This is a genomic window from Lascolabacillus massiliensis (assembly GCF_001282625.1).
GTDB classification, from domain to species: Bacteria; Bacteroidota; Bacteroidia; order Bacteroidales; family Dysgonomonadaceae; genus Proteiniphilum; species Proteiniphilum massiliensis.
This window is the reverse complement of record NZ_CTEJ01000002.1, coordinates 752,229-867,571: the sequence shown is the minus strand read 5'-3', so window position 1 is coordinate 867,571 and position 115,343 is coordinate 752,229. Positions and strand designations below refer to the sequence as shown.

81 protein-coding genes (2 of these 81 cut by a window edge) are annotated in these 115,343 nt (G+C 38.1%); 39 read left to right on the top strand and 42 right to left on the bottom strand.

The features are described 5' to 3' along the window. Both BN1354_RS08350 and BN1354_RS08345 read right to left on the bottom strand, forming a co-directional pair. On the bottom strand, positions 1-654 hold the 5' portion of the coding sequence (locus tag BN1354_RS08350) for a metallophosphoesterase (protein WP_053826831.1). The gene continues 480 nt to the left of window position 1, outside the view; 654 of the gene's 1,134 nt are visible here — the first part of the coding sequence; it begins with the start codon at positions 652-654; the stop codon falls past the left edge of the window. Positions 655-660: 6 nt separating this feature from the next. Further along, a complete protein-coding gene (locus BN1354_RS08345; protein WP_154904841.1) occupies positions 661-1,701 on the bottom strand; it encodes a metallophosphoesterase in 1,041 nt (346 codons plus the stop codon). A gap of 277 nt (positions 1,702-1,978) precedes the next feature. On the opposite strand from BN1354_RS08345, the gene BN1354_RS08340 reads away from it, so the two are divergent. From BN1354_RS08340 to rfbB, 8 genes are all read left to right on the top strand, one after another. Beyond that, on the top strand, positions 1,979-2,920 hold the full coding sequence (locus tag BN1354_RS08340) for an SPFH domain-containing protein (protein ID WP_053826830.1): 942 nt from the start codon (positions 1,979-1,981) through the stop codon (positions 2,918-2,920). 29 nt (positions 2,921-2,949) lie between these two features. Next, positions 2,950-3,471, top strand: a complete 522-nt coding sequence (locus BN1354_RS08335) for a hypothetical protein (RefSeq protein WP_053826829.1) — start codon at positions 2,950-2,952, stop codon at positions 3,469-3,471. Next, positions 3,468-3,635 (top strand): type II toxin-antitoxin system antitoxin, encoded by a 168-nt coding sequence (locus tag BN1354_RS08330; RefSeq protein WP_045088898.1) that lies wholly within the window; start codon positions 3,468-3,470, stop codon positions 3,633-3,635. Before BN1354_RS08335 ends, BN1354_RS08330 begins: the two co-directional genes overlap by 4 nt. A gap of 104 nt (positions 3,636-3,739) precedes the next feature. Further along, positions 3,740-6,232, top strand: coding sequence for a TonB-dependent receptor (locus BN1354_RS08325; protein WP_074010747.1), 2,493 nt, complete (start codon positions 3,740-3,742; stop codon positions 6,230-6,232). A gap of 36 nt (positions 6,233-6,268) precedes the next feature. Continuing rightward, entirely contained in the window at positions 6,269-6,940 is a 672-nt protein-coding gene (gene trmD / locus BN1354_RS08320) for a tRNA (guanosine(37)-N1)-methyltransferase TrmD (RefSeq protein ID WP_053826827.1), read from the top strand. 40 nt (positions 6,941-6,980) lie between these two features. Beyond that, positions 6,981-7,859 (top strand): glucose-1-phosphate thymidylyltransferase RfbA, encoded by an 879-nt coding sequence (rfbA, locus tag BN1354_RS08315; RefSeq protein ID WP_045088901.1) that lies wholly within the window; start codon positions 6,981-6,983, stop codon positions 7,857-7,859. Between the two features lie 6 nt (positions 7,860-7,865). After that, positions 7,866-8,435 (top strand): dTDP-4-dehydrorhamnose 3,5-epimerase, encoded by a 570-nt coding sequence (rfbC, locus tag BN1354_RS08310; RefSeq protein ID WP_045088902.1) that lies wholly within the window; start codon positions 7,866-7,868, stop codon positions 8,433-8,435. A gap of 21 nt (positions 8,436-8,456) precedes the next feature. After that, complete coding sequence (gene rfbB / locus BN1354_RS08305) at positions 8,457-9,515, top strand: dTDP-glucose 4,6-dehydratase (protein ID WP_045088903.1); 1,059 nt, start codon at positions 8,457-8,459, stop codon at positions 9,513-9,515. Positions 9,516-9,521: 6 nt separating this feature from the next. On the opposite strand, the gene BN1354_RS08300 is transcribed toward rfbB, so the two are convergent. After that, complete coding sequence (locus tag BN1354_RS08300; RefSeq protein ID WP_053826826.1) at positions 9,522-10,019, bottom strand: hypothetical protein; 498 nt, start codon at positions 10,017-10,019, stop codon at positions 9,522-9,524. A gap of 201 nt (positions 10,020-10,220) precedes the next feature. Between BN1354_RS08300 and BN1354_RS08295 the strand changes: the two genes are divergently transcribed. The 3 genes from BN1354_RS08295 to recG all read left to right on the top strand — a co-directional run bounded on the left by BN1354_RS08295 (position 10,221) and on the right by recG (position 14,868). Beyond that, positions 10,221-11,297, top strand: coding sequence for a GDP-L-fucose synthase family protein (locus tag BN1354_RS08295; protein WP_045088905.1), 1,077 nt, complete (start codon positions 10,221-10,223; stop codon positions 11,295-11,297). Between the two features lie 75 nt (positions 11,298-11,372). Next, complete coding sequence (glyA, locus tag BN1354_RS08290; protein WP_053826825.1) at positions 11,373-12,653, top strand: serine hydroxymethyltransferase; 1,281 nt, start codon at positions 11,373-11,375, stop codon at positions 12,651-12,653. A gap of 121 nt (positions 12,654-12,774) precedes the next feature. Then, positions 12,775-14,868 carry an ATP-dependent DNA helicase RecG gene (gene recG / locus BN1354_RS08285; protein ID WP_053826824.1) on the top strand — a complete coding sequence of 698 codons (2,094 nt, stop codon included), beginning with the start codon at positions 12,775-12,777 and terminating at the stop codon, positions 14,866-14,868. 23 nt (positions 14,869-14,891) lie between these two features. On the opposite strand, the gene BN1354_RS08280 is transcribed toward recG, so the two are convergent. From BN1354_RS08280 to BN1354_RS08225, 12 genes are all read right to left on the bottom strand, one after another. Beyond that, positions 14,892-17,054 (bottom strand): GH92 family glycosyl hydrolase, encoded by a 2,163-nt coding sequence (locus tag BN1354_RS08280; RefSeq protein WP_053826823.1) that lies wholly within the window; start codon positions 17,052-17,054, stop codon positions 14,892-14,894. Between the two features lie 99 nt (positions 17,055-17,153). Next, entirely contained in the window at positions 17,154-18,299 is a 1,146-nt protein-coding gene (locus BN1354_RS08275; RefSeq protein WP_053826822.1) for a glycoside hydrolase family 76 protein, read from the bottom strand. Between the two features lie 73 nt (positions 18,300-18,372). Continuing rightward, on the bottom strand, positions 18,373-19,515 hold the full coding sequence (locus BN1354_RS08270; protein ID WP_053826821.1) for a SusE domain-containing protein: 1,143 nt from the start codon (positions 19,513-19,515) through the stop codon (positions 18,373-18,375). A gap of 5 nt (positions 19,516-19,520) precedes the next feature. Next, positions 19,521-20,648 (bottom strand): SusE domain-containing protein, encoded by a 1,128-nt coding sequence (locus BN1354_RS08265; protein WP_053826820.1) that lies wholly within the window; start codon positions 20,646-20,648, stop codon positions 19,521-19,523. A gap of 37 nt (positions 20,649-20,685) precedes the next feature. Further along, entirely contained in the window at positions 20,686-22,305 is a 1,620-nt protein-coding gene (locus BN1354_RS08260; protein WP_053826819.1) for a RagB/SusD family nutrient uptake outer membrane protein, read from the bottom strand. An 11-nt stretch (positions 22,306-22,316) separates the two neighbouring features. Further along, positions 22,317-25,757: a SusC/RagA family TonB-linked outer membrane protein gene (locus BN1354_RS08255; protein ID WP_053826818.1), complete on the bottom strand. Its 3,441-nt coding sequence runs from the start codon at positions 25,755-25,757 to the stop codon at positions 22,317-22,319. Positions 25,758-25,877: 120 nt separating this feature from the next. Further along, positions 25,878-27,062, bottom strand: a complete 1,185-nt coding sequence (locus BN1354_RS08250) for a FecR family protein (protein WP_045088910.1) — start codon at positions 27,060-27,062, stop codon at positions 25,878-25,880. A 211-nt stretch (positions 27,063-27,273) separates the two neighbouring features. Then, complete coding sequence (locus BN1354_RS08245; protein ID WP_045088911.1) at positions 27,274-27,813, bottom strand: RNA polymerase sigma factor; 540 nt, start codon at positions 27,811-27,813, stop codon at positions 27,274-27,276. A 337-nt stretch (positions 27,814-28,150) separates the two neighbouring features. Then, positions 28,151-30,193 carry a TonB-dependent receptor plug domain-containing protein gene (locus BN1354_RS08240; protein ID WP_053826817.1) on the bottom strand — a complete coding sequence of 681 codons (2,043 nt, stop codon included), beginning with the start codon at positions 30,191-30,193 and terminating at the stop codon, positions 28,151-28,153. Between the two features lie 124 nt (positions 30,194-30,317). Beyond that, positions 30,318-30,848: an RsmD family RNA methyltransferase gene (locus tag BN1354_RS08235; RefSeq protein WP_045088913.1), complete on the bottom strand. Its 531-nt coding sequence runs from the start codon at positions 30,846-30,848 to the stop codon at positions 30,318-30,320. After that, complete coding sequence (locus tag BN1354_RS08230; protein ID WP_053826816.1) at positions 30,839-31,654, bottom strand: DUF3822 family protein; 816 nt, start codon at positions 31,652-31,654, stop codon at positions 30,839-30,841. The genes BN1354_RS08235 and BN1354_RS08230 overlap by 10 nt, the downstream gene beginning before the upstream one ends. A gap of 21 nt (positions 31,655-31,675) precedes the next feature. Continuing rightward, positions 31,676-32,383 (bottom strand): hypothetical protein, encoded by a 708-nt coding sequence (locus BN1354_RS08225; RefSeq protein WP_053826815.1) that lies wholly within the window; start codon positions 32,381-32,383, stop codon positions 31,676-31,678. A gap of 115 nt (positions 32,384-32,498) precedes the next feature. On the opposite strand from BN1354_RS08225, the gene BN1354_RS08220 reads away from it, so the two are divergent. The 5 genes from BN1354_RS08220 (at position 32,499) to BN1354_RS08200 (ending at position 37,037) form a co-directional block, all read left to right on the top strand. After that, positions 32,499-33,926, top strand: coding sequence for an ATP-dependent DNA helicase (locus tag BN1354_RS08220; protein WP_053827248.1), 1,428 nt, complete (start codon positions 32,499-32,501; stop codon positions 33,924-33,926). A gap of 78 nt (positions 33,927-34,004) precedes the next feature. Beyond that, entirely contained in the window at positions 34,005-34,745 is a 741-nt protein-coding gene (locus BN1354_RS08215) for a hypothetical protein (protein WP_045088916.1), read from the top strand. A 13-nt stretch (positions 34,746-34,758) separates the two neighbouring features. After that, positions 34,759-35,430, top strand: coding sequence for a 16S rRNA (cytidine(1402)-2'-O)-methyltransferase (gene rsmI / locus BN1354_RS08210; RefSeq protein WP_045090757.1), 672 nt, complete (start codon positions 34,759-34,761; stop codon positions 35,428-35,430). Positions 35,431-35,484: 54 nt separating this feature from the next. Next, positions 35,485-36,339, top strand: a complete 855-nt coding sequence (locus BN1354_RS08205) for a Cbp1 family collagen-binding glycoprotein adhesin (RefSeq protein WP_045088917.1) — start codon at positions 35,485-35,487, stop codon at positions 36,337-36,339. Positions 36,340-36,347: 8 nt separating this feature from the next. After that, positions 36,348-37,037 (top strand): YjjG family noncanonical pyrimidine nucleotidase, encoded by a 690-nt coding sequence (locus tag BN1354_RS08200; RefSeq protein WP_045088918.1) that lies wholly within the window; start codon positions 36,348-36,350, stop codon positions 37,035-37,037. Here BN1354_RS08200 and BN1354_RS08195 read toward each other — a convergent pair whose 3' ends face one another. After that, positions 37,038-38,294: an arginine deiminase gene (locus tag BN1354_RS08195; protein ID WP_053826814.1), complete on the bottom strand. Its 1,257-nt coding sequence runs from the start codon at positions 38,292-38,294 to the stop codon at positions 37,038-37,040. It abuts the gene before it with no gap. 208 nt (positions 38,295-38,502) lie between these two features. Here BN1354_RS08195 and BN1354_RS08190 point away from each other — a divergent pair, with 208 nt between their 5' ends. Together BN1354_RS08190 and BN1354_RS08185 are read left to right on the top strand one after the other, a co-directional pair. After that, entirely contained in the window at positions 38,503-39,537 is a 1,035-nt protein-coding gene (locus tag BN1354_RS08190) for a LacI family DNA-binding transcriptional regulator (protein WP_045088920.1), read from the top strand. Between the two features lie 106 nt (positions 39,538-39,643). Then, a complete protein-coding gene (locus BN1354_RS08185; RefSeq protein WP_053826813.1) occupies positions 39,644-41,170 on the top strand; it encodes an MFS transporter in 1,527 nt (508 codons plus the stop codon). A gap of 16 nt (positions 41,171-41,186) precedes the next feature. Here BN1354_RS08185 and BN1354_RS08180 read toward each other — a convergent pair whose 3' ends face one another. The 9 genes from BN1354_RS08180 to BN1354_RS08140 all read right to left on the bottom strand — a co-directional run bounded on the left by BN1354_RS08180 (position 41,187) and on the right by BN1354_RS08140 (position 56,285). Further along, a complete protein-coding gene (locus BN1354_RS08180; protein WP_045088922.1) occupies positions 41,187-41,693 on the bottom strand; it encodes a flavodoxin in 507 nt (168 codons plus the stop codon). 163 nt (positions 41,694-41,856) lie between these two features. Then, positions 41,857-44,232: an alpha-amylase family glycosyl hydrolase gene (locus BN1354_RS08175; RefSeq protein ID WP_053827247.1), complete on the bottom strand. Its 2,376-nt coding sequence runs from the start codon at positions 44,230-44,232 to the stop codon at positions 41,857-41,859. A gap of 96 nt (positions 44,233-44,328) precedes the next feature. Then, a complete protein-coding gene (locus BN1354_RS08170; protein WP_053826812.1) occupies positions 44,329-46,152 on the bottom strand; it encodes a glycoside hydrolase family 13 protein in 1,824 nt (607 codons plus the stop codon). A 95-nt stretch (positions 46,153-46,247) separates the two neighbouring features. After that, positions 46,248-47,603: an alpha-amylase family glycosyl hydrolase gene (locus tag BN1354_RS08165; RefSeq protein ID WP_053826811.1), complete on the bottom strand. Its 1,356-nt coding sequence runs from the start codon at positions 47,601-47,603 to the stop codon at positions 46,248-46,250. Positions 47,604-47,619: 16 nt separating this feature from the next. Then, positions 47,620-49,293 (bottom strand): hypothetical protein, encoded by a 1,674-nt coding sequence (locus BN1354_RS08160; protein ID WP_053826810.1) that lies wholly within the window; start codon positions 49,291-49,293, stop codon positions 47,620-47,622. 20 nt (positions 49,294-49,313) lie between these two features. Next, complete coding sequence (locus BN1354_RS08155) at positions 49,314-51,107, bottom strand: RagB/SusD family nutrient uptake outer membrane protein (RefSeq protein ID WP_053826809.1); 1,794 nt, start codon at positions 51,105-51,107, stop codon at positions 49,314-49,316. A 35-nt stretch (positions 51,108-51,142) separates the two neighbouring features. After that, entirely contained in the window at positions 51,143-54,103 is a 2,961-nt protein-coding gene (locus tag BN1354_RS08150) for a SusC/RagA family TonB-linked outer membrane protein (RefSeq protein WP_053826808.1), read from the bottom strand. A gap of 283 nt (positions 54,104-54,386) precedes the next feature. Further along, on the bottom strand, positions 54,387-55,433 hold the full coding sequence (locus BN1354_RS08145; RefSeq protein ID WP_045088927.1) for a glycine N(alpha)-acyltransferase GlsB: 1,047 nt from the start codon (positions 55,431-55,433) through the stop codon (positions 54,387-54,389). Positions 55,434-55,460: 27 nt separating this feature from the next. Next, positions 55,461-56,285, bottom strand: coding sequence for a lyso-glycine lipid O-acyltransferase GlsA (locus tag BN1354_RS08140; protein ID WP_045088928.1), 825 nt, complete (start codon positions 56,283-56,285; stop codon positions 55,461-55,463). 270 nt (positions 56,286-56,555) lie between these two features. Here BN1354_RS08140 and BN1354_RS08135 point away from each other — a divergent pair, with 270 nt between their 5' ends. The 14 genes from BN1354_RS08135 to BN1354_RS08070 all read left to right on the top strand — a co-directional run bounded on the left by BN1354_RS08135 (position 56,556) and on the right by BN1354_RS08070 (position 72,643). Next, positions 56,556-57,008: a division/cell wall cluster transcriptional repressor MraZ gene (locus BN1354_RS08135; protein ID WP_053826807.1), complete on the top strand. Its 453-nt coding sequence runs from the start codon at positions 56,556-56,558 to the stop codon at positions 57,006-57,008. A 47-nt stretch (positions 57,009-57,055) separates the two neighbouring features. After that, positions 57,056-57,994 (top strand): 16S rRNA (cytosine(1402)-N(4))-methyltransferase RsmH, encoded by a 939-nt coding sequence (rsmH, locus tag BN1354_RS08130; RefSeq protein ID WP_053826806.1) that lies wholly within the window; start codon positions 57,056-57,058, stop codon positions 57,992-57,994. Between the two features lie 14 nt (positions 57,995-58,008). Beyond that, positions 58,009-58,338: an FtsL-like putative cell division protein gene (locus BN1354_RS08125; RefSeq protein WP_045088931.1), complete on the top strand. Its 330-nt coding sequence runs from the start codon at positions 58,009-58,011 to the stop codon at positions 58,336-58,338. A 32-nt stretch (positions 58,339-58,370) separates the two neighbouring features. Then, positions 58,371-60,572, top strand: a complete 2,202-nt coding sequence (locus BN1354_RS08120) for a penicillin-binding protein (protein ID WP_053826805.1) — start codon at positions 58,371-58,373, stop codon at positions 60,570-60,572. Between the two features lie 23 nt (positions 60,573-60,595). Beyond that, complete coding sequence (locus tag BN1354_RS08115; protein ID WP_053826804.1) at positions 60,596-62,053, top strand: UDP-N-acetylmuramoyl-L-alanyl-D-glutamate--2,6-diaminopimelate ligase; 1,458 nt, start codon at positions 60,596-60,598, stop codon at positions 62,051-62,053. A gap of 26 nt (positions 62,054-62,079) precedes the next feature. Further along, complete coding sequence (mraY, locus tag BN1354_RS08110) at positions 62,080-63,339, top strand: phospho-N-acetylmuramoyl-pentapeptide-transferase (RefSeq protein ID WP_053826803.1); 1,260 nt, start codon at positions 62,080-62,082, stop codon at positions 63,337-63,339. A gap of 17 nt (positions 63,340-63,356) precedes the next feature. Next, positions 63,357-64,697, top strand: a complete 1,341-nt coding sequence (murD, locus tag BN1354_RS08105) for a UDP-N-acetylmuramoyl-L-alanine--D-glutamate ligase (protein ID WP_053826802.1) — start codon at positions 63,357-63,359, stop codon at positions 64,695-64,697. 40 nt (positions 64,698-64,737) lie between these two features. Beyond that, complete coding sequence (locus BN1354_RS08100) at positions 64,738-66,114, top strand: FtsW/RodA/SpoVE family cell cycle protein (protein ID WP_052673064.1); 1,377 nt, start codon at positions 64,738-64,740, stop codon at positions 66,112-66,114. Further along, positions 66,111-67,208 (top strand): undecaprenyldiphospho-muramoylpentapeptide beta-N-acetylglucosaminyltransferase, encoded by a 1,098-nt coding sequence (gene murG, locus BN1354_RS08095; RefSeq protein WP_053826801.1) that lies wholly within the window; start codon positions 66,111-66,113, stop codon positions 67,206-67,208. The genes BN1354_RS08100 and murG overlap by 4 nt, the downstream gene beginning before the upstream one ends. Before the next feature lie 83 nt (positions 67,209-67,291). Continuing rightward, entirely contained in the window at positions 67,292-68,671 is a 1,380-nt protein-coding gene (gene murC / locus BN1354_RS08090) for a UDP-N-acetylmuramate--L-alanine ligase (protein WP_053826800.1), read from the top strand. A 65-nt stretch (positions 68,672-68,736) separates the two neighbouring features. Next, entirely contained in the window at positions 68,737-69,468 is a 732-nt protein-coding gene (locus BN1354_RS08085; protein WP_231623094.1) for a cell division protein FtsQ/DivIB, read from the top strand. 32 nt (positions 69,469-69,500) lie between these two features. Beyond that, positions 69,501-70,814 carry a cell division protein FtsA gene (gene ftsA, locus BN1354_RS08080; RefSeq protein WP_052673065.1) on the top strand — a complete coding sequence of 438 codons (1,314 nt, stop codon included), beginning with the start codon at positions 69,501-69,503 and terminating at the stop codon, positions 70,812-70,814. Between the two features lie 17 nt (positions 70,815-70,831). Further along, on the top strand, positions 70,832-72,124 hold the full coding sequence (gene ftsZ / locus BN1354_RS08075; RefSeq protein ID WP_045088938.1) for a cell division protein FtsZ: 1,293 nt from the start codon (positions 70,832-70,834) through the stop codon (positions 72,122-72,124). A gap of 69 nt (positions 72,125-72,193) precedes the next feature. Beyond that, entirely contained in the window at positions 72,194-72,643 is a 450-nt protein-coding gene (locus BN1354_RS08070) for a GatB/YqeY domain-containing protein (protein WP_045088939.1), read from the top strand. Positions 72,644-72,707: 64 nt separating this feature from the next. Here BN1354_RS08070 and BN1354_RS08065 read toward each other — a convergent pair whose 3' ends face one another. From BN1354_RS08065 to BN1354_RS08015, 11 genes are all read right to left on the bottom strand, one after another. Then, positions 72,708-73,409: a hypothetical protein gene (locus BN1354_RS08065; RefSeq protein ID WP_053826799.1), complete on the bottom strand. Its 702-nt coding sequence runs from the start codon at positions 73,407-73,409 to the stop codon at positions 72,708-72,710. Positions 73,410-73,546: 137 nt separating this feature from the next. Beyond that, complete coding sequence (locus tag BN1354_RS08060; RefSeq protein WP_053826798.1) at positions 73,547-75,547, bottom strand: RagB/SusD family nutrient uptake outer membrane protein; 2,001 nt, start codon at positions 75,545-75,547, stop codon at positions 73,547-73,549. Between the two features lie 17 nt (positions 75,548-75,564). Next, positions 75,565-78,783, bottom strand: a complete 3,219-nt coding sequence (locus BN1354_RS08055; protein WP_045088942.1) for a SusC/RagA family TonB-linked outer membrane protein — start codon at positions 78,781-78,783, stop codon at positions 75,565-75,567. Between the two features lie 406 nt (positions 78,784-79,189). After that, positions 79,190-80,131: a thioredoxin-disulfide reductase gene (gene trxB, locus BN1354_RS08050; RefSeq protein WP_045088943.1), complete on the bottom strand. Its 942-nt coding sequence runs from the start codon at positions 80,129-80,131 to the stop codon at positions 79,190-79,192. Between the two features lie 118 nt (positions 80,132-80,249). Then, the gene (locus BN1354_RS08045; RefSeq protein WP_045088944.1) at positions 80,250-80,894 is read right to left on the bottom strand and encodes an outer membrane lipoprotein periplasmic chaperone LolA1; all 645 of its coding nucleotides are present in this window, start codon (positions 80,892-80,894) and stop codon (positions 80,250-80,252) included. 106 nt (positions 80,895-81,000) lie between these two features. Then, complete coding sequence (locus tag BN1354_RS08040; RefSeq protein WP_053826797.1) at positions 81,001-83,484, bottom strand: FtsK/SpoIIIE family DNA translocase; 2,484 nt, start codon at positions 83,482-83,484, stop codon at positions 81,001-81,003. A gap of 86 nt (positions 83,485-83,570) precedes the next feature. Continuing rightward, positions 83,571-83,789 (bottom strand): hypothetical protein, encoded by a 219-nt coding sequence (locus BN1354_RS08035; RefSeq protein WP_154904838.1) that lies wholly within the window; start codon positions 83,787-83,789, stop codon positions 83,571-83,573. 144 nt (positions 83,790-83,933) lie between these two features. Continuing rightward, positions 83,934-84,434 carry a thiol peroxidase gene (tpx, locus tag BN1354_RS08030; RefSeq protein ID WP_045090764.1) on the bottom strand — a complete coding sequence of 167 codons (501 nt, stop codon included), beginning with the start codon at positions 84,432-84,434 and terminating at the stop codon, positions 83,934-83,936. Between the two features lie 118 nt (positions 84,435-84,552). Further along, positions 84,553-87,378 (bottom strand): excinuclease ABC subunit UvrA, encoded by a 2,826-nt coding sequence (gene uvrA, locus BN1354_RS08025; RefSeq protein ID WP_045088947.1) that lies wholly within the window; start codon positions 87,376-87,378, stop codon positions 84,553-84,555. 9 nt (positions 87,379-87,387) lie between these two features. Next, positions 87,388-88,362 (bottom strand): lytic transglycosylase domain-containing protein, encoded by a 975-nt coding sequence (locus tag BN1354_RS08020; protein WP_053826796.1) that lies wholly within the window; start codon positions 88,360-88,362, stop codon positions 87,388-87,390. Positions 88,363-88,582: 220 nt separating this feature from the next. After that, positions 88,583-89,791 (bottom strand): esterase, encoded by a 1,209-nt coding sequence (locus BN1354_RS08015; RefSeq protein WP_053826795.1) that lies wholly within the window; start codon positions 89,789-89,791, stop codon positions 88,583-88,585. 330 nt (positions 89,792-90,121) lie between these two features. Between BN1354_RS08015 and BN1354_RS08010 the strand changes: the two genes are divergently transcribed. The 4 genes from BN1354_RS08010 (at position 90,122) to meaB (ending at position 100,871) form a co-directional block, all read left to right on the top strand. Next, complete coding sequence (locus tag BN1354_RS08010; protein ID WP_053826794.1) at positions 90,122-93,100, top strand: PEP/pyruvate-binding domain-containing protein; 2,979 nt, start codon at positions 90,122-90,124, stop codon at positions 93,098-93,100. 117 nt (positions 93,101-93,217) lie between these two features. After that, on the top strand, positions 93,218-99,106 hold the full coding sequence (locus BN1354_RS08005) for an alpha-2-macroglobulin family protein (RefSeq protein ID WP_053826793.1): 5,889 nt from the start codon (positions 93,218-93,220) through the stop codon (positions 99,104-99,106). A gap of 206 nt (positions 99,107-99,312) precedes the next feature. After that, positions 99,313-99,696, top strand: coding sequence for a DUF1573 domain-containing protein (locus BN1354_RS08000; RefSeq protein ID WP_045088952.1), 384 nt, complete (start codon positions 99,313-99,315; stop codon positions 99,694-99,696). An 83-nt stretch (positions 99,697-99,779) separates the two neighbouring features. After that, the gene (gene meaB / locus BN1354_RS07995; protein WP_053827245.1) at positions 99,780-100,871 is read left to right on the top strand and encodes a methylmalonyl Co-A mutase-associated GTPase MeaB; all 1,092 of its coding nucleotides are present in this window, start codon (positions 99,780-99,782) and stop codon (positions 100,869-100,871) included. 3 nt (positions 100,872-100,874) lie between these two features. Here the strand turns inward: meaB and BN1354_RS07990 are convergent, their stop codons facing one another. The 4 genes from BN1354_RS07990 to BN1354_RS07975 all read right to left on the bottom strand — a co-directional run bounded on the left by BN1354_RS07990 (position 100,875) and on the right by BN1354_RS07975 (position 106,232). Further along, the gene (locus BN1354_RS07990) at positions 100,875-101,603 is read right to left on the bottom strand and encodes a YebC/PmpR family DNA-binding transcriptional regulator (protein WP_053826792.1); all 729 of its coding nucleotides are present in this window, start codon (positions 101,601-101,603) and stop codon (positions 100,875-100,877) included. A gap of 66 nt (positions 101,604-101,669) precedes the next feature. Beyond that, positions 101,670-104,132, bottom strand: a complete 2,463-nt coding sequence (pheT, locus tag BN1354_RS07985) for a phenylalanine--tRNA ligase subunit beta (protein WP_053826791.1) — start codon at positions 104,130-104,132, stop codon at positions 101,670-101,672. 308 nt (positions 104,133-104,440) lie between these two features. After that, positions 104,441-105,700, bottom strand: coding sequence for a phosphoglycerate kinase (locus BN1354_RS07980; protein WP_053826790.1), 1,260 nt, complete (start codon positions 105,698-105,700; stop codon positions 104,441-104,443). A gap of 112 nt (positions 105,701-105,812) precedes the next feature. Then, positions 105,813-106,232 (bottom strand): OsmC family protein, encoded by a 420-nt coding sequence (locus BN1354_RS07975; protein WP_053826789.1) that lies wholly within the window; start codon positions 106,230-106,232, stop codon positions 105,813-105,815. 167 nt (positions 106,233-106,399) lie between these two features. On the opposite strand from BN1354_RS07975, the gene BN1354_RS07970 reads away from it, so the two are divergent. Together BN1354_RS07970 and BN1354_RS07965 are read left to right on the top strand one after the other, a co-directional pair. Then, positions 106,400-107,458, top strand: coding sequence for an asparaginase (locus tag BN1354_RS07970; protein ID WP_053826788.1), 1,059 nt, complete (start codon positions 106,400-106,402; stop codon positions 107,456-107,458). Positions 107,459-107,552: 94 nt separating this feature from the next. Continuing rightward, positions 107,553-109,349: a glycoside hydrolase family 15 protein gene (locus BN1354_RS07965; protein ID WP_053826787.1), complete on the top strand. Its 1,797-nt coding sequence runs from the start codon at positions 107,553-107,555 to the stop codon at positions 109,347-109,349. A 76-nt stretch (positions 109,350-109,425) separates the two neighbouring features. Here BN1354_RS07965 and BN1354_RS07960 read toward each other — a convergent pair whose 3' ends face one another. After that, complete coding sequence (locus tag BN1354_RS07960; protein ID WP_053826786.1) at positions 109,426-110,511, bottom strand: mechanosensitive ion channel family protein; 1,086 nt, start codon at positions 110,509-110,511, stop codon at positions 109,426-109,428. A gap of 1 nt (position 110,512) precedes the next feature. Further along, a complete protein-coding gene (locus tag BN1354_RS07955) occupies positions 110,513-112,681 on the bottom strand; it encodes a bifunctional alpha,alpha-trehalose-phosphate synthase (UDP-forming)/trehalose-phosphatase (protein ID WP_053826785.1) in 2,169 nt (722 codons plus the stop codon). Between the two features lie 231 nt (positions 112,682-112,912). Here BN1354_RS07955 and nifJ point away from each other — a divergent pair, with 231 nt between their 5' ends. Further along, a protein-coding gene (gene nifJ, locus BN1354_RS07950) for a pyruvate:ferredoxin (flavodoxin) oxidoreductase (RefSeq protein WP_053826784.1) crosses the window boundary here: on the top strand, positions 112,913-115,343 show its 5' portion. 1,154 nt of this gene lie beyond the right edge of the window; the window shows 2,431 of its 3,585 coding nt (coding positions 1-2,431); the start codon lies at positions 112,913-112,915; its stop codon lies beyond the right edge, outside the window.

The window sequence follows — 115,343 nt, the reverse complement described above, 5'->3', positions numbered from 1 at the left end:
AGGGGCTGAAAGTCGAACCAGCTCATCTTTAATATCCTGATCCAATATAGGTTCAATATGCGAATCTATTATATCACCCACAAATAGAATCAAATCAGGTTTTTGTGACATAATCAGATCAACATATCGTTTGGCATGCTTGCGGTTAATCATCCATCCTAAATGCATGTCTCCAATTACTGCTATACGTACAGAATCAAACTCTTCAACAGGCTTTTCAATATTTAACCGCAATTCCTGCACAACTGGGTTATTGAATTTGTAGTGCCCGTTTATCATTACTCCTGTCACAAATAATATAGGAATAGTCAATGATATGATTCTGAATTTACGGGACTGTCTGTTAAGATACCAGGGCTTCTTTAGTAATCTTCTTACAAATATATATATGAGATCGGTTATAAACCATAGCCCTCCTGTATAAAGCAGAAACAGCATCCAGCTTGTTCCCATCACCCGGATCAGCTGGACAACGTTATCGGGTAAGGTTCTGTAGAAGAAAAATCCATAAGTATATATAAGAAATTCAAGGCCGAAAAGAATTATCAGGATAATACGTGCCCATTTCTTCTTGTCGAATGTGTGCCAGCCTTTTAGGAAGACTAAAACGCCAAGTGTAACATGAATTATATAAGCATTTATAAGTGCGCGCATATTTATTTAACTTGATGGGTGCAGTTCTATAACAAGATATTCTGATCTGGTTCCAATACGAAACTTACCACCCCAGATTCCTATTCCTGTGGTTACAAAATAGTGAGTGTTGCTCTTTCTTAAGTATCCATGAGATACTTCAAATATTTTGTCAGCTATCAATGAAATTGGAAATATCTGTCCTCTGTGAGTATGACCGGAGAATTGAAAATTAATACTATTTTCCATTGCTTCTTCAAGTTTCAAAGGCTGATGATCCAGCAGAATGGTGAAAGACGACCTGTCTACCTGTTCCATTATGTCGTTCAGCTTTTTTCTGCCTCTGTTTGAATGATCATCGCGACCAATTATAGTTATTCCGTTTAAGTTTATATGTCTGTCTCTTAAAAGGGTTATGCCTGCTCTATCATAAAAATCCGGATCTTCATTTATAGCAAACATCATATCATGATTTCCTGTACAGGCATATACACCCATATTGCTGGTGATTTTTTTTAATACACTCTCTGTTGAATCATTTATTAGTGGTCTGAGATGATTATCTATTATATCACCTGCGATTATAACAATATCAGGCTTCTCGGAGTTTATTAACTCAACCCATTTATCAACCTCTTTTGCAGAAATGGTGTATCCAATATGGAGATCACTAATGCCCACAATTTTAACTGGTTCTGAAATCTTATCGCTCTCTATATTTATATGTTGTCTTTTTTTATTGTGATATAGCAGGTTGCCATAAGCTAAAATTAAAGAAACCACGCCAAGCACTATCAGAGAAGTTGTTGTGTTATTTGTGAAAATTCGGTAAACAGTTCCATTGTCAATAAAATGAAAAATATGATTTGAGAGGCGAAAAAAATCTATCAGTAATACCCCAATAAATAGATACAAAAATGCAACTAACCATCCTGTACTGAATGAATAGAGTTGCCCGGCAAGCTGTAAACTTAGTTTTTCACTCAGAGTAAAAAATATAACCATCGAAATTATACCAAGTAAAAATATAGTAGGTACTATGATCTTTATCAGGGTAATGTCAGGCATAAGTTTATATAACCTGATAGCTGTATACAGATAAACAGCTAGGAATATTACAGGTAATATTATAAGAATAGCTTTTTGAGTCAATAGTTCTAAATTAAAAAGTGAACAATTTAATATAATGTCTAACTTATTGTAATGCTCTATGAAAGGGACAATACATTAATTGTATAAAGATATGGAAAAAATATATAAAAATAAATTGAAAAAGTTTTGGCAATATAAAAATGTATGATATATTTGTGATATCAAAATAATATCATTTTAAATACTATATTTTATGGAAACAAAAGAATTCAATTTTAAAGGATTTAAAACAAGCGGTTTCTTAATGATTTTTCTGGAAATTGTTCTGTTAGCAGCGGTTGTCTGGCTGTTCTTGCAGGGTATCTGGGGTATAATAGCCAGTATTACATTATTTTTGTTTTGGTTAGTATTCCTGTTTGGATTTACAAAGCTTGAGCCTAACGAAGCAGTCGTTATGATATTTTTCGGTAAATACAAAGGGGTGCTAAAGGAGACTGGATTCTTTTGGGTTAATCCTTTTATTACTAAGAAACGACTTTCACTTCGTGCAAGAAACCTTAATCCTAATCCTATCAAAGTGAACGATAAAGTGGGTAACCCTGTTCTTATTGGTCTGGTTTTAGTCTGGAAACTAAAGGATACTTACAAGGCTATGTTTGAAATAGACTCTCAAACAATCGCTGCATCTACCCCCAATACTGTTGGTACCGGTACATTCTCTGTAAGTAAACAGATGAACGCTTTTGAGAATTTCGTTGATGTGCAGAGTGATGCTGCATTAAGGCTGATTGCCGGCAAGTATGCTTACGATAGCAGCTTGGTTTCAGATGATGAGATAACATTAAGATCAGGAGGGGATATAGTAAATGATGATCTTCAGGAAGAATTGAATAAAAGACTTGAGATGGCCGGTATCGAGATTGTAGAAGCTCGTATTAATTATTTGGCATATGCACCCGAAATTGCAGCTGTTATGTTAAGACGCCAACAAGCTGAGGCTATTATAGCAGCACGTGAGAAAATTGTTGAGGGTGCAGTAACCATGGTTAAGATGGCATTAGATAAGATTGAAGATGAGGATATTGTAGAACTTGATGCAGATAAAAAAGCAGCAATGGTAAGTAATCTATTAGTTGTACTGTGTGCTGATGAGTCTGCTCAACCTGTTCTGAATACTGGTTCACTTTATCAATAACTGACGTAACAATTATATCTACAAGGATAATGAGGATAAATAAAATAAATTTTATTGAAGAACAACGCCAGGGTCCGTTCATCTGGATAGTTTTGCTTTTAATCAATTCGATATTTATTTTTGGAACTATTAAGCAGATTGGGATGGGTGAACCGTTTGGTGATACGCCTATGAGCGATATCGGTTTGATTATTGTTGCTGTTCTGATTCTTTTATCCTCTTTACCCCTTGCTGTATTTTGTAAGCTTCAGACATTCATTAACAGTGATGGTATCTATATTAGATATTTCCCATTTCAATGGAAGTATAAAATATATGACTGGAGTAATATAGAAATGGTGTTTATCACAAAATATAAACCATTCTTTGAATATGGAGGCTGGGGTTTCAGAAAGAGGCTAAAAGGCACTGTTGCTTACACTGTTAAAGGCAAGATAGGGTTAATGATAAAATTAAAAAACGGTAAAAGTGTTTTGATAGGTACCCAAAAACCAGAATATTTAAAAGAGATACTTATTAAACTTGGAAAGTATGGAGTTGAAATAGGATGACAAAGAAAGATAAGACAACCAAAAATTTTGCCTTGCGACTGGATCCTGAGACAATGGAGGCTATTGAGAAATGGGCTGCTGACGAATTCAGAAGTGTAAATGGTCAGATTCAGTGGATGCTTGATCAACAGCTAAGAAAGAGTGGAAGGTTGAAATCCGAATAATTATTTCTATTGATGAAATTATTATTCATATTTATTCTACTTTTACTATAAATATATACATATACAAATTCAAATCCCAAGAACATATTTAAACCACATATAAAATGAATAAAGTTTTCGTTTTGGTCACGTGCTTACTGATGTCTGTTACTTTAGTTGCTCAAAACATATCAGTAACTGGCAGATTAGTATCAGCAGAAGATAATAAGCCTTTGCCATACGCCACTATTGCTGTAGCTGAAGAGAGTGATCCTGGTAATAGTTTCAGGAAATTAGCTACAAACGAAAATGGTAAGTTCTCAACTGACCTAGAGAAAGGAAAATATATATTAGTCTTCAATTTTGTAGGAATGGATGAGGTCGAAGAAACATTAGATCTCACATCAGTTAACGGAAAATACGACCTTGGAGATATCATAATGACAGAGTCTTCCACTGAGCTGGAAGAGATTAATGTTACTGCTCAGAGGCCATTGGTTAAAGTGGAGCTGGATAAGCTAACTTACAGTGCTAAGGATGACCCTGAGGCATCTACCTCAAGTGTACTTGATCTGTTGCGAAAGGTGCCACTGATTACTGTAGATGGGGAGGATGAAATTCAGCTGAAAGGTTCATCAAACTTCAAGATTTATGTGAATGGCAAGCCTTCAAATATGGTTTCATCTAATCCTTCTCAGGTATTAAAGAGTATGCCGGCCAACAGCATTAAGGATATTGAGGTAATTACAGATCCAGGTGCTCGTTATGATGCAGAAGGAGTTGGAGGTATAATTAATATTGTGACTGATAAAAGAGTTGATGATGGTTATTCCGGGTCTGTTGGAGGAAGTGCAAACAGTTTTGAAGGGCTTGGGAGCAATCTCTATTTAGCAACTAAATATGGAAAACTTGGCTTTACCGGAAATGTCGGTTATGATATGTTTAAGCAGCCAAAATCGGAGACAAGTTCTACTACTGAAGAATTTACTCCTTACCCGCTTAATACATTGAGTCAAACAGGAGCTACATCAACTATTGGCAAAGTGCTCTTCCTAAACGGTTCTATGAGTTTTGAACCAGATACAATCAACCTTTTTAATCTTTCTGTATCCCGATTTGGTGGCAACTTCAAATCTAATACAAACCAGCAAGCTGTTTCGGGTGAAGCGCGACCATATTCATATACTTCTGAAAGCAATAGTGTAAATAACTTTGGAGGTATGAGTTTCTCAGCCGATTACCAGAGGAGTTTCAGGAAAAAAGGAGAACAACTCACCGGTTCGTATAGGTTTGAAAGAAATCCAAATGACAGTGAGTATGACAGCAAATATGATGTTGAACCTGGTGGTGTTTTTTATTATCCTGATGGTTATCAATTAAAGAGTGTAAATAAAGCCGGTGGTAATGAACATACATTTCAGGTTGATTATGTTAATCCATTGAATGGGAAGCATAATGTTGAAACAGGTGTAAAGTATATTTTCAGAGATAATTCGAGTCGCGCCGTTCATACATACTTTGATGTTGAAGACAACTTATGGAAACCTGATATTGATAGAAAAAATGACTTGGATCATACACAAAATATCTTTTCCGGATATGGAGGGTATAGTTACAGGAGTGGTAAGATTGGTATGAAAATTGGTCTGAGGGCTGAGCAAACACAGCAGAATATTCATTTTATGAGTGCTGAGTTGGATACGGTTGTTGGGACAAATTATTTTGATCTGGTTCCATCGGCTACAATATCGTATCAGATTGGTATGACTCAAACTATAAGAGGGGGTTATAATATGAGAATATCTCGCCCTGGTATCTGGTATCTGAATCCATATATCAATGATGTGGATCCTAATAATATCAGTTATGGAAATCCTAATCTGGACTCTGAACAGCAGCATAATTTCAATATAAATTATGGAACCTTCTCTCAGAAAGTTAATTTAAATGCAACCATTAGTTACTCTTTTGCAAAAAACGCAGTTACTGCTTACAGTTTTATTGTTCAAGATGTAGAAGATGGCATTGAAAAATCAGTCACTCATAACACTTATGCAAATATTGGACGTAATCATACTATTGGAACAAATCTTTACTTAAGCTGGATGCCCAATGAAATTATTCGAACTTATATCAATGGTGGAGTGAATTATACTGACATTAAAAGCACTCAGGAGAACAGCAGATTGCAAAATAGCGGGTTCTCGGGTCGTGCTTTTGGTGGGATTACATTTTCTTTTCCTAGAGATTTCAGATTTGTGACAAATGGAGGATTTTTCCTAAACCAGGTTTTGCTGCAAACAAATCAGTCTCCTTTTTATTTCTACTCTATGAGCATGCAAAAGAGTCTTATCAATAAGAAGCTTGACTTGTCTTTAAATGTTCAAAATCTGTTTTCAGAATATAGAGATATGTCAACTACTACCAAAGGTGAAGGATTCACTCAGAAGAGTAGATTCATGAGTCCGGCAAGAGTTTTTAGCTTGAGTGTAACATATAGGTTTGGCGACCTGAAATCTTCAATTAAACGTGTTCAGAGAACTATTACAAATGAAGATGTCATGCAGGGAGAAAGTGGTACACAACAGGGTGCGGCAACAATCCCAGCAGGCAGCTAATTTTGTAGAATGTTTAATTTCCTGTATTTTTGAAGAATGAGGATTGATATAATAACAGTGCTTCCCGAAATGATTGAAGGGGCTCTCCATACAAGTATACTAAAGAGGGCTCAGGATAAGAGTCTGGTGGAATTTGGACTACATAATCTGCGTGATTATACATTAGATAAACATAAGAGAGTTGATGATTATCCATATGGTGGAGAAGCTGGAATGGTGTTGCAGATTGAACCTATTGACAGGGCAATATCTCATTTGAAATCACAGCGTGATTATGACGAAGTGATATTTACAACTCCTGATGGAGAGCTGTTTACACAATCTGTTGCAAATCAACTTTCGTTACTAAATAATATCATAATACTTTGCGGTCATTATAAAGGAATAGATTACAGAGTAAGAGAGCATCTTGTAACAAGAGAGATATCAATAGGCGATTTTGTACTTACCGGTGGTGAACTCGCTGCAGCAATGATTGCAGATGCTGTTGTAAGATTAATTCCAGGTGTTATTGGTGATGAACAGTCAGCTCTGTCCGATTCATTCCAGGATGGGCTTCTGGCACCTCCTGTTTATACCCGGCCGGCAGAGTATAAGGGGTGGAAAGTTCCCGATGTGCTTTTATCCGGTCATGAAAAGAAAATTCAGGATTGGCGACATGATCAGGCTGTTGAACGTACAAAAAGACTTAGACCTGATTTGTTGTAACTTTTTATATCTTTGTAAAAACTAATTAATTATATAAAATATGAAAGGCATTGTACTAGCCGGTGGTTCTGGATCCAGGTTATATCCCATTACTAAAGGTGTATCCAAGCAAATGCTGCCGATTTTTGATAAACCAATGATCTATTATCCTATTTCCACTCTGATGCTAGCAGGGATAAAAGATATTCTCATCATTTCAACACCTGCCGATTTACCAGGATTCAAACGTCTTTTAGGTGACGGTTCTGATTATGGAGTCAACTTTGAATATGCTGAACAGCCAAGTCCGGATGGTTTAGCTCAGGCTTTCATTATTGGGGAAGATTTTATAGGCAATGATTCTGTTTGCTTAATACTCGGAGATAATATTTTTTATGGACAGAGTTTCAGGTTAATGCTTCAGCAGGCAGTGGCCAATACAGAGAATAACCGGCAAGCTACAATATTCGGGTATTATGTAAATGATCCTGAAAGGTATGGGGTTGTTGAATTTGATATAAATAATAAAGTTAAATCAATAGAGGAAAAGCCTAAGAATCCGAAATCAAACTATGCTGTGGTAGGGCTCTATTTTTATCCAAATAGTGTAGTTGAAATTGCAAAGAATATAAAGCCCTCTGCACGTGGAGAACTTGAAATTACTACAGTTAATGAAATGTATCTGAATAAAGAGCAGTTGAACCTTCAATTGCTTGGCAGGGGGTTTGCATGGCTGGATACAGGTACTCACGATTCGCTATCTGAAGCGTCAACATTTATTGAGGTGCTTGAAAAAAGACAGGGTCTAAAAATCGCTTGTCTCGAAGAGATCGCATTATTAAATGGCTGGATCTCAAGAGAAGATATTAAACGTATTGCTGAACCAATGAAAAAGAATCAATATGGTCAGTATCTATTGCGTTTAATTGATATAGAATAAAAATTTATGGAAGTAGAGTACACTGAAATTGAAGGTCTGGTAATTATTCGTCCTGAAATTTATAGAGATGAACGAGGATATTTCTTTGAGTCTTTTTCTCAGAGAGAGTTTGAAGAAAAGGTAAGTAAAACGCAGTTTGTTCAGGACAATGAGAGCAGATCCAGCTATGGTGTATTGAGAGGTTTGCATTTTCAGAAAAATCCTTTTGCTCAGGCTAAACTGATAAGAGTGATTAGTGGAAAAGTGTTGGATGTTGCAGTTGATTTAAGACATAATTCTCCAACATTTGGTAAACATGTCTCGGTTGAATTATCAGAAGAGAATAAACAGCAGGTCTTTATTCCCCGAGGGTTCGCGCATGGTTTTATTGTCTTAAGTGATCATGCTGTGTGTCAGTATAAATGTGATAACTATTATGCTCCTGATTATGCAGAGGGTTTAATGTGGGATGATAAACAGTTAAACATTAATTGGTTACTACCTGATGAAGATATAATATTATCTGAAAAGGATAAGAATAATCCAAATTTTGACTTAAACTCTGTATATTTCGAAAGTAAGAAGTCAAAAAATTAAAAATTAGATATTTTGAGTAAAATGGGAAGAAAAAACATATTAATTACAGGAGGTGCCGGTTTTATAGGTTCACATGTAGTAAGGCATTTTATTAATAGTTATCCTGAGTATAAGATTATTAATGTTGATGCTCTCACTTATGCAGGCAACTTGCTTAATCTGAAGGATATTGAGGATAGAGAAAATTATACTTTTGTAAAAGCTGATATATGTGATTTTTCTGAAATGCAAAATCTTTTCAGAAAGTATGAAATAGATTCTGTTATACATCTGGCTGCAGAGAGTCATGTAGACCGATCTATAACTGATCCGTTCTCTTTTGCCCGTACAAATATAATGGGTACTCTAAATCTTTTACAGGCTGCCAGAGAGTATTGGAACAATGATTTCAGCAATAAACTGTTTTATCATGTGTCTACTGATGAGGTATATGGATCACTTGAATTTGGAGAGCATCCATTTACTGAGACTACATCTTATGATCCACACTCACCATATTCAGCTTCGAAAGCATCTTCGGACCATTTCGTCAGAGCTTATAGGGATACATATGGGCTGCCAATAGTAATCTCTAACTGTTCCAACAATTATGGACCTTACCAGTTTCCCGAAAAACTTATTCCATTATTTATAAATAATATTCGTCACAATAAACCATTGCCTGTCTATGGTAAGGGAGAGAATGTAAGAGACTGGCTGTATGTAGAGGATCATGCCAAAGCAATTGATGTAATATTTCACAAAGGTAAACGAGGGGATACATATAATATTGGAGGACTCAATGAGTGGAAGAATATTGACCTGATTCATCAGGTTGTGAAAGTTTGTGATAAACTATTAGGGAGAGCAGAAGGTGAGTCAGAAAAACTTATAACCTATGTTACCGATAGGGCCGGTCATGATTTGCGTTACGCTATTGATGCGACTAAACTGACTTCCGAGCTTGGTTGGAAACCATCACTTCAGTTTGAGGAAGGGCTTGAGAAGACAGTTAGATGGTATCTTGACAATCAGGACTGGCTTGATCATGTAACTAGTGGTGAATACATGAACTATTATAAACAAATGTATGGCGAATAGATGATATTACATGCCTAAGTTATATGCTATACTCACACCGGGTGTAACAAAGTTTTTCTTTCTTATTGCGCTGTTTTTTGATCCAAATCCCATATCAACAAAGATAGAGAGTTCTATATTTTGAAAGGAGTAACCGGCTAGCGGAGCAAATGCAAATGCTGCATAATTACCACCAAATGCTGCACCTATGCGTGGTTCAAAAAATAATCCATCTTCAAAGCCTATCTTGGTAATCCTGTATCCAACCAATGGCATAATATAATTGAATCCATCATCTGCATTATTGAGGATACTTGAAACCAGCTTACCTTCTCCATATGGGTTATTAAAGCCTTTTATGCTAAGTGAAATGAAGTTATTGCCAGTGGATGAAACATAATTATCCACTGTCAACCAAGCTATAGTACCGCCGGCTCCGAACTTTTTATCGCGCTCACTGTTTGTAACTATACCAATGTCACCAGATATCCTGATGTAGTTGTTGTACTGGCCTTTAGCGCTCATTAAAATGACAATTGTAAATAACAGAGTAAAGTATACTTTTTTCATATCGGATAATTAATAATTTCTGACGTCTAAATTATAGTATTATTTTATCTTAAGCAATTTTTATATTACATTTACATTTAAACTTAAAGCTTTATTCTGAAATTTTATTTGAATTATAGGTTATTGGTAAAAGCAAGAATTTAAAGAGAATATTGTATGATTAGTAAATCGTCAAAGATATATGTGGCAGGGCATAGGGGGTTGGTTGGCTCTGCAATATGGAATAATCTGAAAAAGAAAGGCTATACTAATTTAATTGGCAGAACCCATAAAGAGCTCGATCTTATGAATGGCTCTGAAGTTTCCAGGTTTTTCGATCAGGAGAAACCTGATTTTGTATTTCTGGCTGCAGCACATGTCGGTGGTATCATTGCCAATAATAATTACAGAGCTGATTTTATATACAGAAATCTACAGATTCAAAATAATGTGATTTCAGAGAGTTTCCGTCATAACGTAAAGAAACTGCTCTTTTTGGGGAGTACATGTATCTATCCAAAAGAGGCGAGTCAGCCTATTTCAGAAGACTCTTTACTTACCGGACCACTGGAATATACAAATGAACCATACGCCATTGCAAAAATTGCCGGACTTAAGATGTGTGAGAGTTTTAATATTCAATATGGCACAAACTTTATTGCGGTAATGCCCACAAACCTATATGGACCAAATGATAATTTTGATCTGGAAAAGAGTCATGTTCTTCCTGCAATGATAAGGAAGATCTTTCTTTCAAAGGCTTTGATGGATAACAACTGGGATACGATAAACAGAGACCTCAATGTTCGCCCTGTAGAAAAGGTAAACGGAGAAAGCAGTAAAGATGAGAAAGTGTCGATACTTGGAAAATATGGAATCACAGACAAGCATGTAAAGCTCTGGGGAACAGGCAAGCCATTAAGAGAGTTTCTCTGGAGTGAAGAGATGGCGGATGCGTGCGTGTTCATAATGGAGAATGTTGATTTTTCTGACTTAATAGAAGATAAAAAAGAGATACGAAACTGTCATATAAATATTGGTACAGGAAAAGAGATATCAATTCATGATCTTGCATTACTTATCAAAGAGACCATCGGATATGATGGTGAGATACTTTTTGATGATTCAAAACCTGATGGTACTATGAGAAAACTGACTGACGTAACCAAATTAAATAATCTTGGGTGGAAGCATAAGATTGAAGTTGAGGAGGGAGTTCAGAAATTGTACAATTGGTATATTCAGAATATATGAAAATTGTGGTATAAATAACTTCCTATTGTAAGTAAACTTCACTATTTTTGCACGTCATTATTTAAACAGAATCAGATGAATAGAGATAAGCACATCTTTGAAATAATAGAAAAGGAGCGAGATCGTCAGTTAAAGGGTTTGGAGCTGATTGCTTCTGAAAATTTCGTTAGTGAGCAGGTAATGGAAGCTGCCGGCTCTGTCCTTACAAATAAATATGCAGAAGGTTATCCTGGTAGAAGATATTATGGTGGCTGTGAAGTTGTTGACCTAAGTGAGCAGCTTGCAATAGACAGATTAAAGCAATTGTTCGATGCAGAATGGGCAAACGTTCAGCCACATTCAGGAGCACAGGCAAATGCTGCTGTATTTCTTGCTTGCCTTAAAGCAGGTGATAAATTCCTGGGTTTAAACCTTTCTCATGGTGGTCACCTAACTCACGGTTCTCCTGTTAATTTTTCAGGATTGATGTTTCATCCACTTGAATATAATGTAAGAGAAGATGATCAGCATGTCGACTATGATCAACTGGAACAGGTTGCACGTACTGAAAAACCGAAGTTGATTATTGCAGGTGCTTCAGCTTATTCACGTGAATGGGATTATGCACGTATCAGAAAAGTTGCTGACGAGATCGGCGCAATTTTTATGGTTGATATGGCACACCCGGCAGGATTAATAGCTGCAGGTTTACTTGAAAATCCGGTTAAATATGCACATATAGTTACATCTACAACGCATAAAACACTTCGCGGACCACGTGGTGGGGTTATTCTGATGGGTAAAGATTTTGAAAACCCATGGGGTGTAAAAACTCCAAAGGGTGAGACGAAAATGATGTCAGCTATGCTCGACTCAGCAGTTTTCCCGGGTATGCAGGGAGGTCCCCTCGAACATATTATTGCTGCTAAAGCTGTTGCTTTTCATGAAGCACTTCAGCCTGAGTACAAAGTTTATCAACAACAGGTTAAGAAAAATGCAGCCACAATGGCGCAAGCATTTGTCGATCTTGGATATAATGTAGTATCGGGTGGTACAGATAATCATATCATTCTTGTAGATTTGCGAAGCAAGTTCCCAAATCTGACAGGTAAGCAAGGCGAGAATCTGCTGGTAGAGGCTGATATTACCGTAAATAAGAACATGGTGCCTTTCGATGACAGATCGCCATTCCAGACTTCAGGACTCCGTTTCGGTACACCTGCTATAACAACTCGCGGTGCAAAGGAAGATCTTATGGGTGAAATTGTTGAGATGATTGATAAGGTTCTGGCAAATCCCGAAGATGGTAAAGTGATTTCTTCTGTTCGTGAGAAGGTGAATGAAACAATGAAAAAATATCCAATTTTTGCTTGGTAATGTAAAAACAGTTACTGGCTTTTTCTTAGACAATATCAAACGAGGAGTGGTTGAACTATTCCTCGTTTTTATTTATATTTGCATATAACAGGCAGATTTGAAATCCTACAGTAGATAGTTTATGAGTATCCTTCAAACAGAAATTCAGTTTATACCGGGTGTTGGTCCTAAAAGAGCAGCACTATTAAACAAGGAGATAGATGTTTTCACTGTTGGGGATCTCTTAAGATGGTATCCGTATAGGTATATTGACAGAACCCGTTTCTATTATATTCATGAAATTGACAACACCCTTGCATATATTCAGATAAAAGGGAAAATAACTGCATTCGAGACTTTTGGTGAGGGGCGAAAAAGGCGACTGGTAGCGCATTTCACAGATGGTACCGGTTTTATTGATCTTGTCTGGTTTCAGGGTATTCGTTTTATCGAAGGAAAATATAAGCTTAATCAGGAGTATATAGTTTTTGGCAAACCTAATCTTTTTAATGGTAAGTGGAATATAGCTCATCCAGAAATAGATCCTTTTTTAAATGAGTCAGATTTGCCTCAGGGACTGATGGCAATGTACAATACAACTGAGAAAATGAAAAATCATTATCTCAACTCAAAGGCTATGCAGAAGATTATTGAGAATGCATTCAGCTTAATCAAAGATAGACTGCCTGAATCTCTTTCTTCTGATGTTATAACTGATGCAAAGCTAATATCTTTTCATGATGCTGTTGAGAATATCCACTTTCCTAAATCACCTGCTAATCTGAAGGATGCTCAATATAGATTAAAATTTGAAGAACTGTTTTATATCCAGTTGAATATCGTCCGTTATGCATATGATAGAAAGGGAAAATTAAATGGTTTTGTTTTCCATAAGGTGGGTGAGTACCTGAACAATTTTTACAAAAATAATCTGCCATTCCCTTTAACCGGTGCACAGAAAAGGGTTATTAAAGAGATTCGCAAAGATACCGCATCAGGAAAGCAGATGAATCGTCTTCTACAGGGTGATGTTGGAAGTGGAAAAACATTGGTAGCTATAATGTGTATGCTGATAGCTTTGGATAATGGCTTCCAGGCATGCTTGATGGCTCCAACAGAGATTCTTGCTTCCCAGCATTACGAAACATTCACCAAAATGCTGTCAGGAATGAATCTAAGAGTAGAGTTACTGACAGGTTCAACTAAAAAGAAGGATAGGGAGGAGTTGCATGCAGGACTGCAATCTGGTGAGATAAATATTTTAATTGGTACTCATGCGCTTATAGAGGATGTGGTACAGTTTAAAAATCTTGGGTTTGTTGTTATTGACGAGCAGCACCGTTTTGGGGTAGCACAGAGAGCAAAGCTATGGTCTAAAAACAACCGCCCGCCACATATACTGGTGATGACTGCTACACCTATACCTCGTACTCTGGCTATGACTGTATATGGCGATCTTGATGTATCTGTAATTGATGAATTACCACCTGGAAGAAAACCAGTGCAAACATTGCATCGATTTGACAAAAAGCGGGGTGAGCTATATAATTTTATAAGGAAAGAGATCAATTCTGGTCGCCAAGTCTACATTGTTTACCCATTGATTGAAGAGAGTGAAACGCTCGACCTAAAAAATCTGGAAGAGGGATATGAGCATATAAAAGAGGCTTTCCCTGAGTTTTCAGTTTGCAAAATGCATGGCAGGATGAAGCCAGCTGAGAAGGATGAAGTTATGCAGAAGTTCGTTTCAGGTAAAGCAGATATAATGGTATCTACAACAGTAATTGAGGTTGGGGTTAATGTGCCAAATGCCAGTGTTATGGTAATAGAGAGTGCACAAAGGTTTGGTCTGTCTCAGTTGCATCAGTTAAGAGGAAGAGTAGGTAGGGGTGCGGATCAGTCATATTGCATTTTAATAACCCCTTATGAATTGTCATCAGATACCCGTAAAAGGATTGAGATAATGACAGAGAGTAACGATGGATTTGTTATTGCTGAAGCTGACCTGAAACTCAGGGGCCCGGGAGATCTGGAAGGAACCCAGCAGAGCGGGATTCCATTCGATCTCAAAATTGCTGATATCGTTAAAGACAACGATATATTGTTCAGGGCACGTGAAATTGCAGAAAAATTAATCGATAATGACCCCTCTCTTGAGCTGCCTGAGCATGAGGTGCTTAAACATCAGCTTAAACTGCTCGGAGGTAATCGTTACGACTGGAGCAGAATAAGCTGAAAGGTCCAAACAGTTCAATTATATTATTCAGTTTTAATAACCAGTTCTTTACCCTGCTCAAGTAATTCATGTGAGATAAACCAGCCGTCAACTACTTCACCTCCATAGGTAATCTGGTTAATTTTTTTACCATTACCATCTTTTCTGATAGTGAACTTGTTGCCTGTACCTAGTCTGAACTTAACTTCATCAAACAGCGGAACAGTTACAATATACTCCGGATCAGCCGGAGAGTATGTATATAATCCTATTGCATTCAATACATACCAGGCAGACATCTCACCAGCATCATCCATACCTGCATATGCAAGTCCCTCAGCTCCCATATCATAAAACCTGTTCATGATACTATCAAGTACACATTGTGCCTTCTCCTGGCGATCTATAAAGTAATAGGTATAAGGAATACTGTGTCCCGGTTGGTTGCCATGGCAATAATTGCCTATGAATCCTGTCATATTATGAAGTTCAATTCCATTCCACGGTTCTGTAAACAGTGAATCAAGCTTCTTGTCGATAGCTTCATAACTTGGATAAAGATCAATCATTCCTTTAACATCATGAGGTGCAAAGAAGAGAGAATTCCATGCATTTGCTTCACGATACATATAGGCAAAATAGGCATAATAAGGATCGAAGTCTTCAATCCACTTACCCTCTTTGGTGCCATTATCCACCTTACCACGCCAGAAACCGGTTGAAGGGTCAAACAGATTTTTATAGTTCATTGAGCGACCCATCAGCAGCTCATAATTTTCTGTATCTCCAATCTCTTTTGCTACAAGAGCAGTAGCGTAATCGTCGTAAGCATACTCAACCGTTTTGGTAACTGCAGCTTTATACTCATCCCAAAATGGAACATTAGTTGTATCTTTTTCAGCAATCCACCCTTTCTCTATATACTCGTCAAGATATGGTCTTCCACCACGACCCGGAACTGTGGCATTTTTTAATAACAATGCATAAGCTCTCTCAAGATCAAAATCTTTTATTCCTCTGAGCCAACTACCTGAAACAAATACCGAAGCGTGGTCACCATGAAAGAATGTAGGCATATATCCGCCTCTCTTTTCACCTTTATCAATGATTGATTTAATAACATCTGTTGTCACATCAGGTGATACCATTCCCAGCAACACAAGTTTGTTCCTGTAATCATCCCAGAACGATGGATTAGTATAATATCTGAAACCCTCATTTACAACTTCACCTCTCTCGTCTGTAAAGTCGCCATTCACATCACTTCTCAATGCAGGCCATAAAAACGAACGATACAGAGTTGAATAAAAAATTCCTTTCTCACGTTCAGTGCCACCACTCACTTCAATATTCGACAATAGTTTATTCCATGTGTTATCTGCCTCTTTACGAACCTGATCAAAACTTTTATCAATCATTTCCTCCTCCAGGTTCATCTTTGCATTCTCAACACTCACAAATGAGAACCCAATCTTTAACTCCAATGGGCTATTTTTTCCATTATTCCCGAATTTAACAACAGATACTTCATGCTGGTCATTCTTTACTTGCTCTATTTCGTCAATAGGGTAGTTAGAAACAGCAAAAAAATATATTTTACCCTCTGCGTCCTGAAAACCTGTGAAGGAATAATCACCACTCTTTTCTATTGCCCAGTACCTCACTCTGTTATTAGTGCGTGTTATATCAACAATAAGTTTTTTATCAGATCCATCATTGTAACTATATTTATGATATCCTGATCTTAAAGTGGAAGTAAGTTCAGCATTTATACCATACCTCTCTAAAAATACCTGATAGTATCCCGGATGTGCAGATTCATTCTCATGACTATATTCCGATGCGAAATCGGTTGGATTTACATCTCCTGTTACAGGAAGCACAGGCAGATGGAGTAGGTTCCAGTGACCCTTATTGGTGTGAGCAAAACCAAAAATTACAGTATCTTCATACTGATAGCCGGCTCCACTTCTGAATTGTGTCACAGGACTTAGCTGAACCATTGCATTCGGAAGTGATGATCCAGGGAAAACCTCTGCTCCCCATGTGCGCTCTTCCCAAGTGCGTACATAGCCAAGGTCTTCAGGTTCCCACAAAGTAGCTGTTCCAAGGAATGGGTTAACATAGCTTGTTAAGCCTTTCTCCGATATAGATGTACAGCCTGATAAGATAATTGAAAGGGTGATAATCGTAGATAAAAGTCTCATTTTAATTATTTCTATGATATATGTATTAAATTAATGCAATTACGAACCTAATCATAAATGTAATAATTCACAAACTATTTTTATAATGAATTGATTGTATTAATCAATATAATTCTCTTTTTGTAAGTATGCAGCAGACTCAATTAACATGCATCCGCTGAGCTGTTCTGTCAGCCCTGTTGTATTACCGGGTTTTACACGCCAGTTGGGACTAAAAAGAAAGTTTTGTTTATTAGTGCCTTCATTCCATAATGTCTCGGCATTTAGTTTGATAAACTGTAAATATCTTCTGCGAACAGGTTCATCAAGTCTTTCCTGAATTATAAGCTGAGTGAAATATCTTACAAATATACCTTTGAAGAGTCCTCCATCCCCGTCACCTTCACTCTTTAATATAGAGTTGTTTACCAAGCTGCTCATTGTATAGTCGGCAGCCATAGCAGCATCATTCAGATAACTTTTTTCATTTAATATTTTATGTAATTCAACTGCAGCTCCTAAATATGTACCCTGGTTATATGTAAAAATCCAATCTTTATTAATTTTACCCTCTCTTGAGTCAATACTATCCCAGACAGCACCTGAATTTGTATTCACCAATGTTGATTTTAGCCAGTCATATATTCGCAGTGCCCACTCTTTATCTTCAGGGTTACCAAACTCCTGGTAAAGACGTGCTGCAAGTATGGCAGCAGGGCCATTTGAACAGGCATTCTTACTCCATTCCATACCCTTTTTCCATGTGATACCTCCGCCGGCATTATCATTCCAGCCCTCTTTTATATATCCCCATAGTTCAAGAGCTGCATCTTTATACTTTGGGTCGTTTGTTGCTTTAAAAGCCCTAAGTAAGGCTAAAGCATTCCACTCCATGTCATCATAGAAATCATTATTCCAGGTGTTGCCGTTTCTGGCTTTTACACCTGTGAACCACTGTTCAATTATAGTTTTATATGATTGGTTATTAGTCCTCACATATGCATCTATTACCACATCCAGAGCATGTGCATTTGGCCAATACTGAAAGGTAGTATTACCACCATTATTAGTATTAAAATATTGTCCGCTGCTATTCCAAAAAGATGAAATTAAAGCATCACTGCTTGAGTTTGCAGCATCATTCCAGTTTATCTCTACTTTATCATCATCATCATCTTTATCCCCATCACCTGGTATATCACCTTTTTCGCATCCCCAGGCAAAAAGTATGAATAGCATTAGCAGATATTGATAGTTTTTTTTCATAAGAGTAATTTATTTAAAATAATAAAGTATGGGAATAACCTATTGGTAATTCCCATACTACTTTCCTCATCTGTCAAGGTGCTGTAACTGAATGAGTATATGGCTGGTCTGCCTGAAGATATATTGTATATACAGCAGGGTTCCCATCATAATTACCCATCAATTTCCATTTATTATCCCATTGTGTAGGATTCACCAGTTTTAAGTAATAATATGATTCGGGACTGTTCGCATCCGGTCTGGAGTCGGTCTGATTCAGAGTACCCCATTCCATCTCAACCTCATTTTCACTTCCCTCCTCTTTTACAAACATTCTGAATTTGTAACGTTCATCACGTCCCCATCCTTCCTGTTTAAAGGTCACTGTTTCAGTAGTCTGGAATACACCGTATCCACGGTAAGGAAGATCAAACAATATTTTGTTTTCAGGGCTAAAGTAAAAACCAATTCTTGTTACCTGTGCGATAGTTCCTGCTCCGGTATTGAAATCAACCGTAATCCTGTAAACTCCATCAGCAGATACTGTTGATGAGCCCTCTTTTATAACGATACCATCACTTAAAGAGAACAGTGCCGGAGAACCGGAGTTAGAGCTCGCAAAATTGTAAGCAGCATTTGCCTTAAGATAGGTATAAACTTCAAACTCTCCTGTAGATACAGCTTTCATTTTATGAGCCTTGTTAAGATCTGTGCCACCTTCGGAAGCTTCACCTGTTACATATAGATCGATAGGTATCTCCTCTTCTGGAAAACCGGCCAATCTTGTTATTACTATTTTGTTCTCCTTGGCAGCCTTTATCATGTTGGTGCCTTTAATAGAGAATACGGTCCATTTTATTGTTCCGGTAGCAGAAGGTCCCATTCCTGTCATTCCGGCTATTTTATTCAGCTGCTTGTGTGAAATGTTTACAAAATTGCTGAAACCGTTATTGTTTGAATATGCAATATAAAGTGGATTTGAAAAATCGCCATCCTCTTTGTCAAAAGCAATCTGGTAGATTGCAGGACCTGCACCTGTTAAATCTGCATGTTCCCATTCAAAATATTCAGTAGCTGAGGCTGCAGGCTGTAAAACCAGAGCCTTGCTGTCCATTGGTTCAATAAGTTCTTTTACTTCAACCAGACTCTTATCAGTTTCACCCATGTTATCTGAACATCCTGCCATAAAGAGAGTCAGTGAAATAATTATTGAAAGATAATATGTTATTTGTTTCATATTTATTATTCTTTAATGATTAGATTATGAGTATATTGACCACCTGGATTTAGTGAAAACATAAAGTCATATGTTTTATCACTCCAACCAGTTGTTGATGGACTTTTCCAAATCTCTCCGTCAGTCCACTGCTGTACATTCTCTCTTTCAACCATATAGTAATACGCCTCATTGCCTGAAGGTTTACTGTCATTACCTGGTGAACGCCATTCTGTTACACCATCAGAGCTGGTCATTCTGAATTTATACCTGTCATCATTGTTGTCATTGTCTGTAAGACCAGTAATTGTATGGTTTGTTAATTCCCAAACTCCAAGCCCCTTATATGGCAATTCAATCTCTCTCTGTGACCAGTTTAAGAACAGAACAACTTTAGTAACCTCTTTAGTAGTGAAAGAGCCGATGTTAAAGTCAAGATAGTATTTATAGATACCCGTATTGGGAACAGTTGATGTACCACCTTCTACAATCTTCTCACCACTAAGCGAGTAGGTAATAGGATCTCCTGTTGTACTATTTACAAAAAAGAACTCTTTACCCTCAGTAAATTGCATATAAATTTCAAATTCACCATCATTGATTTTTTTCATTCTCAGAGCGTTTGCAATGTCACCTCCAACTTCAGTTCCTTCCCCTGTAATATAAAGCTGATCAGGTATATTGGCAAATCCTGCAAGTCTGGTCAGTGTAATTGTCCTTTCCTGTTTAGCTTTAACAGGATTAATACCTTTTGATGAATATACTGTCCATTTTAATGTACCCTGTTCAGATGATTCAATTCCTGCCAATGCAGCAATCTGATTTAACTGCTTATGTGTAACTGTTGCATGGTTACTTCCTCCATTGTTGTCGGCAGCCAAAACTGCAATTGGATCAGAGAAATCACCATCAGCTACGTCAAAAGCTATCTCATAAAGAACCGTTCCACTATCTTCAGCTCTGGCAGGTTCCCATTCAAAATACAACATTGCTGAAGCAGAAGATTGAAGTATTAATGTCCGCCCGTCTACTGGTTCGTAAAGCCTCTCCACAGGGGTGACACCCAGGTCTCTAACTTCTCCTTCACTACTGCATGATGTAACGGAAAATATCAGTGATAATATAATTGATAGTTGTAATATTTTATTTTTCATAATTCCTGATTTTAAAATAACTGTTGTAACAAAACCATTAATAGCCCGGATTTTGTGTCAGGTTTTCATTAATATCTCTTTGAGATTGAGGAATAGCAAATAGGTAATCACGTTCCGGATTAAATCTTCTTTGTTCCAATTCAATATATTGGGTATTATTAGCTGCAAATTTTGCCCCATGAGGAGTGCCATTCATAACAGTTTCTATTGTACCCCATCTGCGTATGTCAAACAGTCTTAATCCTTCTATTGCGAGCTCAGAACGACGTTCGCGACGAATAATTTCTCTCATGTTGTCATTACCCGGGTAGTTTAATGCACCTGCATCTGTAAAACCTGCACGTACACGAATAGGTCTGATTGTTTGGTTCCAAACCGATTCATTCATCTCGCCAAGCTCATTCTTTGCTTCTGCATACATTAATAGAACATCAGCATAACGCATTAATATCAGGTTCAATCCTGCATTCATACCTTCAGGAGCCTGAGGGTCGAAATACTTTCTTATGTAATATCCTGTAGCTGTAGAGTTCTGGCCGGGACCAGAATATTCATCAAGGTTTGATGCTCCCGCTTCAGCAGAAGATCCTGGGCGAATATAGATAGTAGATACCTTGCCTGAACCATCTACCCATTGGTAACCATGATAAACAATAGTTGCTCCAAAACGAGGGTCTCTGTTAACATATGGATCGTTTTCATTATATCCTGAACCATCTTCATGTATGGCTTTACCATTTCTCATGATATAATCATCCACAAGTTCCTGAGTTGGTGCAAATGCATTGATACGACCACCTACAGAGATAGGAATTCCATCATACATTTCCATCCATGTTCTCAGATTAAGTGCATAACCAAGATCTAAAATAACCTCGTCGTTTAATTCATTTTGAGGAAGGAATAATCCCTCATAACTTGGAAATAGCTCATAATTTCCAAACTCACCATTAATTATTCGTTGTGTAATTGAAGCTACTTCCGACCAGCTATTTTCATAAAGATAGGTTCTTGCAAGCAGCATCATTGCAGCTCCCTGCGTAATTCTTCCTTTATCTTTATCGCTATATTCACCTTTCTTAGGAAGAAGAGTAACAATACTGTTGAGTTCGTTCCTTACAAATTCAAGAACCTCTGCCTTCGGAGAACGCTCTATTGTATTTGCTTCCTGTCGTGAAATATTAAAGTCAAATAGTGGAACATCACCATAATGGTTTGTAAGTCTGAAAAACAGAGAAGCTCTGATGAAACGTGCTTCAGCTTTCATTCTTTCTTTTACAGCAGGATCCATATTTGGAACAAGATCAATATTTTCCAAAAGAATATGGCAAGTTTTTATTCCACTATAGCAATCCGCCCATTCACCAGCAAATCTTCCAAGTGCGGCATCAGCCTGACCTGAAGTGATAATTTTCTCATTTGTATTACCTCTGCCTTCATAAAGGTTGTCAGTCAGTCTCTCATTAGCGAAGAAGTAATTCGAATTAAACATCTGGCTGTAAGCCATATTCAGAACAGCAGCAGCTTTCTCTGTCGAAGTCCAGTAATTGGCATCTGTAAACCTGTTTGTAGGAGCCAAATCCAGATCATTGCAAGATGAAAGTATTGCAGTTGTGATTAAGATAAAAGAAATATATTTTATGATTTTTGTTTTCATATTATAAAGTATTAAAATTCAATATCTATTCCAAACCCATAATATACCAATGTTGGGTAGTTTCTTGCACTATTTGCATTTACTCCACCTATACCACCCATGTTATTACCGAATTCAGAAGTTTCCGGATCTATGAATGAGTTTTTAGTAAGGGTTATCGGATTTTGTGCATTCACACTTAGACGAAGTTTTTCAACACCAAATTTGTTGGTTAATGAATTTGGTATTGTATAACCCAACTGTACATTCTTTACTCTCAAATAAGCTCCATTCAGCAGATAAATATCTGTACCACCTCTACCCCAGTTGTTTTGAGATGATTGTGAGCTTGGTGCAATCAAACGTGGCCATCTTGCATCGGGATTAGTAGGTGTCCAGAAATCAAGCTGGTGTTTGTAGATTGCATAAGAGTAGTTTGAGTGGAATGGCTCAATCAGCTCACCCCTGATATACATATCTCTTTTTCCCACACCCTGTAATAGCAGTGAAAAATCGAAATTACGATACTGAAGGTCATAAGTAAAACCAAATGTGTATCTCGGGAATGCATTACCCAAAATTACACGGTCTCTCTCATCAATCACACCATCATTATTTTGATCAACATATTTAACGTCGCCAGGTTGTAATGATGCCCCAATTGGTAAAGCACTGTTGGCGATTTCATCCAGATTTTGGAAATAACCATCTGTTTTGTAACCAAAATATGATCCAAGAGCTTCACCTTCACGGATTATTTTAAACATCTGATCACTCTGGTCGATACGCTCTTCACCACCAAAATCTGTAACCTTGTTTTGTGAGTCAGATATATTCAGATTAAAGTTGTGTGCAAAATTACCTGATCTTAATCTATAATTTACAGTAGCTTCCCAGCCTCTGTTTCTCATTTCACCTGCATTTTCATGTGCTGCAGAACTTCCGAATACAGAAGAAACTTCTGGTGCAAGAAGAATATCCCATGTTCTCTTATTGAAATAATCAAGAGAAACATAAAGGTTATTATTGAAAAATCCTGCATCAACTCCAATATTGAAATTGCTTGATTTCTCCCATGTCAGGTCAGGATTACCATATCTGAAACCTGTTCCCGGTACTGCTATGTTATTGAATACATAAGTGTTGGTATGCATTTCATACACTGTCTGATATGAGTAGTTGGACACATTTTGATTACCAAGTACACCATAAGAAGTTCTAAGCTTAAGCTCACCAACATCATCACGGTAGTTTTCCATAAATAGTTCCTCCGAAACTCTCCAGGCGGCAGACAATGAAGGGAAGAATCCCCATCTGTTCTCTTTTGCAAATTTTGATGAACCGTCGTATCTGAAAGATAGATCTCCATAATACTTATTCATGAAATTGTAGCCAACTCTTCCGAAAAGCGATGTTATACTTGTCTGATCTGTATCATCATTAGAGTTCTTGTTACCTGTATCCTGCTCTGCATCATCAGTTGTAGGAAGTCCTAAATCAGGATCAGTAAATCTCCATGCAATTCTGCTTGCCTTAAAAGTATAAGATTCGTTTGATACACCAATTAAACCAGAAACATGGTGCAAATCATTTAACTGTTTCTCATAGTCAATCAGGAACTGAGTACTAAGCGTATAACGTTTGTTGTTATAATCTTCGGTAAGTCTGTTAGGATTTATATTTGCTGTTGGTGTTTCCAAATTTGCAGCTGAATATAAAGGAACCTGAATATCCCTTCTATATCTGTGATGCTGAGTCAAATCAATACCAACAAGTCCTTTCGCTGTTAATCCGTCAATTATCTTATAATCTAAATTAAGACTTCCTATAATATTGTCCTCATCTTTGTTTTCATATCCACCCTCTTTCAGTTTTGCCATTGTATTATCGTCACCGATAATATTGTTGATAAGATATTTTCCATCTTGCTGAAAGCGGTAGTAATAGTATGGCGGTATACGTGAAGAGTTAATAATAACATTTCCTGTTCCTCCTGATATTGTTCTTTCGTCGCGACGATTATAAGCCAGCAAAGAGGTAAGCTTAAATCTGTTATATTCAGTAGTCAGGTTAGAACGAAGATTATATCTTTCAAATCCGTAACCACCAACAAAGTTACTCTCCTGGTTCATATAACCTGCTGATACCATATAAGTAGTATTGTCACTACCACCGGAAATATTAACATTGTAATTCTGCTGTAAACCCTTCTGCATGATTTCGTTGAAGAACCAGTATTCTTCGTTTCTGTGTTCATATAGATCACGAATCTGAGCAGGTGTAAAAGCGGGATCATCTCCTGAATTCATATTGGCCTGATTTCTGTACATAGCATTTTGCCATCCTTCCACCGGCTGGAACAGAATTTTTGGATCCTGGTATCCAGCTAACCCACTGAATCTTACCATTGGCTTTTGCAACTTGGATCCTTTCTTTGTGGTTACCAGAATTACCCCGTTTGCAGAACGTGAACCATAAATTGCGGCACTTCCCGCATCTTTAAGTACAGAAACACTCTCAATATCATTTTGATTCATATTGTTTAGTGTACTGGTTGTTGATATCAATCCATCGATAACAATAAGTGGATCATTATTACCCATTGTACTAACACCCCTGATGTTAATACTCATATTGTTGTCGTTAGGATTCATGTTCTTTTGCTGAACAATAAGGTTTGCAGAAGCACCCTGAAGGGCCTGTACGGCATTACTTACCGGGCGGTCTTCAAACAGGTCAGAGCTTACTTGGTCAACAGCACCCGTAATACTGCTGCGCTGACGGGTTCCGTAACCAATAACTATAACCTCATCCAGAGCCTTTGTGTCCTCTTGAAGAATGATATTGAAATTAACTCTGCCGGTTGTGTTGATGATCTGCTCAATATATCCGATATATGTTATCTGGATTGAAGCATTTTCTGCCACATCCAGAGTGAAATTACCATCAATATCTGTAACAGTACCATTGGTAGTGCCAACTTCAACAACATTAGCTCCGATGATAGATTCTCCAAAAGCATCTAAGATCCTGCCGGAAATTCTTTTGCCTTGCTGTTGTTTGATACTAGAGGACATCTCTTCTACGTAATCTTTAGATGATAAGTTTTCTTTAGATTCATAGATGACAATCTGTTTGTCCAAAATCATGTAAGTAAGTCCTGAGTTACTTAGAACTGCATCCAGGACCTCTTTCACGTCGGATGTGTTTGCATCAATGTTTACCTTTTTATCTATAATTTTTTCACTTGAATCAGAAAAAACAAAGATATAACTGCTATTCTCTTCAATCTCTTTGCAGACCTCTTTTATAGAAGCTGACTTCTTATTGAAATTAAATATTTGCGAATAGCTTGTAGTTGCGTGAGAAAACATGATGCTGCAAAATAAAAATAACAATGTAGTTCTCATCATTTTCAGTATGTTTTTCTGTTTATCGGGTTTTACTGTACACCCATATAGGCATTTGTTCATAAATTTTTCAAATTTAGTTAATTACTGAACTAAGAAATTAGTAAACCTGTTCGGTTGGCATTTCTGATTTTTTCTCTCTCTGGGTAGTTTTTTCTTTTTCACTTTCATAGGCTTAAAATTTTATTTACTTTCATTGGTAATATATATGCGATTATTTTCAATTTCGTAGCTTGTTGATGTTAGCAGAGAGATAGTTGTCATTACATTTTCAAGATTCTCCGAAAGCTGAATCTTGCCAGTACAACTTCTATTCTGTAATTCCACACTGTTGTCATAGTTAAATGATAAGTTGTAATACCTGCTAATCCTTTTCAATACCTCTGTCATAGGTGTTTTATTTAGTGACAGATAACCATCTTTCCAGCTTGTGTAATCCTCTACATTAACCTCCTTTTTATCAAATTCCAGTGATTCAGAGTTATATACCGCTAACTCATTGGGATATAATGACACTGATCTATTTACTCCATTCTTTCTTAATGAAACATGCCCTTCAACCAGTATCACTGTTGAGTTTAAGTTATCGTATGAAGTTACATTAAAAGAGGTGCCATGCACTTCCACTCTAATGTCTTGTGTTATAACATAAAAAGGTTTATTGTCATCATGCTTTACTTCCAGGTAGATCTCACCTGATTTTAAATTAATTACACGTTCATTTTCATCGAATTGTGCAGGGAATTCAAGAACTGTACCTGAATTAAGCCATATTTTAGTACCATCGGCCAGTATCAGGTCTGATCTTTTGCCAAAAGGAATGATCAAAGAGTTCAGATCATTTCTCTTTAACTCAATCTTTTTTATCTCTTTATTTCTCTGATTTATCTGAGCTGTTCCTTTCTCATCCAGGGAAATCTCTATGTTATCATTAAATGAAATTGTATTGTTATTTGTTACAAGCTGCACATCTTCACTATTAAGCAACTCACCCACAATCATGCCTCCATTAAACTCTGATTCTGTGTCATTGTCTTTAAATAACATAGTAAACAGTATAATTAACACTGCACAGGCAGCAGAGGTAGCAACAGATGCTATAAGTCGTCGGCCAATCCTGGTTCTTTTTTTATTATGAATAGTAGTCTGTATTCTATTTAAAAGTTCCTCTTGCTCATTTGAGCCTAGTAAACTCTTGTTCAATCCATCACTTTTCAGATATAAGGCGGCTTTTTGTATCTCTTTATCCAGTCCCGGGTTTAACTCAATAAGTTCTTTCCAATAGTTATCAAGTTGTTCATCCGGGACTAACTGCCAGCGTATGAATTTTATATCATGTAATAGATCAGAATAAGTAATATTTTTCATCGTTTTATATCTAAAATATATAAATAAAGGAGAATATACTCAATGTACATACTCCCATAAGAGACGATTATATAATATAATTATCCCCTCTTTTTCAAAAAATCTTGTAAATTTAACAATCGGGTAGATCTGAAAATTACTCAAGTCGGTGGTTTCCAGCAGTATGAGTGTATCGCTAAATAAAAATTGTTTTCATAACCCGATTATGGCATTAATGTATAAGAAGAAGCAATACCATAACTCCATATTTTTTCCGAAGTGTGCTTATTGCTTTAGAAACAAGTTTTCTGCAGCTGTGAATATTAATGTCCAGTAGTTCAGATATCTGTTTATAGTCATATTCCTGAACATATCTAAGATAAATTATCTCACGTTGTTTGTCAGTCAGAGAGTTAAGCATCTCCTCTATCTCTTTCTTTATCTCTATTCTCTCCTCCTCTTCAATAAAATGATCCTCTATGTTTACATTTATCTGGAAAGACTTGGAATCCTCTGCAACTATTCCTTCTAATCCTATTTGATTCTTATTTCCTCTTTGAATATCATAAAGTCTGTTTTTCAATGACCTGAACAGGTAGAACTTAATATTAGTAATCTCTTCAAGAGTCTTACTTTTAGTTGAAATTTTCTCAAAAACATCATGAATCGCATCTTTCACAACTTCTCTATCAAAACCAAGGTATACACCATATGTGAACAGGTCGTTCACATACAGATTATATAATTTTGTCAGATTCGATGAGTCATTCACTTGTTCTGTATAGAATCAAATTGTTAGTTATACAAATTAAGCAAAATAAATTCAAAGTATAAAATGGAGCTGATTCATGGGTAGATCAGATCAACCATGTCCGAAGATGACTTATACATACCTTATCCATATATAAGGTATGTATAAGTCATCTATAAGCGATCATTGGGCGAGGATATTGTCTAGTCCTGAAATAGGTTTATACTTAAATCAATTTACTGTAAATTAAAAACAGCACATCCTTTAACGTTATAGATCCTTAATATTGATAAATCCCCTTGAAATGATTTTTTATTTTTCAAGGGGACTATATATATGAAAAACTGAATATGGTTTATTACAGTTTTATTGCAGCTCCGCCGGATAACCAGAATCCGGGTTGAGGAATATTACCTAAATCTACATACTTAGTGTTGAATATATTATTCGCATTAATGAATAGATCAATATTATTAAGTTTATAATTTGCTTGGACATCCAGAATAGAAAAAGGAGCATAATCAACTCTTTCACCCGGCTGTAGATCGATATAACTAACATATGAACCGTTTCTCTTCTGCCATCTAAAATTCCATGCCACTGATAAATTTTTTATCAGATCGTGATGTAATCCCACTGTCAGTTTATGACGCAAATGATTCAATATATAGTTAGATATAAGTTCATCATCTGCTCTCTCCTGATCAAGAAGCATTAGTCCCGCATTTAAAGAATTCATAGGCTGATTAATTCCAAACCAATTCTTAATATTTAATGTAAGGTTTAAATCCATACCCTTTTTGTTTATCTGAGTATGGTTAGTTGACTCCCACAATGCATCGGGCGATGGTTTCACCCAGTCGATCATATTCTTTCCCTCCATATAAAAAATGGCAATTGATCCGCTAATCAGATAATTATTGAGCTTAGCTCCAACTTCAAATGCTTCGGAAAGTTCCGACTCAAGGTTGCTGTTTCCGATGTGAGTAGCAGTTGTATAATAGAGATCGGTGAATGTTGGCATTCGACTTGCCCTGTTCCATGAACCATACAGATTCAGCTTGTCATTAACTCTGAACGATCCGTTTATTGCCGGATAGAACTCAAATTTATCAGTTACTGCTGTATTGTAGTTAATTAATCCACCCAACGAGAAAGTTACGCGATCGAGTATAAAATTATGCTCAGCAAAATAACTAATGTTTGTCCTGTTATCCGATTTAGAGTACTTACCTATAGGGTTATCAATTGTATTTCCAAGGACATTACTTAATATGCCTTCATTCCTGAACTCACCACCAAAGCTTGTGATACCCAGTTGTGATGCATACTGCAGATGTAAATTCATACCGAAAACATCACTTCTGTGATAATTGTGATCAGTATACCATGCGGGAACATCGGGTGTGCCTTCCCTAATAAGTTGAAATTCATCATAATGTCTGCTCCAATAGATGTGAGGGGTGATTTTGATTTTACCACTGCTTTCTCCCTTTACTGAAAAAAACAGACCCTGCGTATCATCATACTGATTGGGATATGCAGCTGTATAAAATGTGTTTGCTCCATATGCTTTATCATTCAGTCCCGACTGAAAATCAATATTGGTGCCATTGACTTTAAATCTGCTCTGCCACAAGAGATTGTAAATATTGTAATCACTGTTTGGGATATAACCTGCCGATCTCTTATATCCTGCAGAGAGTGAATGTGTGGATTTATCATTTGCGAAAGAGCCTCTGACGTCAGCTCCAAACATTCCATGCATTCCACCTTCCAGTTTTGTGTAGAAGCCCGACTCATTATCTTTCTTTGTTATAATGTTAACCCCGCCGGAAAATGCACTTGCTCCATAAACAAGGGAGGATGGGCCTTGAACTATCTCTATTCGTTCAATATCTGAAAGGTTAATTGGAATGTCGAAATTGTAATGTCCTGTGTGAGGATTTGTTAGGTTAACACCGTTTAACAGGATAGCTGTCTGGTCAAAAGTACCACCTCTGAGGGATATGTCCGCCTGTACGCCGTGCGGTCCGCGTTGCAGTATATCAATACCTGCTACATAATTTAATAGATCTTCAATACTCCTGACCGGTGCACGCTCAATCTCTTTGCTTGTTATGACTGTCACCTGCTTTGCAGCCATATTTATTGGCAAAGCTACTTTGGAAGCGGTGACCACAACTTCATCAAGTTCAGTTGGAGGGATAGACTCTGAGTCGGTCTTAATAAAAATCTGTTCAACCGGATCAATTGATGCTGCATGAGCAGACATAAGTGTACAACCCGATAATACACCGATGGTTACCACCTTATGTATACTGTTGAATATACTGTATGACTTTCGTGCGAATCGTTTGAACCGAAATGCTTTAGTCTCTTTAAATTGCTTTTTATCCATATTTTATATTATTAATAACGAAGTGCAAAAATAGAAATTAATAATGAGACCAGCTTGTAATTGTATACCGTTTAAAAAGGAATAGCAATGACAGGAAGTGATAAGAGTAAGAGCTTCAGCAGTTTCAGATGAAAAATGAAAAGTGAACACTGCCATATTTTAGCTCTCTGTTGAATCGGGGATGCATTGTGAAATCGTGAGATTTTGAATGTTCCAATATCAGAAGACCATCAGGTTTGAGAAGATTTTTATCTAATATAAGATCGGGTATTGTGTCAACCTCTTTTAAATCATAAGGGGGGTCAGCAAATATCAGATCAAACTGTTCTCTGCATGAAATTAAAAATTTGAAAACATCGGCTTTTAATGGATATAGTTCACTTGCTTCAAGTTTTTCCTTTGCAATTGTTATAAATCGCCAGTGAAGCTGCTCTGATTCAACAGAAACAACGCGGCTGCATCCTCTTGAAACAAGCTCTAGTGCTATACTCCCTGTACCTGAGAACAGGTCAAGTGCAGATGTATCATCCCAATCAATATAATTATTGAGAACGTTGAAAAGGCCCTCTTTTGCAAAGTCGGTTGTTGGTCTCGCTTTAAGATTAGTGGGTACCTGAATCCTTCTTGATTTATATTTTCCGCTTATTATACGCATAAGGAAGCAATTACATCAGTTGGTAATACTCGCATCTCTTCAGCCGAAATTTTTGCTTTCGGTTTCAACTCCACTCTTTCAACATTGTTTATTAATCTCTTCAGATCGCTTATAACTGATAAGTGTGAATCGATCTCACCACATAAATAGAGGCAATCTTTGGTTTGGTCGAACGACTGTTTTTCCCAGATGCTCGCAATATAATAAGTTATATCCTGTTTGCTATTAGCGGGAAATGTTAATGCTGATAGAAGCTTATCTTCAAGATAGCTGTATATCGAAACAAAGCCATCATGAAAGTCTACAAAGCACTTTTTTTGATTTTCTTTCTGTTTGTATGTGTTAAAAAAACATAGAAGTGACGATGTGTGATGTTTAAACTCAGGATTACTTAAATGTCTTGTAAGAAAAGAATGCACATCCTCGTCCATGTTAAACAATACAGATAACTTATCAGATTCTGAAGAGTTATGAAGTATTGTACCTTTTAGATTATGGAAATTGAAATCCATAATATCCTTACTTTTTCTCTCATCGAAATAGGGTTTAGGTACGATAGTGTAATGGGGAGAAACAAGTATAACTGTGGTTTTATTGAAAGGACTGCTGAAGAATCCCTGATCAAATATTATCTTCTTGATGTTATCAATATATGATAACTTATTACTTAAATCAGTTTTCTGAAAGTGAAATATATCGGGGTTCTCAGAGGAATGAAAATAAAAAGAAAATCCATTCGGTGATAACCGAATGGATAATCTATATTTCTCTGAATTTGCTAAATCTATATTCTCCGGTAGAAACATAAATCAGTCAATCATAACTAATTATTCCCAGTTACCTGCGTTATTGTTAGCAACTTCAAGTGAACCTACCTGCATACCTGGGAATCTCTTGCCCGGGCGATCAAGAACTTCTTGAATTTTCTGTCCAAGTAATTTCTTGTCAAGGTCTCCTAAATAATCAGTGTATGGAGTTTTTGCTTCAAATACCTGAATTGGGTAGCCTGAAGCTGTAATAAGTGAATCTACACCCATCTGGAAAGTTGTACCTGCAGGAGCATACGGAACAAATTTAATTGAATCGGGATAAAAATTAGTGCGATTTGGATAGAGAACTTCAACTGCGGGAGAGAAAATTGAGTCTCTGACTAACTGAGGGGCATTCTTTTCGTTATCCCATAAACCGGCTTCTTTTATTTTTGCTTCATTTCCAGTTCTGATAATTTCCATTGCCTTTACTTCTGTCATTCCTGATTCTAATTGAGACTCAGTAAGGTCTCCTTCTCTAACGAGTGTAGCAATCTTACCAGTTTTGATAAAATTTATAAGTGTATCAAAACTAGCGGTGTATGAGCCTGTCTGTGAGCGTAAAGCAACTTGTGCTGTTCGGATATCCATTAAGCGCTGGATAACTGCCTGATCTCGTTTTGCAACTTCAGCATTGAAATCAATTGGACCCTGGATACTTTTCCAACTTACCCAAGCTAAAAGAACAATGGCTATTGCTAAAAGCACTCTCATTACAACTTTCATGGACTTTTCTTTTTTTAATTTATACTGTTTTAATATTGATTTTTTGATTTTAGACTACAAATTTAGAAAAAGAATGATAATTATGCTACTTTTACTGGAAAAATTACCACAAAAAATGATAAATAGCTTTTTTATTGAGAAAATCAATGAAAATTTCCCATACAACTTTACGAGTGACCAGATCCATGCTTTAGAAAAGCTTACAGCATTTCTTTTTTCAAATGATGGCGACCACATTTTTTTACTTACCGGATATGCCGGTACGGGTAAATCATCATTAATCGGTAGTCTTGTTAGAACAATGTCCCAATTTAACCAAAAAACTGTTTTACTGGCTCCTACAGGCAGAGCTGCGAAAGTGTTTTCAGGTTATGCAGCACAGAAGGCATATACAATACACAAAAAGATCTACAGACAGCAAAAGATGTCTGAAGGGACAATGCAGTTTACCTTGTCGGAGAATCTGCATAAACATACGCTATTTATAGTTGATGAGGCATCAATGATTAATAATGAATCCCCTGATTTTTCGGTATTTGGAACAGGAAGATTACTTGATGACCTTATCGAGTATGTTTATTCTGCAGAAGGCTGCAGGATCCTTTTGATTGGCGATGATGCCCAGTTACCGCCTGTTAAACAGGAGTTTAGTCCCGCTCTCGATACAGAGGTTCTGAAATCATATTCATTGCATGTTACGGAAGCTAATCTTACAGATATTGTGAGGCAGGAGATCGAGTCAGGAATTCTCCACAACGCAACTTATTTGAGAGACTCACTGGCAATGCAAGCAACTGATGTTTTTCCAAAGCTTAAAATTGAAGGTTTTGCAGATGTTAAAAGAATTACAGGTAAAGATCTGATTTACGAGATATCAGATGCTTATTCACGTGACGGAATAGAGGAAACTATTATAATTTCCCGTTCCAATAAGCGTGTAAACGCATATAATAATGGGATAAGGAATACTGTTTTATTTCGTGAAGAAGAGCTCTCAACAGGTGATATTCTCATGATTACCAAAAACAACTATTTCTGGATTGAAGAGTATGAACATCTTGACTTTCTTGCCAATGGAGAGTTTGTAGAAGTTGAACGTGTAAGAGATCAGGAGGAGTTGTATGGTTTCAGGTTCTGCAATGTTGTTTTGTATCATCGTGAATATGATATCGAATTTGAAGCCAAGATAAATTTAGATGTTTTACATACAGAAGTGCCGGGATTAACATCAGAGCAGAATAATCAGCTTTTCACTAATGTAATGGAGGATTATAGTGATATTTCTCAGAAACGACTCAGATATAAGAAGGTAAAAGAAGATCCTTATTTTAATGCCCTCCAAACAAAATATGGATATGCAGTTACCTGTCATAAAGCACAGGGCGGTGAATGGAAAAATGTTTTTTTGGATATAGGATATATACAGGAATCATATCTTGGTGAAAGCTTTTACAGATGGTTATATACTTCGGTTACAAGGGCAACTCAAACGTTATATCTTGTGAATTTACCTGATGATTTTGTTGAGCTTTCTAAAATATGATTACTTTTGTGTGTTTCATGGAATGAGCAATTTACATAATTGTATGCTATTGAGTATCATTAAATAAATTAATGTCAGATGTCTGAGAATAAATCATTTTATATTGAACGGCTTCTTAGTGAGATAAGATCTTTGCAAGAGAATGTTATGGAGGTCAGTAAAAGCGGCAATCTCCCGTTTACCTTTTTCAAAGAATCATTTATAAAGACTCAGAAAATTAATGAATTGCTGCATAACCTTGAGTTTATGCAGATAGATGACTTGAAGGGTCAAATGGAACGCTTGGTTGTTGTACTTTCCGGTAAGGAGCAAAAGGAGCAGGAAGCGGCTCTGGAGAAAGAGAAAGAAAAAGAATTTGATAAAGAGATTGAGAAAGAGGGCAGAACTGGTAATATTCATGCGCAAAGAATAGAATTGCCCGAATACAGGAATCCATATAGTCAGGATGTTAACTATTTTAATAAAAAGGAATCTGATTTACCAGTTGAAAAAATTCAAGAAAAAAGTGAAGTAAAAGAAACAAAGGTAGTTAAGAATATAATTGAGACAAGTAATAGCTCCAAATCAATAAATGATATAATAAAGACAGTTCCGGCTGTGGTCGACATTAAGAGAGGAATTAGTCTCAATGACAGATTTATTTTCCAACGTGAGTTGTTTGGTAATGATCGACATAAAATGAACAGTACTTTAGAAAAACTTAGCGAACTAGAATCATACGAGGAGGCTGAGAATTATATCAGAGAAAATGTTTCAGCTGATATTGACAATCCAACTGTAGCTGATTTTCTTTTGATTGTTAGAAAAGGGTTTAAGTAAATCAATGATTAAGATGGGAAAACTGTATGTTGTACCCACTCCTGTAGGAAATCTGGAAGATATTACTCTTAGAGCAATTAAGGTGCTTAAAGAGTGTGATGTTATTTTGGCTGAGGATACACGGACCAGTAGTGTACTGATCAAACATTATGGTATTGAGACACGCATGCAGTCATATCATAAATTTAATGAGCATAAGACTACAGCTCATTTAGTGGAGAGAATGAAATCGGGAGAGGTGTTTGCATTAATCTCAGATGCAGGAACTCCAGCTATTTCTGATCCCGGATATCTTCTAGTAAGGGATTGTATTACTGCAGGAGTAGAAGTTGAATGCCTTCCGGGAGCAACTGCTTTTGTGCCAGCCCTGGTTGAATCAGGTCTGCCTAATGATCGCTTTTGCTTTGAAGGGTTTCTTCCTCAGAAAAAAGGGAGACAAACACGACTTAAACTGCTCTCTGAAGAAACGAGAACTATGATTTTTTACGAATCTCCGTACAGAGTTATCAAAACACTTTCTCAACTTGCTGAAAATATGGGAAATGATAGATACGCATCTGTTTCAAGGGAGATATCCAAAATGTATGCCGAGACAGTTAGAGGAACACTTGAAGAATTAACAAATCATTTTAAAGAAAACGAACCGAGGGGTGAGTTTGTTATAATAGTTAAAGGTAAGGATTGATATATAACAGTAGAGAGAATTTTTTATAATTGTAAAATATTAATATTATAATTTATGAAAAAAATATGGATTTTGTTTCTTGTGATGGGACTAATTGTTTCATGTACAAATGTGAAGGAGTCAAAAGAATATAAGGAATTGCAGGCACAACGCGACTCTCTTTTGATGCAATCGTCAGATTCAGAAAGAGAAGCTGCAGAAATGATGTCAGTAATTAGTGATGTTGAGGCAAATTTTGAAAAGATAAGAGAAGCTGAGAAATATATTTCTACTCAATCTTCACAAGCTGGAGAGATGAGTCAGGATACTAAACAGCGTGTAGCTGATAACTTTAAGATGATCAGTGAGATCTTGCAACGTAATAAAGTACAGTTGGAAGAACTTAATAAAAAATATAGCAGTAGTAATAAAGAAGTAGCTGCTTTAAAAAATACAATCAGCAGACTCAATCGTGAAATGCAGGAGAGCTCAGGCAGATTGGCTGAACTTCAAAATGAGCTGGCATTGAAGGATGAGCAGATTGCTCAGCTATCGCAGGATATAACCTCTCTGGCACTTGAGACAGAACAGCAGATGATTACTATTCAGGAGCAGGATAGATCACTAAACACTGCCTATTATGTATTTGGTACAGCAAATGAACTTAAAAATCAAAAAATTCTTTCAGGAGGTTTTCTTCAGGCTACTCGTGTAATGCAGGATACATTTAATAAAGATTATTTTCTGCAGATCGACATTCGTGAAGTTAAAGAGATACCTTTATACTCTAAGAAAGGAAAATTATGGTCTACCCATCCCGAAGGAACATATGAGTTTGTAAACGGTAGTGATGGGAATCTGATTTTTCATATAACAGATACTCAGAGATTCTGGAGTCTTACAAAATATCTAATCATAGAAGTTAGCTGATCAGTTGAATGTACGAGAGTTTATTTATTGATCTGGACGATACGCTTTGGGATATTCATCTTAATGGCAAGGAGTGTCTGGAAGAGGTTTATCATGACTATGGGTACTCAAAATATTACCCAACATTTGAGGATTACTACAAGGTTTATATGCCCAGTAATAATTATCTGTGGGGACTCTATCGGCAGGGAGTGATCAAAAAAGAAGAACTAATCGTTGAAAGATTTCTGGCTCCTGTAAGGGAGTTTGGAATTGATGATCCGGAATATGCTAAAAATCTCAGTGATGATTTTCTTGAAAGGACAACCAGGAAGACCAGGTTGGTTGATGGTACCATTGAACTATTAGAGTATTTGAAACCAAGATATAAAATGCATATTCTATCGAATGGATTCAGAGAGGTACAATATAAAAAAATAGAAAACTCAGGCTTGAGAAAGTACTTTGATAAAATAATCCTATCTGAAGATGCAAATATAAATAAGCCTCACGAAGGGATGTTTACATATGCACTTAAAAACACCAACTCGAAGCGTAATAAAACAATAATGATAGGTGATAGCTGGGAAGCTGATATTGTTGGTGCAAAAAATAGCAGGATTGACCAGATATGGTTCAATCCTGCACATTTAAATCCTGATGGATTTGAACCTACATATACAGTAGATTCACTTTTGAAAATTATTGAAATTCTCTGATTAACTGCGTCGAAGTGGCATAGTCATGCATCGGGGACCACCTCCACCGCGAGGTAATTCGGATCCTTCAATTGTGATAACGCACTTTGATAGTGTATCGAGATTGTACTTCTCATTTATAACATCTTGTGCTGTGACAATTTCAAAACCATTCTTGCTTAACTCCTCCAAAGTATGAATGTTACGTGCATATGATATCACCTTACCGGGAGCTATTGCCAGGAAATTTGCTCCACTATGCCATTGTTCTCTCTCCTGATCCCACTCATCGGCTTTACCACCACAAACTACCGGTTCCAGATCAACACCAAGTTTCCTGAGTGAGTTTAGTATACCTCCTGAAGAAGAAATTTTGACAACTTTTCCATCTTCAATCTGCATATACACCGTTTGGTAGGGTGAGCTGTTCATAATTAAAGGTTTATATACCATGGCGGTGTTAGTATCGAGCATAGTAAATACCATATCCAGGTGAATAAATGATTCGGGAGATTCGGGCAGCTGTTGCACTATTACATGTTTTTTACCACTACCGGTTTTACAAAACTCCTCTACTATGAGGTCAATTCCTTGTGAGCTAGTCCTCGAGCCATTACCAATTAGCAGTATATCATCTCTTATAACGAGTATATCTCCTCCCTCTACTTTCACGGAAGGATTGTTATCTGAAATATCATATATATTAAACAGATTAGAGTCGAAGAAAAGTCCACTTTTAAAAATTGCATTCATAATAAGTGACTCACGCATTCTAACACTATTTGCCATTTTACATACCATTGCATTGTTACCAATTACTACACTGGCATCTCTTGTAAAGTAGAAATTGTAAAGAGGCTTTAATGCGTAATACTCTTCACGCAGATAGTCGGTAAGTGTATTTATATTTATTGGTAATCCCTCTATTAATATTTTGGACAAGTTTCGGGGAGATAGTTTCATGAGGTAGTCGATATACCCGGGAACCTGCTCCATTTCACCTATTTTTTGTATAAGTTGTTCCTTAAGAATGTCATTCTCAAGTACTTTAGTAAGCAAGTCAGATACCTCATATACTCTGGAAGTCTTACTCAGCACCCCATGTAATTGATCATACTCCTTTTGAGCTATAGATAAGTTGAGAATATCACTATATAACGCTCTTTCGGCATTTCGTGGGGTCATGTTCTCTACTTCGGGTCCCGGATAGTGTAATAATACAGCTTCGAGTTTGCCTACCTCGGACTGTACATTCAAGGTTATTTTGGATTCTGTCATATTGATAGGATAGAAATGATTATAAACAAAAATATAAATTTAATCTGATTTGACGTGGAGGTTTTTCCCAAAACACCAGATATTTTTTAAATAGGTTGATATTTACTTTTTTTATTCCTATTTTTGATAATATCATTTTCTTATCAGAAACTGATATTGAGTTTAAAAAGTAGGAGTTATTAAATTTAAATCGTGAGTCACCTTAATAATGGCACAAATTACCTTAAAAGATATAGCAAAAGCACTTAATTTATCGCCATCTACTGTTTCACGGGCAATGCGTGACCATCCTGCTATTAGTAAAAAAACTCGCAAAATTGTAAAAGATTATGCCGAGGCGCATAAATATAAACCAAACAGACTGGCATTACAGCTGCGTACTAATAAAAACAACACAATTGGTGTAATTGTCCCTGAAATTGTTCACTATTTTTTTTCAACAGTGCTCGATGGAATTCAGCAAGAAACCGAGAGCGAAGGGTATAATCTCCTAATATCACACTCAAATGAAGATTATGAGAGGGAGGTAAAATGTGTGGAAACACTACTTGATGCAAGAGTTTGTGGTATATTGGTTTCTCAGTCCAAAACAACAGTAAAGTATGACCATTTTCAGGAAATATTAGATAATAATGTGCATCTCCTTTTTTTCGACCGTATATGTACAGGTATAAACACTGATAAGGTTGTAGTTGATGATTATGCAGGAGCATTTACTGCTGTTGAATATCTGATTGAATCCGGGTGCAGGAATATTGCTTTTTTAGGCTCCGTACCTTCAATGCCGATATCCAATAACAGGAGAATGGGGTATGAGGATGCACTGCGTAAGCATAAGATAGCTATAGATAAAAAACTGATAGAGGTGTGCGATACTGTTGAACTTGCAAAGAAAGTGATTCCTGAGATGCTTAAACTTGATCCTGTTCCTGATGCATTCTTCTGTATTAATGATGAGGTAGCTGCATACTGTATACAGATAGCGAAAAGTTTAGGTTTTATGGTGCCTGAAGAGGTGTCGGTCTGTGGCTTTACAAACAGTTATATTACAGAGGTTACATATCCCAGACTTACAAGTGTAGACCAGTATGGTGTGGAGATGGGAAAGGTGGCTGCGCGACTTCTTATAAACCGTATTGAAGGAAGAGAAAAAAAAGAGGGAGTGGTTAGCCGGGTAATCAAGACTGAATTAGTAGTAAAAGAGTCAACAAAACCAGTGCAATCGATTGCGCAGAGATATTAATATAACATTGATTTATTTGCCAACTCAATATAAAAACCCTTGTATTTTTGTTAATTATCAGATGGAATTTAGTAGATAAGTACTTAAATAAGTTAATCTAAGCGACATGAAAAAAAGACGATTATCCTTTTGGGAGATATGGAATATGAGTTTCGGTTTCTTTGGCATACAGTTTGGTTTTGCTTTACAAAATGCTAATGTCAGCCGTATTTTTGAGACACTGGGTGCCAGGGTTGAGGATATTCCAATATTATGGATAGCTGCACCTATAACCGGATTAATTGTACAGCCAATTATTGGTCATTTAAGTGATAAAACCTGGAATAGCTTTGGCCGTCGCCGGCCATACTTCATGATAGGTGCTATATTTACTACGTTAGCTCTTTATATAATGCCAAACTCTCCATCATTATGGATTGCTGCCGGAATGTTGTGGATAATGGATGCTTCTATCAATATCTCAATGGAACCTTTCAGAGCCTTTGTGGGTGATAACCTCCCGTCTGAGCAAAGAACAATGGGGTTTGCTATGCAAAGCTTTTTTATCGGCACAGGTGCAGTTATAGCATCAGCGTTGCCTTATATATTAACTAACTGGTTTGGAATATCTAATACTGCTGCTGAAGGTGTAATACCTGAATCTGTGAAGCTCTCATTTTATGTGGGGGGAGTAGTACTTATTGCTTCTGTTCTTTATACAGTCTTAACATCGAAAGAGTATTCACCTGAGGAACTGGCTGCCTTTGAAGAAGAGAAAGAGAAGTCTACCGGTATTAAAACTGTTATTAAGACCCCTGTAAACTCTGGTCAGTTTATGAAAAGAGGTGTAATATGGACTCTTATAGGTATTGCTACAACATTTATAATTAAGTCATTTAGACTGGCAGAAGACAATGGTCAATTATATATAATCTCTGGACTACTCTTGGTCTTTGGTTTAATTCTAATAATTTCAGGTTTGATTACCAAGAACAACAATCGGCCACAAGGTATGGTGGGTATAATGAATGACCTGCTTCATATGCCTAAAACAATGGGGCAGCTTGCAGTTGTTCAGTTCTTCTCCTGGCTGTCATTTTATGCTTTGTGGATTTATACAACTCCAGCTATTACACAACATATATATGGTACAACAGATTCCACATCATTGCTTTATAATCAGGGGGCAAACTGGGTTGGAGTCCTTTTTGCCGTATATAATGCAGTATCAGCAATCAGCGCTTTCCTTCTTCCAGTAATTGCTCGTCAGATAGGCCGTAAAGCCACTCACTCAATAGCTTTAGCTTTTGGAGGAGTATCATTAATCTCCCTGTTTTTTATCAAAGATCCAAATATGTTGGTAATACCCATGATAGGTGTTGGTTTTGCCTGGGGAAGCATTCTATCAATGCCATATGCAATATTAACAGGCTCATTGCCCGCTGATAAGATGGGTACCTATATGGGTATATTCAATTTCTTTATTGTAATTCCACAGATACTTGCTGCAAGTATACTTGGTTTTATTACACGTGAACTGTTTAATGGACAAGTAATACTAACCTTAGTGCTTGCGGGATGCTCACTCATATTAGGTGCACTAAGTTTATCTATTGTCCAGGATAAAGATGATGTTTATAAGCTAAAGCGATAATGAAGAATAAAACCGGTTATGAAAGATGTGGTTTAAGCTGTTCAACCCAATTGACTATACGCTCTTCTGTAAGCTCCGGTTCATAGTCGTCATCAAGCGGTAAGCCGACAAACTGACCATCTACCAGTGCTCTTGAGTATTCAAAATCGTATCCTTCCGGAGAAACATGGCCAATTACTGTTGCACCTTGTTTCACTACTATCTCATAAAGAATACCAATGGCATCAACAAATGAACTTGGATAGATAGAGGCATCTCCCATTCCAAAGAGTGCTACTGTTTTTCCAGATAGATCTATCTGTTCTAGTTTTGGGTAGAAATCATTCCAATCATCCTGCAAATCCTGTACACCCCATGTGGAAACACCAAGAATGAGGACATCGTGGGTTTTAAATGGTTCATCATCGCCATCATAAATGTCTGCTAATGTAGGAGAATAATCTGCAAGTAATTCAGCTATTTTCTCGGCAGCTTCTTTTGTGTGTTCTGTACTTGATCCGTAAATGATTGCAATTGACTTCATTTTATTTAAGTTTTAGAATTTTTAAATCTGTGATATTTATATGTTATACTCGCAAAGATAACATAAGTTTCAAAAATCCCAATAAAATAATCGCATCCTTAAATAAATCACATAATGTGTAACTTTATCTAAGGATGCGATATCATGACGGGCTTTGATTTTGTTAATCCGTAAATGTGCTGTAAATTTTAAAACTGTTAGCAGGAACATCAATATTCAAATTTGTTGATGTTACATCTATTGTTTCTGATTGATCCATATAGTTGTACCAGACACCATATCTTGGGAATGTATATGGAACAGTGATTACTTCATTTGTGAAATTAGCTATCACAACCACCTGTTTTGAACTGCCAAAAGAAGAGAGTGTGATAAACCTGCCCTGCTCCCAGAATGTAGGTGTAACCCTCCAATCAAGAGTAGCTGTTGAGTTAAACAGTTCAGGATGATCCATTCTCAGATTTATCAGAGTGCTGTAAGTTTTTAAAAGGCTGTTTCGCTCTGAAACTTCCAGATAGTCCCACTTTATTGGCTTCTTCCCAGTTCTTCCATTTTGATCAATTGAGATATCATAACCCAGTTCACCAAATTGCCATACCATCTTAGGTCCCGGTACAGTAAAGAAAAAGGCTGCGTTTGTTGCAAGCTGAGACATTCTCGCACTCAAACTGGTTTTAATAATTCCGTTACCCCATGTAACCTGCTTGTACGCTAATCTCTCTTCATCATGACTTTCCATATAGCTTACCAGACTGTTTGTTGGTCGTACTGTTCCATAATATGTACGGGTGAATCCTGAGTCATCTTTATACCCCATGGCAGACTGGCCATATTGCCAGTTCATATTTCTCCATACCATCATACCCTCGTTACTTAACTCTGTCTCTTCACGATCATCGGCAAAGTGCTCGAGTATAACATATGCATTTGGATTTACTTCTTTAATTGCATTGTTGTACTCTTTTAATATTGCAACTCTTGAGGCATCATAGTTTGAAGCGGATGATTCAGTACTGTTTTTTTGAGTAAATCCTTTTGTCAGGTCAAAACGGAAACCGTCTATATTATACTCCTCAAGAAGGAACAGAAGGTTGCGTTTTACAAAATCCCTCACGATGAACTTACCATCAATCTGAGCATCATGGTTGAAGTCATGGAATACAGAGTAGGGGTGAGGAGCATTTACATTAAAGAAAGGATTTTCAACAGATGTCTTGTTATTTGAAGTGTCCCACCACATACGGGCATAAGGATTTGCACCTGTTGCATGATTATATACAACGTCAAGTATAACAGCAATCCCACGTTTATGACACTCATCTATAAACTCCTTATACATCCTGTCGGTACCATAAGCTTTATCCATTGCAAAAAAGAATGCAGGATTATATCCCCAGCTGTCATTACCATCAAACTCCTGTACAGGCATAAGTTCAATAGCATTAACGCCAAGTGACTCAAGGTAGTCAAGTTTTCCTAATGCTCCATTAATATCACCTGTTTCAGAAAAATCACGAAGTAACATTTCATAGATTACTAAATTATCTCTATCAGGGATTTCAAAATCAGTTACCTGCCAATTATAACTCTCTGATTTAGTTTGAAAAACTGAGACTATACCAATAGCTTTTTCAGGATAAGGTTTCAGATGAGGGTATGTTGCAGATGATATATATTTATCATTATCAGGATCTAATATTTTACGAGAATAGGGGTCGGCTACTCTGAATGTTTCTCCTCCCGATTTACCAATGTAATATTGAAATGCATACTCTTTATTCGGATCCAGGTTTGATAATGTTATCCACCATACTCCTGAAGACTCATCACGAAACATTTGAGATTTCTCGTCGTTGCTCAATGTCCAGTCGTTAAAATCACCAATTACATGAGCAAAATCTTTTCTGTTGCCATTTTTGTCTTTATCAAAAAGTACAAGTGTTACTGTAGAATTGTCGATTATATTTATCCCATGATTTAATCCTGCAGGCATTGATGCGGTTTTTACAGCAGCGGGCTGAAATGCTTTGTACTTACTATCGGTAATTTCCTCGATGAAAAAGTCTGCGCCATCTTTATTACCTTTTTTATTGCCGTCAGCACTTCTGGCAATGACTCCTATTTTATTAATCGGTATATTTTCTGATTCAAACCATTCTCTTATTGTTGGAATAAGCTTGATACTCCAGGCATTGCTTTCTCCCTCTACAGGACTCATTTTACATTTGCTTATATTTTCATCCCAATCAGCAGGTACATTTTGCCAAACCCCTTCATTTACAATTCCTATGTGTACGTAGACCTCCCCAGTGTAATTATATAATTCTGAAGAGGAAGGTGCTTTGAAGAAAATTGTTAGTTCCTCATCTGCATCAGGTTTTTCCGGCTGCCAAGAGTACCAGTCATTCAACATTGCAGGCTCTTCTGGTTTTGGTTCTTCCGGTTTTGGCTTATCGGGCACAATAACAGGATCCTCACCACAAGAAAAAAGGAAGATAGAAATAAGCAGTAGTGTAAGTACTGTTCTGCTTTTTTTCATACTTAAATTATAAATATTACCCATAATTATCATTTTAGTTTTATACAGTACGTTACCCAACTGCTTATTTCAGTTAACAGTTTAATAAATATAAAGTTACTCTAAAATCAGAATTTCTTTAGGAGATAGTTTCATCTTTTCACCCAGAGAAATGATATCTCCGGATAAGAAATCGGTCCATTCATTCCTGCCTTTAATCGACTCGGCATATCTGTCCAGATTTATCTCAACCTCATTTTTCCCGCCGTTCATGAATATCAGAACATTTCTGTTGCCAATGTAACGTTCATATACATAAACACCATTTTGTAAAACATAATGCTTCATGGAACCATTAGCAATCAGATCATTGTTACGACGCCAATGCAGCAGCTTGCTCAGAAAGTCGAAAGCTTCATTCTGTATATCATCGCGGCCCTCTCTTGTGAAGTGATTTACTTTATCATCTGGCCAGCCCCCGGGGACATCGCGGCGAATATCGCCATCACTTCTTCTTTTTGTGCCATTCATCAACAGTTCAGTACCATAGTAAATCTGTGGAGTGCCTGGTATTGTAAGAATAAATGTTATCGCCTGTTTCCAGTTGGATAAATCGGTTGGATATTCCTTTAGAAATCTGTCCGTATCATGGTTATCCAGAAATCTAAGTACATTATAGATATCAGGATACATGAAATCATAGGTCATATGATTGAAGATTTTGTGTAAACCTCCTCCGTTTGAATCATCAAAGAAGGCATCGTGTGAAAGTCCCATCAATTTGAAATCCATGACAGATTTCAATTTTGTGTTTTTGGGGTTGATCGGACTATTTCTCTGCCAGAAAGCAGTACCTATTATATTGTCTACCCAAGCTTCACCAACAATATTGTAATCAGGATATTCTTTTTCAACGGCTTCAATCCAGTCGACCATCATATCATAATCAGCATATGGATAAGTGTCCTGACGAATGCCATCCACCCCAGCGTATTCAATCCACCAGATACTGTTCTGGATAAGATACTTTGCAACATGACGGTTACGCTGATTAAGGTCTGGCATAGTTCGGACAAACCATCCATCAACCATCTTGTCCCAATCATATTTGGAAGCGTAGGGATCGTAATACATCTCCTTCATATGAGAAGTCTGCACATACTCACCTAAATTATTAAACCAGTCAGCCGATGGCACATCATGCACCCATGGATGGTCGCTACCACAGTGGTTGAATATCATATCCATAACTACTTTCATATCTTTTGAATGAGCTTTCTCGATCAACTCCTTATACTCTTCGTTGGTTCCAAAACGTGGATCCACCCTGTAGTAATCAGTAGTGGCATAACCATGGTATGATCCACCTCTCATATCATTTTCTAGAACAGGGTTAAGCCATATTGCCGTTACGCCAAGATCTGACAGATAGTCCAGATGATCAGTGATACCCTTCAGGTCGCCACCATGGCGGGAGTTTGGATCGTTTCTGTCAACTTTATATGGCATGCGCATTTCTATCTGATCATTGGATGGATCGCCATTTGCAAATCTGTCGGGCATTATCAGGTATAGTACATCAGAGGAGTTAAAGCTTTCTATTTCATATCTTTCCGGGTTTCTCTCCTTAAGTTCATATTTCACTGTAAAGCTCTTTTTGGGTCCTCTGAAAATTATATTGAACTGTTCAGGTTTTGAGTTGATCAGATCCAGATAAATCAGCTGATAGTTTGGGCTATCGAGCGTTACTACCTCTTTGATTTTTATATTTTCTGAACTAATTTCAGGTTTATATGAAGCAATATCATCACCATGAACCATTAATTGAAGCTCTGTTTCCATCATTCCGCTCCACCAGAAAGCAGGATCAATTTTTATCTGTTGTGCGTGCAATTGAATTGTCAGAATATAGAGTGCAGCAAGTAATAATTGTTTTCTCATTTGTGATAAGTTTAGGGAGTTATTTTAATAATAAGGAGCTGTCTGCAGATATTATTTATTCACAAACAGCTCCATTCATATATGTTAAATTTTTTTTAGATTTTCAATATCTTGTATTGATATGGTTCTAAAGTCAATACAGAAGGCATTTTTTCAACTGAGTTTGTTAAAAGGTTTATCATGTTCTCCTGGGAAAATTCAATGGGTATTTTTGCTTCAAACTGTTCATTTGCAGTGTTGACCAGTATCAGGATAGTCTCCTTTTGACTTTTACGAACATATGTAGCTACTTTTCCATTTTCAAAAGTTCTGAGTGATCCTTTTTTTAATGCATCAGAAGATGTGTATATATCCATTATCTTTTTATATTCATTCTTATAAGACTGATTGCTGTTCCAATCAATATTTATAAAATTAAAAAAGGATAATTGTGTGGGATATCCAACCTCCTGCGAACTGTAAATCATCGGTGAACCACCTAGGGTTGTAGCAATCACAAATGCAGATATAGCTCCCTTTTCTCCCTTATAGGCCTGTATAGGGGTTTGCTGGGAAGACATATCATGATTTGTGGTGTATCGCATTCTCTGCTTGCCTGCAGGAACATCTTTATATTCTTGATAGTGTGTTTCATAGAGATTATTTACAGTGATCTTGCCTGCATATAAGTCTTGAAGTCTGTAAGCAAAGTCCCAGGCATAAAGCATATCAAAACCATTAGCCAATAGGCTTGCTTTACCTCCTTCAGCCAGCATTAGAAGATCATCTCCTTTTATCTTCTTAAGCTCACTGATGGCCTCTTCCCAAAAATCATCGGGTACACCTTCTGCATAATCACATCTGTATCCGTCAATATTGAGTTCATTAATCCAATATGACATTGCTGCGATCATCTCTTTTCGCATATTGTTGTTATTGAAATTAAGGTCAGCAACATCATTCCACCCCATTCCAGGGGGTGAAACGATATTACCATTGCTGTCCTGAGTGTACCAATCTTTATTTTGCGTCCATGCATTATCCCATGAAGTGTGATTTGCAACCCAGTCGAAAATCACCTTCATACCCTTATCATGAGCTTTAGAAACCAAGAATTTTAATTCGTCAATTGTTCCATAGTCACTGTTTACTTTTTTGTAATCCCTGATACAATATGGCGAACCTATTCCCTTCAGTACACCTTCTTCATAGATTGGCATGAGCCATAAGACGTTTACTCCCAGGGCTTTGATGTTGTCAAGCTGATTGGAAATTGCATTGAAAGATTTACCCTTTTCATAGAATCCGGGATAGACCTCATAAACAACCCACTCATTACCTATTTCATCACCGGGAGGATCAATCTTCACATTAGGTTCACTGGAACCACAACCTGCAATAAATTGCGGAAGTAAGATTGCTAAAAGGAGTAACCCTATGTAACTTTGGATTAGTTTCTTCTGTTTTGTCATATCAACAACTAATTTATCATTCTATCTCTTCGTAAGATGTAGAAGTAATTTTAAAATAGAACTCTTTGTCAATTTTGATCACCGGTCCGTCGAACTGAGCACCTGCACCATTATTATTGAAGATGGTGTTAATTGATTTACCGTTTAGATCTGCAGGCAGTACGAAATATTTGTATGTAACGCCATCTATCTCTTCTGTACCTGCAGGAGTCAGACCTGGCCAGTTGGGACCAGAAACGTCATCACCCCAGTAGTAGAATCCAAGAGCATCCCATCCACTGTTGTCTTCAACATAGATTTTATGCCCAGGAGGCACTATTGCAGTTGCAGAATTATCTGTAATAGTGAAATAGTAATCCTTGTCAAGAGTGACCACTGGTCCGTCAAATTGAGCGCCTGCCCCATTGTTATTAAAGATGGTGCTGATTGATTTACCGTTGAGCTCACCTGACAATTCAAAATATTTGTAAGTGACTCCTCCTACTGTTTCAGTACCTGCAGGAGTTAATCCGGGCCAGTCAGGACCAGAAACGCCTTCTCCCCAAAAGTATAAACCAACAGCATCCCATCCACTGTTATCCTCAATATATATTTTATAGCCTTCTTCAGTTTCACCACCGCCACCGCCATTAGGGTCTATTTCCACACTTCCTGTTGAGGTTAACTGGAAGTAGAAATCACGGTTAAAGACAACAGAAATTTCTTTCAGCTGTATGTTATTATCATTATTATTGAAGATAAGATTGAGAGATTTGTCATTTGCCTCTTCACCTAGTTCAAAATAGGTATATGTTACACCATTTATTTGTTTAGTGCCTGTTGGCAATATACCAGGCCATCCCTTCAATTCCAGGTCTCCCCAGGTATATAATGCAAGTGCATCCCAGCCTGTCTGATCATCTACGTAAACTGTGTGACCATTATACGGTGCTACATTCGGGTCAACCTCCTCATAGCTGTTTTCTGTAATAACAACATAAACGTCGCGGTTGAGAGTGAAGCCTTGCATAGCATCAAACTGTTTACCATGATTATTGTTGTTGAAGATAAAGCTCATGGTTTTGTCCTTGGCATCTCTGCCCATATCAAACACAGTGTAAGTAACACCATTAATGACTTCGGTTCCTGTCGGCAATATACCAGGCCATTCTGCAACTTCGAGATCTCCCCATGTATAAAGAGCAAGTTCATCCCAACCAGATTGATTATTTACATAAATACTGTAGCTATCTTTTACAGGTTCTCCAAAATAAGATTCCCAGCGATCGATCCATACATTTGTGAAACTACCGGTTGTAACATTTAATTCATGGAGTGTGGTTTCATTTTTAACTGTACGTTCACCTCCCTGTCTTTTTGCATAGAATGTGAAGCCATCTGAAAGAGACTTGCCATTTACGAAAGTGGAAGGGTAAAGGTATATACCCCATTTTAGATTGCTCTCGGCCGCTTTTTCCAAACGCCATACAGGATTCCCTATTGCATCCTCACCTCCATTAAATTCACCAACAATGTAATATTCATCGTCTGCCAGACTACCTGTTGGCATGATCACTTCCAAAAGAATTGCATCATCTTTGGTAGGAAAGAGTTGTTTCTCATGTTCAAAGACAATTTCCTCCAAATCGCTACATCCGCTAAATGTAGCTAACAGAGGTAATATCAATAATAAATATAATATTTTTTTCATTATGTATGTCTTTTATAAAGTTAGTTATAACTTGGGTTTTGAATCAAACCGGGATTAACTATTAAAGCCGAAGATGGCAGAGGGTACCACTCATATTTCCTATCCCTTATTGCAGGAAGTTCTTTACCATCTTCTGTAGTGCGTCCAAAGAACCACCACTGACCCTGAGTGAACTTGTCGAAGCGTCGAAGATCAGTTCTACGACGACGTCCCTCACATAAGAATTCAAGTCCCCACTGACTTAACATCCAATCCATATCAAACTGGGTGAAGCCGGGTCCCGGCTGATCTTTCACGGTTGCCCAGTCGCTGCTTGAGAAGTATCTTTGTCTTACACTGTTCACCAGTTCTTTTGCTCCATTTGAGTCTCCTGCTCTCATTTTACACTCTGCAAGCATAAATACAACTTCAGAGAGTCTGAATTCAACCTCATCAATATCCTGGAAGTCGATACCTGCCGAAGAAGGATAAATAGGGTATTTTACAAGACGAACACCTGAATTGGTCTCTCCCCAACGAGGTGACATAACAACCTCAAGGTTTCTTCCTTTATTCAGGAAGGTTCCAACCTGATCAACATAAACAAGTGATTGTCCGTCTCTGTCGGCATCAGCCTTCAAAGCTTCTCCTGTACCTAAATTGGCTTTTATCTCACCTTTCAGGAACATACCTTTATATTCCCCTGTTGCTGAATTGTATGTGAAGTTTTGCTTGCGTATGTCGCGATCATCAAATCTTTCGTAAACTGCACCAAGTTTGTCATTGTAAGGAGCCTCAAGGAATGATATTGGATTGTCAGTTCCTCCAGTAGGAAGAACATTTCCTGAGTTATCATAAGATGGTGTTAAGATAGTGCAGTTCCATCCCGATTGGTTATATGTTCCTCCAAAGTAATCCCAGATATTATAGGGCAGAAAAGGCATATTACGCATCCATCCGCCATTAAGCTGACCCACTTCAAATGAGAAAGCCATAATAACTTCAGAAGACTGAGTGTTGTTGATGGAGAATATATTTCTATAATCATTTTCTAATGCATAATCGCCATATTTGTTATCTAATATTTCCTGGCAAAGTGCTGCACACTCAGTATATTTTGGCTGTTTGATGAACAGTTCAGCATTCAGTAAAAGTCTCGCTTTAATAATTCTGTTTACAGCCTGATTCATTCTGTTTACAGAATTCTTTGTGAGGGATTCAACGCTCTCATCCAGCTCTTTTACTAGGAAGTCGAAAATAATCTGGCAGCCTTCATCAAAATTTTCAGATGCACTACCCGGTATTTCAGAACCTGACGAAATATTCAGAGGTAATGCTCCGCCCCATACTTCATAAATGTTATAATAAGCCCATGCACGTAAAGTACGTACCTCAGCAATATATGATTTAAGCTTTTCCTCTGTCATTTTCAATGAGGCAGGATCCAGTCCCTCCAAGTCGGTTATCAAAGTGTTGCATAGTCCGATTGTTGTCCATGCTGTTTCCCAAGTTTGACGAATTATCTTAGAGTCCGGTGTCCATGTATGGCTTGAAAGTACAAATTTTTCAGCTTCATCCCATCCCCATAAACCACCATTCCAGCTCCTCCATGCGATCTGGTCAGCTGAAAATTCCTGCAGGTACCAGAAGTATTCTATATAACTCAACGCACCTGTTCCGTAAATCGAAGCAACTGCACTCTTGACACTTGCTTCATCCTGATAATAAATAGTAGCATCAACCCTATCGAAAACCTCTTCATCTAAATTAAAGCAAGAGGTCAATGAGATGCCAATCATTGCCAGAATAAGGGTGTAATATTTTATAGATTTCATAATTTTTTCTATTTGGATTTTACAAAGTAGCTTTATTAGTTAAAGTTAAGAGTTACACCCACACTTACTTGTGTAGCTGTTGGATATGCGCTATTGCTGTCAACACCTGGTTCAATTCCGTTGACTCTTACAATTGACGGGTCATTGCCTGAATATTTTGTGAAAGTAGCAATGTTCTTTGCAGATAAGAAGAGTCGTGCATTATTAATGTATTTGTTCTCTTTAGGTTGTACATTATAACCCAAAGTGACATTATCCAATCTTACATAATCTCCTTTTTCCAGGAAGAATGATGATATCACACCACCACCTGTTGTCATCTCTTTATACTTGGTGTAAGCCGTCCTGTATACATTATCTGTACCTGCACCTTTTAATCCCATTCCATAAGTACCCATGTTGAAAATATCAAATCCAAATGCACCTCTGAAGAAGATGTTTAGATCAAAGTTCTTGTATCTGAGAGTATTGCTCCACGATGCGTAGTTTGTAGGGGTGCCATTTCCGATATATCTCTTATATTCAGCCTTAGCATCTCCTACCGCAACTGGATTGTTTTCATTGTCGTATATCATCATCTGCCCGTTTTCAACTCCTACATACTCGTATCCATAGAATTGACCAATTTTTCCTCCCTCTTGTACCCTGAAGAAATATTCACTGGTTCCTACTCCTGGTTTTTGGTATAGTTCCAGATATGAAGCTTCATAAATATCGTTGGAGAGTGTTTTAAGTATGGTAGATCCAAAAGAGTAGTTTACTCCCGAGGTCCATTTTACTTCACTGTTTTTCAAAATGTCTCCTTCAAGAGATACTTCAACACCTCTGTTTTGAGTTGTTCCTACGTTAACCAATATGTTAGGATATACAAAAGGAGGTTGCGGAGCTGTATAATTATATAGCAGATCTTTAGACTGTCTGTCATACAGGTCAATTGATCCTCTGAGCCTGTTCCAGAAAGCGAAATCCACACCAATGTTGGTGCTGATGCTTTTTTCCCATCCTAATTTAGGATTAGCATTGTTTGATGGAGCATAACCTTTTACCCACTCTCCATCAATAAAATATTGAGATCTTGTTCTGTATGTGGCAAGTGACTGGTAAGCTGAGAAATCTGAACGTCCTGTTACACCATAAGAAATTCTTGGTTTCAGACTCTGTATCCAACCTGAATTTGACTCCATGAAATCCATATTAGCCAACTCCCATGCGATTGAAGCAGAAGGGAAATTACCCCATTTCTGATTCTTACCAAACTTTGTTGAGCCTTCATGCCTTAATGAAACAGAAGCCATGATCAAATCTTTCCAGTTGTAGTTCACACGTCCGAATACACCTATAAGCCTGGATAGAGATGCTCCAGTGCCCATAGATGCCTTTCCTTCAGTAAGATAGCTCCCGCTTCCAAGGTCGTGCCATTTTATATTGTCAAAATTGAAGTTATTGTTACTACCCTGAAGTCTCTCCCAATTAGATGCTTCATAAGAATACCCAACTACAGCCTGCAGGGTGTGGTCATCAAGACCCAAAGAGTAGTTGAAAAGCCATTCAAGCCGGTTGGTATACCATTTCTGATATTCAACATTCGCACGTCCTTTGTAACCGCTCCAGTATGATTCACCAGAAGTGGAAGGTGTGTAATAGTTTGTTTTAAGATCGTCATAGTGCAATGAATAGCTCAAAGAAGTATTCAGCATCTGATTGTCTGTCTGAACGATGTTCAATTTTGCCTCTGCAGTACCCATCACATAGATGCGCTGACCATTATTATCGATCTCTTTTACTTCTGCAATTGGATTTCTTGCACCTGTAGGTGAAGTTGGCTGATAGTATGAACCATCTTCGTTATAGATTGGCATGGTGGGGTTCATATTCAATGCAGTATCAAACATGCCTGTATTGCCATAGGTTTCGTTAACTCTTCTGGCATTGAGTGTACCATTTAATTGCAAACGGTTGTTGAGCATCCTGTTTTCCATAACAAAGCGGCTGCCGAACTCTTCACGTGCTGTTTTGATATCAATACCTGTAGCTTTCTTATAGTTGAAAGAGGCTCCATAATGTCCACTGCCTGTGTTTCCATTGATTGACAGGTATTGGTTATTGTCATATGAAAAATCTCTTACAAGATGATCATACCAAACTGTGTTGTATCCATAGTCAGTGCCTCTCCTAGAACGGCGAAACTCGTCAGGTGTGAGTACGGTTCGAGGTTCTTTTGCCAGGTTCACGCCTAGCCAACTATCATAAGTTACCTGAGTCTTTCCCGGTATTTTTGACCCCTTCTTTGTTGTGATAAGAATTACACCATTTGCACCACGTGTACCGTAAATAGCAGCTGATGCAGCATCTTTAAGCACAGTCATTGACTCAATGTCCTGTGAAGAGAGGTTCCTGATATTACCTCCTGTAACACCATCAATAACGATTAACGGGTCGTTTGATGCAGATATTGAGGTTGCACCCCTGATCTGAAGTGATGAACTTGAGTTTGGATTCGCTGAAGCTGTACTATTAACATTCAAACCTGCAACCTTACCTGTAAGCAGCTCCATTGGATTACTTACAGCCCCCGGTTGAAACTGGTCTCTGTTCACCTGTACAATAGAGCTTGAAAGCTCTTTTCTGCTTAAGGAGCCATAACCGATAACAACTATCTCTTCCAACATCTCTCTGTCTTCTTCAAGAACTATGTTAATTGTAGTCCTGTTGTTGATTGAGATTGTTTGAGTATTGTAGCCAATGTAGCTAACTTCTAATACCCCGTTTGAAGGCACCTGAATTACAAAATTGCCATCATAGTCAGTTACTGTTCCATTTGAAGTACCTTGTAAAAGAATATTGGCGCCGATTATTGGTTCGCCGGCAATATCCGTAATGGTACCTCTGACATTTATCATAGTGCCTGTTTGAGCACTTGCTGATAAAATCATTAGCATCCCCGATAAAAACATCATCAGAAACGCTTTCGTTTTTTTGTTGAATTTTACATACATGTTGTTAACATTATTAGATTATCTGTTTACTTTAATACCACGTTATCAATAATATTGATCTGATTAACTAAAAGAACTCTACACTCTATACAAAGTTAGATTTTCTTAAATGGGATGTTTCTGCAATCTACTTAATTAACGAAATTAAGCAGTGCAAACGATTGCATATTAGATATAATGGCTAAATTATCAATTAGTTACAATTGACAACTTAACAGGTTGCAAAAAGTAAAAAAATGTGGTTAAATTATATGTATGTAAAGTTAAAAACAGGAGTTCTGTGTCATTTTGAAGCAGATTTTCCTCTTTTCCGATCTCTTTTTTTAAGTAAAGTGATTTTCTTTTTCCCAGTTTTTGTTGAAATCCTTCTTCTAAGCATCATCAGAAAGCGTTTGCTCGGATTGCTTTTCATATACGATTCGATATGGCGAGCTCTTTTATCCTCCAGAATTTGATCAATCTCAATAAGGATTCCTGACTCTTCCACATCACCAAATTCATCATTTACTGATGTTCCGAAAAATCGCATAGTAGGAGTAAGTCCCATATAAGCGTTAATAAGAGGGGGGATGTTCCATCCTAATGCACGAACTTCTTTATTAAGGATTCTATAGTCTTCATTGAAGTTTTTGCCACGGAAAAGAGCCTCCATTTTTTTATAGTCAGTATCAGTTTCCAAAGGTACAATTGGAGTGACTAATTTCTCTTTATCGGGAAAATGTTTGTTCAGGAAGTATAATATCATGTTTCTGGCATGCTTATTATATGTTCCATACATTGTAACTTTGCCAAAAAAGTATTTTATCTGAGGATCTATAACTGTGAGGGCGCCCAAGCCATCCCAAAGGTTGTCAAGTGCAAATATACCTTTACGACCCATAAGTGTAGACTGATACTCCAGAGATACAAAGGATCTGCCTAACTCAACAGTATAGGGCAGGTAATCATTTATAAATTCATCAGAGAAGTTAAGAAGGTGGGCTGTTGCCAACATAGGTTTACCATTTTCATCAAACTCTACATCAGAGCCATAAATGAAACGATAGCCTCCAAGTATTTCTTCATTTTCCGGGTCCCATACAATAAGTTGTTTATATGGAACCTTCATCACATCATATTTGTCGATATCAGCCTCAAGTCCGGTTCCTCCACCATAATGTCTGAATGCAATTTCACGTAGTCTTCCTACCTCTCTCATCAAGTTAGGAGAATCATGACTAGTAAAAACATAGATTTCGTTATTAGCTTTATTTGTGATTCTTACTCTCTTTTGAACTGTAAGTTCTGATTTAATAAGATTCTTATCTACCGGATCGATTATCTTTTCCATATGATTTCTATTTCTTTAAAAAAGTGACTACTTCATTGAGTATACAATATCTTTCACATATTGTGCCCATTGTTTAGTCGTTCTTGAGTTATCAAATACCTGCCATGATATTGGTTTCCCAAATATGATTCTGAATTCACTATTACTGTTTTTGAACATTTCATCAGGCAAATATATAAGTTCAATATTAAATTTAAACCCAAGAGATTTTCGAATATTTGCAAAATTATAGAAGAAATTAGAGTTTACTGCCTCAAAGTGTACAGGAACAATATCTCTTTTATATTCAACCGCTTTTACAATAAAGTTCTTCATCCATTCCAGGTCAATAATCTCTCCTTTTATCTTTCTGGAACATAAACCAGCTGGGAAGGTTATAATCTGGTTATCTGAAGCGTATGCATCATTGATTGCTTTTGCTGAATTCTTTGCCTGTGCACCATATTTATTTATAGGCACAAATATGGGTTTTAAGGGTTCAATATAATAGAGAACATCATTTACCAGATATTTAATTCTTCCATTATATTTCTCACCTAAAACAGCGGATAAACAGATACCATCAAGTCCTCCCAGAGGATGGTTCGAAGCAAATACAAACCTTCCTTCTTCTGGTATATTTTCTTCTCCCTCTATATTTAATGACAGATTAAACTCTTTGTCAACCAATGCACGCATAAATTCCACTCCCTCCAAATCCCTGTTTCTCTCAAGAATTCCATTTATGTCATCCTGATGAACGGTGCGCTTGAGATAGTTTATAAGGAATTTGGGTATTTTTTTATAATATTTCGGAGCTTTATCCTTTAAAATACCGTCAATATCAATTCTAAACGCATTGTTTGAACTCATTACTCACTCTACTTTAATTTTATCGCAAATTTACTAAAAAATGCATATGCAGTACTGAGAAAACGATATTTTCTTGTAAATCAACCTGATTTGAGTTAAACATACAATCCTGGTAATTGTCGCAATTGCCACTAAATCAGGTGTATATGTGTATGTGTTTAGGTGTTGATAACTTTTTTGTAAAATAATGTGTGGAAATGTGGGGAAAAGTGGATTATTTTGTAATTTTACACCGTTGATGTCTCTATTAGGTTGAAAATGATTTAGAAAATGTTGCAATTCCTGGGAAATATTGAAGCGAAGACAGATGCAAAAGGTAGGATTTTTATTCCCGCCATATTTCGCAAATGTCTCCAAAATGAAGGGGAGAGTTTTCTAGTCCTTCGTAAAGATATTTTTCAGAATTGTCTTGTTCTCTATCCCGGCAGCGTTTGGGAAAGTGAGATTAATGAGCTCAGAAGCAGATTGAGTAAGTGGAACAGAGAACAGCAACAAATCTTCCGTCAGTTTGTGTTAGATGCAGAAAGATTGGAAATTGATGCAAATGGACGTGTGCTTATACCGAAACGATATTTACAGATGGCTTTTATCGAAACTAATGTTCGATTCCTTGGTGTGGATAACACTATTGAAATCTGGTCCAAAGAAGAATTAGAAAAGCCATTGGTTGATCCAGATGAGTTCTCTTCAAAATTGGAAGAACTCATGGGTGGAACTTTTTAAAAAGCCATTAAGGGGACATCATTTTATATATTTAAATATATCCCAAAATGGATACTGACAACATTTTTCCCAATACTTATCATACTCCGGCATTGCTTAATGAAAGCATAGACGGTCTGAATATAATGCCTTCAGGTGTTTATGTTGATGTGACTTTTGGTGGGGGTGGTCACTCCAGGGAAATACTAAAAAGACTAGGAGATCAGGGGCGTTTAATTGCATTTGATCAAGATAAAGATGCATTTAGGAATAGTATCCCCGATCCAAGATTTACCTTGGTCCATGGTAATTTTCGATTTCTGAAAAACTTCCTTCGATTTTATAATGTAGATAGCATAGATGGGTTGATAGCCGACTTAGGGGTGTCTTCTCATCACTTCGATGAATCTAGTCGAGGATTTTCTTTTCGTTTTAAGGGAGATCTCGATATGCGGATGAATCAAAATGCTAATATATCAGCTGCAGATATTCTTAATGAATATACGGCCGATAAACTCTCAGATATTTTCTATAGATATGGAGAACTTAAAAACTCCAGAAAAATTGCAGCCTCAATAGTGAAATTCAGAGAGTCACAGAAGATTAAAAAGACAGATGAGTTTTTATCAATATTAGAGCCATTTACAAGAAGAGACAAAGAGAAAAAAGTACTTGCACAGGCATTTCAGGCTCTCCGCATTGAGGTTAATAAAGAGATGGATACATTAACTGATATGCTTAGGCAAGCAATACAGGTAATGAAGCCTGAAGGCAGAATAAGTGTGATTTCATATCATTCACTTGAAGATAGGCTTGTTAAGAATTTTTTCAAGACAGGAAATTTTGAAGGTCGCCTCGAAAAAGATTTCTATGGGAATCCTCTTACACCTTTCAGGTTAGTGAACAGGAAGGTAATTGTACCTTCTGATGAAGAGCAAAAAGCAAATCCACGTTCTCGTAGTGCTAAATTGCGAATAGCAGAAAAACTGTTGTTTGATAAAATATAAACTGTTCAGATAAAATGAAATTTAAGTTCGATAACATACGCAAATCGTTTGTCCATGTTTTTGGAGGGAGTGTTCTGACTGAGAATTTCTTCCTCCGAAACATGAGATTTATTCTTGCACTGGTAATTATAATGATTTTGTTTATTAGTCATCGTTATACTATGCTGCAAGGGATGTCTGATATAGAGCGTCTGCAACAGCAACTTAAAGATGTAAAATATGAGTCACTTACTATTTCTTCAAGTCTAACTGAAGCTAGCAGGCAAAGTGAAATAGAACGACGTGTTGAGGAGGCAGGACTTGATCTTGTCATTACAAATGAACCGGTGTATTATATAGATTAGCAGTCTTTTAGAGAAGCAAATTTATTGAAAAGATGAAAGAGCAGGATAAAAACAGAAAAAATAAAGGTATTTTGGGTAGATACGGACTCATTGTATCCGTTTTAATGCTGTTTTCATTTATGATTATATTTTCTGCAGGCAGAATTATGTTTTCAGCTGAAGGTAGAAAATGGAGAGAGGTGGGCGAAAAAGAGACAGTAATCAGAGACAGGGTTATCTTACCAAAAAGAGGTAATATCTATACATATGATGATAAGCTACTTGCATCTACAGAACCAATTTATAGTATCTACATGGACTTTTGGGCTGATGGAATGAAGAAAGATACTCTCGTTAAATATGTAGATGATCTGTCTGTTGCACTTGCAAGAAAATTTCCCGACCGCACTGCATCTCAGTATAAGAATATTATAATGAATGGCTGGAATCTTCGTGAAAAAGAGGAGAGGCAGATTCTCGAAAATAAAAACAAAGGGATTGATGAGAGGGTTCCAATTCGATCAAGATATGTGAAGATATTAAGAAATGATATTAACTATATAGATCTGAAAGAGATACGTACATTCCCATTTTGGAATCAGAGATCTAACAGGAGTGGTTTGATAGCTGAAGAGCGAAATTCTCGCAAAAAACCATTTGGAAATCTGGCAAACCGTACAGTAGGAAGCGTCTATAAAGATATCGAAAAAGGTGGAGCCAGTGGACTGGAACTAAAATACGATTCTCTTTTAAGGGGAGTACCGGGAGTTAAATATCGTCAGAAAATTCAGGGCAAATGGATGGATGTAGTTGAAGAACCTGCTAAAGAGGGGTGGGATATAGTAACTACTATTGATGCTGATATTCAAGATATTGCCGAGCGTGCACTTAAAAGCAAACTTGTGGAAACAGAGGCTGAATCAGGTACTGCAATTATTATGGAAGTAAAAAGCGGTGAGATTAAGGGAATTGTAAACTTAGACCGTTTGAGTAACGGCGATTATGCCGAAGGTAACCCGAATGCTTTTTCTTATATGAATGAACCTGGATCAACATTTAAGACTGTTACCACTATGATAGCACTTGATGATGGTGTAATTACTCCAACTGATTCATTCTATGTAGGTAACGGTCTGTTCCAATATAATAAAAGATGGGTCAGAGATCATTACTGGCGCAGAGGTCAGGATAGAGGATATCTCACAGTGGCAGAGGGTATGGAGTTGTCTTCGAATGTTGTAATGAGCAAAATAGTTCTAAAGGGATACGAAGATAAACCTGAGAAATTTGTAGACGGTATTGATAGGATAGGTCTGCGAAAACAGTTAACGTGGGATGTACCATTAAACGGTATTGAGGGTACCTCTTCAATCCGATATCCAAATGATAAAAATAACTATTGGTCAAAAACAACACTTCCATGGATGTCTTTCGGATACGAAACACAAATACCTCCAATATACATGCTGATGTTTTACAATGCTATCGCAAACGGTGGTAGAATGATCAAGCCATTTATTGCAAAGCAGTTTCTGGAAAACGGAAAGGTTGTAAAAGAGTTTGAGGCGGAAGTGGTTAATCCTAAGATATGTAAAGAGTCAACTTTAGAAGAGATAAAGAAGATGCTGGTTGGTGTTGTTGAAAATGGAACAGCAAAAGTTGTGGCATCAGATTATTTTAGCATTGCAGGGAAAACCGGTACAGCGCAAATCGCAGGTGGAGGTGGATATTCCGGATATTATGTTTCGTTTAGCGGTTATTTTCCTGCAGATGAGCCTATGTATACAATATTTGTTGGTCTGCGTAAACCAAAAGGTGTTCCATCAGGGGGAGGAATGGCAGGTATGGTATTTAAAAATATAGCTGAACAGACTTATTTAAGAAAAGTCCGACTTTTAGCGGAAGATTGTAAAGTGGATTCTACATTGCAAAAAGCTCCTGAAATAAAACATGGCAACTGGAATAACAATAAATATGTATTGAATAAACTAAATCTGTCAGTAGCAGATAAAAATAGTGATTCGGATTGGGTAAAAATAAAATTTGAAAATAATGAATATCTAACCGAAGAGATTGCACTCAACAATTCAAAAATACCTGACGTGAAGGGAATGGGTGCACGAGATGCTGTGTATCTTCTGGAAAAATCCGGATTAAGAGTAAACCTGATTGGCTCAGGAAAAGTTGTGTCCCAGTCTTTCACACCGGGACAGAATCTTGTTAAGGGAACAACAATAACAATAACCTTGCGTTAATTGGACCAATAAAAAATGTTTTTATGAAACTTAGTAAGTTAATTGAAGGATGTAAAGTCATAAATATTCGTGGTGATAAAGATGCAGAAGTTGAATCTATCACATCCGATTCACGCAATGTCGTTAAAGGATCTCTATTTATTGCCGTTGAGGGAATATTTACTGACGGGCATTCTTATATTGGAAAAGCAATAGAACAGGATGCTACTGTTGTAGTTTATGATAAACCTCTTATAGAAGAGTACTTTTCGCGTGTAACATATGTTCAGGTTGAAGATAGTTCAGAAGCACTTGCTCAAATTGCATCTGAGTGGTTTGGTAACCCATCTCAGCTCATAAAGTTGGTTGGTGTAACTGGTACAAATGGGAAAACAACCATTGCAACATTGCTTTACAGGATATTTAGATTATCAGGTTATCCTTCTGGTCTGCTGTCAACTGTAGGCAATTATGTTAATGATGAATTCTACCAAACAACACATACAACACTCGATCCGATATCATTAAACAGCTATCTCAAAAAAATGGTTGATGCAGGATGCGAGTATGCATTTATGGAGGTAAGCTCACACGCTATACATCAAAAGCGTGTTCATGGCCTTCTTTTTGCTGGTGGAATATTTACAAATCTTACGCAGGATCATCTCGATTATCACAGTAATATGCTGGAGTATCGAAATGTAAAGAAATCATTTTTTGATAATCTTCCAAAGGACACATTTGCATTGACTAACTCAGATGACAAGAATGGGTTGGTAATGCTTCAGAATACTAAAGCAAAGAAGTATACATACTCTCTCAGGAGTATGGCAGATTTTAAAGCACGTATATTCGAGAAACATTTTGATGGCAGCGAGATAGAGATAAATGGCAAAGCTTTATCTGTACAATTTGTGGGTGTTTTTAATGTCTACAATCTCTTGGCTGTATATGGAGCATCAATATTGTTGGGTCTCGAAGAAGAAGAGGTGTTAAAAATACTTTCTGTGCTTAAGCCGGTTGCCGGGAGATTCCAGACAATACGTTCACCAAAAGATTATACTGCTGTTGTTGATTATGCACACACTCCTGATGCTTTGACAAATGTTCTAAGCTCTATAAACGAGGTGCTTAGCGGAAATGGTAGAGTAATTACGGTAGTTGGCTGTGGGGGCAATCGTGATAAAACCAAACGCCCTATTATGGCCAGGGAAGCCGTTAAAGGGAGTGATAGAGTGGTTTTTACCTCTGATAATCCCAGATTCGAAGATCCAATGGATATTCTTAATGATATGCTTGCTGGACTAACTGAAGAAGAAAAAAGTTCTGCATTAACAATTGCAGATCGTAGAGAGGCTATAAAGACTGCATGTGCATTAGCTCAGCCTGGCGATGTTATTTTGATTGCAGGAAAAGGTCATGAGGACTATCAGGAAGTTAAAGGTGTAAAACATCATTTTGATGATAAGGAAGAGGTAGAAAAGATATTTTCTGCTCAATAAATTGTGTTAGATAAATACGATAAACAATGTTATTTTACCTATTTGATTATTTAGATAAGCTTGATTTTCCAGGAGCAGGAATGTTTCAGTTCGTAATGTTTCGATCTGCAATGGCAGCCATATTTGCTCTGCTTATTGGTGTTTTTTTCGGGAAAAAGCTAATAAGGAAACTTCAGAAGAAACAAATTGGAGAAACAATTCGTGATCTTGACCTGGAAGGGCAATATAGTAAAAGAGGTACACCTACGATGGGTGGTATAATAATCATTCTCTCTATACTTTTTTCCATGCTTCTTTTCGGTAAACTTGAGAATATCTATATCATTATAATGCTTGTAAGCACTGTTTGGTTGGGGACTCTGGGATTTGCAGATGATTATATTAAGGTCTTCAAAAAAGATAAAGAGGGACTTGAAGGAAAATTCAAGATTATTGCACAAGTCGGCCTCGGCCTTATTGTTGGACTCACAATATATTTTAGTCCTGAGATTGTAGTAAGAGAAAATACTGAAATACGAATTGATAACGTAATTGAAGATGTGACCTATAAGAGTGAAGATGTAAAAACTACAAGTACAACAATTCCTTTTGTGAAAAATAACAACTTTGATTACAGATGGCTGGTAAGCTGGCTGGGTGATTATGCTGATGAAGCTGTTTGGGTAGTTTTTGTCTTAATTGTAATTTTAATTGTAACAGCTGTATCAAATAGTGCTAATCTCACTGATGGTCTGGATGGTCTTGCCTCTGGATCATCTGCAATAATTGGAGTAGCTTTAGGTATACTGGCTTATGTTTCGGGACGTGTTGACTTTGCCTCTTATCTTAATATCATGTATATACCCGGAAGTGACGAACTTATGGTTTTTGCTTCTGCATTTGTAGGTGCATGTGTAGGATTCCTGTGGTATAATGCTTATCCTGCACAGGTTTTCATGGGGGATACGGGAAGTTTAACCATAGGAGGGATTATAGGTGTGTTTGCAGTGCTGATTCATAAGGAACTTCTTTTGCCCATATTGTGCGGAGTGTTTTTTGTTGAGGCCCTTTCAGTAATAGGACAGGTTACATACTTTAAATATACTAAAAAGAAATATGGTACCGGAAGAAGAATATTTAAGATGACACCTTTGCATCATCATTTTCAGAAGCCGGGAGATGGAAGCATCGATGCAATTATACAAAAGCCTAAAACACCTATCACTGAGCCAAAACTTGTTACTCGTTTTTGGCTGATAGGCATTCTGTTAGCTGTATTAGCTGTTGCAACTTTGAAAATGAGATAATATTTAAGAAATAAAATATGAATGAAAAATTGATTGTTGTTCTTGGTGGTGGAGAGAGTGGTGTTGGAACTGCCATACTTGCCAAAAAGATGGGCTTCAAAGTATTCCTGTCAGACAGCGGCATTATAAAAGATAAGTACAGAGATATTTTGAATTCTCACAACATCAATTTTGAAGAGAATAGTCATACAAAAGATATTATACTAAAAGCGGATGAAGTAGTTAAAAGTCCGGGAATTCCTGATACATCCTTAATTGTTCAAGAGCTTAAAGAAAAAGGAACTTCAATCATTTCAGAGATAGAGTTCGCAAGCCGGTATACTTCAGCTAAACTCATTTGTGTCACCGGGAGTAATGGTAAAACAACAACAGTAAATCTGATATATCACATTCTTAAGTCTGCTGGCTTGAATGTAGGATTGTGTGGTAACGTAGGAAACAGTTTTGCCCTACAAGTGGCTGAGAAAGATTTTGATTATTATGTTCTAGAATTAAGTAGTTTTCAACTGGAAGGATTAATTGAATTCCGGGCTGATATTGCGGTATTGCTGAATATCACACCTGATCACCTCGACAGGTATAACAACGATATGCAGGAGTATATAAATGCAAAAATGAGAATTATACGGAATCAACGAATTAATGATTCTTTTATTTACTGGGAGGATGACCCTATTGTAACCAGAGAGATAGAGAAACTTAAACCTGAAGTTACATGCTATCCATTTGGTGAGTTTAAAAAAGAACATACCGTTGGATATACTGAAAATGGAAAATTGTTTATCAATACTAAAGGTAATATGTTTAATATGGAATTAGAATTATTAGCTTTGGAAGGAATGCATAATGTGTATAACTCTTTGGCATCAGGTATAGTAGCAAAGCTGATGGATATCACCGACGATCAGTTGAGAATTTCACTGTCCGATTTTCAGGGCGTACCTCACAGACTGGAAAAGGTGGCAACTGTGCGTGGAGTTCAATATATAAATGATTCTAAGGCCACTAATGTAAATTCCTGCTGGTATGCTTTAAAGAGTATGCGAAGTAAAACAGTGCTGATTCTGGGAGGTACTGATAAAGGTAATGATTACTCAGAGATCGACGATCTGGTCCGATCTAAAGCAAGGGCTCTGATATTTTTAGGAAAAGATAACAGTAAGTTACACACATTTTTTGATGGTAAAGTTGAAGAAATAAGAGATGCAAGTTCAATGAAAGAAGCTGTAGATCTGGCTTACAAACTTGCTCAAAAAGGAGATGTCGTTTTGCTTTCTCCATGCTGTGCAAGTTTCGATCTCTTTAAAAATTATGAAGATAGAGGAGATCAGTTTAAAGAATGTGTAAGGAACTTATAATGTTTAGGAAATAATTCTACGAATCTGAAAAATTGTAATTATGCTCGATAATAAAAACTACACAGACAACCCGACAGAACCTATCGAAGAGGTTAAAACGTCCGGATCTACGCTGGTCGAATTCGGGCACAAGATATTCAAAGGGGATAAGGTTATCTGGTCTGTATTTATAATACTCTGTATTATTTCACTGATCGAAATTTTTAGTGCTACAAGTACAATTGTGTACCGACAGCAAAATCAATTTGGTCCCATCCTGCGTCACACAATGTTTTTAATAGGGGGCGTTGGAATCATTTTGCTTATACATAATATTCCATATAGATTTTTCTCATCACTTATATTTGTGCTGTTGGGAGCAATTGTGTTGCTTATTCTCACTCCATTTATAGGAGAGAGTGTAAATAACGCCGACAGATGGATATCAATAATGGGATTCACAATTCAACCCTCTGAGATTGCAAAGATTTCACTCATGGGTACCATTGCATTTCTGTTAAGTAAACAGAATGGACACAATGATGGAATACTCTTTAAGTGGATGATTGGTCTGATGATTGTAGTATGCGGAATAATTGCAGTGGATAACTTATCAACAGCTGTACTGCTCTTTGGTGTATGCTATCTTCTGATGTTTATTGGAAATGTAAAGATTACTAGACTTCTTAAAGTAGCTGGCGTCGGTATTGCAATCATCCTTTTGTTTGTATTGTTACTTAATATCATTCCTGAGAGCTGGACCGACTCAGGTCCCCTCAATCGTTTAGGTACATGGCAAAATCGTATCACTCATTTTGGAGAAGCAAAAGAGATGACGGAAGAGGAATACTTTACTATTACAGACGAAAATTATCAGGTAGCACATGCAAAAATAGCAATATCTAATGGGGGGGTATTTGGAGTTTTCCCTGGCAATAGTACAGAAAGAGATTTCTTACCACAAGCTTATTCCGATTTTATATATGCTATTATAATTGAAGAGATGGGACTTCTGGGTGGTATGTTTGTTTTACTACTATACCTGGTTATACTGATACGAGGAGGTATAATAGCGAGGAAGACAGAAAAATTATTTCCAAAATATCTTGTAATGGGATCAGCTCTGATGCTGTCTATACAGGCATTTATTAATATGGCAGTTGCGGTCAACCTGATTCCGGTAACCGGTCAGCCTCTTCCTTTAATAAGCCGTGGAGGGACATCAACTTTAATAACTTGTGCTTATTTTGGACTTATACTTAGTGCAGACCGTTTTGGTATAAGTAAAAAGAAAGAAGGAGACTCGGTGGATAGTGATGACAAAAGCAATGAAGTTGGCGGAATAGACGGTGATGATAATAAAGATTCATCTAACCCGGAGGATGTTTCAGTAAACGGTCTTGAAGATAAAGTGGAATTTGAAATCTATCAGGTATGAAGAAGTTTATAGTAAGTGGTGGCGGAACAGGAGGACATATTTTTCCTGCTATATCTATAGCAAATGCAATCAGAAAGCGTTGGCCCGATAGTGAAATATTGTTTGTGGGAGCAGAGGATCGCATGGAAATGGAACGTGTACCCGCTGCCGGATACAGGATTATAGGTCTTCCTGTTGCAGGGTTCGACAGGAAGAATATGATTAAAAATATCAGTGTTGCTGCAAAACTGATAAAAAGTATGAATAAAGCTCGTGGTATCATTAATGAATTTAAGCCTGATATCGCTATAGGTGTAGGAGGTTACGCAAGTGGCCCCATTCTTAAGGCAGCCTCTGCCAAAGGTATTCCAACACTTATTCAGGAGCAAAATTCATATGCAGGAATAACCAATAAAATGCTTGCAAAAAAAGCTTCAGTCATTTGTGTTGCATATGAAGGAATGGAGAGCTATTTCCCAAAGGATAAGATTGTACTCACAGGAAATCCCTGTCGTCAGGATTTAATCGTTTCTGCTGAGAATCGCAAGAAAGGTTATGAGCACTTCAATCTTGATCCAAAGAAGCGAACAATCTTAATGTTAGGAGGAAGCCTTGGTGCAGCAACATTAAACAAAAGCATTGTTTCAGCTCTCGATAAATTGAGAAAAGATGAAAATGTACAGGTTTTATGGCAGTGTGGTAAGTATTACTTTAAAGATATGCAGAAACTGCAGACCGAAGGTAAAATACCTCACAATATCCATCTGATGGATTTTATATCTCGTATGGATTACGCCTATTCTGTAGCGGATTTAATAATATCTCGTGCAGGAGCTGGTTCTATTTCCGAGTTCAGTCTACTTGGCAAAGCTGTGATTCTTGTACCGTCACCAAATGTGGCAGAAGATCATCAGACAAAGAATGCACAAGCATTGGTAAATAAGGAAGCTGCCGTAATGATATCAGATGCCCTGGCTCCAAAACTGCTGTTTGATTTTGCACTGGAAATGGTTAGAAATGACGATGAGCTGAAAAAGTTAAGTGAAAACATTATTCAAATGGCACAGCACAATTCTGCAGAAAGAATTGTTGATGAGATTGAAAAACTGATTTAGGAATTTGATAAACAACTTTGATCTCTTTAATGCAAAAAGAGTAAACTCAGAGAAGAAATATTTTGAAAAGTGAAGATATAAAAATGGAGTATAATAATATATATTTTATAGGGATAGGTGGGATAGGCATGAGTAATCTTGCCCGCTATTTTCTTTCAAAAAATAAAAAAGTGGGAGGTTATGATCGTACGGAAACACTACTCACCGAAACTCTTTCAAAAGAGGGTGCTTTAGTTCATTACGAAGACTCCATAACTCAGATTCCAGATCATTTTAAAGATAAGAATGACACCCTGATTGTTTTCACACCTGCTGTTCCTGCATCACATAGCGAATTAAACTGGTTTAAGGATAATGGTTTTAAGGTAATTAAACGTGCTCAGCTTTTAGGTGAAATAACCAGGTCCAGTAAGGCTATCTGTATTGCTGGTACTCACGGAAAGACAACTGTATCAAGTATGACAGCCCACCTATTTCGTCAATCACATGTGGATTGTAATGCATTTTTAGGCGGGATACTAAAAAACTATGATACCAACCTGCTGCTTTCCGGTAAAAGTAATGTAACTGTTGCTGAAGCTGATGAATATGACAGATCTTTTCACTGGCTCACACCTGAAATTGCAATTATTACATCAGCCGATCCGGACCATCTGGATATTTATGGTGATGAACAATCTTACAGAGAGAGCTTCGAGAAATTTACATCACTTATAAAACCTGGTGGACATCTTATTCTTAAAAAAGGAGTAGCCGTTACACCAAATGTAAACGATAGAGTGAAAGTATGGACATATTCAGAAAATGAGGGTGACTTCCATGCAGAGAATATCAGATCGGGAAATGGAGAAACAGTTTTTGATCTCGTTTCGCCAATTGAGAATATTCAAGATATCTCACTTGGAGTGCCGGTAAGGATAAATATTGAAAATGGTATAGCAGCCATTGCAGCAGCTCAGCTAAGTGGAGTAACAGCAGAAGAGATTCGTCGTGCAATGAGCTCTTTTGAAGGTGTAAGCAGACGTTTCGATTACAGGATAAAAAGTAATCAGATAGTATATATCGATGATTATGCACACCATCCGAATGAACTTAAGGCAGCTATAGAATCGATAAAATCACTCTACCCGAACAAAAAGGTAACAGCTGTTTTTCAACCACACCTTTATTCCCGGACACGTGATTTTGCAAATGAATTTGCCTCTAGTCTCTCACTTCTGGAAGATGTTATATTACTGGATATTTATCCTGCCAGAGAATTACCTCTCGAAGGAGTTACCTCTCAAATAATATTTGAGAAGATAACAACAGCTGAGAAACTGCTTTGTAGTAAAAATGAACTTCCTGAACTGATTAAGAATAAGCCTATGGAAGTCTTTGTTACATTTGGTGCAGGAGATATCGACCGTTTGGTGCCCGAAATAGAAAAAATATTAAGAGATAGGTATTTGAGTAAGGTATAATCTTATTTAAATTAGTAGTATATTGAACTTCAAGATTTATCTTTGTATAGAAAAATAAAACGATAGTGAAGAAAATCCTTGTCATATTCATTGCTCTGGCAGTTGTTGGTTACCTGATATTTTCAGCTGACTATTTCAGGGAATCATCACACAACAGTGTTTGTGAAGAGTTTGTTGTTATCGTAAAAGATAGTACACAAACCCAGTTTGTAACAGCCAGAGAAGTAGAGGATTTAGTGAAGAAGTATAAACTTTATCCGGTAGGGAAACCTTTTAAAGAGATAAATACACTGGCTATTCGTGATACAATTATTGGCAACAGACTAATTGAATCTGCTGATGTATTTATTACTTCAAGTTCTACAATTGTAGCAACAATACGACAGAGAGAACCAATTCTTAGAGTAGTTTCTGATATAAAAGGAAATTTTTATGTAGATAAGGATCGAAAGATAATGCCCGTCTCTTCTAGTTTTGCTGTTTATGTGCCAATTGCAACTGGTGTAATAGATGAGGAATTTGCTCAAAACGAACTGTATGATTTTGCAATGTTCCTTAGGAATAATTCCGAATGGGATGCGTGGATCGAACAGATAGTGGTTAGGAGTGATAACGAAGTGGTATTAATTCCCAGAGCTGGTGATTTTAAGATAATTATGGGAGATATTGATGATTATCACTCCAAGTTGGATAAATTCGCTCGTTTCGTTGATGGAGGATTAAATGTTGTTGGATGGAACCGTTATTCCGAAATTAATTTAAAGTATGAAAATCAAGTTGTGTGCACCAGAAAATAGTAATAATCACAACAAAAAAATATAGCCAATATATGACGCAATCAGAATTTATAGCTGTAATAGATCTGGGAACATATAAAATAAAAGGTGTTGTTGCTCGCAGGAACGACAATAATGTTTTTTCAATACTCGAAAGTAAAACCATTGATTCTGGCAACTCAATACGCAGAGGTATGGTTTACAACATTGAAGAAACCGGAGCAAGTGTCAGGAAATTAATGACTATGCTTGAAAACAGTATAGATCAAAAAATAGGTAAAGTATATGTTTCTCTTAACGGACAGTCACTGCATACTATGGAGGTCAGGGACACAAAACAGCTCTCTACCGGTGGAATAGTGTCCGAAGAAGTGATCAAACAGTTACAGGAGTCTGCCGAGAAATTTACTCCCGATCTGAAAAGAAATTATGCTGTCGCAGATGTTGAATATTATATTGATGGTAAGCAGGAACTTAACCCAGTAGGTGTTGCTGGTACGCAAATAGAAGCAGCTTACAGGATTGTAACAGGCAGACCCAATTTACTGTCTAATATTGAGAAAAGCTTTAGTGATAAAGCTAAACTCCCAATTGCCGGATATGTTATAGGTGCTCTAGCGTCAGCTGCTATAGCATTGAACGATGAAGAAAAAGAGCTGGGTTGTGCATTTGTTGATTTCGGTGCAGGCACTACCACTCTATCAATATATAAAAATGGGATTTTAAAGAGGATGGTTGTGATTCCTTTTGGTGGTAAGAATATCACTAAAGATATATGTGCGTTGAATATAACTGAAAATGACGCAGAGCAATTAAAAATTAAGTTCGGAAAAGCATATGAGAATCACGAAAGTCCTTTTTTCACATCACCATTCTCTTCAAAGCCTGATGTAGATCTAACAGAGCTCAACAGGGTGATTGGATTACGACTTGATGAAATTTCTGCAAACCTTAAAGAGCAGATCAGACTTTCAGGTCTCGAGAATGAACTGGGTTCCGGAATGATAATTACGGGGGGCGCATCACAATTAAAGAATATGACTGATTACTTGACTCACAAGTTCAAGATGCCTGTAAGAAAAGCAACAGCTAAAAAAACTTTTATAAATAATGCTTCTGAACTTATCAATGACCCCTCATTTACTCAGGTTTTAGGGATGTTGTTGTTTGGTAAAGAGAGCTGTCACTATGAGGATCGCCATGTTTATAATGAATATGACGAAGAGGAATTCTCTAAAGAAAGTGAGAAAAAAGAGTATAGAGAAACTGCAAAAGCAGTGAAGAAGACCAAGAAAACTCAAAAACCGGGTCTCTTTTCAAAATTCGGCGATATGTTTGAGAATATGTTTTCTGATGAGGATGAATAATTAAAAGGTACACATTGATGGATTACGATTTATTAGATTTTCAAATAGAGAGTCATACAGACGCAATTATTAAAGTAATTGGTGTTGGTGGAGGTGGCGGTAACGCCGTAAATCATATGTTCAGAGAAGGTATTCATAATGTCTCATTTGCATTATGTAATACAGATAATCAGGCTTTGATGGAATCTCCGGTACCTGTAAAAGTTCAGTTAGGTACAACTACAACCGGTGGATTAGGTGCCGGGAACAAACCTGAAATCGCCAGAAAAGCCGCTGAAGAGAGTGTGGATCTGATTGAAGATCTGCTTAACGATGGTACACGCATGGTATTTATTACTGCGGGAATGGGTGGTGGAACCGGAACTGGAGCAGCCCCTGTAATTGCCCGTGTAGCCAAAGAGTTAGGTATTCTTACAGTAGGAATTGTTACTATACCTTTTGTGTTCGAAGGATCCAGAAAAATTGTTCAGGCTCTAAAAGGTGTAGAAGAGATTGCCAAGAATGTAGATGCTTTGCTTGTAATAAACAACGAACGTCTGCGTGATATATATAGTGATCTTACTGTACTTAATGCATTTGCCAAAGCTGATGATACTCTTACCACTGCTGCAAAGAGCATTGCGGAAATCATCACTGTACATGGTCATGTTAATCTCGACTTTGCTGATGTAAATACTACATTAAAAGATGGTGGAGTGGCCATAATGAGTAGTGGAAAAGGAACAGGAAGTGACCGTATTAATGAGGCTATAAAAGACGCTCTGCACTCTCCTCTGCTCAACAATAACGATGTTTTCAACTCTAAGAAAATATTGATAAATCTCTGCTTTGGAGAAGAAAATCCTTTGATGATGGAAGAGATGAATGCACTTCATGATTTTATGTCAAAATTCAGTAATGATATTGAAGTAATCTGGGGTGCTGCAGTTGATGAATCACTGGATAAAGAGGTTAAGGTGACGCTGCTGGCGACTGGATTCTCAATTAATAATGTTCCCGGTATAGAAGAGATTAAACTGGAAGAGAGTAAAGCTGATGAGCTACAGCGTAAGATTCAGGAAGATGAAGAGCGAAAACGCGAGATCAAAGATAAGGAGCTTATTGAGAAGTATTATGGAAAAGCCGGATTGGAAACTCTTTCAGCAAACAATTACAGACAGGAGCCATTTATACTTACTTTAGAGGAGCTGGACGATGATAAGATTCTGGAGGCTTTGGAGAAGAACCCGGTATTTAAAAGGGATAGAACTTTTAATCCCAGAACATATCATATAGATAAACTTAACCAGTCGGCTACTCTGTTCGACTAAGAGATGAATTTTATATTTTATAATTCAGGTACAAATACATTTAAAATCATTTGAAAAAAGATAACTGTTATGACACTATTCGATACTATCACAGAAGAGATAAAAAAAGCAATGCTGGCTAAAGATAAGGTCCGTCTTGATGCATTAAGAGGGGTAAAGAAAGAGTTTCTGGAAGCTAAGACTGCTAAAGGTGCAGCAGATGAACTTGCAGATGATAAAGCAATAGCTATTCTTCAAAAGATGGTAAAACAACGCAAGGAGAGTGCTGAAATATATAAAGAGCAGGGTAGGGAAGATCTGGCAGAAACTGAGATTGAGCAGATGAAGGTTATCCAGGAATATTTACCTAAACAGCTTTCAAAAGAAGAAATAGAGGCAGAAGTCATGAGAATAATTGCCGACACAGGTGCTTCCACTATGAAAGATATGGGAAGAGTTATGGGTATAGCCACAAAAGAACTTGGTGGAAAAGCTGATGGTGGAACCATTTCTGCTATCGTGAGACAAAAGTTGTCTTAACACAGGCTCTGATATACATTTTCAACTGAAACAATTAATCAGAAAAGCAACTAATAGCCAGTAACTATCTTATAAAAATTGGGAGTTCTTTAGTGAACCTTTTCTCAATTAAATTTGATTTACTGGCTCGTTTGTTTAGTTTAGTAAGCTCTTTCTCCAAATCTTTATTAGTTTTCAAATCATCGGAAAGTAGTAAAATGGAGAATGATTTATCATCTATTATATTTATTCTGAAAGCAACAGTCCTGTTTTCAATAATATCATTCTCGGCAATTTTTATAATATAATCCTTACCCATACTAAAATCAAATGTAATAGGGTGATATCCCATTGCAAAGGCTGTTATCTTGCCTATTTTATCAAAATCAGTAAATATTACACTTCCATTGCTATCTGTAACACCGGCATTCAAAACTTTACCTGAGCTGTTTTTAGATTCCACAAGAATACCCTGAACAGGGTAATTGTCAATACTTACCACTCTTACTCTGCACGTATCCTCGCTAATTGCATCCTGCGATGAATAGGATGTTTTATGTCCGGGATAGTCAGTCGTATTTATAAGCATGAAATTTTCAATTAATTCATAACTTCCTTCGCCAACCTGAACTGTGGATAGTCCCGCAAAACCTGTAATTCTGAATGAAACCTTATCTCCCATGAAAATTATCGAGTCGTTCCCGTTTTTATACACACCTTCCAGTTGTTGTGCAGACGCCACCATTTGAGATAATAGTAGTAATGATAGTATAAGAATTTTTTTCATAAGAGTGGTTTTTTTGTGTTGCTGTAACAAAAATAGCTATATTTTTCACTTATTTAAAATATTGTTCGAGAAAACAGGGTAAAAAAAAGGCCGCTCACAGGAGCGGCCCTTCTTTATGTCATGGATGTAAATCCAAATTATCTTTCTGCCTTAGCATTTGGTTGTGCCGGCCAATATGGATTCTGATACAGATTTGAATTATCTGCTGTTCCATCAGGTGAGGCAAGCTGCATCTGTCTAAATGGAATTGGTGCCAGATAATTGGCTTCCGACCAGTTGTAACCATTAAATATTGTATTTGTAGATGAATTCAGAATCTGATATGGACGCAGATATTTACTTAAGTCTCTACTTGAAACATTAGCATCTGAACTACCATCATCAACCAATCCTGCACTTGTCACTTCACCTGGTTTAGGATCTGTATAGATAGAGTTCTTATATGCCTCATCCCATAAATTGAATCCTTCAATTATATAGTTTTTAACCTGATCCATAGCTCTCCATCTGATAAGGTCATCATAACGAATACCTTCACTCAGATATTCATTTCTGCGTTCACGACGGATGTTATAAAGAGTAGGATCAACCAAAGTACCACCTGAATATGCACCCCAGTCACCCAGAGCCTCAATACTCATATCTGTAGCAGTAATAGTTTTATTGTAATCAGCATCAACACCGGCTCTTGTTCTCAAAGCTCTCCAGTATCTGTCTGCAACAGCATCAATAGTTCCTTTCTTCATGTAAGAAGCCTCTATATAGTTCAGATAAGCTTCTGCAGCACGGAAGATTGGAGAACCTGCAGTTGCTGTCAAATCAGAACCCGGTGCTTCAGAAGGATCATAGTTCATGAATTTTCTTGATCTGTAACCTGTAACGTCTCTAACCTCCTGAAGGTTGATAATCAGCGGTGCAGTAAAGATGGCTGAATCACTCTTAATGTGTACTGGATCATCTTCATCAAAAAGGAAAAGCTGAAGACGCTCATCACGATTCTCTTTCAGATCAGTGATGAATGTATCTCCTTTGTATTCTGAACCTTGTGCATAGATAGGCAGACCGTTCTTCATCAGGAAGCCATCAACAAAACCTTTTGTTAATCCTGTATTTGCTCCTCTTTCAATATATATAGTTACACCATGTGTAATAGAAAGTGAAAGATCATATTGACGCCAGAATAATATTTCATCGAATTTACCCATGTCTCTTGAAGAGAACATGTCAAAATATGGATTCCATCCTGCAAATTCTGCTCTTGAAGGAGGATTTAATACACCAGAGTTAGCTGTTAACTCAATTTTATCTGCGACCTGTTTTGCTGCATCCATAGCTTGATCCAGGAACCAGTCGATCTCACTATCAAGATTGATTGAGAAACCGCTGTTGTAGCTCATAGAAGCACCCGGCCAGCCTGCTTCACCCGGTACACGTGGTGTGCCTCTGTGATAATTAAGGAAAGATGCTTCATAAAGTGCTACTCTTGATTTAGCTAAGAGTGCTGCATCTTTGGTGAGTCTTGTTTTATTCGATACACCATTCTGCATAAGTAATATTGCAGAGTCCAGGTCAGAAATTATTTGACGTGCAACAAGATTACGTGGCTTACGTTCAGCTGCTGCAACCAGAATCTCCTCCTGATCAGGAAGAACTGTGGTTACAATTGGGAAGTCACCATAGGTTTTTAGTCTGTCAAAATAAGCCATTGCTCTTAGCATATATACTTCACCAATATAGTGATCTATCATCAGTGTGTTTCCTGAAAGTGCATTGTCAGTTCTTTTTGGTAACACCTCCTGAAGGAAGAAGTTAAATGCCCTGATATTTCCAAAACCTAAGTCACCATTTTGTGGAACCAAACGGTTTCCCGGTTCATATAAACCAAGATTAGGATTTGATGTAGCCTGATTGTCAGTGTGGTCATCCAAACGGCCTATACCTGTGCTCCATCCACCATGAGTGCTGAACAAAGAAGAGTAATAGTTAATGGGAAATGAAGCAAGATCGCTTTCAGAACTGAGGAATTGGTTTGGTCCAACCTGGTCCAGAGGCTCTCTGTCCAGGAAGTCCTCACAAGAAGTGAGAGATAGAACCAATACTCCAATAATTAATAAAAAATGTTTATATATAGTATTCATCTTATTGTTGTTATTGATTAAAAGTTAATATTCAAACCAACAGAAATAACCTTGCTAAGTGGGTATAGTTTACCGTTACCCCAGTCTCCACCAAGGAGTTCAGGATCAAATACACCTGTAATCTCTGATAAAGTCAAAAGGTTATCACCTGAGATATAAAAACGTACATTCTGCATACCAGCTTTATTAACAATACTGCTTGGTAAGGTATATCCTAGTTGAATATTCTTAAGTCTCAGATATGCTGCATTCTGCAGATATCTTGTTTGTGTGTACTGGTTCTTTCCTTCGCCTGAGAAAAGTGGTCTTGGATAATATGCATCTAAGTTTGCTCCAAGAGGGTTGTCTTCGTCACGGAAGAAATCCCAATGCTCTTCGAAGGCGGTTGATTGCCACATACCTCCTGAAGCACCCCAGAAATATGGTCCGCCAAGCATATAGTCTCTTTTTCCTACTCCCTGGAAGAATACTCTTAAGTCGATTCCTTTCCATGCTGCATCAAGAGTAACACCAAACTTATAGCGAGGAATGCTGTTGCCAATTATGGTCATATCTCCATGATCATCAAGAGTGTTAGCTCCATTGTTTACAACACCATCGCCATTCAGGTCTTTATACATAACATCACCAGCAGCCCAGTTACTTCCCCATACAGGTCTGTTGTTTTCTAAGTGGGCTTGCATCTCTGCATCAGATTTTGCAATTCCTTCTGTTGTATAACCCCATATTTCACCGTTCATACGACCGTTATACCATGTACTTAAGCTATAAGTATCATTTGGATAACGAGTAATTCTTTGCTGGTCATCAGAAAGTACAAGCTTCACACCATATGAGAAATCCTGGATCATATCTCTCCAGTTAACCTCAAGCTCCCAACCGTAAGACTCCATGTCTGCGTTGTTAACTCTTGGAACGCCTGTACCTAAGATAGAAGACAATTCTGGTGCAGGTCCAATCATATCCTTTGTTGTACGGTTAAAGACATCAAATGCACCTGTAAAACGTCCATTGAGTGAGTTCCAGTCCAAACCAAGGTTCCAAGACTGAATAGTTTCCCATGTCATTAATGAGCTTACAATTCCAGGAGCAGAAGAGATGTTTGGTTTTCTGCCATCAACTAACCAATTACCTGCACTTGAACTAACAGGCATTGACAGGAAGAATGGATACCAACTGCTTGTATTCATATTTCCAAGCTGACCCCAAGATGCTCTTAGTTTAAACATGCTTATTTTGTCAGCAAGTGGAGCGAAGAAATCTTCATGAGCCATATTCCATCCAACAGAGAATGAAGGGAAAGTACCCCATCTCTTATCACCAACGAATCTTGAAGATCCGTCACGTCTTACGTTAGCTTCGAAAAGATATTTTTCTTTGTAGTTATAGTTTAATCTGCTGAAGAAACCAAGATTTGCCCAGTGTCCGTACCCGCCAGAGATACTTGGTGTCGGATTGGTAGCAGTATTAAGTGTTGGAACCAGAGGAGTTATTAAGTCCTGTTTTGAACCACCCAGGTTTCTTGTTTTCATCAAGTCGATATTTGTACCACCCATTACAGTGAATGTGTGAGCATCAGCAAGAGAAAAAGTGTAGTCTGAGTATACATTTACAGAAGCGAAGTTGTCTTTAGTAGCACCTTCATAAATGTTGGATTTGCCTGCGTCACCACCTTGCCATGGAGCAGCAAATGGCTGATTGTTTGTATCATATCCATAAATAGGCAATACATCCCAGTGGTTAAAACGATTGATTGTATTGTAGTTACCTTCTGCTCTGATATACCAGTCTTTTACAGGTTCAAATACAAACTGTAGCTGCTGGTACAGATAATCTTTCTCGCTTTTATCAACACCACCATCTCTCATCTGAAGGATTTCATTACCTTCATGATAGTGACCATTAGGGTCAATTACAGGGTTTGTAGGCCAACGTCTTGCAATGTTATGGAAGAACAGGCCAGTCATATAAGAAGGTCTTGAATACTCTTCACGTACCCAACGACTGCTGTAATTCAGAGTTACCCAATCTGCAAGTTCTGCAGATATCTTTCCATTTATAGAATAACGGTTGAAATTGTCTTTTCCATGACGAATCAACCCATTCAGATCAAGGAAGTTCCCACTTATTAAATACGTTATTTTATCACTACCACCACTAACACTCATATTGTGTTCCTGTGATGGTACCCAGTCACGATACATTTCAGCAAACCAGTCAGTGTTTGCATTAGCACCACCGTACAGAAGCCATCTGTTATTGCTTCCTGCAGTAGTTCCATACATTACGGCGTCTCTGTTTCTGTCAGTCAGCTCACCTGTGAATGTTCCATTCTGGTAAGCCTGATAGTCAAGTATGTTCTGCAGTGCCTCTTCAGAGAAAATAGCTCCCTGTCCCGAATTTCTTGCAGCTTCGTTGAAGTACTGAGCAAATCTGTATGAATCAAGCATCTTAGGTACCTGATTAGCATCTGAAAAACGGATATTAGCCTGATATGAAATACTTGGCTTCCCGCTCTTACCTGATTTAGTCGTTACAAGAATAACACCAAAAGCTGCACGTGCACCATAAATAGATGAAGATGCAGCATCTTTCAGTACAGAGATACTCTCAATATCAGCAGGGTTGATTGCATTAATGTTTCCTTCTACACCATCAATTAAAATAAGAGGTGATGAGTTGGAGCCACTTCCAATTGTACCTGCTCCACGAATATTAATAGACATCTGGCTGTCAAGTGTTCCACCAACTCCACTGGATTGTGTCAAGTTCAATCCCGGTATAACACCTTGAAGAGCCTGGGATACATTCTGTACAGGTCTTGATTCTAATGATTTTGAGTCGATAGCAGATACAGATCCGGTAACGTTCACTTTTTTCTGAGTACCGTAACCTACCACTACTACCTCGTCCAGAAGTTCTGTGTCTGTTGCCAGAACAATGTCGATTGTTGTTCTGCCATTAACCGGAACTACCTGTGTTCTCATACCAACATAACTGATTTGCAGGTTTCCACTTGCCGGCACATCAGTTAGGGTATAATTACCGTCAATGTCGGTAACAGTACCACGAGTCGCATCACCTTCAACGATAACTGTCGCCCCGATAACTTCGAAGCCGGTATCATCGGTAATATTACCACTCACGGTAACTGTTTGTGCAGAGATTGTTAAGGCGAAGAAGCTCAAAATAAGAGTAACAAAGCTTCTGTAGCCTAATTGTTTGCATTTTTTCATTTCATTCTCGCGTTTTTAGTTTATTACTAGTTGATTAATCAATTAATTTAGTATATAAATTTATATTTCCAACTTAATAAATAATGAGAATTTAAAAAATAGGACTAATAAATTAAATATATAAACACAAAAGTAAAATAAATATTTTTATTAATAAAATGGAATGAGTATAAAAGGCATAATTAATAAATAATATTAATAATAATTATGGTTATATCTTATTTAATTAAAGATACTTGTATCGAGAATAGTTTTATAATTGCGGCTCTTCTCAATTAATCCATATTTAACACAGATTGTCATTTAAAAAGTGTGTAATTAAGGTATAGACTCAGGTATAAAAAAATGCCTCCGACTAATTAAGCCGGAGGCACCAATAATTTATGGTTTTCTCAACAAGTGAGTATTATAAACCTTTTTCGCTCAGATAACGTTCTGCATCCATAGCTGCACGGCAACCCGTTCCTGCTGCAGTAACTGCCTGACGATATATAGGATCTGCCACATCACCACAAGCAAATACTCCTTCAACATTTGTTCTTGTGTATGGATGCTCAGTTTTAATGTACCCAACATTATCGAGTTCGATATAATCTTTGAAAATCTCTGTATTAGGTTTGTGACCAATGGCCAGGAAAAATCCATCAACTGCTATATCCACCTTTTCCTCATCTGCTTCACCCATCCTTTTAACAAGATGAACTCCTTCAACGCCATTATCTCCAAACAGACCTACTGCATTATGCTCAAACAATATTTCAATCTTTGGATTATTCATCACTCTGTCCTGCATAATCTGAGAAGCGCGCAGATATGGTTTTCGAACAATCATATAAACCTTGTCAGCAAGACCTGAGAGGTAAGTAGCCTCTTCACATGCAGTGTCGCCACCACCTACAACTGCAACCTTTTTCTTTCTGTAAAAGAAACCGTCACAAGTAGCGCATGCAGATACACCCTGACCTGCATATTTAGTCTCATCTTCTAGTCCCAGATACTTTGCAGTAGCACCTGTGGAAATTATAACAGTATCAGTTTCAATAACCTTTTCGTTATCAATAGTCACCTTCAGAGGACGTGTCGAGAAATCAACAGCAGTTGCTCTCCCTGGTAATACTTTAGCACCATATTTAATAGCCTGCTTTTTGAAGTCCTCCATCATGGCCGGGCCTGTTACACCATCAGGGTAACCTGGATAGTTTTCTACCTCAGTTGTGGTTGTTAGCTGACCACCTGGTTCCAGACCCTCATAAAGTACAGGGTTCAGGTTTGCTCTTGCAGCATAAATAGCCGCAGTATAACCTGCCGGTCCTGATCCCAGGATCAGTACACGAACTTTTTCATTCATATTAATTTCTTTATTTTGATAGTTTATTTATCTCAAAGATACTACTATTCCATTATATCTGAAACAGATATTACATTAATCTATTTATATTAAATGGAAAATATATAGTGGAAATCAACTACCTGAGATCCACAATTTCAACACCGGGATGATTGTTTTTATTGAAAGTAAACTCACTGTCGTTATACTTGAAGTTATCATTGTAGTCTGTGATATCTATCTTGGTAAGCAAATCATTACTCATGGTTAAAATTACCTGAACAAGACGATTGTTGGTTTTGTCAACTGCGACTGATATCGACTTTATATCACTGTTTACTGCAATTGGGTTCATATCTATCGAATACACGCTCTTTCCGTTAACAGTTTTTGTTACAGGTGCTTTCAATGTATATCCCTCTTTATATATACTTAAAAGTGCTACAGGACTAACAGTGGCCAGTTCACTCTCTGTAGGGTTGCTTATATTTACTTCATCAACATCTTTAAGTAGTACCCATTGAGTAGTTCCGTCAAACCATATAATCATATCTTCCATCTCAAGTCTGAACTTGTTACCTTTAATGAATGCTTCCCCTTTTTGAGAATCAAAATCATTTGATCCAGCCTCACCCATAGCAGAGGTGAACGATAATTTAATACCATCAGACAGCATGTATGCTGAGTGAGTTTTATCAAGTATAGCTCTTGACTGTGATGAGTCTTGCGCAATGGCGATTACTGTAATTGATAAAACCAGAAGTATTGATGCTAAACGTTTCATATGAATAATATTAATTATTTAGTCAGTCTTTTATACACAATTCATAATTATATAAATGTACAATACTGACAGGAGAATCAGTTTTCGGTTTAATATCAATTAAGCATTAATTCAATGAATCAAGCAGCTTTTCAAGTGAATACTCGTCCTGAATAAATACTTCACGCGGTTTACTGCCCTGTGCCCCGCCCACAATTCCGGCTGCTTCCAGTTGATCCATTAGTCGGCCGGCACGGTTATACCCAATCGAGAACTTACGCTGAATAAGTGAAGTTGATCCTTGCTGATGTACAACAATTAATCTAGCCGCCTCTTCAAACAGCACATCCCTATCGTTCAAATCAACAGCACCTGGAGCTGCTTCTGCATCCGAGATCACTTCAGGCAGAGGATAAGCAGCATCATAGCCCTGTTGTTTTCCTATGTATTTAGTTATATCATCCAGCTCAGGTGTATCCACAAATGCGCACTGAATACGTGTCAGCGTACTTCCCTGTGAGAAAAGCATATCACCTCGTCCAATAAGCTGGTTGGCACCACTCATGTCGAGTATAGTGCGGGAGTCGATTTGCGATGTTACACGGAAAGCCATCCTGGCAGGGAAGTTAGCCTTGATTGTACCGGTTATAATATTTGTTGTAGGTCTCTGTGTGGCTATAATCATATGTATACCAACAGCTCGTGCCTTTTGTGCAATACGGGCAATTGGCATCTCAATTTCTTTGCCGGCAGTCATAATAAGGTCACCAAACTCATCAATTACCACAACAATATATGGCAGATATCTGTGACCATTGTTTGGATTTAACCTCCTGTTTATAAATTTCTCATTGTACTCCCTGATAGCACGTACATGAGCTTTCATGAGCAACTCATAACGATCATCCATCTCCTTTGTAAGTGAGTTCAGAGTCTGTGTCACCTTTGAAACATCTGTGATTATAGGCTTATCTTCATCCGGAAGTTTAGCAAGATAATGGTTTTCTATAATAGAATAGATGTTGAACTCAACCATCTTAGGGTCTATCAGAACCATCTTCATCTCAGCAGGATGCATTTTATATAGCAGAGAGGTGATGATCGCGTTTAGTCCCACCGATTTTCCCTGCCCAGTAGCACCTGCCACCAGTAGATGAGGCATCTTGGTAAGGTCAAAAATAAAAACCTCGTTGGTAATTGTTTTACCTAATGCAACAGGAAGCTCATAGTTACACTCCTGATATCGCTTGGATGATAAAACAGAATGCATAGATACAATCTGAGGGTCCTTGTTTGGCACCTCAATGCCAACCGTTCCTTTCCCTGGCATGGGTGCAATAATACGAATTCCAAGTGCTGATAAACTTAATGCAATATCATCTTCTAGATTCCTGATCTTGGATATTCTTACACCTGCCTGTGGAACAATCTCATATAGTGTGATGGTTGGTCCAACTGTTGCTTTTATCGAAGTTATCTCGATTCCGTAGTTTCTGAGCGTAGAGATGATTTTGTCTTTATTCTCATTCTGCTCAGCCATATTTATCTCCCTGTCACCTGTATTGTAAACCTTCAGAAGATCGAGTGTCGGAAACTTAAACATCGAAAGATCCTTTTTAGGGTCATATGCCTCCTGGTTTCCATTCGTAATAAATGAGAGGTCTCTTTTATTCTCTTTATCATCATCTGCAGGCAGAGAATCTGTCTCATCATCTTTTGGAACGATGATTTCAAAGTCATCATCCTGCTTAACCACATATTTGGGTGATAAGCTTTCAGGAGTTTTTGTCTCTGTTTCAATTGGTTCCTCTATCTCTTCTTCAGGACTTGTCTCTTCCTCTATGTCGGTACCGTTATTTGAAGAGAGCTTTTCTTTGATCGAACTGAATAGTTTTGAAAAAATGCCCGGTTTATTTTCTTTTTCAGGCAAATCAGGTTCAATAGTTGCTTCTGATTCAACAGATTCTTCAAACTTCAAAAATGAAGGCTTGTTATCCACAAGCGTCTGCTGAATTTTATGCATATTACTTCTTCTAACAGTCACAACAATGATAACTATAAAAAGAATTATCAGCAGTATTATACCTGGCCAGCCAATACTGCTCTCCAGGAATCGTTCAATCTCAATACCGTGGGCTCCTCCCCATTTTACATGTGAGTCAGGAAGTATATTGTCAAGAATAAATGCACTTGAAATGGATCCGCATATCAATCCAAATGCCGTAGCAAACAGTGCCTTAATAAAAGAAAACTTTGAAACCCGCATCAGACGCAGGCCAATATAAATAAAGAAGATTGGTATTAGTGAAGAGAATAACCCGAACCAGTCGTTTACAAGTCTTTCAGCTATAAAAGCACCACCTGCGCCTGTCCAGTTGTCCACCTCAAGGTTAGATGATCGGATAAGTTGCCAGAAAGATACATTGAGTACCTTGCTCTGATCGGCAGCACCGGTAAAAAAGAATGATATAATTGCCAGAAGCATGAAGATTCCGACAAAAGCTACAATAACTCCCAATATAAATTGAGTACGCTCACTTTTAAACAAATGAATCCAGTCAGTGCGTTTTTTTTTGGACGGGGAAGTTCTTTTCCTTTTTCTTTTTACCATATATTGGTGAAAGTGTTATCTGTAATTGAAAGTACAAATTTAGGAAAAAGAAACTTAGTTTAAAAGGATTAACTACTCAATTCATGTCACTTGCTCTTTTTTCCAAAAAGATAAACACCTGCAATTAAAGCAACAACTCCAAGGCCAATCTTAACATAGGCCATCTCTTTAGCTTTATTGTCTTCTGCGCTTAACTCAATGCCCAGAATATCCACTGAAGTTGAACTTGAGCCAAGATCTCTTATACCCAGATATCCCAGTACCATAGCTCCAATAATCAGAATAAGACCTAATGTTCTTTTCATATTTACATATATTAAATTAGTTTCTTGCATTTTAAACGCTAATTTCAATAAGATTGTTTATTTTTGCAGCTTCTATTTAAAAAGCGAAAGGTCCGCGAATCACTTCGCAGACCTCCCTTGTTAACACAATCTTCATGAAACAAACTACACTATCGAGTTGATTGCAGAATTATAATCCGGCTCTTGTGCAATCTCAGGAACCAGTTCTGTATATACTACTTTCCCTTCCGGATTTACAACTACTACCGCTCGGGCAAGTAGTCCCTTCAGCGGGCCATCAGTCATAAGAAGGCCATAATCTTTACCGAAAGATTCATCGCGGAAGTTCGAAAGAGTAACTACATTTTCTATGCCCTCTGCAGAGCAAAATCTTCCTGCTGCAAATGGCAGGTCGGCAGATATTCCAAGTACCACTGTATTGTTGAGAGCAGCAGCTTCTTTATTGAAACGTCTTACTGAAGCAGCACATGTGCCGGTATCCAGACTTGGGAAAATGTTGAGTACAACATTTTTTCCTCTGTAGTCAGAAAGTTTAACTTCATTAAGTTTGCCATCAACTAAACTAAAATCGGGAGCTGTATTTCCCTTCACAGGAAGTTCTCCGACCGTAGTCACAGGGTTGCCTTTAAACGTAATATTTGCCATTATTTTATATTTTCTTAATTTATAATTGTTCTTAATAACAAGTGATTTCAAAATAGTAAACAAAGAGTCTGTATAATTGTTCACGTTGGAACAAAATTTTTTTACTCTGTCCGAATTTTTATTGCACTAACTCTTCTCTCAGGTAAACAGCAGTATAGCTATCTCTATTTTTAACTATCTCTTCGGGAGTTCCGGTTGTAAGAATATAGCCACCTCTTTCACCTCCTTCGGGACCCAGGTCGATTATATAATCTGCACATTTTATTATATCAAGATTATGCTCAATTACTATTACGCTGTTACCCTTTTCAACAAGTTTATTGAGTACAGTTAATAATACTCTGATATCTTCGAAATGTAGTCCGGTTGTCGGTTCATCCAGAACATACATGGTATTGCCTGTATCGGTCCTGGCAAGTTCAGTGGCAAGTTTCACACGCTGACTCTCTCCGCCTGAAAGGGTTGTGGACGATTGACCAAGTTTTATGTATCCTAATCCTACTTCCTGCAATACCTTTATCTTATGCAGTATTGATGGCACATTTTCGAAAAATTCAACCGCTACATTTATTGTCATATCAAGTACATCAGCAATGGATTTCCCTTTGAATCGTACTTCCAGTGTCTCGCGGTTATATCGCTTACCGTGGCAGTTTTCACATGGAACCATTACATCTGGTAGAAAATTCATTTCAACTGTTTTATAGCCGTTGCCCTTGCATGTTTCACATCTGCCTCCCTTTACATTAAATGAAAATCTTCCCGGTTTATATCCTCTTATCTTTGCTTCCGGCATACCGGCAAAAAGATTACGTATGTCCGAGAATACACCGGTATAAGTAGCAGGGTTAGAACGGGGGGTGCGGCCAATAGGCGACTGGTCAACACTGACTACTTTATCCAAATGTTCTATTCCCTCTACTGACTCATATGGTAGAGGGTCTTTTAATGACCTGTAGAATTTCTGACTAAGTATTGGCTGAAGTGTGTCATTTATAAGTGTGGATTTACCGCTTCCCGATACTCCGGTTATACAGGTGAGTGTTCCCAGGGGAAGGGCTACTGATACCTTCTTCAGATTGTTGCCCGAAGCACCGATTATCTTTAGATAGTTCCCGTTTCCCTTTCTCCTGTTTTTTGGAATAGCAATTTCAAGCTTGCCGTTAAGGTAATTTGAGGTGAGGGTATTCTTTTTCAGCATCTCTTCAGGGGTGCCTGCAAAAACTACTTCTCCCCCTTTACGGCCTGCAAAAGGTCCCATATCAACAATGTAGTCTGATGCCAGCATCATATCTTTGTCATGCTCAACCACCACAACCGAATTGCCTGTATCACGCAGTTTCTTCAGTGAATCAATCAATCTGCGGTTATCACGCTGATGTAGTCCAATACTTGGTTCATCAAGAATGTAAAGCACATTTACAAGTTCAGATCCTATCTGTGTTGCAAGACGGATACGCTGACTCTCACCTCCCGATAGTGATGCTGATGCACGTGAGAGGGACAGGTAGCCCAGTCCCACATCAAGCAGAAACTGTAATCGCGACAAGATCTCTTTCTTTATCTCATTTACAATCAATCTCTGTTTTTCAGATACTTCTGTTACGGATTCAGAAAACCAGTTGTAAAGCGACTGTATATCCATATCGGCCAGTTCTGCAATGTTTTTTTCATTGATCTTAAAATGGAGGGCTTCCTTGTTGAGGCGCTGACCGTTGCATTCCGGACATACTGAGGTTGTAATAAACTGTCCAGCCCATTTCTGTGCAGTAGCAGATGCTTCATCTTCCTGCTGCATCTCGATATATTTGGTAACTCCTTCGTAAGAAACCATGTAGTTGGAGTTCCCAAGCGACTCATTCTTTATTTTCAGTCTCTCATTTGTTCCATATAGTATCTCATCAATAGCCTCCTCTGGAATGTTTTTGATAGCTGTTTTCAGGGTTACTCCATATTTTTCGCATATCGCAGCAATCTGCCAGAATAGCATATTGCTCTTCTCCTTACCCAATGGAGCAATTCCACCGGCTGCAATACTTAGATCAGGATTAGGTATTATCTTTTCAATATCCACCTGATCCAGTTCACCAAGGCCCTTGCAGCGAGGGCAGGCTCCCTGTGGCGAATTAAATGAGAAATTATGCGGGGCCGGCTCACTGTATGATAGTCCTGTAGTGGGACACATTAAACTGCGACTATAATGTCGTACCTCATCTGCTTCCACATCCAATATAAGAATCAGTCCGTTTCCCTGCTTCATGGCTGTTCTCACACTCGCTTTCAGCTTGTCTTCAAACTTATTTGACACCACCAGCTTGTCAATCAATATCTCTATGCTGTGGTTTTTGTAGCGGTCAACTTTCATTCCGGGTAGAATTTCCCTTATATCACCGTCTACTCTCACATTCAGATAACCCTTTTTACGTATCTGTTCAAATAGTTCCTTGTAGTGTCCTTTTCTGTTCCTCACAACTGGTGCAAGAATATAGATCTTCCTACCGATATATTTCTCAAGAATTAGTTCAAGAATCTGTTCATCAGTATATTTTACCATCTTCTCGCCTGTGATGTAGGAATAGGCTTCCCCTGCACGGGCATACAGCAGACGAAGGAAGTCATAAATCTCAGTTGTGGTTCCAACAGTCGATCTTGGGTTCTTGTTTGTAGTCTTTTGTTCAATTGAGATTACTGGGCTCAATCCTGTAATCTTATCTACATCGGGACGTTCAAGTTTACCTAAGAAACCGCGTGCATATGCTGAGAATGTTTCTATATAACGACGCTGGCCTTCGGCAAAAATAGTGTCAAAAGCCAGAGATGATTTTCCACTGCCACTCAGTCCGGTAACCACCGTCAGCGAGTCGCGCGGGATTGTTACATCTATATTTTTAAGATTGTGTACGCGAGCTCCGTACACATTTATAAGTTCTGTTTCAGATGTCATATTCTATATTCAGTCGACAACCCAGGCGGGATTATGTACTTTGGGTTTACCCCCTTTTTTATAGTACAGATCTTCCTCTGTAGGAATAAGTATAGTGTACTTCTTCCCGGAAGCATTATTAAGCTTGTCAGATCTTAGCCAAGAGTTGAAATCCTTTAATTGTGCATAAGTAATACCATGTTCACGGGCAAATGATACAAGGTCGGGTATTGTATTTGTAACATCTACCTTTTTAAACTCCATGGGCTTGTAAAGATGTTCCGGTTTTATTACAAAACCATATTGCTGCGGATTCTCAAAGATCTGTTTTATTGCAAGCATACGGTAGTAATAACGGGTGGTTTCCTCCACCAGCCACAAATCAAGTGCATCTTCTGCTTTCTGATTTCTCAGTTCATTTGTAATTCTTCCCTGTCCTCCGTTATAAGACATTGAAGCAGCACTCCATGACCCATATCTCCTATATGCATTTTTGAGATACTTGCATGCAGCAACAGTTGATTTTTCTATATGATACCTCTCATCTACTTCAGATCTTATTTCAAGTCCGTTTTCACGACCAGCCGTCTGTATAAACTGCCATAAACCAACCGCACTGGCAGGTGATACTGCTCTGTGATCAAGATTGCTTTCAATCACTGCAAGATATTTCATATCATCAGGAATACCTTCTCTCTTAAGTATCGGTTCAATAATAGGAAAAACGCGGTTTGCCCTCTTTATCAACAGCATTGTCGTTGAGTGGAAATAGGTGAAACTGTTCAGCTCCCGGTCCATTCTCTCTCGTTTATCATAACGGTCGAAAACAATCTCCTCACCCGCAAATGTCATTCTTTCAGGAATAGAAACTGAGGCTGTCATCGAAAGCACCTGAGGCTTTTCAATCTCAGTTTTTACCGGATCGTTTCCAGATGTCAATAAAACTACACTGGTCACAAGTGCGGCCAGTAGAATAACTAAGGAGAAAAGCAGTGATTTTTTCATTTTATTTCTTTCTTTGAGGAATCCATATCAATCATAAAAAAAGGATGCCGGAATTTTATATCAACTAACAAAGTTAGTCACTTTTTTGGAAATTAGGAACAGTGCTTATGGTTAATATGCTTATTTTATATCGGTTAATTATATCTGTTTACCACAAAAATGCCGTATGAAATAATTGTCATACGGCATTTAAAAACAGATATGTAAATTAGAAATTGATCTATTTAAACAGCATCGGAGCAAACTCAGTGAGGTAGATACGCCAGTTTCTCCATATATGGCCTCCATCACTTTCTCTGTAAGTATATTTAAATCCTATCTCATCCATTTTTTTAAAACAGAATGGGAGCTCCTGATATACAAAGTCGCTGTTTCCACATGCTATCCAGTAGAGCTTGAAACCATTTTTCTGCTGTACTTCAAGCTTCTTTACAAACTCATCCACGGCTTTTGCTCTCTCTGCTTCATCTGCAATCCTCACTGCCGAAATTGGAGGAGCTGAAAATACTCCAATATAATCGAAGGTGTTCTCATACTGGGCAGAGATTGCTGCTGAGTGTCTTCCTCCCATAGACAACCCTGCTATAGCGCGGTTGGCTTTATCCTTTTTAACTCTGTAATTGCTCTCAACAAAGTTGATTATATCTCCAAAACTATCTTCCATTGTAGCCACAGCTTCACGAGGTCCCCCTCCCATCGCGGGGTGGTACTCGCGACTTGATTCGCCTGGTGCAGAAGCATTCTGGGTATGTCCGTTGGGCATTACCACAATCATAGGTTTAGCCTTACCCTGAGCAATCAGGTTATCCATAATTTGTGCGGAGCGACCTAAAGCAATCCATGCCTCTTCATCACCTCCTGAACCATGAAGGAGATAGAATACAGGATAGGTCTCGTTACTGCTTTCATAACCGGGAGGAGTGTAAATTGTAATACGTCGTTGTTCTTTAAGAGTTGGACTGTCATACCATCTTCTTGTAACTGATCCGTGTGGCACATCTTTAACTATATAGTAATCTGCATGACCATCACCAATGATAAACTGACTGGTAACAGTTGCCACATCACGTATCATGAAAACATTTGCAGGGTCAAGAGTACGAAATCCGTCCACATAAAATGCGTAACTGTAAAGTTCAGAAGGGAGTGGTCCTTCTGTTTTATATTCCCATATACCTTTTTCATTTATAACAAGTTCTGCTCTCCCGGGAGCTTCACTTATGCCTCTGGGGGTCTCTATTTTCAGAGGAGGGAGGAAATCTCCTGTAATCTCTACTCTTTCTGCATTTGGAGCATTTAGTCTGAAAGTAACACTGTTATCATCATGTATCTCGGGTGATATTATTGTTTCTCCACCCCATAGAGCTTGTTGTGCATAACAAGATGCACAGATTAATAGAGCAATTAAAAAGGTCGTAATGTTTCTCATATCTTAAATATTAATTGATATTATTGCAGATCTGCTTTATATTGGATACAACTTGTAAATATAAGAATTAATTTAATGTTTTATTACTTTTATTCTCATTTATTTCGATTGACTCATCAACTCCATTAGTGCTGTTTTCGAGCAATGAAGTTCTGCGCATTGTTCTGAAGAGTGTTGAGTTACTATTTCTATTGGTGAGTTTAGGCAAAGAATGAGATAAAACAATAAACGGTTCATTTTTTTAATTTATATTTGATTTCTGTTAAGTATCACCGTTATAAAGTACTCCGGTATGTTGTTGCAGGCAAGTTCTCAAGAAACTATTAAAATATGAAGTTCAAAACATCCAGTTCGGTTATTAAAGCTCATGATATAAGTCAGCTGAGATTCAGAGACACACCATTCGTGAAACTAATGAATAAGCGTATATATAATATTCTTATGGTTGCATCAAGATATGATATGTTTATTCTTGAAGATGATGGTCGTGTTGATGAACAGATCTTTAATGAATACACCTCACTTAATCTAAGGTATCCGCCACGGTTCACACAGGTAAGCAATAATAAGGAGGCTCTTGCTGAATTAAAGCAGAATCATTATGAGCTGATTATCTGTATGCCAAATATGGATACAGGTGAGACGTTTGTGCTTGCCAAGCAGCTTAAGAAAGATTATCCGAGTATCCCGGTGGTATTACTTACTCCATTCTCTAAGGCGGTAACACAGTCCCTAAGCAGAGAGGACCTTAGTGGTATCGATTATGTATTCAGCTGGCTGGGTGATACCGACCTGCTTCTGGCGATTATCAAGTTAATCGAGGACCACATGAATGTAGAACATGATGTGAAAACTGTAGGGGTTCAGACAATTATGCTTGTGGAGGACTCTGTTCGTTTTTATTCTTCTGTTCTTCCACTGCTGTATAAATTTGTTCTTTCAGAGTCTAAGGAGTTTTCAAAAGAGGCACTGAACGAACATTTGCAGATGCTTAGGATGCGTGGACGTCCCAAAATACTGCTTGCACGTAATTACGAAGAGGCTGTTTCTTATTACAAAAAGTATGGTGACAACATGCTTGGCGTCATTAGTGACATGAGCTTCAGTCGTAATGGGGTAAAAGATAAGCTGGCAGGAAAAAAATTGGGAGAGTGGATTAGAACTTATGATGTTGATATCCCTCTTATTTTCACATCTTCGGAGTCTCAGAACAGAGAGCATGTTAATGAGGCGGAAGATCTGTTTATTGACAAAAACTCCAAAACCTTTCCACAGGATCTTAGAAAAGCTATCAAGGAGAATCTTGGGTTTGGTGATTTTATAATTACTGATCCAAATACAAACAAGGAGATATTCAGAATCAGAAACCTTAAGGAGCTGCAGATGAATATTCGCAATATTCCTGATGATGCTCTCTATTACCACCTTTCTCATAATCACTTTTCCAGATTTTTCTATTCACGTGCAATGTTTCCCGTGGCTGAAATGCTCAAGAAGATTGATGTCTCTGAGTATGCCAGCATGCATGATGCTCGTGAACTGATATATGCCACTATTGTACAGTACCGCAGGATGAAGAATACCGGTGTTGTTGCTGTATTTGAGAAGGACAGATTCGATCAGTACTCAAATTTTGCCCGTATTGGTGATGGCTCTTTGGGTGGAAAGGGTAGAGGTCTGGCATTTATCGGTTATATGGTTAAAACTCACCTAGAGCTGAATAATCATCAGAACTTTCCGGTTACGACACCTAAAACGGTTGTTTTGTGTACTGATATTTTTGATGAGTTTATGGAGGCTAATGATCTCTATCCAATTGCTCTGGCCGACCGGTCAGATGAGGATATGCTCAATCATTTTCTTGCTGCCAAACTTCCAAAAAGGTTGGTGAGCGACTTCCTTGTGTTCTTTGAAGCTATTGAGTCTCCTATTGCCATCAGATCTTCTAGTCTGCTCGAGGATTCACAGTACCAGCCGTTCGCAGGTATCTATTCAACTTACATGATACCTTACGTGAGTGATAAGTATATGATGGTGCGACTTCTCAGTGATGCTATCAAAGCTGTATATGCATCTGTATTTTACAGAGACAGTAAGGCTTATATGGCGGCTACTCATAATCTTATAGATCAGGAAAAAATGGCAATTGTACTACAGGAGGTTGTGGGGTCACGTTATGATAATCTGTATTATCCCGCAATATCAGGAGTGGGCAGGTCGATAAACTATTATCCTATCGGCAATGAAAAAACTGAGGATGGCATTATTAATATGGCTTTCGGATTAGGAAAATATATTGTAGATGGTAATATTGGTCTCCGTTTTTCTCCGCTTCACACATCCAACATTCTTCAGCTGAGTACTATTGAACTGGCTCTGAGAGATACGCAAACCAGCTTTTATGCTCTCGATCTGAATTCTGTTACAAAGGATTTTAGTGTGGATGATAGTTTTAATCTGCTTAAGGTTCGTCTGAAAGTGGCAGAGAAAAGCGGTCCTTTGCGTTATGTTGCATCAACATATGATCCGCAGGATCAGATTATTCGTGAAGGGTATTATGAGGGTGGAAGGAAAATCGTTTCATTTGCCAATATTCTTCAGCATGATATGTTTCCACTTGCAGAGATTCTGGATAAACTTCTGAAAGCAGGACAAAAAGAGATGGGGAGACCTGTCGAAATTGAATTTGCAGTTGATATTGCTGATCAGAAACATGCATCATTCTATGTTCTGCAGATTCGTCCTATTGTCGACAGCAGAGAGGTGATGCATGAGAATCTTGAAAAGATAGACAGCAGTGATACTATTCTTATCTCCAGGAATGCACTTGGAAATGGATTGGTGGAAGATGTATATGATATTATATATGTGAAGACGGATACATTCAATGCTGCAAAAAATCCGATGATTGCACGTGAGATTGAACGACTCAACGCGGAGTTCCTGGCATCAGAAAAAAACTATGTACTGGTTGGTCCTGGCAGATGGGGTTCTTCTGATCCATGGCTTGGAATACCTGTTAAATGGCCTCATATCTCCCAGGCAAAAATAATAGTGGAGTCGGGGATGGAAAACTATCGCATCGAGCCCAGCCAGGGCACTCATTTCTTCCAGAACCTCACATCTTTCGGTGTTGGGTACTTCACTGTGAACCCGTTTCTTGAGAATGATGGTTTCTTCGATGTGGATTTTTTAAATGAACAAACGGCATTTTTTGAAACTGACTATATTCGTCACGTTCGCTTCGATAAACCTATAGTAATCAAGATAAATGGTAAGAAACGAATGGGTGTCGTCATGAAGCCGTGAAAACAAATTGTTTGAATGAATTGTTAAATTGATATATAATTTCAGTTGTCAATTTAAACATTCAATGAGGTTTATTAGTCCCATTTTCTAAGAATTCTAAGAAAACCCTTACCATTTATGAGAAAAGCTTACTTAATATTACTTCTGACACTGCTTGTCTCAGGAGTTTTTTCCCAGAACCGAACGGAAATGAACAGAGATAACTATGAAAAAGAGTGGGCTATTGTTGCCGATTTCGAAAAGAAATCACTGCCTAAATCAGCTTCAGAGCAAGTGGGACTAATACTGCAAAAAGCTATTAAGGAGAAAAACACTCCTCAGGTTATCAAAGCTCTCATACATGAGGGCAAGTATGATCTGTCTGTTGATGGTCAGAACGACTCCCTGATATTTAATAACCTTAAGGAGATGCTCGAGAAGAGCAGTAACAAGGTAGAGAAATCTGTTATTCACTCAATGCTGGGGGAGCTATATCTTCAATATTATCAGAGAGATCAGTGGACAGTTAACCAGCGCACCGAGCTGGGAGATTTTCTTCCTTCTGATATGAAGGAGTGGACAAGAAACAACTTTTATGATAGGATTACAGAGCATCTGAATGCCTCGATAACATCCGAGGATGAGCTGGTTGCCGTAAACACAGAACTCTATTCTGAAATTATTGAAACAGGAAAGGATTCTCGTCGCTTCTTCCCTTCTATGTATGATTTTCTCGCACGAAGGGCTATTGAATTGTTTAGACAGATTGATACAGATGAAGATCTGACCAGAACTCTTAAAAAGAAAAATATCTTACCGGAGTCTCTGTTTACACCTTCTGAGCAATTTATTGAAATCGACTTCAGCCCTAAATCTACTGAATACAACCTTTGGGCTCTTGAGACATATAAAAAACTGATTAGATCGCTATCTGCCAGAGGATTAAAGAACTCTGTACTGTTAACGGATCTTGATAGAATTGAATATCTTTCTCAATTGCAAACCACTTATGCTTCGAATATTCAACCACTATTCAGCAAGTTGCTTGAAGAGTGGGAGGGGAACGAGTTCAGTGTTGAGATTGTTGATAAAATAGCATCAATGAATCTATATGAAATAGGAGTCTCCCGTTCTGACAATTTAGCAGCTGATCAGAAAAAGGAAAAACTATATAACCTGCTTAATGAATATATAAACTGGTATCCTGATTATGAGCGTATATCTCTGCTGGAAAACCATTTGCAGCGGCTTACCAACCCATCTTTTACTGTGAGGGGAAACAGCACGTTCTCTATAAAAAAAGAGAAGAAGGTTAAAGCTTCCTACCGCAATCTGAAATCTCTCACTGCAAAACTTTACAGGATTGATTCACCTTTGGATATTCAGATGTCGCGTTCCGGTATTGGTCGTGGACTGGAAGGAAAAAGAACTTTTATCAGTGATATTGATATTCCTCTCAAGGATATTCCTGAGTTTATGGAGGGTGAAACTGAATTTAATATTGATATAGCTACTCCCGGTTCATATATTCTCACATTCTCATCAGATCCTGAAATTGAGAACAATGGCTGGGGTGATATATACTACTTTGCTGTCTCAGATCTTACAATATTTACACGTTCTGTATCTAAAAATGAGTATGAGTTTTTTGTTGTTGACAGAACTACGGGAGCACCTGTTAATAATGCCCTGGTAAAGGTTTATAATTTACCGGGTAACTGGCGAAATTCAGTGTTGACTGAGGTGGCGTCGCTGAATACCAATTCTGAGGGTCATGCAGCTTATGCTAATACAGCAGATGACAATAATATCTTCTTTCATGCTATAAAAGGTGATGATAACGGCTCATTCCTGAATCGTTTCCCATTTTCACATATATATTATACAGAAGAAATAGATATGGGTTCAGAGGTGGTTGAACGAACTGATATTTTTACTGACAGGTCGCTTTATCGTCCCGGACAAACTGTCTACTTTAAAGCAATATTATCCCGTTCGGCTGATGGAGTAGCTGCGGTTCTTACCGACAAGCAGGTTGAGTTTATTCTTCGTGATGCAAACAGCAGAGAGCTGTCGAAACAGCTACTGAAAAGTAATGAGTTTGGATCAGTTTCAGGTGAGTTTGTTTTGCCTCAGGGATTGTTGCCCGGCTCCTTCATAATTGAATCTGAAAAGGGTAGTGTCAGTTTCCATGTGGAGGAGTATAAGCGACCAACGTTTGAGGTTACTTTTGACAAGATAGAGGGAACTTATAAGTTTGGTGAGGAGATAGTTCTTAAAGGCAAGGCTGAGAATTTCTCAGGGATCAAACTGCAGAATGCTATCGTGGATTGGAGAGTTTCAAGAAACCAGTCATGGTGGTGGTCGTGGCGAAGCTCTCCCGAGCATTTTGCGGAGGGCGTTAGTGTCACTGATAATGATGGTCTGTTCGTGATCTCATTTATCCCTGAAAAACCTGACGGCGGAATATCTCCAAGAGCAATATACTCATTTGTTGTGGAGGCTTCCATCACAGATATAAATGGTGAAACACAAACAGGCAGTTATACAGTAACTGTAGGTGATATCTCAATGATACTACAGACAGAGATGCCTGACTGGTTTGATAAGGATGGTGATGATAATATTGTTATCGCTGCAAAAAACCTTGATGGTGCCGATATAGTTGCCAAAGGGAATTATCAGCTGTTCTCACTGCTGGAGAATGATTCAACAGATAGACTTATGTTTAGCGGTCTGTTTGAATCAGGTGTGCAGAAAGAGATTAAGGAGCAATTGTCAAAATTGAAATCGGGTAAATACAGGTTGAAGCTTGAATCTGAGGATGACAGGGGCAATAGGATAGAGGCTGAAAAGGATTTTGTACTTTACTCGGTTAATGATAAACGACCGCCAATAAAGACAAACAGTTGGTTCATTGAGAAGAACACTCTCTTTTCTCCTAATAAGAGTGCAGAGATAATCTTTGGTGTTTCGGAGAGGGTTAATTTGCTTTATGAATTATGGCAGGAAAAAACTCTCCTTAAAAGGGAGTGGATTCTGATGAATAACCAAAACCTTACATTCACATTTCCATACAGTGAGAGCTATAAGAATGGTCTCACGCTTATTCTTACTTATGTTAAGGATAGTGAGTTTTATTCACGCAGAGTGGAGCTTCGTCCTGAAAAAGAGGATGAGAAATTGAATGTACGACTTGATGTGTTCAGGGACAGGATTCGCCCGGGGTCTGAGGAGGAGTGGCGTATCTCTGTGACAGATTCAAAAGGTAGACCAGCTGTTGCTGAGTTGCTGGCCTCCATGTATGATTACTCGCTTGACAATATCTTCCAAACATACCCGTGGAATCTCTCAAATTATATGTTTGACCGCTACGGAACAATGAGCTCACTTGGTCAGGATATCTCTTTCAGCATTGAAACAGCAATGGGTAATTTTCAATTGCCAACGAAAAATGTAAAAACGTTTGAATTCGACCGATTCAACTGGTTTGGCTTCTCATTGTATAACTATGGAAGGATCATGTTTAGGAGCAGTACTTCAAATATCCTGAACGAAGGGGTGTCATTAAGGGTCGATGCTGCAGCTCCACAACCGGCTCCTTCAGAAATAGTGGGATATGCTGAACTAAAGACTGATTCTGATATTGAGAGTGAGGAGATGGCAGCGGGTGCTGCAGAGCAGAGCGATGCTCAGCCACAGGTTAGAAGAAACTTCAATGAGACTGCATTCTTCTACCCACAGCTTAAAACTGATGACAAGGGTGGGGTACAGATAGCATTTACTGTACCTGAAAGCAATACCAGATGGCGTTTCAGGGTATTGGCTCACGATAAGAGGTTGAGTAATGATGCAGCAGAGGCTTTTACTGTTTCACAGAAGGAGCTGATGGTGACACCAAATATTCCCCGTTTTCTGCGACATGGAGATAAGACAGAGATATCTGCAAAGGTCTCCAATCTATCTGACACTACTCTTGCAGTCAGCGTGAAACTGATTTTCTTCAATCCTCAGAATGATATTGAAACAGATGATATTGAACTGATGAATGGCAGTAGATCAATATCTCTTGAGAGTGGTGCATCTACCGATGTTTCATGGTCCTTTGTTGTGCCTTCAGATATAGATCTTTTGGGAATTCGTATAGTAGCTGAGAGCGCTCTTTTCAGTGATGGTGAACAGCATGCCGTTGCGATACTACCTGACAGGATGATGGTTATAGAGAGTATGCGTATGGATATAAATGGTAATGATAAAAAAAGTTTCACTATGGAGTCGCTTATTAACAGGGGTAGTGATACGGAAACAGACTATCGTCTGACTCTTGAGTTTACCTCTAACCCTGCATGGTATGCGGTGCAGGCACTGCCTGTTCTGGGACAGCCTGTAAGCGATAACGCCATATCCTGGTTTGCCTCATATTATGCAAATATCCTGGCATCTCATATTGGTAAAACCTATCCAAGAGTATCAGCAATGGTTGAAGCATGGAAAAAACAGGGCGGCGATGCAGAAACGCTTCTTTCTGATCTTGAGAAGAACAGTGAACTGAAAAATATTCTTCTGGAAGAGACTCCATGGGTGATGGAGGCTAAAAATGAGTCTGAGCAGAAAGAGAAACTGGCTCTGCTGTTTGATCTTAACAGGAGTCGCAATCTAACTCTGACTACAATTGATAAACTCACTGAGCTTCAGACAACAGAGGGTGGATGGAGCTGGTTCAAGGGATTTAATCCAAGTGTCAGCATAACTCAATATATACTGTATGGATTCAGTCAGCTAAAATCTCTGGGTGCAGTTGTGGTTACTGATGACCTGCAATCTATGAAGTCGAAGGCAGTAAGCTACATTGATGCTGAGGCATTAAGACGCTTTGAGAATCTTAAGAAATATAACAGGAACTGGAAAAGTATTAAAACGATCTCTACTGCTGATCTTGAATATCTTTTTGTGAGGGGTGCATACAGTGAGTTTCCAGTAGATGATCAGGTGGAAGAGATGACCGGTTTCTATAAATCGGTGATTATGAAAAACTGGTCAGCCTACGGTCTCTACGAACGTTCATTAATAGCAATACTGATGGAAAGAGAGGGTAACAGTGGTATTGTAAAAAATATACTTGATTCCTACCGTGAGCATGCAGTTATTTCTGATGAGCTGGGTATGTACTGGCCAAATAACCGTGCTAATGTATTTATGTCACAATCTGCAGTAACGGTACACACCTTCATTATGCAGGCATTTATTGCAGGTAGTGCCGGCAATACCGAAATGGATAATATGAAAAGATGGCTTCTGAAGCAGAAGCAGACTCAGATTTGGGAGTCAGCTCACACCACTGCAGATGCGGTTTATGTATTACTGAACAGTGGAAATGACTGGTTCTCCGACAGTGGCACAACTACAATCTCCTTAGGTGAAAAAATTATTGAAACGGATAAAGGTGAAGCTGGAACAGGTTATATTAAAGAGAGCTGGAGCGGAGGTGATATTACGACAGATATGGGTAGGGTAACAGTGACTCACATAGGTAATGCACCTGCTTGGGGTGCTCTATACAGGCAATATTATGAGAATCTTGACAGGATCAGTAAGAGTGATGGTTCTCTCGATATTGAAAAGCAACTGTTTGTTGAGGAGAGTGGTGCATCTGGTGTGCAGCTGATGAGAATTAGTGGGGAGAGACAGCTTAAGGTTGGAGATAAGGTGGTGGTGCGACTCACTTTGCGTGCGGATCGTGATTTTGAATTTGTGCATCTGAAAGATTTGCGTGCTTCAGCTTTTGAGCCTGTCGATCAGGTTTCAGGTATAAGCTGGCAGAATGGTATCATCTATTACAGAACCTCTAAAGATGCATCAACAAACTTCTACTTCGATGTGCTGCCACGTGGTACTTACGTTTTTGAGTACTCCGTTTACGTTACCCGTAAAGGTAGTTATTCAAACGGAATAACCACAGTTCAGTGTATGTATGCTCCAGAATTCACTTCTCATACAGAAGGGTTAAGAGTTGATATTGCAGATTAAAAGATAGCAACTATCGGTGCCACGCGGGAAGATGATGTTTGTTAAGGATTTTTGTACATAAGGAGTAAAATATATTTCTGATGCTGTGTCAAAGGGTGATAAAGTATTAGTAAAAAAATAGTTAATAAAAGAACTGTTGTTAAACAGAATTGTTATTTTTGTGTCAATTAGAAATTAAGATAAAATTATCAACAAAATATATTGCAATGAAAAAAGTCGGTTTTATTCTACTATTCAGCTTAATTATGACAGGATTAGCTTTTGCTCAAAAGCCTGCCATGGAATTTCAGAAAACAGAACATAACTTCGGTACAATAAAGGAGGAGATCGGAGCTGTTACAACTCAATTCACATTCAAGAACACAGGTGATGCCCCTATTATAATTCAGCGTGTATCTTCTTCTTGTGGCTGTACAACTCCAAGCTATACTCGACAGCCGATACTGCCGGGTAAGGAGGGGACCATTTCAGCGCAATATTCAACTGTGCGTCGTCCAGGTACTTTCAACAAAACCATAAGGGTTTATACTAATATTCCGGATACCGTTTATGTGCTTACTATCAAAGGTAATGTAACTCCGAAAAAATAATATTTCATTTTCGGATTGATAATACAGACCGAATGAAGTAAATTTGCAAATGACTTCATTCGGTTTTTAATTTTAATCATATGATGGAACATCCCGAGAACGACGAGAAATACAAAGGTTTGATTGTGAATAAAGGAGTAACCCAACCACCAAGTGTAAATCCATATCTTAAGAAGAGGATAAAGAGGAAGACTAATTCTGCAGAGGAGTATGTGGAAGGTATTTTGTCGGGTAACCGCACAATGCTAAGTAAGGCTGTAACGCTTGTAGAGAGCTCTCTGCCTGAGCACCACGAACTGGCGCAATCTATTATAGAGAAGTGTCTGCCACACTCAGGTAATTCAATCAGAGTAGGGATTACAGGAGTGCCGGGCGCAGGGAAAAGTACATCAATCGACTCATTCGGTATGCATCTTCTGAAGAATGGGCATAAACTTGCTGTACTGGCTATAGACCCTTCCAGTGAGCGTTCAAAAGGAAGTATACTTGGTGACAAAACAAGAATGGAAAGGCTTTCGGTTGAACAGGATGCCTTTATCAGACCTTCCCCATCTGCAGGTTCTCTGGGTGGCGTTGCAAGAAAGACGCGTGAAATTATAATTCTCTGTGAAGCAGCAGGGTTTGACTATATATTAGTAGAGACGGTGGGAGTGGGTCAGTCGGAGATTGCAGTTCATTCAATGGTGGATTTCTTCCTGCTGATACAGCTTTCAGGAACGGGTGACGAGCTGCAGGGAATAAAGAGGGGGATAATGGAGATGGCAGACGGTATTGTTATTAACAAGGCCGATGGTGATAATATTGCAAAGGCTAAGATTGCCAAACGGCAGCTTCAAAATGCACTGCATCTGTTTCCATTGCCTGAATCGGGGTGGACTCCTGAAGTGCTTACCTACTCAGGTTATTATAACATCGGGATTGAGGAGATCTGGGATATGATCGACCGTTATATAAAGTTTGTAAAGGATAATGGTTACTTCTATCAGAAAAGGAACGAGCAAGCTAAGTACAGAATGTATGAAACTATTAATGAGCATCTGCGAAACAGTTTCTATAATGATCCTGAAATTGCAGCACTGCTACTGAAGCTTGAGGATGATCTACTGCACGCGAGAAAAAGTTCTTATGCTGCAGCCAAGGAGGCTCTAGAAAGATACTCCCAGCTGCAGAAATAGGTTCTAATCCTCATCTTCCACTTCAGACATGTTGTGGAATACATTCTGAACATCATCGTCCTCTTCGAACTTCTCGAGTAGTTTCTCGATCTGCTCGCGCTGACTTGGTTCAAGATCTTTTGTGTCTTTGGGGATACGTTCAAATTCGGCTGAAAAGATTTCGAAGCCGTTATCTTCCAGATATTTCTGAATATCAGAGTATGATTTGAAGTCGCCATAAAGTAGTATATCTTCCTCTTCGTTAACAACTTCATCAACTCCGAAATCGATAAGTTCTAGTTCCAGATCTTCCAGATCAACTCCCTCTTTTGGAGCGATCTTGAATACACATTTATGGTCGAACATGAACTCAAGACTGCCTGTAGTTCCGAGAGAACCTCCATGCTTGTTGAAATAGCTGCGAACGTTTGCAACTGTGCGGGTGGGGTTGTCAGTGGCTGTTTCCACAACAATTGCTATACCATAAGGACCATATCCTTCATAAACCATCTCCTTGTAGTTGGAGAAATCTTTGTCGGTTGCTTTCTTTATAGCGCGTTCAACATTCTCCTTAGGCATGTTCTCTTTCTTAGCCTGCTGAATTAGTACCCTTAGGCGGGGATTTGAATCGGGCTCGGGACCACCTTCTGTAACTGCAATAGTTATTTCTCTTCCCAACTTGGTGAAAACGCGGGCCATATTGCCCCATCTCTTCATCTTTCTTGCTTTGCGGTATTCAAATGCTCTTCCCATAATATTATCTTGATTGCGCTTCTTTTTTATCTATATATCGATTATTTTCAAAATTATAATCCCTGATTATCTTAACTGTGCTCCCAGCTCATTTTGAAGGTTCTGCTGTATCTTGCTCATAACCTTGTCAATCTGCTTGTCGGTCAGCGTTTTCTCTTCATCCTGAATGATAAAGTTTACTGCATAGGATTTCTTGCCTTCTGGCAGATTCTTACCTTCATAAACATCAAACAGAACAACATTCTTCAGTAATTTTCTTTCTGATTTCAGTGCAACCTGCTCTATCTGTGCGAAAGTGACACTCTTATCTATGAGAAGGGCTAAGTCGCGACTAACCTCGGGGAATCTGGAGATTTCGAAAAACTGTACCTTATGTTTTTCAGAATCCTTCATCAGCAGATCCCAGTTCAACTCAGCAAAGAATACTTCTGATTCTATATCGAATGACTTCCTGATTGCTTTTGATACAACCCCAAAATAACCCAATTTTCTGTTATTTGTGCCAATTGACATTGCTGTGGAGAAGAGATCGTTCTGCAGAGGTTCATATATAATGCGGTCTTTACCAATCCCGATTCTGATCATTATGTTCTCAATATGAGCTTTCAGTTCGAATACAGAGCTTTGCTCCTCAGGTGCAGCCCAGTTTTTATGTGTACGCTTGCCTGTTATCCATAAACCTGCATAGGTTGATTCAGAGTACTCTGCAAGTATATCATTATCCTTTTTCTTGTCTGCATCATAGAAGTAGCAATTACCAAACTCATAGAAACAGAGATCGCTATGTTTACGGTTACGGTTGTATACAATACTTTCAAGTCCGCCAAACAGAAGTGTCTGCCGCATAACGCTAAGGTCATTGCTTAACGGGTTCACCAATGTTACACAGTTTTTCAGAGGATATGTCTCCTGTATCTCATAATAACTCTTCTTAGTGAGCGAGTTATTCATTATCTCATCAAAACCGTTTGCTGTAAGCTGTTCAGATATAAGTGTCTGCAGGTTTTGTTTCCTGTCAGTAGCTGTTTTGTATGAAAGATTTGCCTTCAATGAATGGCTCACTTCTACATTATTATATCCATATATGCGAAGAATATCCTCAATCACATCAACATCACGTGTAACATCAACCCTGTATGTGGGGATACGAAGAGTAAGTTCAGATTCAGATTCAGCCTCAATTTCAATATCCAGACTCTTCAGAATGCTCTTTATATCGTCTTTTGGTATCTCCTTACCAATAAGCTTGTTTGTCTTATCATACGACAGAACAACTTTAGGCCGCTCTATTTCAACAGGATAGATGTCTCTTATCTCGCCTGCTATCTCTCCACCTGCAATTTCTTTAACCAGCAAGGCAGCTCTTTTAAGAGCATAAACTGTGTTATTTGGATCTGCACCACGTTCAAAACGGAATGATGAATCGGTGTTCAAGCCATGTCTGCGGGCTGTTTTTCTTACCCAGGTGGGATGGAAATATGCCGACTCCAGAAATATATCTTTTGTGTTTTCAGTTACACCGGAATTTTTACCGCCGAATACACCTGCTATACACATTCCCTCTTCACTGTTGCATATCATCAGGTCCTTATCTCTCAATTCACGCTCCTGATCATCAAGGGTTGTAAATTTGGTCTTTTCAGGAAGTGTGCGGATAACCACCTCATCACCTTTAATATATGCAGCATCAAATGCATGCATTGGGTGACCTGTTTCATACAGAATGAAATTGGTGATATCCACTATATTATTAATGGGACGCAGACCAATCAGCAGAAGTTTGTTCTTTAACCAGTCGGGACTCTCCTTCACGGTCACACCACGTATTGTCAGTCCCGAATATCTGGGGCAGGCCTCCCTGTTTTCAACTATTACCTCAATACCGCCATCTTTTTTGTCAATTGCAAAATCATCAACAGAGGGTTTTGTCAGACTGAACGATTTACCCTGCTGTTTAAGATATGCTGCAAGATCTCGCGCGATACCATAGTGAGAAGCTGCGTCGACACGGTTTGGAGTAATATCCACACTAAATACCCAATCACTCTGAACATTGTAATATTCAGCAGCCGGAGTTCCTACTACAGCATCCTCAGGAAGAACAATAATTCCATCATGATTATTACTCAGACCGATCTCAGCTTCGGAGCAGATCATACCTAATGATTCCTCTCCACGAATTTTAGAGCGTTTAATCTTAAACTCCTCTTCACCGGAATATAGGGTTGTGCCAACAGTAGCAACAACCACCTTCTGCCCTGCAGCAACATTTGGTGCACCGCATACAATATTCAGGGGTTCGTTTCCATCACCAATGTTTACTGTAGTCAGATGCAGATGATCAGAGTTAGGATGATCCTTGCATGTTAAGACTTCACCAATTACCAAACCCTTCAGACCACCTTTAATAGTCTGAACCTCCTCTACACTCTCTGTTTCCAGTCCGATCTGTGTCAGTACCTCAGAAGTTTGCTGTGGAGTTAAATCAAATTTAAGATACTCCTTGAGCCAGTTATAAGAAATATTCATTTTTTTGTGATTGCGAATCAGGTATTACAGTCTTATCCCATAATCCTGTATTTTTTTGAAATTGGTTTCAAAATTACAAAAAAAACCAATACATTAGCTTAAAACTTCAAAGAATCCCAGTGAGTTCACTACTGACTTCTATCATCTCAGCCCAGATAAATAATAGTTATTACTGTATCAGGAACAATACTGAAGCAGTACTCTTGTATTAAATCTGTCTGACAAGAGTGTTGTAAAACAAAACAGGGGCGGTGTCAAACGAATGACCCGCCCCCGTGGATATTTTATGGCTTAATTAGTCAGTGGTATTAATACCCCCTGATTGCTTTAATTCCCGGAAGAACTTTTCCTTCGATCATCTCAAGAAGAGCACCACCTCCTGTTGATACGTATGAAACTTGATCAGCGTGACCGAATTTGTTAACGCAAGCTACTGAGTCGCCACCACCAACAAGTGAGAAAGCACCATTTTTAGTTGCTTCTACAATTGCATTTGATACAGCAAGTGAACCTTTCGCGAAGTTGTCAAATTCGAATACACCTACTGGACCGTTCCAAAGAATAGTCTTTGAGTTTTTGATTACCTCAGTAAACAGTTTTTCAGATTCAGGACCGATATCCAGACCTTCCCAACCATCAGGTATATTTTTTACTGAAGCGAAGTCGGTTTTTGCATCATTGCTGAAGCTGTCGGCAATCTTAGTGTCGGTTGCAAGTACAAGGTTTACACCTTTTTCTTTTGCTAGTTCAACCAGCTCTCTTGCAAGATCAAGCTTATCATCCTCTACTATAGAGTTACCGATCTTACCACCGAAAGCTTTTGCGAATGTGTATGTCATACCACCTGCAAGGATCAGGTTGTCCACCTTATCCAGAAGGTTCTTGATAATTTCAATCTTAGTAGACACTTTAGAACCACCCATAATTGCTGTAAATGGTTTTTCTGTATCTTTCATCACCTTTTCTACTGCAGTGATTTCGTTCTGAAGCAGGTAGCCAAACAGTTTGTGATCACTGTCGAAATGATCAGCAATCAGAGCTGTGGATGCATGAGCGCGGTGTGCAGTACCAAAAGCATCATTCACGTAAACATCTGCATATGTAGCAAGTTTCTTTGTGAATTCTTTCTGTGATTCCTTTAATGCCTTCTTTGCAGCAGCAACTTCTTCTGTTGCATCAGCAGCAAGGCCGCGGGGTTTACCCTCTTCTTCAGCATAGAAACGAAGATTCTCAAGCAGCAACGCTTCACCCGGATGAAGAGCAGCCACCATTGCTTCGGTTGTTTCACCTATGCAATCCTCTGCGAATTTAACATCCACTTCAAGAAGTTCTGATACACGTGATAAAATGTGCTTTAAAGAAAATTTATCGGTAACACCCTTTGGTCTGCCCAGATGTGATCCTATGATAACGCTGCCGCCATCTTTAAGTATTTTCTTCAGAGTGGGTACAGCTGCACGGATACGTGTGTCATCAGTAATGTTGAAGTTATCATCGAGTGGCACATTGAAATCCACACGCACGAATGCCTTCTTATTGGCAAAATTAAATGAGTCCATTGTTTGCATAGTTCCTATGTTTAATATGTTTTTTTAAGAATGATCTGTTGATAAATGATAAACCTGCCGCAAAGATATGAAAATATATGGAAATTTTTCTGTAATAAAGTGTAAAAGTTTATCAGTTATGAATTACTACTTCGTAAGTTACGGGTACTGCACTCTTATAAAGAGCAAGCACACCGCAGTACTTATCAAAGGAAAGCTTACAGGCTCTCTCAAGCTTCTCAACTGGCAGATTATCACCGGTAAACTCATATACCACCTTCATAGAGGTGTACACCTTAGGATGTTCATCAGACATCTCAGCATCGATGCGGATATCAAACCCTTTTAAATCTACTCGCATCTTGCGTACCATTTCTACTACATCCAGACCTGAACAGCCGGTGGCGGCAACAAGCATAAGCTTTTTCGGTCGTGGTCCGTCATTATTACCACCTTGCTCCTCACCAAGATCAATTGTTACTTTGTGCCCATCAAGATCGGTATCAAAAATATTATTCTCTCTCCAGCTGGTTTTAATTGAATGTGTTGCCATAGAATTACTCTCTTTTTAACTTGTTTATTATTACTCTATTCTAAATTAAACAAACATTTGGCATATTGGTTCGTTAATATCATGTAACCTATTACATTATAAAAAAATATTAGCATAATGATATAAATTTATATCATTATGCTAATTTTGCAGTAAAATAAGCTAGTATGATTGATAGGAATGCTAATGTATTGTTAATTTATACCGGAGGGACTATCGGAATGTTGGAGAACAAGGAGACTGGTGCTCTGGAGCCTTTCGATTTTAGTCACCTGCGTTCAAATATTCCCGAGATGAAGAAGCTGAACTTCAACGTGGAAAGTTATCAGTTTAACCCTCCAATCGACTCGTCAGATGTAACTATTTATACCTGGCAGGAGATGTTGAAGGTTATTGAAACACACTATCATTTATACGATGGATTTGTTATTCTGCATGGAACAGATACAATGGCATTCACAGCCTCTGCATTGAGTTTTATGTGTGAAAATCTTACAAAGCCGGTTATTCTGACAGGTTCACAGCTGCCAATTGGTAAACTGCGTTCTGACGCAAAAGAGAATCTGATTACAGCTTTGGAGATTGCAGCCGATAAAAATTCGGAAGGGCGGCCGAAAGTACCTGAGATGTCGGTTTATATGCAAAATCTTCTGATGAGAGGAAACAGAACAACTAAGCTTAATGCGGATAACTTCAGTGCATTTACAAGTCCCAACTGCACCTACCTGGCGGAGTCGGGACTTGACATTAAATATAATACCAACGATATTCTTAAGCCTGATTACAACGCACCTGTAAAATATCATTACAACCTTAGTCCTGATGTTGTTATACTCAAGCTGTTCCCCGGTATAACAGAAGCGGTGGTAAAGGCTCATCTTGAGATACCTGGGTTGAAAGGTGTTGTGCTTGAAACATTCGGAACAGGCAACTCTCCAATATACCCATGGTTTATGAAACTGCTTAGTGATGCCATAGACAGAGGTATAGTTATTGTAAATGTAACACAGTGTATGTATGGCAATGTAGAGATGTATCGTTATGAAAATGGCCGCCAACTCGAAAAACTGGGTGTAATAAGTGGTCACGACATCACCACAGAGGCAGCTGTAACAAAAATGATGTCACTGTTCGGAAACTGCGAAACAACTGATGAGGTGAAACAGCAGATGCAGATCACTTTACGCGGAGAGATGTCACCATATTATAAGTATTTGGTTATCTGATAAATATCAGGAGCTGTTCATTTCTGTTAAACATCAGCACTTGTCATTGTGTTATAAAGGTTGTATTTTAATAGAAAATAAATTTCAAAAATAAATGAATAACCTCGACTACGGAATTATAGGCAACTGCAGGACTGCTGCGTTAATATCTAAAGAGGGGAGCATCGACTGGTTTTGCTTTCCTGACTTCGATTCACCATCTATTTTTGCAAAATTGCTTGATAAGGAAAAAGGGGGCAGTTTTCACTTAGAGGTTGCCGATGATTATAAAATTACCCAAAAATATAATGGTCACACTAATATATTGATGACCAAGTTTGAATCGCCTGAGCATGGTTTTATACTATTCGACTTTATGCCAAGGTACAGAACCAGTGATCTGCGTCACTATATGCCTCCTGAAATACATCGCTATATAAGGGTTTTCAAGGGCAGCCCCACCGTAAGGGTGGTTTATGATCCACGCATAAACTATGCACGTGAAGAGGTGCGTCACGAAATAGTGGGCAACTATATCAAAACACATTCTGTTGAAGACTCTGAAGATAAGGTATATCTATATACCAGTCTGGATATGCAGAAGGTGCTTAAAAGTGAGGAGGTAGTTATTACCGATCATCAGTTCTTCGTACTCTCCTATAATCAGAAATTGGTTACTATCGACCTCAACAGGGTTATGCTGGAGTTTGAGCGCACCAAGGTCTACTGGCTCAACTTTGTGAACAGATCTAGGGATTACGTTCAGTATGATGATATGATAAAGCGGAGTCTCCTGGTATTGAAACTGCTATCATATCAGGAGTCGGGTGCAATGCTGGCAGCAATAACCACCAGTCTCCCCGAAACAATAGGAGAGACCCGCAACTGGGATTATCGCTACTGCTGGCTTAGAGATGCATCCATGTCGATCGACACACTCCTGTTCATGAAGCAGAAGTCGGCCGCCAACCGCTTTATCGGTTTTATTAAACGCATTTTAAAATCCTCAAGGGATGAACCAATACAGATTATGTATGGCATCAGGGGAGAGAAAGATCTTACCGAAGAGATACTTCCACATTTGTCAGGTTACGAAAACTCACATCCGGTAAGAATAGGAAATGCCGCCTATCATCAGGAGCAAAATGACTCCATCGGTTACCTGCTGGATGTGATTTATAAATACTACCTCTATTTCCCCGGAACTCTTGATGAAATTGAGGAGATCTGGGAGATTATTAAGAATCTTGTCCGTGCTGTATTATCATCATGGAAGAAACCAGATAGGAGTATTTGGGAATATCGTACAAAGAAGCAACACTTTGTATTTTCTAAAGTGATGAGCTGGGTTGCGGTTGACAGGGCTTCTCTGATTGCGGAACTCCTTCAGAGGGATTATTACGCAACTGAGTGGCGCAAGGAGGCTGATATAATAAAGAAAGAGGTGCATGAAAAAGGGTGGAATGAGGAGCTGCAGACCTTTACTCAGGCGTATGATAATAGTGATGCCGATTCTTCATTGCTTCTTATGTATTTTTATGATTTCATTGATGCCGGAGATGATCGCTTCGTGAAAACTGTGAAGTATATCAGAGAGAATCTGTTTCACGAAGGTCTGATGTACAGATACAAGGCAGAGGATGACTTTGGGGTTCCTACATCATCATTTACAATATGCACTTTCTGGCTTATTGATGCTCTATATATGATTGGTGAGAAGGAGGAGGCACGTGAGCTGTTTGAGAATATGATATCATACTCCAACCACCTTGGTTTATATAGTGAAGATCTGGACTTCGATACCAAAAGGCAGTTGGGTAATTTTCCTCAGGCATACTCTCACCTGGCGTTTATAAATACAGCTGCCCTCTTTTCTGAAGAGAAGAAGCTCTCAAAATTTATCAGGCCTTAAGCTTAACCTCTCTTAAGTTATGTTAGTCTGGGTTCAGGCAAAGTTTTACAGGTCTTAAAGCATAATTTATCAGGCCTTACATTAAGTATTGAGATGCTCCGCCTTCGGTGGAAGTTGAATTAACTTTTGCGAAAGAGCCTGGATAGTTATCATTGATGAAGTCGATTAACTTCTCACGAATATATACCCTCAGATCCCAGTTCTTGCTTGAGTCGGAGCTGCTTACAAGTACACGCAGCTCTTTATACCACTGCTTACTATCTGTTACCTGTATATTCTGAACCCTGCCATCCCAGTTTGGATTATCCTTTACCAATCTGGCAAGCTCTTTCCTTAAAGGATCTACAGGAAGATCATAGGATACATAAAGCAATGCTGTTCCCAGGATTTCAGATTCGGTTCGTGTCCAGTTTTGAATGGGATTGTTGAGAAAATAATCTATAGGCACAATCAGCCTTCTCTGATCCCATATTTTAACTACTGCATAGGTTATATTTATCTCTTCTATTCGCCCCCATTCACCTTCTATAACCACAACGTCGTCAATCCTGATCGGTTGAGTAAATGCAATCTGTATTCCTGAAAAAACCTGACCAAAGCTACGCTGTGCTGCAAAACCGATAATGATTCCGGCAACACCTGCTGATGCAAGAAGACTTACTCCCAGTTCTCTGATTGATTCTATTGACATCAGGGCAATTGAGACAAATATAAAGGTGATTGAAATTATCACTATTCTCTCTAACATGCTCACCTGCGTGAGTTTTTTTCTGGCTTCAAGATTGTTAGCATTGTTTATATCAAGCTTTTTCTGCCAGTGATGAAACATAGCTCTAACAAACTGTACTATAAGCCAGCCAACTATAAGTATCAGCAGGATATTACTTATTTTCTGTAATAGAGAGAAAATATTTTCGTCTTCTTTTAGGTATGAGCTGAATATGTTTAGCATAACAGCGAAAATAGCCCATGTACCGGGCACCCTGAACAGACGCACAATAAAATCATCTATCTTGCTTTTACTCTTATGTGTACGTATTCGCCATCTCTTAATTATAAAGTTGTAGATGCCTGCAAGAACAATAAAGAGTACAATGAAACTCAGTGAAATTAGCAAATATCTTAAAGACTCATTTGCTGTTATATTATCAATAAAATTCATGTTATTTGATAAGATTTGTGAGGAATGGCACTACGGATGATTGTAGCGGAATACGATATTTAGCCGCAGGTGAGAAGTTGCCAACCTTAATGCTCACTCCATCTGGCGGCAGTACACGAAACATATCCTCATCTGTTGTATCATCACCAATAGCAAGAATAAAATCATAGTTGTCCAGCGACATACGGCGGATCACCTCACTCCCTTTCGTGAAATCGGGGGGTTTTACCTCCACCACTTTGTTGCCCGGTACTATCTGTAGGTTGAGGCGGGCGCAGGGACCGATCAGTGCGTTAACTAACTGCTGTGAACGGAGTTCGGCCAGCCATATATCCACATTACGATAATGCCACACAAGAGAGGCTTCTTTCTGCTCCATATATGAGCGAGGTGTTTTATCGATGGTGTGCTGTATTATGTCGAGTATCTCATCATCCCAAACCACATCAGTATTGAGGTTTCTGTGCCATTTGCCATTCTCCTTATAAAACATACCATGCTCAGCTGCAAAGTCGAGATTTAAACCTTTGAACCATTTATCCAGTATCTGATGATTTCTGCCGCTATTTATGACAACTCTGTTTTTAGGATCTGAATTCATCTTTTTAAGTAAACTTAATACTTCAGCCGAAGGTATTGCATCTTCCGGTTTACTGGTAAAGGGTGATAATGTGCCGTCGTAATCCAGCATTATCAGGCGTGAGTTTGCATCATCGTAAGATTTTTTTATTTGATTAAGCTGTCTTTTACCAACAACCTTTTGAAGAATCTCTTTATTTTGAGTCTTTATGCTAAGCAACTCCTTTACAAAATCATTAGACCATTTTTTTACATCCTGTCTTGAGATCCTCTTCTGCATTTTTTCAAGTCGCTCTTTTTTCTCCTTTGCCGGCATATTCATAGCTTGCAGAATAGCATTCTCTATCTGATCTGTATCGTTGGGATTAATAATTATTGCATCCTGAAGCTCTATTGCCGCACCTGCCATTTCACTCAGAATCAGTACTCCCGGCCTGTTGCATTTGGTGGCCAGATACTCCTTTGCAACCAAATTCATACCATCTCTGAGAGGTGTAACTAAAGCTATCTCTGCAACATCATACATGGCTATCAGCTCATCAAAACTGAAGCTTCTGTAGAAATAGAAGATAGGGTTCCAGCCTAACTTTGAATATTTTCCGTTTATTTCACCTATCTGCTGATCAATCTTTGTTTTCAGCTCCGCATATATATCAACAGTGTCACGAGATGGTACCACAATCATTGCCAGAGACACTTTCTCATGATACTCAGGGTGATTTTCAAGAAACTGAGCAAAGCCGTTAAGTCGATGCAGAATACCCTTACTGTAATCGAGACGGTCAACAGACAATATTATACTCCTTTCGCCAAGTTTCTCTCTGAGAAGATCCGATTTCTCTTTAACCTCAGGGAGTTTGGGAGCCTGGTTATATTGTTCGTAATTGATCCCCATTGGGAAAGCATCTATATGTATTATACGGTTGTCAAGGTTAACCTCATCCAGATTGCAGTTGATGTTAAGTACTCTGTATATTGCACTTATAAAGTGACGCATGTAGTCATGTGTATGAAATCCTATGAGATCTGCTCCCAGCAAACCTTCAAGAATCTCCTCCCTTTCAGGCAACACCCTGAAAAGCTCATATGATGGAAATGGTATGTGATGGAAATATCCAATATTGGCATTGGGTTTTTTATCACGAATCTTTTTGGGGAGTAGCATAAGCTGATAATCCTGTACCCATACTATATCATCATCCTCAATGAACTGCATTGATTCATCGCAAAACAGACTGTTCACCTGCTGATAGGCCTCCCAGTAATCTGCTCTGTATTCAATAAATGAGAAAAAATAGTGGCACAAAGGCCAGATAGTACTGTTGCTGTAACCCTCATAGTAATTCTCAATTTGATCTGCTGATAAAAAGACCGGATGAAAGTTTAAATCATGCAATCTCTCAGTTATCTCTTTTTTCTCTTTCTCATTTTCAGTAAATATTCCGGGCCAGCCAACCCAGTAAATGTCAGATTTTGTTTCTAGTGAACCAAGACCGGTTGCCAATCCTCCCTCACTCCTTATAATGTTGAAACCATCATCGGAACGCTCAATTTTGACCGGAAGCCGATTAGCAATTATAATAATTTTCATAACTTAAAAAATGTTTGACTCCATCAATATAACGTAGAAAGTTGACATTTGATCAATTTTTAATATATATTCACAAATGGATTGAATTGAAATTCTTTAGTTTAGAGTGAACAAAAACATGATATCGTTTGTTGCTTCCGCTTTTTTATAGTAATTTCGTAGTCTAAATCACACATGAATAATAACTAATTAACTGCGCTTGAAATCATTAAGTATATAGATCATATAATTATGGCAAAACAAAAAAAATTCTTAACCTGCGACGGTAATCAGGCCGCAGCGCATATCGCCTATATGTTTAGCGAGGTTGCTGCAATCTACCCGATTACACCCTCGTCTACTATGGCAGAGTATGTAGATGAATGGGCAGCTGCCGGAAGAAAAAACCTTTTCGGACAGCCGGTCTTAGTACAGGAAATGCAATCAGAAGCCGGTGCTGCCGGCGCAATGCACGGATCTCTGCAGGCCGGTGCACTAACATCTACATTTACAGCATCACAAGGGTTACTTCTGATGCTTCCTAATATGTATAAGATGGCCGGGGAACTTCTTCCCGGAGTATTTCATGTTTCAGCTCGCGCACTTGCATCTCATGCATTATCAATATTTGGTGATCAACAGGATGTTATGGCAGCAAGACCTACAGGTTTTGCTCTTTTTGCAACAGGCTCTGTTCAAGAGGTAATGGACCTTGCAGCAGTTGCTCACCTTGCATCCATCGAGAGCCGCGTGCCGTTCCTTCACTATTTCGACGGATTCCGAACCTCACACGAAATCCAGAAGATCGAAGCATTGTCAAATGAAGATCTGGCACCGCTTTTAAATCAGGAAGCACTGAAAGAATTCCGTGAAAGAGCACTAACACCTGATAACCCTGTTACCAGAGGAACAGCTCAGAATGATGATATCTATTTTCAGGCGCGTGAAGCATCTAATCCATTTTATGATAATGTTCCCGATGTTGTTGAGAAGTATCTTGAGAAACTGGCAGAGGTAACCGGACGCAAGTATGGTCTGTTTGACTATTACGGTGATCCTGAAGCAGAAAGAGTTATCATTGCTATGGGGTCTGTAACAGAAACAATCAGAGAGGTTGTTGATCACCTGAGAGCTAAAGGCGAGAAGGTGGGTGTTGTTGCAGTGCACCTATATCGTCCTTTCAAGGCAGAGGCATTCCTGTCGGTTATACCTGATACAGTAAAGCGTATTGCAGTACTCGACCGTACAAAGGAACCGGGAGCACCTGGTCAGCCGATGTATCTGGATGTGAAGAACAGTTTTTATGGAAAAGAAAATGCTCCTGAGATTGTTGGAGGTATTTATGGATTATCATCTAAAGATACCACACCGTCACAAATATTATCGGTTTTCGAAAATCTCTCTCTTAGTATGCCTAAGAACGATTTCACTATCGGTATTGTTGATGATGTTACATTCAAATCGCTTCCTGTAAAGGCTGAGATCTCTATGGATGAAACAACATATGAGGCTAAATTCTACGGACTTGGATCTGATGGTACGGTTGGAGCTAATAAGAACTCCATTAAAATTATAGGTGACAATACAGATAAGTATGTTCAGGCATATTTTGCGTATGACTCCAAGAAATCTGGAGGATTTACCTGTTCTCATCTCCGTTTTGGCGATAACCCGATCAGGTCACCTTATTTAGTGAATACTCCTAATTTTGTAGCATGTCACGTTCCGGCCTATCTGCATCTGTATGATGTGACTGCAGGACTTAAGAAGAATGGTACTTTCCTTCTAAACTCTCTGTGGCCTAAGGAAGAGGTGGCAGATCACCTGCCCGATCATGTGAAGAAATATTTTGCAGTAAACAATATCAAGCTATACATAATAAATGCCACAAAGATTGCAGAAGAGATCGGACTGGGCAACAGAACCAACACAATATTGCAGTCGGCTTTCTTCAAAATCTCAAATGTAATTCCTTACGATCTTGCTGTGGAACAGATGAAGAAATTCATCGTTAAGTCATACGGTAAAAAGGGTGAAACCATTGTTAAGATGAATTATGCTGCTGTTGATCGCGGTGGTGATGTTGAGGAAGTGGAAGTTCTTCAGGAATGGGCAAACCTTGTGGTATCGACAGATACAACAGATGATGCTCCTGAATTCATCAGAAAGGTCGTTCGTCCGGTTAATGCACAAAATGGCTATAGCCTGCCGGTATCAGCCTTCACTGGTCGTGAAGACGGAACATGGGAAACAGGAACCACCAAGTATGAAAAACGTGGTGTAGCTGTTAATGTTCCTGTTTGGCAGCCTGAAAACTGTATACAGTGTAATCAGTGCGCTTATGTATGTCCTCATGCTACTATCCGTCCGTTCATGCTTGATGAGGAAGAGCAGAAAGGTGTAGGCGAAGGAGTGGAACTGCTAAAAGCTCAAGGTAAACAGTTTGCAGGAATGGGATTCCGTATCCAGGTTGATGTTCTTGACTGTCTTGGTTGCGGTAATTGTGCCGATGTTTGTCCCGGAAGAAAAGGAGAAAAAGCTCTTGAGATGGTTTCTATTGAGTCTCAGCTTGAAAATCAGAAGAATTGGGACTGGATGATGGAGAACGTTACAAGTAAAGCTCATCTTGTTGATATCAGTCTCAATGTTAAAAACTCTCAGTTTGCCACTCCTCTGTTTGAGT

What these genes read in the sequence shown, in the direction of transcription:
- BN1354_RS08345 (WP_154904841.1), bottom strand. Translation starts at nt 1,701, where the DNA reads ATGCCTGACATTACCCTGATAAAGATCATAGTACCTACTATATTTTTA.
- BN1354_RS08340 (WP_053826830.1), top strand. Translation starts at nt 1,979, where the DNA reads ATGGAAACAAAAGAATTCAATTTTAAAGGATTTAAAACAAGCGGTTTC.
- BN1354_RS08335 (WP_053826829.1), top strand. Translation starts at nt 2,950, where the DNA reads ATGAGGATAAATAAAATAAATTTTATTGAAGAACAACGCCAGGGTCCG.
- BN1354_RS08330 (WP_045088898.1), top strand. Translation starts at nt 3,468, where the DNA reads ATGACAAAGAAAGATAAGACAACCAAAAATTTTGCCTTGCGACTGGAT.
- BN1354_RS08325 (WP_074010747.1), top strand. Translation starts at nt 3,740, where the DNA reads ATGAATAAAGTTTTCGTTTTGGTCACGTGCTTACTGATGTCTGTTACT.
- trmD (WP_053826827.1), top strand. Translation starts at nt 6,269, where the DNA reads ATGAGGATTGATATAATAACAGTGCTTCCCGAAATGATTGAAGGGGCT.
- rfbA (WP_045088901.1), top strand. Translation starts at nt 6,981, where the DNA reads ATGAAAGGCATTGTACTAGCCGGTGGTTCTGGATCCAGGTTATATCCC.
- rfbC (WP_045088902.1), top strand. Translation starts at nt 7,866, where the DNA reads ATGGAAGTAGAGTACACTGAAATTGAAGGTCTGGTAATTATTCGTCCT.
- rfbB (WP_045088903.1), top strand. Translation starts at nt 8,457, where the DNA reads ATGGGAAGAAAAAACATATTAATTACAGGAGGTGCCGGTTTTATAGGT.
- BN1354_RS08300 (WP_053826826.1), bottom strand. Translation starts at nt 10,019, where the DNA reads ATGAGCGCTAAAGGCCAGTACAACAACTACATCAGGATATCTGGTGAC.
- BN1354_RS08295 (WP_045088905.1), top strand. Translation starts at nt 10,221, where the DNA reads ATGATTAGTAAATCGTCAAAGATATATGTGGCAGGGCATAGGGGGTTG.
- glyA (WP_053826825.1), top strand. Translation starts at nt 11,373, where the DNA reads ATGAATAGAGATAAGCACATCTTTGAAATAATAGAAAAGGAGCGAGAT.
- recG (WP_053826824.1), top strand. Translation starts at nt 12,775, where the DNA reads ATGAGTATCCTTCAAACAGAAATTCAGTTTATACCGGGTGTTGGTCCT.
- BN1354_RS08280 (WP_053826823.1), bottom strand. Translation starts at nt 17,054, where the DNA reads ATGAGACTTTTATCTACGATTATCACCCTTTCAATTATCTTATCAGGC.
- BN1354_RS08275 (WP_053826822.1), bottom strand. Translation starts at nt 18,299, where the DNA reads ATGAAAAAAAACTATCAATATCTGCTAATGCTATTCATACTTTTTGCC.
- BN1354_RS08270 (WP_053826821.1), bottom strand. Translation starts at nt 19,515, where the DNA reads ATGAAACAAATAACATATTATCTTTCAATAATTATTTCACTGACTCTC.
- BN1354_RS08265 (WP_053826820.1), bottom strand. Translation starts at nt 20,648, where the DNA reads ATGAAAAATAAAATATTACAACTATCAATTATATTATCACTGATATTT.
- BN1354_RS08260 (WP_053826819.1), bottom strand. Translation starts at nt 22,305, where the DNA reads ATGAAAACAAAAATCATAAAATATATTTCTTTTATCTTAATCACAACT.
- BN1354_RS08255 (WP_053826818.1), bottom strand. Translation starts at nt 25,757, where the DNA reads ATGAACAAATGCCTATATGGGTGTACAGTAAAACCCGATAAACAGAAA.
- BN1354_RS08250 (WP_045088910.1), bottom strand. Translation starts at nt 27,062, where the DNA reads ATGAAAAATATTACTTATTCTGATCTATTACATGATATAAAATTCATA.
- BN1354_RS08240 (WP_053826817.1), bottom strand. Translation starts at nt 30,193, where the DNA reads ATGGATAAAAAGCAATTTAAAGAGACTAAAGCATTTCGGTTCAAACGA.
- BN1354_RS08235 (WP_045088913.1), bottom strand. Translation starts at nt 30,848, where the DNA reads ATGCGTATAATAAGCGGAAAATATAAATCAAGAAGGATTCAGGTACCC.
- BN1354_RS08230 (WP_053826816.1), bottom strand. Translation starts at nt 31,654, where the DNA reads ATGTTTCTACCGGAGAATATAGATTTAGCAAATTCAGAGAAATATAGA.
- BN1354_RS08225 (WP_053826815.1), bottom strand. Translation starts at nt 32,383, where the DNA reads ATGAAAGTTGTAATGAGAGTGCTTTTAGCAATAGCCATTGTTCTTTTA.
- BN1354_RS08220 (WP_053827248.1), top strand. Translation starts at nt 32,499, where the DNA reads ATGATAAATAGCTTTTTTATTGAGAAAATCAATGAAAATTTCCCATAC.
- BN1354_RS08215 (WP_045088916.1), top strand. Translation starts at nt 34,005, where the DNA reads ATGTCTGAGAATAAATCATTTTATATTGAACGGCTTCTTAGTGAGATA.
- rsmI (WP_045090757.1), top strand. Translation starts at nt 34,759, where the DNA reads ATGGGAAAACTGTATGTTGTACCCACTCCTGTAGGAAATCTGGAAGAT.
- BN1354_RS08205 (WP_045088917.1), top strand. Translation starts at nt 35,485, where the DNA reads ATGAAAAAAATATGGATTTTGTTTCTTGTGATGGGACTAATTGTTTCA.
- BN1354_RS08200 (WP_045088918.1), top strand. Translation starts at nt 36,348, where the DNA reads ATGTACGAGAGTTTATTTATTGATCTGGACGATACGCTTTGGGATATT.
- BN1354_RS08195 (WP_053826814.1), bottom strand. Translation starts at nt 38,294, where the DNA reads ATGACAGAATCCAAAATAACCTTGAATGTACAGTCCGAGGTAGGCAAA.
- BN1354_RS08190 (WP_045088920.1), top strand. Translation starts at nt 38,503, where the DNA reads ATGGCACAAATTACCTTAAAAGATATAGCAAAAGCACTTAATTTATCG.
- BN1354_RS08185 (WP_053826813.1), top strand. Translation starts at nt 39,644, where the DNA reads ATGAAAAAAAGACGATTATCCTTTTGGGAGATATGGAATATGAGTTTC.
- BN1354_RS08180 (WP_045088922.1), bottom strand. Translation starts at nt 41,693, where the DNA reads ATGAAGTCAATTGCAATCATTTACGGATCAAGTACAGAACACACAAAA.
- BN1354_RS08175 (WP_053827247.1), bottom strand. Translation starts at nt 44,232, where the DNA reads ATGAAAAAAAGCAGAACAGTACTTACACTACTGCTTATTTCTATCTTC.
- BN1354_RS08170 (WP_053826812.1), bottom strand. Translation starts at nt 46,152, where the DNA reads ATGAGAAAACAATTATTACTTGCTGCACTCTATATTCTGACAATTCAA.
- BN1354_RS08165 (WP_053826811.1), bottom strand. Translation starts at nt 47,603, where the DNA reads ATGACAAAACAGAAGAAACTAATCCAAAGTTACATAGGGTTACTCCTT.
- BN1354_RS08160 (WP_053826810.1), bottom strand. Translation starts at nt 49,293, where the DNA reads ATGAAAAAAATATTATATTTATTATTGATATTACCTCTGTTAGCTACA.
- BN1354_RS08155 (WP_053826809.1), bottom strand. Translation starts at nt 51,107, where the DNA reads ATGAAATCTATAAAATATTACACCCTTATTCTGGCAATGATTGGCATC.
- BN1354_RS08150 (WP_053826808.1), bottom strand. Translation starts at nt 54,103, where the DNA reads ATGTATGTAAAATTCAACAAAAAAACGAAAGCGTTTCTGATGATGTTT.
- BN1354_RS08145 (WP_045088927.1), bottom strand. Translation starts at nt 55,433, where the DNA reads ATGGAAAAGATAATCGATCCGGTAGATAAGAATCTTATTAAATCAGAA.
- BN1354_RS08140 (WP_045088928.1), bottom strand. Translation starts at nt 56,285, where the DNA reads ATGAGTTCAAACAATGCGTTTAGAATTGATATTGACGGTATTTTAAAG.
- BN1354_RS08135 (WP_053826807.1), top strand. Translation starts at nt 56,556, where the DNA reads ATGTTGCAATTCCTGGGAAATATTGAAGCGAAGACAGATGCAAAAGGT.
- rsmH (WP_053826806.1), top strand. Translation starts at nt 57,056, where the DNA reads ATGGATACTGACAACATTTTTCCCAATACTTATCATACTCCGGCATTG.
- BN1354_RS08125 (WP_045088931.1), top strand. Translation starts at nt 58,009, where the DNA reads ATGAAATTTAAGTTCGATAACATACGCAAATCGTTTGTCCATGTTTTT.
- BN1354_RS08120 (WP_053826805.1), top strand. Translation starts at nt 58,371, where the DNA reads ATGAAAGAGCAGGATAAAAACAGAAAAAATAAAGGTATTTTGGGTAGA.
- BN1354_RS08115 (WP_053826804.1), top strand. Translation starts at nt 60,596, where the DNA reads ATGAAACTTAGTAAGTTAATTGAAGGATGTAAAGTCATAAATATTCGT.
- mraY (WP_053826803.1), top strand. Translation starts at nt 62,080, where the DNA reads ATGTTATTTTACCTATTTGATTATTTAGATAAGCTTGATTTTCCAGGA.
- murD (WP_053826802.1), top strand. Translation starts at nt 63,357, where the DNA reads ATGAATGAAAAATTGATTGTTGTTCTTGGTGGTGGAGAGAGTGGTGTT.
- BN1354_RS08100 (WP_052673064.1), top strand. Translation starts at nt 64,738, where the DNA reads ATGCTCGATAATAAAAACTACACAGACAACCCGACAGAACCTATCGAA.
- murG (WP_053826801.1), top strand. Translation starts at nt 66,111, where the DNA reads ATGAAGAAGTTTATAGTAAGTGGTGGCGGAACAGGAGGACATATTTTT.
- murC (WP_053826800.1), top strand. Translation starts at nt 67,292, where the DNA reads ATGGAGTATAATAATATATATTTTATAGGGATAGGTGGGATAGGCATG.
- ftsA (WP_052673065.1), top strand. Translation starts at nt 69,501, where the DNA reads ATGACGCAATCAGAATTTATAGCTGTAATAGATCTGGGAACATATAAA.
- ftsZ (WP_045088938.1), top strand. Translation starts at nt 70,832, where the DNA reads ATGGATTACGATTTATTAGATTTTCAAATAGAGAGTCATACAGACGCA.
- BN1354_RS08070 (WP_045088939.1), top strand. Translation starts at nt 72,194, where the DNA reads ATGACACTATTCGATACTATCACAGAAGAGATAAAAAAAGCAATGCTG.
- BN1354_RS08065 (WP_053826799.1), bottom strand. Translation starts at nt 73,409, where the DNA reads ATGAAAAAAATTCTTATACTATCATTACTACTATTATCTCAAATGGTG.
- BN1354_RS08060 (WP_053826798.1), bottom strand. Translation starts at nt 75,547, where the DNA reads ATGAATACTATATATAAACATTTTTTATTAATTATTGGAGTATTGGTT.
- BN1354_RS08055 (WP_045088942.1), bottom strand. Translation starts at nt 78,783, where the DNA reads ATGAAAAAATGCAAACAATTAGGCTACAGAAGCTTTGTTACTCTTATT.
- trxB (WP_045088943.1), bottom strand. Translation starts at nt 80,131, where the DNA reads ATGAATGAAAAAGTTCGTGTACTGATCCTGGGATCAGGACCGGCAGGT.
- BN1354_RS08045 (WP_045088944.1), bottom strand. Translation starts at nt 80,894, where the DNA reads ATGAAACGTTTAGCATCAATACTTCTGGTTTTATCAATTACAGTAATC.
- BN1354_RS08040 (WP_053826797.1), bottom strand. Translation starts at nt 83,484, where the DNA reads ATGGTAAAAAGAAAAAGGAAAAGAACTTCCCCGTCCAAAAAAAAACGC.
- BN1354_RS08035 (WP_154904838.1), bottom strand. Translation starts at nt 83,789, where the DNA reads ATGAAAAGAACATTAGGTCTTATTCTGATTATTGGAGCTATGGTACTG.
- tpx (WP_045090764.1), bottom strand. Translation starts at nt 84,434, where the DNA reads ATGGCAAATATTACGTTTAAAGGCAACCCTGTGACTACGGTCGGAGAA.
- uvrA (WP_045088947.1), bottom strand. Translation starts at nt 87,378, where the DNA reads ATGACATCTGAAACAGAACTTATAAATGTGTACGGAGCTCGCGTACAC.
- BN1354_RS08020 (WP_053826796.1), bottom strand. Translation starts at nt 88,362, where the DNA reads ATGAAAAAATCACTGCTTTTCTCCTTAGTTATTCTACTGGCCGCACTT.
- BN1354_RS08015 (WP_053826795.1), bottom strand. Translation starts at nt 89,791, where the DNA reads ATGAGAAACATTACGACCTTTTTAATTGCTCTATTAATCTGTGCATCT.
- BN1354_RS08010 (WP_053826794.1), top strand. Translation starts at nt 90,122, where the DNA reads ATGAAGTTCAAAACATCCAGTTCGGTTATTAAAGCTCATGATATAAGT.
- BN1354_RS08005 (WP_053826793.1), top strand. Translation starts at nt 93,218, where the DNA reads ATGAGAAAAGCTTACTTAATATTACTTCTGACACTGCTTGTCTCAGGA.
- BN1354_RS08000 (WP_045088952.1), top strand. Translation starts at nt 99,313, where the DNA reads ATGAAAAAAGTCGGTTTTATTCTACTATTCAGCTTAATTATGACAGGA.
- meaB (WP_053827245.1), top strand. Translation starts at nt 99,780, where the DNA reads ATGGAACATCCCGAGAACGACGAGAAATACAAAGGTTTGATTGTGAAT.
- BN1354_RS07990 (WP_053826792.1), bottom strand. Translation starts at nt 101,603, where the DNA reads ATGGGAAGAGCATTTGAATACCGCAAAGCAAGAAAGATGAAGAGATGG.
- pheT (WP_053826791.1), bottom strand. Translation starts at nt 104,132, where the DNA reads ATGAATATTTCTTATAACTGGCTCAAGGAGTATCTTAAATTTGATTTA.
- BN1354_RS07980 (WP_053826790.1), bottom strand. Translation starts at nt 105,700, where the DNA reads ATGCAAACAATGGACTCATTTAATTTTGCCAATAAGAAGGCATTCGTG.
- BN1354_RS07975 (WP_053826789.1), bottom strand. Translation starts at nt 106,232, where the DNA reads ATGGCAACACATTCAATTAAAACCAGCTGGAGAGAGAATAATATTTTT.
- BN1354_RS07970 (WP_053826788.1), top strand. Translation starts at nt 106,400, where the DNA reads ATGATTGATAGGAATGCTAATGTATTGTTAATTTATACCGGAGGGACT.
- BN1354_RS07965 (WP_053826787.1), top strand. Translation starts at nt 107,553, where the DNA reads ATGAATAACCTCGACTACGGAATTATAGGCAACTGCAGGACTGCTGCG.
- BN1354_RS07960 (WP_053826786.1), bottom strand. Translation starts at nt 110,511, where the DNA reads ATGAATTTTATTGATAATATAACAGCAAATGAGTCTTTAAGATATTTG.
- BN1354_RS07955 (WP_053826785.1), bottom strand. Translation starts at nt 112,681, where the DNA reads ATGAAAATTATTATAATTGCTAATCGGCTTCCGGTCAAAATTGAGCGT.